This window comes from Paenibacillus sp. N22P23 (assembly GCF_059383735.1).
In genome coordinates this window covers 173,015-288,357 of sequence record NZ_JBXENT010000006.1, presented here as the reverse complement: position 1 = coordinate 288,357, position 115,343 = coordinate 173,015, and the positions used below count along the sequence as shown (strand labels likewise).

The 115,343-nt window shown below is 51.5% G+C and carries 102 protein-coding genes, 1 pseudogene and 1 riboswitch (2 of these 104 running past the window's edge); of the genes and pseudogenes, 32 read left to right on the top strand and 71 right to left on the bottom strand.

Annotated features, from left to right (window positions below; translation table 11 throughout):
- The 3 genes in view from AC506A_RS23150 to AC506A_RS23140 are tightly spaced (at most 56 nt apart) and all read right to left on the bottom strand, a layout consistent with a single transcriptional unit that may run on beyond the window.
- Nucleotides 1-430, bottom strand: partial view of an efflux RND transporter periplasmic adaptor subunit gene (locus tag AC506A_RS23150; RefSeq protein WP_495463352.1) — the 5' portion only. Its footprint begins 719 nt before the window's first position; 430 of the gene's 1,149 nt are visible here — the first part of the coding sequence; its start codon is at nucleotides 428-430; its stop codon lies beyond the left edge, outside the window.
- A 56-nt stretch (nucleotides 431-486) separates the two neighbouring features.
- Complete coding sequence (locus tag AC506A_RS23145) at nucleotides 487-1,383, bottom strand: carbohydrate ABC transporter permease (protein WP_495463351.1); 897 nt, start codon at nucleotides 1,381-1,383, stop codon at nucleotides 487-489.
- Nucleotides 1,380-2,252, bottom strand: a complete 873-nt coding sequence (locus tag AC506A_RS23140) for a carbohydrate ABC transporter permease (protein WP_495463350.1) — start codon at nucleotides 2,250-2,252, stop codon at nucleotides 1,380-1,382. Before AC506A_RS23140 ends, AC506A_RS23145 begins: the two co-directional genes overlap by 4 nt.
- Before the next feature lie 180 nt (nucleotides 2,253-2,432).
- On the opposite strand from AC506A_RS23140, the gene AC506A_RS23135 reads away from it, so the two are divergent.
- Together AC506A_RS23135 and AC506A_RS23130 are read left to right on the top strand one after the other, a co-directional pair.
- On the top strand, nucleotides 2,433-3,140 hold the full coding sequence (locus AC506A_RS23135; RefSeq protein WP_495463349.1) for a response regulator transcription factor: 708 nt from the start codon (nucleotides 2,433-2,435) through the stop codon (nucleotides 3,138-3,140).
- Nucleotides 3,137-5,038, top strand: coding sequence for a sensor histidine kinase (locus AC506A_RS23130; RefSeq protein ID WP_495463348.1), 1,902 nt, complete (start codon nucleotides 3,137-3,139; stop codon nucleotides 5,036-5,038). Before AC506A_RS23135 ends, AC506A_RS23130 begins: the two co-directional genes overlap by 4 nt.
- A 170-nt stretch (nucleotides 5,039-5,208) precedes the next feature.
- Here the strand turns inward: AC506A_RS23130 and AC506A_RS23125 are convergent, their stop codons facing one another.
- The 6 genes from AC506A_RS23125 to AC506A_RS23100 form a co-directional block, all read right to left on the bottom strand.
- Entirely contained in the window at nucleotides 5,209-5,808 is a 600-nt protein-coding gene (locus AC506A_RS23125) for a response regulator transcription factor (RefSeq protein ID WP_495463347.1), read from the bottom strand.
- A 3-nt stretch (nucleotides 5,809-5,811) separates the two neighbouring features.
- Nucleotides 5,812-6,975: a sensor histidine kinase gene (locus AC506A_RS23120; RefSeq protein WP_495463346.1), complete on the bottom strand. Its 1,164-nt coding sequence runs from the start codon at nucleotides 6,973-6,975 to the stop codon at nucleotides 5,812-5,814.
- 4 nt (nucleotides 6,976-6,979) lie between these two features.
- Nucleotides 6,980-7,735 (bottom strand): ABC transporter permease, encoded by a 756-nt coding sequence (locus AC506A_RS23115; RefSeq protein ID WP_495463345.1) that lies wholly within the window; start codon nucleotides 7,733-7,735, stop codon nucleotides 6,980-6,982.
- Nucleotides 7,736-7,783: 48 nt separating this feature from the next.
- Complete coding sequence (locus tag AC506A_RS23110; protein ID WP_495463344.1) at nucleotides 7,784-8,674, bottom strand: ABC transporter ATP-binding protein; 891 nt, start codon at nucleotides 8,672-8,674, stop codon at nucleotides 7,784-7,786.
- A gap of 547 nt (nucleotides 8,675-9,221) precedes the next feature.
- Entirely contained in the window at nucleotides 9,222-10,136 is a 915-nt protein-coding gene (locus AC506A_RS23105; protein WP_495463343.1) for a DMT family transporter, read from the bottom strand.
- Between the two features lie 172 nt (nucleotides 10,137-10,308).
- Nucleotides 10,309-10,767, bottom strand: coding sequence for a DUF2269 family protein (locus AC506A_RS23100; protein ID WP_495463342.1), 459 nt, complete (start codon nucleotides 10,765-10,767; stop codon nucleotides 10,309-10,311).
- 192 nt (nucleotides 10,768-10,959) lie between these two features.
- On the opposite strand from AC506A_RS23100, the gene AC506A_RS23095 reads away from it, so the two are divergent.
- Entirely contained in the window at nucleotides 10,960-11,568 is a 609-nt protein-coding gene (locus tag AC506A_RS23095; RefSeq protein WP_495463341.1) for a GyrI-like domain-containing protein, read from the top strand.
- Nucleotides 11,569-11,628: 60 nt separating this feature from the next.
- Here the strand turns inward: AC506A_RS23095 and AC506A_RS23090 are convergent, their stop codons facing one another.
- Nucleotides 11,629-12,618 carry an L-threonine 3-dehydrogenase gene (locus AC506A_RS23090; RefSeq protein ID WP_495463340.1) on the bottom strand — a complete coding sequence of 330 codons (990 nt, stop codon included), beginning with the start codon at nucleotides 12,616-12,618 and terminating at the stop codon, nucleotides 11,629-11,631.
- Between the two features lie 35 nt (nucleotides 12,619-12,653).
- On the bottom strand, nucleotides 12,654-13,841 hold the full coding sequence (locus AC506A_RS23085) for a glycine C-acetyltransferase (protein ID WP_495463339.1): 1,188 nt from the start codon (nucleotides 13,839-13,841) through the stop codon (nucleotides 12,654-12,656).
- Between the two features lie 168 nt (nucleotides 13,842-14,009).
- On the opposite strand from AC506A_RS23085, the gene AC506A_RS23080 reads away from it, so the two are divergent.
- Both AC506A_RS23080 and AC506A_RS23075 read left to right on the top strand, forming a co-directional pair.
- Complete coding sequence (locus AC506A_RS23080) at nucleotides 14,010-14,561, top strand: helix-turn-helix domain-containing protein (RefSeq protein ID WP_495463338.1); 552 nt, start codon at nucleotides 14,010-14,012, stop codon at nucleotides 14,559-14,561.
- A gap of 23 nt (nucleotides 14,562-14,584) precedes the next feature.
- Nucleotides 14,585-15,673, top strand: coding sequence for a M24 family metallopeptidase (locus AC506A_RS23075; protein ID WP_495463337.1), 1,089 nt, complete (start codon nucleotides 14,585-14,587; stop codon nucleotides 15,671-15,673).
- Nucleotides 15,674-16,040: 367 nt separating this feature from the next.
- On the opposite strand, the gene AC506A_RS23070 is transcribed toward AC506A_RS23075, so the two are convergent.
- Complete coding sequence (locus AC506A_RS23070) at nucleotides 16,041-19,463, bottom strand: S-layer homology domain-containing protein (RefSeq protein WP_495463336.1); 3,423 nt, start codon at nucleotides 19,461-19,463, stop codon at nucleotides 16,041-16,043.
- Nucleotides 19,464-19,578: 115 nt separating this feature from the next.
- Nucleotides 19,579-20,127, bottom strand: coding sequence for a PadR family transcriptional regulator (locus tag AC506A_RS23065; RefSeq protein WP_495463335.1), 549 nt, complete (start codon nucleotides 20,125-20,127; stop codon nucleotides 19,579-19,581).
- Between the two features lie 250 nt (nucleotides 20,128-20,377).
- Here AC506A_RS23065 and AC506A_RS23060 point away from each other — a divergent pair, with 250 nt between their 5' ends.
- From AC506A_RS23060 to fdhD, 3 genes are all read left to right on the top strand, one after another.
- Nucleotides 20,378-20,743: a Na-translocating system protein MpsC family protein gene (locus tag AC506A_RS23060; RefSeq protein WP_495463334.1), complete on the top strand. Its 366-nt coding sequence runs from the start codon at nucleotides 20,378-20,380 to the stop codon at nucleotides 20,741-20,743.
- 157 nt (nucleotides 20,744-20,900) lie between these two features.
- Nucleotides 20,901-23,261 (top strand): FdhF/YdeP family oxidoreductase, encoded by a 2,361-nt coding sequence (locus tag AC506A_RS23055; protein WP_495463333.1) that lies wholly within the window; start codon nucleotides 20,901-20,903, stop codon nucleotides 23,259-23,261.
- Between the two features lie 39 nt (nucleotides 23,262-23,300).
- The gene (gene fdhD / locus AC506A_RS23050; RefSeq protein WP_495463332.1) at nucleotides 23,301-24,113 is read left to right on the top strand and encodes a formate dehydrogenase accessory sulfurtransferase FdhD; all 813 of its coding nucleotides are present in this window, start codon (nucleotides 23,301-23,303) and stop codon (nucleotides 24,111-24,113) included.
- A gap of 28 nt (nucleotides 24,114-24,141) precedes the next feature.
- On the opposite strand, the gene AC506A_RS23045 is transcribed toward fdhD, so the two are convergent.
- Nucleotides 24,142-24,645: a glutathione peroxidase gene (locus AC506A_RS23045; RefSeq protein ID WP_495463331.1), complete on the bottom strand. Its 504-nt coding sequence runs from the start codon at nucleotides 24,643-24,645 to the stop codon at nucleotides 24,142-24,144.
- Between the two features lie 196 nt (nucleotides 24,646-24,841).
- Between AC506A_RS23045 and AC506A_RS23040 the strand changes: the two genes are divergently transcribed.
- Both AC506A_RS23040 and AC506A_RS23035 read left to right on the top strand, forming a co-directional pair.
- On the top strand, nucleotides 24,842-25,132 hold the full coding sequence (locus AC506A_RS23040) for a hypothetical protein (protein ID WP_495463330.1): 291 nt from the start codon (nucleotides 24,842-24,844) through the stop codon (nucleotides 25,130-25,132).
- A complete protein-coding gene (locus AC506A_RS23035; RefSeq protein WP_495463329.1) occupies nucleotides 25,125-25,925 on the top strand; it encodes a phytanoyl-CoA dioxygenase family protein in 801 nt (266 codons plus the stop codon). Before AC506A_RS23040 ends, AC506A_RS23035 begins: the two co-directional genes overlap by 8 nt.
- A gap of 115 nt (nucleotides 25,926-26,040) precedes the next feature.
- Here AC506A_RS23035 and AC506A_RS23030 read toward each other — a convergent pair whose 3' ends face one another.
- Nucleotides 26,041-26,805, bottom strand: coding sequence for a helix-turn-helix transcriptional regulator (locus AC506A_RS23030; RefSeq protein ID WP_495463328.1), 765 nt, complete (start codon nucleotides 26,803-26,805; stop codon nucleotides 26,041-26,043).
- A gap of 145 nt (nucleotides 26,806-26,950) precedes the next feature.
- On the opposite strand from AC506A_RS23030, the gene AC506A_RS23025 reads away from it, so the two are divergent.
- On the top strand, nucleotides 26,951-27,814 hold the full coding sequence (locus AC506A_RS23025) for a phytanoyl-CoA dioxygenase family protein (RefSeq protein ID WP_495463327.1): 864 nt from the start codon (nucleotides 26,951-26,953) through the stop codon (nucleotides 27,812-27,814).
- A gap of 101 nt (nucleotides 27,815-27,915) precedes the next feature.
- Here AC506A_RS23025 and AC506A_RS23020 read toward each other — a convergent pair whose 3' ends face one another.
- A complete protein-coding gene (locus tag AC506A_RS23020) occupies nucleotides 27,916-28,749 on the bottom strand; it encodes a helix-turn-helix transcriptional regulator (RefSeq protein WP_495463326.1) in 834 nt (277 codons plus the stop codon).
- A 148-nt stretch (nucleotides 28,750-28,897) separates the two neighbouring features.
- Between AC506A_RS23020 and AC506A_RS23015 the strand changes: the two genes are divergently transcribed.
- Together AC506A_RS23015 and AC506A_RS23010 are read left to right on the top strand one after the other, a co-directional pair.
- Nucleotides 28,898-33,310 carry a S8 family serine peptidase gene (locus AC506A_RS23015; RefSeq protein ID WP_495463325.1) on the top strand — a complete coding sequence of 1,471 codons (4,413 nt, stop codon included), beginning with the start codon at nucleotides 28,898-28,900 and terminating at the stop codon, nucleotides 33,308-33,310.
- A 138-nt stretch (nucleotides 33,311-33,448) separates the two neighbouring features.
- Entirely contained in the window at nucleotides 33,449-33,910 is a 462-nt protein-coding gene (locus AC506A_RS23010; protein ID WP_495463324.1) for a hypothetical protein, read from the top strand.
- An 803-nt stretch (nucleotides 33,911-34,713) separates the two neighbouring features.
- On the opposite strand, the gene AC506A_RS23005 is transcribed toward AC506A_RS23010, so the two are convergent.
- The 3 genes from AC506A_RS23005 to AC506A_RS22995 are packed head-to-tail and all read right to left on the bottom strand — an operon-like array spanning nucleotide 34,714 to nucleotide 37,562.
- Nucleotides 34,714-35,562 (bottom strand): sugar phosphate isomerase/epimerase family protein, encoded by an 849-nt coding sequence (locus AC506A_RS23005; RefSeq protein WP_495463323.1) that lies wholly within the window; start codon nucleotides 35,560-35,562, stop codon nucleotides 34,714-34,716.
- Nucleotides 35,563-35,587: 25 nt separating this feature from the next.
- The gene (locus AC506A_RS23000; protein WP_495463322.1) at nucleotides 35,588-36,469 is read right to left on the bottom strand and encodes a sugar phosphate isomerase/epimerase family protein; all 882 of its coding nucleotides are present in this window, start codon (nucleotides 36,467-36,469) and stop codon (nucleotides 35,588-35,590) included.
- A 22-nt stretch (nucleotides 36,470-36,491) separates the two neighbouring features.
- A complete protein-coding gene (locus AC506A_RS22995) occupies nucleotides 36,492-37,562 on the bottom strand; it encodes a Gfo/Idh/MocA family protein (protein WP_495463321.1) in 1,071 nt (356 codons plus the stop codon).
- Nucleotides 37,563-37,643: 81 nt separating this feature from the next.
- Between AC506A_RS22995 and AC506A_RS22990 the strand changes: the two genes are divergently transcribed.
- Entirely contained in the window at nucleotides 37,644-38,501 is an 858-nt protein-coding gene (locus AC506A_RS22990; protein ID WP_495463320.1) for a helix-turn-helix domain-containing protein, read from the top strand.
- 77 nt (nucleotides 38,502-38,578) lie between these two features.
- On the opposite strand, the gene AC506A_RS22985 is transcribed toward AC506A_RS22990, so the two are convergent.
- Nucleotides 38,579-39,166, bottom strand: a complete 588-nt coding sequence (locus AC506A_RS22985; protein WP_495463319.1) for a guanylate kinase — start codon at nucleotides 39,164-39,166, stop codon at nucleotides 38,579-38,581.
- A 287-nt stretch (nucleotides 39,167-39,453) separates the two neighbouring features.
- Between AC506A_RS22985 and AC506A_RS22980 the strand changes: the two genes are divergently transcribed.
- The 4 genes from AC506A_RS22980 to AC506A_RS22965 all read left to right on the top strand — a co-directional run bounded on the left by AC506A_RS22980 (nucleotide 39,454) and on the right by AC506A_RS22965 (nucleotide 42,987).
- On the top strand, nucleotides 39,454-40,284 hold the full coding sequence (locus AC506A_RS22980) for a hypothetical protein (RefSeq protein WP_495463318.1): 831 nt from the start codon (nucleotides 39,454-39,456) through the stop codon (nucleotides 40,282-40,284).
- 108 nt (nucleotides 40,285-40,392) lie between these two features.
- Entirely contained in the window at nucleotides 40,393-41,685 is a 1,293-nt protein-coding gene (locus AC506A_RS22975) for a LysM peptidoglycan-binding domain-containing protein (RefSeq protein ID WP_495463317.1), read from the top strand.
- A 296-nt stretch (nucleotides 41,686-41,981) separates the two neighbouring features.
- The gene (locus tag AC506A_RS22970; protein ID WP_495463316.1) at nucleotides 41,982-42,209 is read left to right on the top strand and encodes a PspC domain-containing protein; all 228 of its coding nucleotides are present in this window, start codon (nucleotides 41,982-41,984) and stop codon (nucleotides 42,207-42,209) included.
- A 76-nt stretch (nucleotides 42,210-42,285) separates the two neighbouring features.
- On the top strand, nucleotides 42,286-42,987 hold the full coding sequence (locus AC506A_RS22965; protein WP_495463315.1) for a PspA/IM30 family protein: 702 nt from the start codon (nucleotides 42,286-42,288) through the stop codon (nucleotides 42,985-42,987).
- A gap of 125 nt (nucleotides 42,988-43,112) precedes the next feature.
- Here AC506A_RS22965 and AC506A_RS22960 read toward each other — a convergent pair whose 3' ends face one another.
- Nucleotides 43,113-43,769: an HAD family hydrolase gene (locus AC506A_RS22960; protein WP_495463314.1), complete on the bottom strand. Its 657-nt coding sequence runs from the start codon at nucleotides 43,767-43,769 to the stop codon at nucleotides 43,113-43,115.
- 121 nt (nucleotides 43,770-43,890) lie between these two features.
- Entirely contained in the window at nucleotides 43,891-44,385 is a 495-nt protein-coding gene (locus tag AC506A_RS22955) for a hypothetical protein (RefSeq protein ID WP_494821294.1), read from the bottom strand.
- 190 nt (nucleotides 44,386-44,575) lie between these two features.
- Between AC506A_RS22955 and AC506A_RS22950 the strand changes: the two genes are divergently transcribed.
- The 5 genes from AC506A_RS22950 (at nucleotide 44,576) to AC506A_RS22930 (ending at nucleotide 48,248) form a co-directional block, all read left to right on the top strand.
- Entirely contained in the window at nucleotides 44,576-44,764 is a 189-nt protein-coding gene (locus AC506A_RS22950; protein WP_495463313.1) for a hypothetical protein, read from the top strand.
- A gap of 136 nt (nucleotides 44,765-44,900) precedes the next feature.
- A complete protein-coding gene (locus tag AC506A_RS22945) occupies nucleotides 44,901-45,833 on the top strand; it encodes a helix-turn-helix transcriptional regulator (protein ID WP_495463372.1) in 933 nt (310 codons plus the stop codon).
- On the top strand, nucleotides 45,830-46,831 hold the full coding sequence (locus AC506A_RS22940) for a hypothetical protein (RefSeq protein ID WP_495463312.1): 1,002 nt from the start codon (nucleotides 45,830-45,832) through the stop codon (nucleotides 46,829-46,831). Before AC506A_RS22945 ends, AC506A_RS22940 begins: the two co-directional genes overlap by 4 nt.
- A 22-nt stretch (nucleotides 46,832-46,853) precedes the next feature.
- On the top strand, nucleotides 46,854-47,912 hold the full coding sequence (locus AC506A_RS22935; RefSeq protein ID WP_495463311.1) for a hypothetical protein: 1,059 nt from the start codon (nucleotides 46,854-46,856) through the stop codon (nucleotides 47,910-47,912).
- A 111-nt stretch (nucleotides 47,913-48,023) separates the two neighbouring features.
- Nucleotides 48,024-48,248 (top strand): hypothetical protein, encoded by a 225-nt coding sequence (locus AC506A_RS22930; RefSeq protein ID WP_495463310.1) that lies wholly within the window; start codon nucleotides 48,024-48,026, stop codon nucleotides 48,246-48,248.
- 428 nt (nucleotides 48,249-48,676) lie between these two features.
- On the opposite strand, the gene infC is transcribed toward AC506A_RS22930, so the two are convergent.
- The 19 genes from infC to AC506A_RS22835 form a co-directional block, all read right to left on the bottom strand.
- A complete protein-coding gene (gene infC, locus AC506A_RS22925; protein ID WP_495463309.1) occupies nucleotides 48,677-49,162 on the bottom strand; it encodes a translation initiation factor IF-3 in 486 nt (161 codons plus the stop codon).
- 15 nt (nucleotides 49,163-49,177) lie between these two features.
- On the bottom strand, nucleotides 49,178-49,759 hold the full coding sequence (locus tag AC506A_RS22920) for a hypothetical protein (RefSeq protein ID WP_495463308.1): 582 nt from the start codon (nucleotides 49,757-49,759) through the stop codon (nucleotides 49,178-49,180).
- A 72-nt stretch (nucleotides 49,760-49,831) separates the two neighbouring features.
- Nucleotides 49,832-50,104: a hypothetical protein gene (locus AC506A_RS22915; protein WP_495463307.1), complete on the bottom strand. Its 273-nt coding sequence runs from the start codon at nucleotides 50,102-50,104 to the stop codon at nucleotides 49,832-49,834.
- A 153-nt stretch (nucleotides 50,105-50,257) separates the two neighbouring features.
- Nucleotides 50,258-51,574, bottom strand: coding sequence for a TolB-like translocation protein (locus AC506A_RS22910; RefSeq protein ID WP_495463306.1), 1,317 nt, complete (start codon nucleotides 51,572-51,574; stop codon nucleotides 50,258-50,260).
- A gap of 137 nt (nucleotides 51,575-51,711) precedes the next feature.
- Entirely contained in the window at nucleotides 51,712-52,593 is an 882-nt protein-coding gene (locus AC506A_RS22905; protein WP_495463305.1) for an NAD-dependent epimerase/dehydratase family protein, read from the bottom strand.
- A gap of 125 nt (nucleotides 52,594-52,718) precedes the next feature.
- On the bottom strand, nucleotides 52,719-53,006 hold the full coding sequence (locus AC506A_RS22900; protein WP_495463304.1) for a late competence development ComFB family protein: 288 nt from the start codon (nucleotides 53,004-53,006) through the stop codon (nucleotides 52,719-52,721).
- A 121-nt stretch (nucleotides 53,007-53,127) separates the two neighbouring features.
- The gene (locus AC506A_RS22895) at nucleotides 53,128-54,195 is read right to left on the bottom strand and encodes a glycoside hydrolase family 76 protein (RefSeq protein WP_495463303.1); all 1,068 of its coding nucleotides are present in this window, start codon (nucleotides 54,193-54,195) and stop codon (nucleotides 53,128-53,130) included.
- Nucleotides 54,196-54,222: 27 nt separating this feature from the next.
- Complete coding sequence (locus tag AC506A_RS22890; RefSeq protein ID WP_495463302.1) at nucleotides 54,223-55,368, bottom strand: glycoside hydrolase family 76 protein; 1,146 nt, start codon at nucleotides 55,366-55,368, stop codon at nucleotides 54,223-54,225.
- Nucleotides 55,369-55,381: 13 nt separating this feature from the next.
- Nucleotides 55,382-56,260, bottom strand: coding sequence for a carbohydrate ABC transporter permease (locus tag AC506A_RS22885; RefSeq protein WP_495463371.1), 879 nt, complete (start codon nucleotides 56,258-56,260; stop codon nucleotides 55,382-55,384).
- A gap of 68 nt (nucleotides 56,261-56,328) precedes the next feature.
- A complete protein-coding gene (locus tag AC506A_RS22880; RefSeq protein ID WP_495463301.1) occupies nucleotides 56,329-57,216 on the bottom strand; it encodes a carbohydrate ABC transporter permease in 888 nt (295 codons plus the stop codon).
- A 100-nt stretch (nucleotides 57,217-57,316) separates the two neighbouring features.
- Nucleotides 57,317-58,636: an ABC transporter substrate-binding protein gene (locus AC506A_RS22875; RefSeq protein ID WP_495463300.1), complete on the bottom strand. Its 1,320-nt coding sequence runs from the start codon at nucleotides 58,634-58,636 to the stop codon at nucleotides 57,317-57,319.
- Nucleotides 58,637-58,967: 331 nt separating this feature from the next.
- A complete protein-coding gene (locus AC506A_RS22870; RefSeq protein ID WP_495463299.1) occupies nucleotides 58,968-60,131 on the bottom strand; it encodes a GntR family transcriptional regulator in 1,164 nt (387 codons plus the stop codon).
- A 214-nt stretch (nucleotides 60,132-60,345) separates the two neighbouring features.
- The gene (locus AC506A_RS22865; protein WP_495463298.1) at nucleotides 60,346-60,516 is read right to left on the bottom strand and encodes a hypothetical protein; all 171 of its coding nucleotides are present in this window, start codon (nucleotides 60,514-60,516) and stop codon (nucleotides 60,346-60,348) included.
- Between the two features lie 517 nt (nucleotides 60,517-61,033).
- Nucleotides 61,034-61,723 (bottom strand): YwaF family protein, encoded by a 690-nt coding sequence (locus AC506A_RS22860; RefSeq protein ID WP_495463370.1) that lies wholly within the window; start codon nucleotides 61,721-61,723, stop codon nucleotides 61,034-61,036.
- 705 nt (nucleotides 61,724-62,428) lie between these two features.
- Entirely contained in the window at nucleotides 62,429-63,313 is an 885-nt protein-coding gene (locus AC506A_RS22855) for a carbohydrate ABC transporter permease (protein ID WP_495463297.1), read from the bottom strand.
- A gap of 18 nt (nucleotides 63,314-63,331) precedes the next feature.
- Nucleotides 63,332-64,189: an ABC transporter permease gene (locus AC506A_RS22850; protein WP_495463369.1), complete on the bottom strand. Its 858-nt coding sequence runs from the start codon at nucleotides 64,187-64,189 to the stop codon at nucleotides 63,332-63,334.
- Between the two features lie 116 nt (nucleotides 64,190-64,305).
- Complete coding sequence (locus tag AC506A_RS22845; RefSeq protein WP_495463296.1) at nucleotides 64,306-66,060, bottom strand: extracellular solute-binding protein; 1,755 nt, start codon at nucleotides 66,058-66,060, stop codon at nucleotides 64,306-64,308.
- A 158-nt stretch (nucleotides 66,061-66,218) separates the two neighbouring features.
- Complete coding sequence (locus tag AC506A_RS22840; RefSeq protein ID WP_495463295.1) at nucleotides 66,219-67,841, bottom strand: response regulator transcription factor; 1,623 nt, start codon at nucleotides 67,839-67,841, stop codon at nucleotides 66,219-66,221.
- On the bottom strand, nucleotides 67,816-69,492 hold the full coding sequence (locus AC506A_RS22835; RefSeq protein WP_495463294.1) for a sensor histidine kinase: 1,677 nt from the start codon (nucleotides 69,490-69,492) through the stop codon (nucleotides 67,816-67,818). The genes AC506A_RS22840 and AC506A_RS22835 overlap by 26 nt, the downstream gene beginning before the upstream one ends.
- Before the next feature lie 355 nt (nucleotides 69,493-69,847).
- Between AC506A_RS22835 and AC506A_RS22830 the strand changes: the two genes are divergently transcribed.
- Nucleotides 69,848-70,867: an LLM class flavin-dependent oxidoreductase gene (locus AC506A_RS22830; protein WP_495463293.1), complete on the top strand. Its 1,020-nt coding sequence runs from the start codon at nucleotides 69,848-69,850 to the stop codon at nucleotides 70,865-70,867.
- 64 nt (nucleotides 70,868-70,931) lie between these two features.
- On the opposite strand, the gene AC506A_RS22825 is transcribed toward AC506A_RS22830, so the two are convergent.
- The 10 genes from AC506A_RS22825 to AC506A_RS22780 form a co-directional block, all read right to left on the bottom strand.
- The gene (locus tag AC506A_RS22825; RefSeq protein WP_495463292.1) at nucleotides 70,932-71,351 is read right to left on the bottom strand and encodes an NUDIX hydrolase; all 420 of its coding nucleotides are present in this window, start codon (nucleotides 71,349-71,351) and stop codon (nucleotides 70,932-70,934) included.
- 22 nt (nucleotides 71,352-71,373) lie between these two features.
- A complete protein-coding gene (locus AC506A_RS22820) occupies nucleotides 71,374-71,958 on the bottom strand; it encodes a hypothetical protein (RefSeq protein ID WP_495463291.1) in 585 nt (194 codons plus the stop codon).
- Between the two features lie 71 nt (nucleotides 71,959-72,029).
- Nucleotides 72,030-73,091 (bottom strand): S66 family peptidase, encoded by a 1,062-nt coding sequence (locus AC506A_RS22815; protein WP_495463290.1) that lies wholly within the window; start codon nucleotides 73,089-73,091, stop codon nucleotides 72,030-72,032.
- A gap of 20 nt (nucleotides 73,092-73,111) precedes the next feature.
- Nucleotides 73,112-73,987, bottom strand: coding sequence for an SDR family oxidoreductase (locus tag AC506A_RS22810; RefSeq protein ID WP_495463289.1), 876 nt, complete (start codon nucleotides 73,985-73,987; stop codon nucleotides 73,112-73,114).
- 24 nt (nucleotides 73,988-74,011) lie between these two features.
- Nucleotides 74,012-74,992 carry a phosphotransferase gene (locus tag AC506A_RS22805; protein WP_495463288.1) on the bottom strand — a complete coding sequence of 327 codons (981 nt, stop codon included), beginning with the start codon at nucleotides 74,990-74,992 and terminating at the stop codon, nucleotides 74,012-74,014.
- Nucleotides 74,993-75,165: 173 nt separating this feature from the next.
- Nucleotides 75,166-76,974, bottom strand: coding sequence for an ABC transporter ATP-binding protein (locus AC506A_RS22800; RefSeq protein WP_495463287.1), 1,809 nt, complete (start codon nucleotides 76,972-76,974; stop codon nucleotides 75,166-75,168).
- A gap of 119 nt (nucleotides 76,975-77,093) precedes the next feature.
- Complete coding sequence (locus AC506A_RS22795; protein WP_495463286.1) at nucleotides 77,094-78,836, bottom strand: ABC transporter ATP-binding protein; 1,743 nt, start codon at nucleotides 78,834-78,836, stop codon at nucleotides 77,094-77,096.
- A 35-nt stretch (nucleotides 78,837-78,871) separates the two neighbouring features.
- Complete coding sequence (locus tag AC506A_RS22790; protein WP_495463285.1) at nucleotides 78,872-81,220, bottom strand: hypothetical protein; 2,349 nt, start codon at nucleotides 81,218-81,220, stop codon at nucleotides 78,872-78,874.
- Between the two features lie 167 nt (nucleotides 81,221-81,387).
- Nucleotides 81,388-82,296: a DMT family transporter gene (locus tag AC506A_RS22785; RefSeq protein ID WP_495463284.1), complete on the bottom strand. Its 909-nt coding sequence runs from the start codon at nucleotides 82,294-82,296 to the stop codon at nucleotides 81,388-81,390.
- 23 nt (nucleotides 82,297-82,319) lie between these two features.
- Nucleotides 82,320-82,637 (bottom strand): MGMT family protein, encoded by a 318-nt coding sequence (locus tag AC506A_RS22780; RefSeq protein WP_495463283.1) that lies wholly within the window; start codon nucleotides 82,635-82,637, stop codon nucleotides 82,320-82,322.
- 163 nt (nucleotides 82,638-82,800) lie between these two features.
- Here AC506A_RS22780 and AC506A_RS22775 point away from each other — a divergent pair, with 163 nt between their 5' ends.
- The gene (locus AC506A_RS22775) at nucleotides 82,801-84,033 is read left to right on the top strand and encodes an aminopeptidase (RefSeq protein WP_495463282.1); all 1,233 of its coding nucleotides are present in this window, start codon (nucleotides 82,801-82,803) and stop codon (nucleotides 84,031-84,033) included.
- A gap of 394 nt (nucleotides 84,034-84,427) precedes the next feature.
- On the opposite strand, the gene AC506A_RS22770 is transcribed toward AC506A_RS22775, so the two are convergent.
- The 6 genes from AC506A_RS22770 to AC506A_RS22745 all read right to left on the bottom strand — a co-directional run bounded on the left by AC506A_RS22770 (nucleotide 84,428) and on the right by AC506A_RS22745 (nucleotide 91,417).
- Entirely contained in the window at nucleotides 84,428-85,150 is a 723-nt protein-coding gene (locus AC506A_RS22770) for an amino acid ABC transporter ATP-binding protein (RefSeq protein WP_495463368.1), read from the bottom strand.
- A 14-nt stretch (nucleotides 85,151-85,164) separates the two neighbouring features.
- Entirely contained in the window at nucleotides 85,165-85,812 is a 648-nt protein-coding gene (locus AC506A_RS22765) for an amino acid ABC transporter permease (protein WP_495463367.1), read from the bottom strand.
- A gap of 94 nt (nucleotides 85,813-85,906) precedes the next feature.
- Nucleotides 85,907-86,728 carry a basic amino acid ABC transporter substrate-binding protein gene (locus AC506A_RS22760; RefSeq protein WP_495463281.1) on the bottom strand — a complete coding sequence of 274 codons (822 nt, stop codon included), beginning with the start codon at nucleotides 86,726-86,728 and terminating at the stop codon, nucleotides 85,907-85,909.
- A 159-nt stretch (nucleotides 86,729-86,887) separates the two neighbouring features.
- Nucleotides 86,888-89,218: a histidine kinase gene (locus AC506A_RS22755; protein ID WP_495463280.1), complete on the bottom strand. Its 2,331-nt coding sequence runs from the start codon at nucleotides 89,216-89,218 to the stop codon at nucleotides 86,888-86,890.
- Nucleotides 89,219-89,408: 190 nt separating this feature from the next.
- Nucleotides 89,409-89,562: riboswitch (cyclic di-AMP (ydaO/yuaA leader) on the bottom strand.
- Nucleotides 89,563-89,760: 198 nt separating this feature from the next.
- Nucleotides 89,761-91,020 (bottom strand): DUF445 domain-containing protein, encoded by a 1,260-nt coding sequence (locus AC506A_RS22750; protein WP_495463279.1) that lies wholly within the window; start codon nucleotides 91,018-91,020, stop codon nucleotides 89,761-89,763.
- 136 nt (nucleotides 91,021-91,156) lie between these two features.
- The gene (locus AC506A_RS22745; protein ID WP_495463278.1) at nucleotides 91,157-91,417 is read right to left on the bottom strand and encodes a zinc ribbon domain-containing protein; all 261 of its coding nucleotides are present in this window, start codon (nucleotides 91,415-91,417) and stop codon (nucleotides 91,157-91,159) included.
- Between the two features lie 276 nt (nucleotides 91,418-91,693).
- Here AC506A_RS22745 and AC506A_RS22740 point away from each other — a divergent pair, with 276 nt between their 5' ends.
- Complete coding sequence (locus AC506A_RS22740; RefSeq protein ID WP_495463277.1) at nucleotides 91,694-92,674, top strand: N-acetylglucosamine kinase; 981 nt, start codon at nucleotides 91,694-91,696, stop codon at nucleotides 92,672-92,674.
- Nucleotides 92,675-92,709: 35 nt separating this feature from the next.
- Complete coding sequence (locus tag AC506A_RS22735; protein WP_495463276.1) at nucleotides 92,710-94,017, top strand: 6-phospho-beta-glucosidase; 1,308 nt, start codon at nucleotides 92,710-92,712, stop codon at nucleotides 94,015-94,017.
- Between the two features lie 81 nt (nucleotides 94,018-94,098).
- On the opposite strand, the gene AC506A_RS22730 is transcribed toward AC506A_RS22735, so the two are convergent.
- The 3 genes and pseudogenes from AC506A_RS22730 to AC506A_RS22720 form a co-directional block, all read right to left on the bottom strand.
- A complete protein-coding gene (locus AC506A_RS22730) occupies nucleotides 94,099-95,106 on the bottom strand; it encodes a FecCD family ABC transporter permease (protein WP_495463275.1) in 1,008 nt (335 codons plus the stop codon).
- The gene (locus AC506A_RS22725; RefSeq protein WP_495463274.1) at nucleotides 95,103-96,113 is read right to left on the bottom strand and encodes a FecCD family ABC transporter permease; all 1,011 of its coding nucleotides are present in this window, start codon (nucleotides 96,111-96,113) and stop codon (nucleotides 95,103-95,105) included. The genes AC506A_RS22730 and AC506A_RS22725 overlap by 4 nt, the downstream gene beginning before the upstream one ends.
- A 70-nt stretch (nucleotides 96,114-96,183) precedes the next feature.
- Nucleotides 96,184-97,150, bottom strand: a pseudogene (locus AC506A_RS22720) (iron-hydroxamate ABC transporter substrate-binding protein).
- A gap of 167 nt (nucleotides 97,151-97,317) precedes the next feature.
- On the opposite strand from AC506A_RS22720, the gene AC506A_RS22715 reads away from it, so the two are divergent.
- Nucleotides 97,318-98,370 carry an NAD(P)/FAD-dependent oxidoreductase gene (locus tag AC506A_RS22715; RefSeq protein ID WP_495463273.1) on the top strand — a complete coding sequence of 351 codons (1,053 nt, stop codon included), beginning with the start codon at nucleotides 97,318-97,320 and terminating at the stop codon, nucleotides 98,368-98,370.
- Between the two features lie 74 nt (nucleotides 98,371-98,444).
- Here AC506A_RS22715 and AC506A_RS22710 read toward each other — a convergent pair whose 3' ends face one another.
- From AC506A_RS22710 to AC506A_RS22690, 5 genes are all read right to left on the bottom strand, one after another.
- On the bottom strand, nucleotides 98,445-99,617 hold the full coding sequence (locus tag AC506A_RS22710) for a response regulator (RefSeq protein WP_495463366.1): 1,173 nt from the start codon (nucleotides 99,615-99,617) through the stop codon (nucleotides 98,445-98,447).
- Complete coding sequence (locus AC506A_RS22705; protein WP_495463365.1) at nucleotides 99,595-101,370, bottom strand: sensor histidine kinase; 1,776 nt, start codon at nucleotides 101,368-101,370, stop codon at nucleotides 99,595-99,597. The genes AC506A_RS22710 and AC506A_RS22705 overlap by 23 nt, the downstream gene beginning before the upstream one ends.
- A gap of 92 nt (nucleotides 101,371-101,462) precedes the next feature.
- Nucleotides 101,463-102,287: a carbohydrate ABC transporter permease gene (locus tag AC506A_RS22700; RefSeq protein ID WP_495463272.1), complete on the bottom strand. Its 825-nt coding sequence runs from the start codon at nucleotides 102,285-102,287 to the stop codon at nucleotides 101,463-101,465.
- A 16-nt stretch (nucleotides 102,288-102,303) separates the two neighbouring features.
- On the bottom strand, nucleotides 102,304-103,194 hold the full coding sequence (locus AC506A_RS22695) for a carbohydrate ABC transporter permease (protein ID WP_495463271.1): 891 nt from the start codon (nucleotides 103,192-103,194) through the stop codon (nucleotides 102,304-102,306).
- Nucleotides 103,195-103,296: 102 nt separating this feature from the next.
- Entirely contained in the window at nucleotides 103,297-104,640 is a 1,344-nt protein-coding gene (locus AC506A_RS22690; RefSeq protein WP_495463270.1) for a sugar ABC transporter substrate-binding protein, read from the bottom strand.
- A 262-nt stretch (nucleotides 104,641-104,902) separates the two neighbouring features.
- Between AC506A_RS22690 and AC506A_RS22685 the strand changes: the two genes are divergently transcribed.
- A complete protein-coding gene (locus AC506A_RS22685; protein WP_495463269.1) occupies nucleotides 104,903-105,538 on the top strand; it encodes a fumarylacetoacetate hydrolase family protein in 636 nt (211 codons plus the stop codon).
- A gap of 894 nt (nucleotides 105,539-106,432) precedes the next feature.
- Here the strand turns inward: AC506A_RS22685 and AC506A_RS22680 are convergent.
- The 4 genes from AC506A_RS22680 to AC506A_RS22665 form a co-directional block, all read right to left on the bottom strand.
- Nucleotides 106,433-106,921: a hypothetical protein gene (locus AC506A_RS22680; protein WP_495463268.1), complete on the bottom strand. Its 489-nt coding sequence runs from the start codon at nucleotides 106,919-106,921 to the stop codon at nucleotides 106,433-106,435.
- 86 nt (nucleotides 106,922-107,007) lie between these two features.
- Nucleotides 107,008-110,616 carry an Npt1/Npt2 family nucleotide transporter gene (locus AC506A_RS22675; protein ID WP_495463267.1) on the bottom strand — a complete coding sequence of 1,203 codons (3,609 nt, stop codon included), beginning with the start codon at nucleotides 110,614-110,616 and terminating at the stop codon, nucleotides 107,008-107,010.
- Between the two features lie 615 nt (nucleotides 110,617-111,231).
- Nucleotides 111,232-111,390: a hypothetical protein gene (locus tag AC506A_RS22670; RefSeq protein WP_495463266.1), complete on the bottom strand. Its 159-nt coding sequence runs from the start codon at nucleotides 111,388-111,390 to the stop codon at nucleotides 111,232-111,234.
- A gap of 81 nt (nucleotides 111,391-111,471) precedes the next feature.
- Entirely contained in the window at nucleotides 111,472-112,176 is a 705-nt protein-coding gene (locus tag AC506A_RS22665; RefSeq protein ID WP_495463265.1) for a pirin family protein, read from the bottom strand.
- A 90-nt stretch (nucleotides 112,177-112,266) separates the two neighbouring features.
- Here AC506A_RS22665 and AC506A_RS22660 point away from each other — a divergent pair, with 90 nt between their 5' ends.
- A complete protein-coding gene (locus tag AC506A_RS22660; RefSeq protein ID WP_495463264.1) occupies nucleotides 112,267-112,575 on the top strand; it encodes a hypothetical protein in 309 nt (102 codons plus the stop codon).
- A 22-nt stretch (nucleotides 112,576-112,597) separates the two neighbouring features.
- Here AC506A_RS22660 and AC506A_RS22655 read toward each other — a convergent pair whose 3' ends face one another.
- Nucleotides 112,598-112,834, bottom strand: coding sequence for a DUF6953 family protein (locus AC506A_RS22655; RefSeq protein WP_495463364.1), 237 nt, complete (start codon nucleotides 112,832-112,834; stop codon nucleotides 112,598-112,600).
- A 181-nt stretch (nucleotides 112,835-113,015) separates the two neighbouring features.
- On the opposite strand from AC506A_RS22655, the gene AC506A_RS22650 reads away from it, so the two are divergent.
- Both AC506A_RS22650 and AC506A_RS22645 read left to right on the top strand, forming a co-directional pair.
- A complete protein-coding gene (locus AC506A_RS22650) occupies nucleotides 113,016-113,786 on the top strand; it encodes a prohibitin family protein (protein WP_495463363.1) in 771 nt (256 codons plus the stop codon).
- Nucleotides 113,787-114,385: 599 nt separating this feature from the next.
- Entirely contained in the window at nucleotides 114,386-115,006 is a 621-nt protein-coding gene (locus AC506A_RS22645; RefSeq protein ID WP_495463263.1) for a MerR family transcriptional regulator, read from the top strand.
- Here AC506A_RS22645 and AC506A_RS22640 read toward each other — a convergent pair.
- Nucleotides 114,989-115,343, bottom strand: partial view of an MFS transporter gene (locus AC506A_RS22640; protein WP_495463262.1) — the end only. 854 nt of this gene lie beyond the right edge of the window; 355 of the gene's 1,209 nt are visible here — the last part of the coding sequence; its start codon lies off the right edge, out of view; the stop codon is at nucleotides 114,989-114,991. The genes AC506A_RS22645 and AC506A_RS22640 overlap by 18 nt on opposite strands.

Below are 115,343 nucleotides of genomic sequence, written 5' to 3'. Positions count from 1 at the left end.
CCTCTGCATCGTTGCCTTGCCTCAGCGCGTCGATGATTTGCTCCTTCTGCTTCTCCATACGCAGCTTCGCCTGCGCATAACGCGTCTCTTCATCGGAGAGATTCCGCTTGGCATCCGTCGTATCATAGGAGATCAGCGTTTGCCCCTTCTTGACGGCATCGCCTTCCTCCACATGAATCTTCGTCACATCGCCGTCGCCTTCGGCGTACAGCTCCTCCGATTTCTCCGCCTCCAGCTCGCCTTCACCGGAAATCGTACGTTCCAGCTGCCCGAAATCAGGCTTCGTCACCGTTACCTTCGGCAGCGCCATGCCTGCAATCGTATTCGAGAAGAACGTGAGCACGGCGAGCGCGCCGAAGAAAAGGATAAGCACAGTACCCATGAGCCGTTTGCGCCGCTTCAGGCGGTTATCGTCCAGCATCGTGGACATCCTCTTCACTCCTAAACTGTTGTGTAATTTGTGCTTGCCGCCTAGCCTAACACGGCCTACCCCTTCAGCCCGGACAGCTGAATGCCGGCAATCAGATCATTCTCGCTATAGAGAAAAATGAACAGCATCGGCGCCATGTAAAGCGCGGAAGCAGCAAAAGCAATACCCTGCTCCCCTTCCCGAACCCGGGACAGATAGACCGACAGCGGCTGCTTCACCGCATCGGTCAGCATGATGAGCGGCTGCTCGACCATGTTCCAATTGTCGATGAAGAGCAGAATCACAAGCGCGGCAAGTCCCGGCCTGCACATCGGCAGCACGATGCGGAAGAACAGCTGCAGATGGCCTGCGCCATCCATTTTGCCTGCTTCCACGTAAGCCGTCGGAATTTGCAGCATGAACTGCCGCAATAAGAAAACGCCGAATGCCGCGAAGATGCCGGGCCAAATAATAGCGCCGAAGTTATTCAGCAGCCCAAGCCGGTCGGCCATAATGTAGTTCGGCACGAGCGTTACTTGGAATGGCATCAGCATCGTAATGAGATACAGGAAGAACAGCTTGTCCCTTCCCACAAACTGCAGCTTGCCAAGCGCGTAAGCCGCCAGTGCCGCAACAAAGGTCTGGCCCGCAATAATCGGCACCGTCATCACGACCGCATTCCAGAACATAGCCAGAAACTGCGGTTTTCGGAAGAGCGCTTCTCCGTACTGTTCAAGCGTCACCTGATCCGGAATCAGCTTGAGCACAGCGAACTGATCCGCCTTCGATTCGGCTGAGCCGCCGGAATCTCCGTCTGAGCTCGGAGACAAAACGCCATAAGCGGCTGTAATTTCATCCTCCGACATGAAGGAATTGCTGATTGTAAATACAAGTGGAAATAACATACATGCGGCGATTAGGGCAAGCATGAAGGTCAGTATGATTTTGGCGATAATTCGCGGCTTTTCCCTCATTCCATCCGCCTCCTCAGCGCCCGCTCCAGCCTGAACACCACCGCAACAAACACTGTAATCACAATTGCCATAATATAAGCGGCCGAGGTCAATTTCTGATAATCCAGGGATAGGAACATATTGTTCATGTAGTGCTGCAGCATGTAGATGCTCTCATCGGGATACTCCCCCGCGATCAGATACGTCTCGCGAAACACTTTGAACGAGCCGATAACCGACATGATGAAGACGAAGAAGACCGTTGGCGTTAAGTATACGAGCGTAATGTTTCGCAGCTTCCACCACCATCCAGCGCCTTCCACTGACGCTGCTTCGTAGTAATCCTCCGGAATATTTTGCAGACCTGCCAGATAGAGCACCATGTTATAGCCCACGTTCTTCCACAGAAAGACCAGCAGGACAACGGCCCTTGCCGTTCCCGAGCCCATCCAGTCCTTCGTTGCCAGCCCATGCTCGTGCAAATAGGCATTCAGAAAACCGTTGCCGTCGAACAAAATCTGCCACAGCATCACGATCGAAGCGACCGGAACGACGAGCGGCATGACATAGAACGTACGCAGCCAGTTTCGGGCAAATACCTCGCGCATGAGCAATAACGCCAGCAGAAGCGACAGCGTCATCAACAGAGGGACACTCACAGCTGTGAATAACGCGGTGTTGGATGCCGCCTTGCGAAACGAGCTGCTCTGCAGCAGCTCCACGTAATTGGAGAGACCGACGAAGCTGCCGTTCACCGGACTGTCTACCAGCGAATAGTAGCATCCTGCCGCGAACGGAATCAGGAAGAATAGCCCGAAGCCGATCAGACTCGGCGCGAGGAACACGACCGCCGCACTGCTATCTCGCTGCAGCAAGCGATTGAATTTCATAACAACCTCCTATACGATAGTGGGAGCGAATGAATTTGCTTCAGGTGAACAGAAAATCGATTTAGGGATCCTTTTCTGCAACGTGCCTGAGCTAAAGAACGGCGTGAACCGTTTCTTCTCACTTGTAACTGTACGAGCGCGATGTGACAGCTGTGTGACAATGAAGGAGGAAACGGTATCGTGAGCGGAAATGTACTACTTGTCGAGGATGAGCCCCTAATGCGGCAGCTTATTGTCGACTACTTGCATGGGGAAAATATTACGGTTATCGAGGCGGCCAACGGCGAGGAAGCGCTGCTCCGGTTCGCCGCAGAGCCGATCGCACTTGTCATCTTGGACATTATGATGCCGAAGCTGGACGGCTACAGTGTCTGCCGTTCCATTCGTGAACGGTCCGACGTGATGATTATTATGCTGACGGCCCGTTCTGCCGAAGACGACAAGCTGCTTGGCTACGATCTTGGCGCGGACGATTACATGACGAAGCCATTCAGCCCAAAGGAGCTGACCGCGAAGGTGAAGGTGCTGCTCAAGCGAGCGGAGCTGCTGGCTGCGGCCGCTGCTTCTGCTGCCGACGGTCAAGAAGGTGGTGGCCTGATCACACTGGACGGGCTGACGATTAACGAGGCGTCGCACGAAGTAAAGGTCGAGGGTGAAGAGCTTACGCTGTCGCCGAAGGAATACGATTTGCTGCTATATATGTATCGGAATAAGAACATCGTGCTAACGCGGGACATGCTGCTCAATCATGTATGGGGTTTCGATTATTTCGGCGATGCGCGGACCGTCGACACCCATATTAAGCGACTGCGGCAGAAGCTTGGCGGCAAAGCGGAGCTGATCTGTACCGTACGAGGCAACGGCTATCAGTTCAAGGTGAAGCGATGAAGCGCGGGCGAAGTGTCGCGTTTAAGCTGTTCACTGTCACAGCCATTGTGTTTATTGCCTTCACCACACTCATGATGGTGCTGCAGTTAACGTTCTTCGAGAGCTATTATGAGAAGCAGAAAATCAAAGCGATCAAACAGGATTTTACGGCGCTGCGGGACAAGTATATCGCGGTTGGCGATACGCCGCCTGAAGCTGCCCCGACTGGGACGGAGTCCGGGAAGTCACGGCCCGTACCGGAATCGGGGACGGATGGTTCGGCTAATCCGGAACTGCAGACAGGCGAGCGCGGCGCAGTCGTTCATATCGCACCCGGGTCGGAGGCGGTGCAGGCAGGTGTTGACGACGTCGCCAGAGCGACTTCACCAGCACCTTCGTCAAGCGAAGGTGCTGAAGGCGGGAACTTCCAGCGGTTTATCGGGGGATTCACGATGCCGCTGCCGCTGCCGGGAGAACTGCAGGGCGAGACGACGACCGCGGGCAGCGGGCTGCCGCTTTATTTTTCACCGTTTGAGACCCGCTACTTCGCATTAACCGCGAAATTCGAATTCGATGATCAAGGCATCAAGGCAATAGCCATCGGGGCCGGCCAGAAGCAGAAGCGCATCTTTATCAGCATTGATCAGCTGGGGGGCGAAGTGCTGCGCATGATTCAAAATCCGGTCTCGCAGGAGCAGGTCGACAATCTGATGACAGGCGTCGCGCAATGGCTGCAGGATCCAGCGCAGGTGAACAAGGTGTTCAGCGGCGGCGAAACCGTCGTGTATCGCGCCTTGGGCTTCGGTCCGGCGAAGCTCGGCAACAATCAGCTCATCGCGGCTGCGGCGCTGCCTTCGGCCGATGGCGCGAAGCAGGTGCTGTTCGCGGTTTCCTCGCTGCAGCCGGTCAGCGATGCGAGTTATGTGTTCAAAGATTTCTATATGTATTTCTACGGACTTGCGGTTGTGCTCATCCTGCTCCTGTCCTTCCTCTACTCCGGCATGATTACGAAGCCCTTGCGGAGGCTGAACCAGGTGGCACTGCGGCTCTCCAAGCTGGATTTCTCTGTGAAAAGCGGCATTAAGCGCAATGATGAGATTGGCAGTTTGTCGCAGACGTTTGATTTTCTGTCCGATAATTTGCAGCACGCGCTTGGTGAACTGAAGGCGGCGAATATCCAGCTCAAAGAAGAGTTCGAGAAGGAGAAAGAGCTTGAAGCGATGCGGCGCGAGTTCGTTGCGGGGGTATCGCATGAGCTGAAGACGCCGATCAGTCTGATCAGCGGCTATGCGGAAGGTTTGCGCGATGGGATTGGAGGCGCTGAGAAGCGCGAGCTGTACCTCGGTGTCATTATGGACGAGACGAAGCGGATGTCCGGGCTCGTCAACGATATGCTGGATCTCGCGCAGCTGGAATCCGGCAAGTACAGGCTCGTAATCGGCAGCTTCGATCTTCGCGCATGCGCGAATGCTTTCCTGCAGCGACACGCGGAGCCGCTGGAGCGCAAGGCGATCGCTTTGACGGCGCTGCTGCCGGAGGAGTCCACCGAGATGGCGGCATTCGGCGACCGTTTCAGGCTGGAGCAGGTGCTCGCAAACCTGATGAGCAATGCCATTCGTCATACGGCTCAAGGCGGTTCGATCGAGCTTCGGATTGTCGAGGAGCCGGACCGCTGGATGCTCTGCCTTTGGAATGAGGGCGAAGTGATCCCGGAAGCTGAACTCAAGCGCATCTGGGAGCAGTTTTACCGCACGGATATGTCTCGTAGCCGCGAGCTCGGCGGGACCGGCATCGGGCTTGCCATCGTGAAGCATATATTGCTGCTGCACGACAGCACGTTCGGCGTGCGCAACCACGGCAACGGCGTGGAGTTCTACTTTACCGTGGCGAAGGCGGAGCATGACACAAGCGAAGCCTAGAAAGAAAATAAGCCTAGTCCCCATATGATTTTCCATGAATAATGATAACTTTAATAGAGTGACATTGACATTGACACTGGAACCTACAATTCAAAGAAGCGGCGAACCATCGTCGCCGCTTCCATATGATTGCACCTGGTTTGATAGGGATTATTCGGGTAGAGCGCTTGTCAGATCCACCCGTTCTTCTCCGCGATGCCGATCGCGTCGATGCGGTTCTTCGCCTCCAGCTTCTGGATCGCTTCGGACAAGTAATTTCGGACTGTGCCGGCCGAGAGGAATAACTGTCCCGCGATGTCGCCGGCAGTCAGCCCTGCAGCCGCAAGCCTCAGCACTCCCTGCTCCCGTTCCGTGAGCGGATTCTCCGTCTCCCAGAACGAAAGCGCCAGCTCCGGGCTAACCGCGCGGCCTCCCTGCGAGACGGTGCGAAGCGCTGCGCCAAGCTCGGCGATCGGGGAATCCTTGAGCAGAAACCCCCGCGCTCCGGCCTTCATCGCACGCTGAAAATACCCCGAGCGGGAGAAAGTCGTCAAGATAACTACCCGGCACGGGTGACCCAGCTCCTTCAGTTTCTCCGCTACATCAAGGCCGCTCAACTCCGGCATCTCGATGTCCATAACGCATAGATCCGGAGACAGCTCGCGGATCATATCCAGCGCTTGTTTGCCATTCTCCGCTTGACCAATAACTTCGATGTCATCCTCCAAATCCAGCAAAGCGCTCAACGCCCCGCGAAGCATGCCTTGGTCCTCCGCTACAACAATTTTCACCGCTCATCCTCCTCCTTTGCTTCCCGACTTCTCAACCAGCGGTACAGTAAACGTCAGCAACGTGCCTCTTCCTACCGACTCCAGGGCAAGGTCGCCATCGATTAGTTTTAGTCGCTCCCGCATCCCTCGTAATCCATTCCCGCCAAATCCATCAGCCGAATCCACAGACCTCGATTCAGCAGCCTCCGTGCTCTTGCTTACCCCGATTCCATCGTCCGAGACGGTCAGCCGCAATTTTCCCGGCTCCCAAGCAAGTCGAACCGTACATACTCGCGCGCGACTGTGCTTGACGATATTCGTCACCGATTCCCGCAGACACATGCCAAGAATATTATCAATCAGAGGCGAGGGCAGCTCTCGTTCAAAATCGCTCTCTCCGCGCTCCAGCACGATACCGGCAGCTGCCAATATCCGCTTCGCCTGATCCACCTCGTCGCGCAGCTTCACCGCGCTCATCCCCGACACCAGCTCCCGCACCTGACGCAGCGCGGCACGGGAGGTCGCCTGAATATCACGCACTTCCTGCACAGCCCGCTCCGGCTGCTTGAGAATCAGCTTCTCCGCAAGCTCACTCTTCAGCGTAATGAGCGAAAGCGTGTGACCAAGCGTATCATGCAAATCCCGCGAAATACGCTGGCGCTCCTCGTTCTTAGACAATCGAGATATTTCTTCGTTTGCGAGGTTCAGCTTTTGCCGCAGCTCCCTCGATCTTCGACCAAATATTAAAGTAAATGGGATAACAAGCATGACAATCATAGCCGGAAGAAACTGCAGCAGTGCATCCGTATCGTTATACAGCTTCCAGTACCAGATTGCCGATCCAAACAGTAACTCAAGGCCGCCGATCGCAACGGCTATCTGCTTCCGACTTGTTAACATTCCGATAATCGGTGCCGGATAGAAAGCCATATATAGTGATCCTACATTGCTGAAACTGAACAGACCTACAATGATCAGCATCCCAAATATGCATAAGAGGCGTCCCCGCTCGTAGCTGTAGCTATAAATATAAATCGCGATAAACACAAGGACTGCCGTCAATCCCATCGCAACCCTAGCAGGCGGTTGGTTGAATAAATGATAAAGCGGGAACACAAGATAGACTAACCATATCATTGCAAATAACACAGGCGGACCTACTTGAGGCCGCCGCATCACGTTCCACATGCAATTACACCGCTTCCTGCTTTTTCATTATCCAAGATGATACCACCATCAGGACCACTACGTAAATCGCGAGAATGCCGATTCCCGTCCAGTCCAACGATTGGCCGGCGATAATATTCCAAGCCCCTTGCCCGAGTCGGTACGTTGGTGTTACCTCAGCTACCTTCTGCATCGTGGAAGACATCGTTTCATACGGCATCCATAGACCGCCTACAACGGATAGTCCCATATAAGCTACCGTGCTCAATACCTGTACGGCATCGGGGTTGCGCATCGAGCCGAACAGCGTGCCAAGCGTCATAAAGGACAACCCGCCAAGCCAAATCCATGCACCGCTTGCAATCCAGGTCGAAACAGGCAAGTCGATTTGTTTAGTGATACCGCCTATGAGAAACATCATGACAACGATGAAGAGATTGATAATGGCTTGGGATGCGATTTTCGATACGATATAAGCCCATGAAGGCAAAGGCGTAATGCGCAGCATGCGAATCCAGCCTTGCGAGCGTTCACGCGCTAAACGGATGCTGTAGGTCGAGAAGCTGGCCCCGATAATGCCATAGCACGTCATCGACATGAGATAATAAGCGGACCAGTCTACGCCTCCGACAACCTTATTGTCGCCAACGATGTTGGAGAAGAGGAAGTAGAAGATAATCGGCATGACGATCGAGAAAATAAAAAACCGTTTATTGCGGACCGTTCGCAGCAGCTCCGCTTTACACTGGGCGAGTGTCGCCCTAATCATGGTTCCATTCATTGTTAGTCACTCCCACTAGTTTATCCTGATCGCTCAGGTGTTATTTGACTAATTCGACTGCTGTACGAGCGCTTGGAACGCATCCTCCAGCCCGCCGGTTTGAATTTCGATGTCGCGCATATCAAATCGTTTCTCAACTAACGCTATAATAAGTCGATCCGTGTCGGAGCTGTACAGCTTCACCCTGCGGCCGCTCCATTCCACATCCGTCACATCCGGCAGCGCAAGCAGCGATTCGGTCGTTACGCTATCGCCTGCTACGAATGAGATCACACGTCCTGTCGTTTCGGCTTTAATCTCGCTTGGCGTGCCATCGGCAATCAGTTTGCCGTTATTAATGACGATAATGCGGTCAGCAACACTATCGGCTTCGTCCAAATAATGCGTCGTCAATACGATCGTTTTGCCCTTTCCTGCCATGGCTTTGACCGTATCCCAGAACAGCTGGCGCGAGGTCACATCCATCCCTACAGTCGGTTCATCAAGAAAAATCACATCCGGGTCGCCGGCAAGCGCCAGTGCAAATCCAAGCCTTCTCTGCTGCCCGCCTGACAGCGCGGTTGCAAATTTGTTTTTCTCTTCCGTCAGATTCGATACCTTCAATAAGTAATCGAGCGGCAGCGGCTTCTTATAGTAGCTGCGGAACAATTCAATGCTCTCGCCCACCTTCAGTCCATCAATTACGCTGACATCCTGCAGCATCGCACCGATTCGGTCGCGCACCTGCTGATCGCGAGGATCGCCGCCAAGCAGCTTCACTGTGCCTTTCGTTGGTTTGTACATGCCAAGTATCATGGATACGGTTGTTGTTTTGCCCGCGCCGTTCGGACCGAGCAGTGCCACAACGGTTCCCTCCGCGATCGATAACGTCAAATCGCTCACGGCTGTTTTCTCTTTGTACACCTTGCTGACACCGGTTAGCTGTATTGCAGCTTTCATCTTCATTCACTCCTCATTTCGCTTTCTCTTATGTCCTTAGTGTACCGAATCAGGTGCGTCTCCGACATGCATGAATGTAATCTGTTTCGCATGACAAATGTCATATCGCTGCAGTTTCCAAAGAAAAGAAATGAATGGGACTTGATTTCCAGCCTAGTTGTGTGTATAATCAAGAATTGTATCAAGTGTAACCTCTGGTTTTTTCCTCGTATTCGTTGTGATTACCCTTCAGATCACCACACATTCAAATTCCTTTTATTCACGGCTGCTTTAAGGAACACGGATTCACACTGGCGCGGTCGAGGAACCGCAAGGACGTTAGAGAGGTTAGGGCTTTCGTTGCTTTCGTGCACGTTTTTTAATTGAAAGTAGGAAGACATTAGCGGTTACGCTTATCATATTTTGCGGCGCAAGTTACGACGCCTGCACATAGTGAACATACAAGAAGGAACGAATGACGCCGCATTTGGCGCGTTGTACGTCTCTTCAAACAAAAAGACCCTCGCTTCGAGATGAAGCGGGGGTCGTCCAATTTTTAGGGGCTATTTTAACCGATCGAGGCTGCATTCCCCTTCTTCTCCAAGCTAATCCACACAAGCCCCGCAACCATGAATACCGTACCGCCCAGCTGCCAGCCGCTAATCTGCTCGTTGAAGAAGAAATACCCTGCCGTAACCGCCGACGCCGGCACGACATAACGGAAGAAGTTCGCCCGTGTTGCGCCGATTTTGAACATGCTCGCATTCCACACCACGAACGAGAATATCGTGCAAATCAGGACGTTATATGCGATAGCTTCATAGGAGCTTGATGTTAACGCACTCCATTCTACCTTGCCCCACGAACCTAACGTGAACGGGAACATGAACAGCATGCCGAAGGTGATGTACCAGGTGCTGACCCGCAGCGCCGAATACGTCTTCATCAGCGGCATACAGGCGAGGTTAAACAAGGCACCGATGACGCTAACGCCAAGTGCGAGCATATTGCCGACCATGTTATCCGAGGAGAGATCGAAGCCCTCCGCTCCGCCTAGAATAACGAGACAAACACCCGCCATAGCCGCCACACCGCCAACGATCAGACGAGACGTCACCTTCTCTTTCATAAACAAAGGTCCAAGCAGCGCTGCAAAAATCGGCCATGGTGCCACATTAAGCAGCGAAGCATTAGCGAGCGTCGTATATTTGATCGAGTACATAACCGCGATCTCAAGTGCCGTCACGCCGACCAAACCGATAGCCACGAGCTGCAAAGCCGCCTTAATCGGGACCCGAACACTCCCTTCCTTGAGGTAAAGCAGGAGAAAGAAGAACGGCGTGGAGATGGAGAAGCGCAGGAAGGCGAACAGAATCGGGTCAAAGGTTTCCATCGCACTGCGCGATACGCCGAAATTAGCCCCCCAGATCGCCGAAACCAGCACCAAGCCCAGGTAATATATCCATTTGCGATCTTGCTTCATTCGTGAATTGAGCCCCATTCCCGTAAGTTTCCATTGCCAACAGTTTGACGGATTTGTGCTTGAAATACAATAACAAAAATAATCGGCGCTCCGCGATTGGAGCACCGATTAGAACGGCTTAAGGTGAAACGGCTTTCGTCGTCCTCTTAACGGCACTACTATTTCTTATCGTTTAATAAAAAGGCTTCAGCACCATGAAAATAAAGAGCAGCGTCCCCATAGCAGTAGCTCCGTAATAAAGCTTATTGGCTTTGTTCAGCAAACGAACCTGATTGTCAGGAACCGCTTGGTCCGCGCTCAGCGACTTCGAATTCTCGATCTCCACACCTAGCTTCTTCGTCACCGGTGCGGCAAAGCCGATCACCAGTACTTGAATCGCAATATAGAGTGCAAGCGAGCCTAGAATCCAGAAGCTGACGAACTCCCATCCGTCTGCAAATACGAGAATGAGGCCTGTGATGACGGCGAGCGAGCCTCCAATCTTCGGAAACAGCTCCAGTTTACTGCCGAGCTTGAACGCACTGCGCAATTCGCCTACACTGTCTTTCTTGCCAAATAACGTATGAATAAAGAATGTTGGGCCTACCCCAATGATGGCTGACATGACGTGGATGAGAACAAGCAATTTCACTACTGGCTCACCTCGCGATTTGATTTTTTTGGAAAATAAGACCTATGTATGGAACAAGATGTATACTACCACACGTTCACTTACAGCTATATTACGTTCCGCTTACACTAAATAATTCCAATTGACTGACTACCTTTGTCAGTCAATTGACGTATACTAAGGAGACTCTGAAGCATGTGGGAGGAAAGTAATTTGAGTAAACTCGATTTGACGAAAACAGACAAAACCTATTATGGCGCCCGCAAGAAACCGGAGCTGATTGTACTGCCCGCCCTGCCCTACTTGCAAATTACCGGTACCGGTGCCCCCGAAAGCGAAGCTTTTGCAGCAGCGACCGAGTCCATCTATACAGCGGCATATAGCATTAAAGCGTTGTGCAAGCAGGCGGAGCAAGACTTTACGGTCGCTAAGCTGGAGGGGCAATGGTGGGTCGAAGACATGAGTCTCGATCCGCTCGAAACGCCGCGCGAGCAGTGGCAGTGGACGCTGCTCATCCGCCAGCCGGATTATGTAACGGCGGCAATTGCTGAAGAGGGGCTGCAGGCAGCGATCAAGAAGAAGCCGAATAGGCCGGTGGGCAGCGTCAGCTTCGGTCAGCTCACGGAAGGGACATGCGTGCAGATGCTGCATGTCGGTCCTTTCAGTACAGAGCCGGAAACACTTGCGATCATGTACGCGTACATAGAGCAGCAAAGACTCGCGATCAGCGGGAAGCATCATGAGATTTACTTATCCGACTTCAGGAAGACGGCAGCGGAATCGCTTAAGACGATTTTGCGATATCCGGTTTCAGTGAAATAAAAAACGTTCCTACGCCGCAGATTTACGGCGCAGGAACGTTTTTCATATTGGCACATTCGTTTAGGAAACTCTCATGATGCTGCTTAGGGGTGAACCACTACTTTGTCCGAAGTTCTGGGCGGCAATTTGGAACAGCATATCTTGCGCCATCGTTTCCAGCGTGTAGCGCGGCTGGAAGCCCCACTCGTTCTGCGCTGCGGATGTATCGAGCGAGTTCGGCCAACTCTGGGCGATTCCCTCTCTTACGGGATCGATCTGATACGTAAGCTTGAATGACGGCAGCTGCTTCCGAATTTCGGCAGCGAGCAGTTCAGGATCAAAACTCATCGCAGAAACATTATAGGCGTTACGGTGGATCAGTTTAGCGGGATCTGCTTCCATCAGTTGAATGATGGAACTGATCGCATCCGGCATGTACATCATATCCATGAAGGTTCCCTTATTAATATAAGAAGTGTACTCGCCGCAGCGGATAGCTTCGAAGAACATCGCTACTGCGTAATCGGTTGTACCGCCGCCTGGCGGCGTAAGGTATGAGATCAAGCCAGGGAACCGCAATCCCCGCGTATCGACGCCGAATTTCCGATAATAGTAGTCGCACAGCAGCTCGCCTGCTACTTTGTTAATGCCATACATCGTGATCGGACGCTGAATGGTAACTTGCGGTGTGAGATCCTTCGGTGAATCAGGGCCAAACACGCCGATCGAGCTAGGCGTGAAGAACTGGCAATTCAGCTCTCTGGCTACCTCAAGCGCATTCAATAGACCGCCCATGTTCAGCTCCCAGGCGAACAGCGGGTTCGCCTCTGCTGTTGCTGACAGAAGTGCTGCCAGGTGGATCACGGTGTCGACTTTATAGTTGGATGCAATATCATAGAAGGATTGGCGATTGTTTACGTCGAGCAATTCAAAAGGTCCAGCTGCTGCGGCCGCACTGCTTGGTTTAATATCGGTCGCAATGACATGATCTTCTCCATAGCGGGCGCGAAGCGCGGCGACAAGCTCACTGCCGATTTGGCCCGATGAACCGGTTACAAGTATCGTCTTCATTATCAGTTCCGCCTCCGAATCATGATGAACTATCGCTACACGCCGATTTGCTTCTTCATATTCTCATAGATTGCGAGCGCTTGGTCGAGCATTTCTGTCGTATGCGCAGCCGTTGGCATATTGCGGACGCGGCCCGCTCCCTTCGCAACGGTCGGGAACACGATCGCTTTGGCGTATACCCCTGCTTCAAACAGCGCTTTGCTGAACTGCTGCGTCTTCACTTCGTCTCCGATAATACATGGAATGATCGGGGTTTCGGTATGACCGGTATCGAAGCCGAGCTGTTGCAGGCCATTACGGAAGTACGCGGCATTGCTCCACAGCTTCTCCTGCAATTCTGCGCTGTCAGACAGAATATCCAGTGCTGCGCTACATGCGGCTGCAATTGCAGGCGGCGTTGCCGTTGAGAATAAGAACGGACGGCTTCTTACTTTCAGCCACTCAATCAGCTCGCGTTTGCCGGCCACATAACCGCCAACGACCCCGATCGCTTTGGACAACGTACCGATTTGAAAATCAACCCGATCCGACAAGCCGAAATGCTTGACCGTACCTGCTCCTTTGCCCAGCACGCCTGAACCATGCGCATCATCCACATAGGTAATGAGGTCATACCGCTCCGCAATCTCTACGATTTCCGGCAACTTCGCAATGTCGCCGTCCATCGAGAACACGCCGTCTGTAATGACCATTATTTTGTTATATTGACCGGATTCTCTTGCTGCCTTCGCTTGCTTCTCCAGATCTTCCATATCGGAGTGCTTAAACCGAATGACCTTCGCTTTGGTCAAACGGCAGCCGTCAATAATGGAAGCGTGGTTCAGTTCATCAGAGAGAATGGCGTCGCCTGCCTCCATAACCGCCGAAATCGCTGCCATATTACAGTTGAAACCGGATTGGTATGCTATAGCGGCCTCCGTTTGCTTGAAACGCGCTAATTTCGTCTCTAACTCTTGGTGAATCTCCATCGTTCCGTTTATCGTACGTACAGCACCGGCGCCAACACCGTATTTGCGAAGGGCCATTTCTGCCGCTTGAATGAGCCGTTCATCGCCTGCCAAACCTAAGTAGTTGTTGGAGGAAAGATTGATCAGCTCTCGGTTGTTAATATGAATAAGCGGGCCGTTGCCGCCTTGCAGGACATGAATCTCGTTAAATAAGCCGTTCTTCTTCATTTCTTCCAAGTTCCGCTGCAAAAAAGCGGTCAATGATGAACTGGACATAGTCGGTATCCCCATCTCAATTGGTTTAAACATCCATTTGCTTATATTATACATATGTATGTTATGACGCACAATAGTTTTGTATGTTATAGCGCACGAATCATTTTCGACTTTTATCCGCGCTTGGGCTACAATAGGCTAAATAGGAGAGCGAAGCGGGAGGCATTTATGGAACAGATTCATATTAAACTAGGGCGGAATTTGAAAATGATCCGTCAAACGAGAGGCTTCAGCTTGGACAAGGTTGCCGAGCTGACCGGCGTCAGCAAAGCGATGCTCGGTCAGATTGAACGCGGCGAGACGAGCCCGACCATCTCGATTATATGGAAGATTGCCAATGGGCTTCGGCTTTCTTTTACCACGTTAATTGAGGAGCCGCCTTCTGAGGTTGCGGTGATTACAAAGGAAGACTTGGAGCCGCTGCTCGAAGCAGACGGACACTATCGCGTCTATCCGATGTTTCCGTTCGAGCCTACGAAGAAGTTCGAGGTCTATTCCGTCGAAATGGATGCCGGATGCACGCATGCATCCGAGGCCCACAGCCCCGGCGTGGAAGAATATATTCTTGTCTCTACAGGGACACTCATCATCGAGATTCAGAACACTTCCCATACCGTAGGCGCAGGCAGCGCTGTTCGCTACGCGGCGGATCAGCCGCATTTGTACCGTAACCCCGGTGAAGACATCGTGCGGTATGATGCGATCATTTACTATCCTTAATAGAAGAAAGGACGATTAACGCTATGAATAATCGTATTGAGCAGCTGGTTGCCTACATGGAGCAGCATGCTATTGACGCTGTACTCATCACCATGCCGAAACATGTCTATTATTTGACCGGTTTTGCAACCGACCCGCATGAGCGGTTTCTCGGACTGTTGATTCCTCGTCAGGCAGAGCCGCTGCTGATCGTGCCGGCTCTGGATCTTGAAGCAGCGCAGGCCGCCTCCTCTGTGACAAGCATCCATACGCATACAGACACCGACAATCCGTATGAGGTGTTAAATAAGCTTATGCCCGCAGGCGTTCAGTCGCTTGGGCTGGAGAAGGACTACATGACCGTTAGTCGGTTCGAGGCGATCAGCCGCGCGGTTGGCGCATCCGTCTACGCCGATATCGACGAGCCGCTGCGCGAAATGCGCGTTATCAAGACGCCGGATGAAGTCGTGCGCATGAAGCATGCCGTCCGTATTATCGAGGACGTGCTGCGTGCAGGCATCGCGCAAGTAAAGCCGGGCGTCAGCGAAATCGAGCTCGTAGCCGAGCTGGAATACCAGATGAAGAAGCTCGGCGCGAGCGGTCCTTCCTTCGCGACAATGGTGCTGGCCGGCGAGAAATCCGCAATGCCGCACGGTGTTCCGGGTTCGCGCGTGGTGCGCTCGGGTGAGTTACTGTTATTTGATCTAGGCGTCTATGCGGATGGGTATGCATCGGATATTACGCGTACGTTCGCGGTTGGCGATATTACGGAAGAGCAAACGAAGATTTATAATACGGTGCTGACGGCGAATCTGCTGGGGATCGAGGCCACTCGCCCGGGCGCTACGCTTGCGAGTCTCGACCGCGCGGCACGCGAGCATATTGAGTCAGCCGGTTACGGGCCGTACTTCATGCATCGGCTCGGCCACGGCCTTGGCATGGACGTGCACGAATATCCGTCCGTGCATGGGCAGAACCAAGACGTGCTGCGCAGCGGCATGGTCTTCACGATCGAGCCGGGCATCTACGTGCCGAACGTCGGCGGCGTCCGCATCGAGGACGACGTCCTCGTCACGGACAGCGGCGTCGAGGTGCTGACGACGTTCCCTAAGGAACTTACGGTGATTGGTTAGTGATATTGGAGGCAGAAATGCCTCTAACCGGCGATTTCGTCGGCTTTCGCGGCTTACATAACGGAGAAGGTCGGGGAGCCGCCGGTTCAGTTTGATTGGGTTGGCGGCTGAGAGTCGAGTTTTCCTACTCTCAGTCTTTTTTCATGGTGATTTCGGCGCTGAGAGTCGAGTTTTCCTACTCTCAGCTTCTCACACGGGTTTCGATTGTTGGGTTTGGATCAAGGGCCGAGAGCGGCATATTCGCTTACAGCCCTCACGGCGCCTCCCTCTCGCCGATACCCACCTCGCTCGAACACGCCATAACCGCACGAAAAAAGCCCCCGACTTCCCAAAGCCGGGGGCTCTCCACTATTGCCTACACATCAACTTAATGATACTCAACGCCTCTTGCTGCACTCTCCGCATAACCAGGCTTCGTCACGCTAACATAAACGAATCCGCTGTCCCCGACCAGCTCGCCGATCTCAAGTGTAATCGCACTTGAGCCCTCTTGGACTGTACCTTGGCCCAGCAGCTTAGTCAGGTTGCCTGAATTATATACTTTGATTGTGCTTCCTGCAGCCAGATTCGTGACCGTTACCGTATCTGGACCATCCGCAACGCGAGCTACAACAGCATCGCTATAACCTAGCAATGGTGTTACGGAGATACCAACTTGGTAAGCTTCCCCGCCCCAGAATAGGAGTGTGTAGTTACCCGGCACTGCACCTGTTGTATCCATTGTCAGAAGCTGACCTACCTGAGCAGCTGCTACCTCAAGTACATCAATCGCGATTCGTTTCAACTCATCCAGCGAACCACCGCGGTTGGATGGAATGAGTAGAACCGTCCCCGCATGATCGACCTTGAATTGAAGCTCGTCCCCTGCTTCAACCGCATAAGCCGGCTTCATCGTAAACATCGGCACAGCGGCGAAAGGTCTTGTTTCGAAATCACCGGTCTGCACGCTGCCTTCTGAATCTTTCAACGTTCCGGAAGCGATTTTGATCACATTCTGATCCCCTGCAAACGGAGTCGCAAGTGTAATAACCAACGTTTTACCCTCTGCGATTCCTACGGTATCTGCTTCACCAAGCGGACTGTAAGTTGCACCGTTATTATGCGAGATCGAAATGCCCGAAACTAGATTCACAATATTCGGGAAGATCGCTCGATTCATTTCAATGCCAATGGCAGCATTATTGGTTTGCGGAAAAATCTTCGTGATATGCAGCGGCGCTGTAGGGTCCGCAGGCTCTTCGTCATAGCGTCTGCTTCCTTTATCACTCTCTGCATACCCCGCTTGAGTTACGCTGAAATAAAGCTCGCCGCCGCCTGGGATCAACGCCAATTCAAACGTGACTGAGCTTTGTCCCGCAGCTACAGGCTCGCTCGTTGCAAATGCGGTCGTTTCCCCATATCCGTTATACAGTTTCACTACGCTGCCTGCTGAAAGCCCGGTTACGGTTACGCTATCCTCGTCGCCGATTTCATTATGAATGGTGAGCATATCATACGTAGGACGAGGGGTTACATCGATCTCAACTGACGCGTAGTCGCCTCCCCAAACATTCATGTTGTAAATGCCCGGAGCCAGTCCTTCCGTCTCAAGCGCAAGCTCTTGACCGACCATCTCTCCGGTTACGATAAGCTTAGCTCCTTTCCCAAGAACAACCTGCTGCGTATAGTCGTATTCGGTGCCACCACCAAAACTTCTCTGCGTCAGATAAACCGTAGTCGCTGAATCCACTTTGAAGTGAAGCGCTTCGCCCACATGAATCGACTTTTGCGGCATCACGGTAAAGAGCGGTCCGGCTGCAAAAGTCCAAGACTTGATTTCACGATTCAGCACGATACCCTCGGAATCTTTGAGAGCCGCTGCCGCTACCTTCACCACATTTTCCTTACCGGTAAAAGGTACAGCAAGATCAATGTCGATGATGTTCTTATTGATTGTGATGACATCGTCTGCCGCTAGTGCGCTGAACGTTTTCCCACCATCGACGGAGAACGTAATCGCGGCCTTCAATGCTGCCAAATCCGCGCCATTGTTCACAATCAAACGGTTAAATACCACACCAATATAGGTATTGCGATCTCCTGTATAGAGATTGGTTAAGTTCAGCGGGCTGTCCTCTGAATCCATAATATAAATATAATGACGGTTCGACACATTACCTGCCGCGTCAATTGCAACAACATAATAAGTGCCGCCCAGATAATCCGTTGTAGCAAAATCCACCTTCTGACCCGCGGTTACAGTTGCCTTCTGACCAAGCCCATCGCGAGCGGCCAAATCCAAATCATTCTTATTAGCCGGTACAAAATCCTTCATGAAATAGATATCGCCGCTCTCATTGCTGGTAGCCGAAATCTTCTCACCCGAAGTAATGTGATCCGCAACACCGCTAACGGTTGGCGCTGTCGAATCTGTTGGACGAGTCACAACCGGAGGTGGTGTCGGCACTGTAGGATTACCTGTCGGCACGGACTGGTCCTTGCCGCCGACATTCACCTTAACGTCCTCTTTCACATCGCTGCCAAGCTTGATTTCAGCCGGCTTTTGATCCATTTTGACGCCTTCAGCATTAATAACGGCGGAAGCAACCGCTCCTTCGCCCGTTATCGTAGTCGCCGCATTCATGACGAGCGACAGAATTTGCGCCTCTTTGCTCAACTTAATCGTGCTTGCATCGGCATTCTCGTCGACATTCAACTCGCCGACAGAACCAGATGGAATTTCAATTGCGATATGCTTCGCCAAGACATTGACGGTCTCAAAGGAACCTACCAAATTGATTTGCGAATCGGCAGGAAGCTTGTCCGACAGCGTCAACGTGTCAATCTTGGAGTCCTTCTCCGCTTCAACACGTGCAGGAGATTGAACCACAAACTCGGTAATTTGAGCAGTTCCCTCGACAACGATGCGGATGGTGCCATCCTTCTTGTCCACGATAACAGTCAGCATAATGGTATTCTCAAAGTGAACACTATGCTCGCCGCCGCCTTGAACGATCGTTTTGCCGTTTACTTTGACGTTCTTCAGGAATACATCGCCTTCGCCAATCCCTGCACCAAGAACCAGATCGCCGTTTACTTCAACGTTCTGAAGGGTAACGCCCGGCGCATCAATGAGCAGGTTCTTCGGTACAACCGATAGCTTCTCTGCAGCAGGACCATATGTGCCCGCTTGTTTAAATACGATGCTTTCTTTCTTCATTAAACGGTTTAACAGAACAACCGCTTCCGCTCGTGTCAGCGTATCTGCGGGACGGAACTTTCCGCCGCTGCCTTGCATAATGCCTTGATCGCCTACGGCGCCAATTGCTCCTGCACTCCATGCGGCCATTTCTTTGCGGTCTGCGTAACGATCCGCGGCTGCCGAATTGTTCAGTACGAGCAGTCTTGACAGCATTACCGCTGCTTCTTCACGGCTCACCGGCTGCTGTGGTTTAAACGTGCCATCCGCGAAACCAGCAATATAGCCTGCGCCTGCTGCCGCGCTTATTTCCTTCGCGTACCAGGTTTCAGCAGCCACATCACTGAACTTCGCTGCCGATTGCTTGACTATTTTGAAAGCATGATTGATTAGATTTACCCATTCACTGCGTGTAATCGGTGCATTCGGACGGAACGTTCCATCCCCATACCCATGAATCGTGCCTTGCTCAGTAAGCTCTTGAATTTCTTCTTTGGCCCAGTGGCCTTCTACGTCCTTCGCTGCTGCGAAAACAGCCGTGTTCATCATGGAACATACAATCAAAACCGATAGTACGAATGAAACGAAACGTTTAGTAGATATGAACCGCAAACCATCCAGCTCCTCCCAAAATAGGTGTCACTGGAAATTATATCCTCACACATTCGACATTTCTAGACAAAAATTGGACAATATTGTGAAATAAGGTCTTACTTTGTCACTACATTCACACTTTCACGTTCACAGCAATAAGAGGAAGCGCCCAATCGATCCAGGACAACTCTTCCTTCAATAGGCCTACCTTGCGACGGTACAGCAGGTAACGGCCGAACTGCTTGGACGCAATGTCCGTTACAATCGCAGGGTCAGCCTCCATGATCTCAAGTTCCGCCTCCACCCGCTGCAAGCGCTCCATGAGCGCCGCTGTCCGTTCTTGAAACAAACGCAGCGCAATAGCTGGTTCCACCAACCCGATCGCATAGACCTTGAGCAGGAACTCATCGCGCTCAATACTTTCCCCTGCCGGAGCGTCATCAATCCAGCTGCGCAGCGCTGAAGCCCCATCCTCAGTGATAGTGTATAGTTTCTTATCCGGTTTACCCGTCTGCCCAATTAACTCGCAAGTCACGAGCTTCTCCTGCTCCAGCATGGCGAGCAGCGGGTAGATTTGACTGTGCTTAGCCTGCCAAAACAATTTAAGCAGCTTGGACAGCTCATACCCTGTGCATGGCTTACGCACCAGCATGCCGAGCAGTCCGTATGACAGTGTATTCATGAATGAATTTCCCCCTTGGTGCTATCTTTGTATGAAAAGCGTACCATAACTGCTGCGGAAACGCATGTTATGCCACATATCATTGCCATGAGTGCGCTTTCTTGCTAAGATGATAGCAGGCTTTCGATTAGCATTCACCGGATTACAACGAGCTGCACCGCCAAAGGGCAGCGACAGCCGTTTCACCTTGTTCCGCTCGGTACGGAGCAGCGATCCTGCCACCGATTTTGCGGATAAAAGAGGGGTTAACATGAATCAAACGGAAGCGGAATTTAGCAATTTGGTCAAAGCGTTCCGCAAACGGCATATGGGCAAAGGCCCCAGCCGCATCTCGACGACCTTCTGTAAGCACTGGGCGATTTGCGAGATGGATGGCAATCTGTCGCCGATCGAGAAGTTTATCGCGTCAGCGAGCGACGGCAAACAGATGCTGCGCGAAGCGCGGACGCAGTGGGTAAAGGACATCTACCGCAACCACCCTCCCACAGAGATGGAGAAGCTGCTAGGTGCACGATTTCTGGAGTTATATGTAGATATCGATATTGATAAAGATTTCGGCATGTCGGTGTTTGTGTTCGATCAAGACATTGAGCGCAAATTCGGCAGCAGCCGTTAACGATACGTGTTGGCGCTTAGCAGCGAACCTGCAAGAGACTAACCGCGAAGAGACGATTTTTCTTGGAAAAGAAAATGTCGGGCTCTGCGCGGTTTTTTTATGTCATTCCATGGAACAGGCACGTCGCCCCACCATTTTAAGAAGGAGGCCATCCCTAATGGGCAAAACCAAACATACGGGGCCAATCAAGCTCCCCGGCAAACCCGATCCGAAGCTGTGGGTGAGCAAAGTCCCCTTCGGGCTCGGCAAAGTAAAGCCGAAGCATATTCGCGATACAATCAAAGTCATGGCTGATAACCGAGATAATCTGCCGTATGCCATGCGGATCTTGACACAAGGCGTTTGCGACGGCTGCGCGCTCGGCGTTTCCGGTCTCTACGATCAGACGCTCGCCGGTCCGCATGTCTGCACGACCAGACTCAACCTGCTGCGGCTCAACACCATGCCGGCGATCAAGCCTAATGTGCTGCATGCCGATATCGACGAGCTGCGCAAAATGGACAGTACGGAGCTGCGCAAGCTAGGCCGCCTGCCCTATCCGCTCATCCGTCGCAGGGGCGAGCGCAAGTTCAGCCGCTTGTCCTGGGATGCCGCGCTCGATCTGATCGCGGAGCGAATCCGCGGGATTGATCCGAAGCAATTGGCATTCTACTTAACGGCTCGCGGCATTACAAACGAGTCCTATTATGCTGCAGCCAAAGTCGCCCGCTTCCTCGGGACGAACAACATCGACAACGCCTCGCGTATCTGCCACTCCCCTTCCAAGACGGCGCTTAAGCGTTCTGTCGGCATTGGTGCCTCAAGCTGCAACTACAAGGATTGGATCGGCACCGATGTGCTTGTCTTCTGGGGCAGCGTTGCCGCGAACAATCAGCCGGTATCGACCAAATATATGTACGCAGCCAAACGCAAAGGCACGAAGATTATCGTCATTAACCCTTACCGCGAGCCGGCCATGGACGGGTACTGGGTTCCCTCTATTGCGGAATCTGCGCTGTTTGGCACCAAGCTCGCAGACGACTTCTATCAAGTGAACATTGGCGGCGATATCGCCTTCATGCACGGGGTGATGAAGCACTGGTTCGCTATGGAAATGGAGAAGCCCGGCTCTGCCATCGACCGTAAATTCGTCCGCGAACATGTCAGCGGCTACGAGGAACTGCGGCTGCATGTCAAGAGCCAGGACTGGGCGCAGCTAGAGCGTTCCTCCGGCATCTCTAGGGAACGTATGGCCGAATTCGCCGAGCTGCTGGCAGCCTCGAAGTCCGGCGTATTCGTCTGGAGCATGGGGCTCACGCAGCACCGCTTCGGCACGGACAACATTTCGCAGGTGGCTAATCTTGCGCTCCTGCGCGGTTTTCTCGGCCGCGAATTCTGCGGCCTGATGCCAATCCGCGGACACAGCGGCGTACAGGGCTCCGGCGAGATGGGCGCCGACCCCTTCAGCTTGCCGGGCGGCGAATTCAAAGGGGAAGACATCCCTCGCATCGAGGAAGTATGGGGCTTTAAGCTGCCAACATGGCAGGGCGACATCGTCGGTGTCACGCTGGAGAACGCGCTGCTGCCGGATGATCACGAACGTAAGCTGAAGCTGTTCTATACATCCGGGGGCAACTTTCTGGAAACGATGCCGGAGCCGGATTTTGTCCGTCAATGTCTGGAGGCCGTCGAGATTCGCGTTCATCAGGATATCGTACTGAATACCTCGACACTCGCTGACGCGAAGGAAGCTGTTATCGTCCTTCCCGCGATGACGCGCTATGAGCAGCCCGGCGGCGGTACCTCCACCTCGACGGAACGGATGGTTTATTTCTCGCCGGAGATTGCCGGCCCTCGCATCGAGGAAGCACGCACAGAGTGGCAGATCTACTGCGATTTAGCCGCACGCGTGTACCCGGAGCGCGCCGCAATCGTGCAATTCAAGGACGCGCATGCCCTGCGCGGTGAAATCGCCAAAGCCTCACCGAATTACGAAGGTGTCCAGCATCTGAAGAACAAAGGTGACGTGTTCCAGTGGGGCGGCGCCTGGCTTTGCGAGGATGGCATCTGCCCGACGAAGGACGGACGCGGACGGCTCATCCCGGTGGAACTGCCGGAGCTGCGCAAGCCGGAGGGGCATTTCTATATCACGTCGCGCCGCGGCAAGCAGTTCAATTCCATGATTTACAGCAATAGGGATCCCTTCAATGCTGCCGATCGGTACGATGTCCTGCTAAGCAAGAGCGACGCAGCGAAGCATGGCATAACGGAAGGCGAAGCTGTCGTGCTCTACAACAACAGCGGCAATTTCCATGGCAGGGCGAAGTTCGCCGACATTGCAGCCGGCAATCTGGAGCTCTACTGGCCGGAGTGCAATGCGCTGCTGCCGAAGAAAGTATATGAACCTTATGCCGGCATTCCGGAGTACAATACAGCAGTCGTGCTGGAACGAGCGGAAACGTATCATGCGCTTAAGGATACAAGATATGTGGAGAAACGCATCGCGGAGCTCGACCAGGAAATAACGGACGAGGAATAACAACGCCTTCGAAGTTTGTACAATGGGGAGGAATGAGAAATGCTGCCGAGCATCACGGCCAAATGGCGCATACGCAAGTACAACAACGGCGCAGCCTCCCTGCAGGAGGACGATATCGCGACGGAGTATCCGCTGACGGTTCGGCTTGATGGCGAGGAATTCGCCACCATTGTCTGTTCACCGACCGATCTGGAGGAAATGATCATCGGCTTCTTGGCCTCTGAAGGGGTCATCAGGCAGGCGGCTGAGATCGAATCGCTTCGAATCGACGAGGAACGCGGCTTTGTCTACGTCGAGCTCTATAATAAGCAATCGACCAGTAAAGAGGAAGTTTCCAAACGTTTCATCGGCTCATGCTGCGGGAAGAGCCGCCAGTTTTATTTTCACAACGATGCCCGAACAGCACGCACCTCCATGAGCCGCATGACCATCACGCCGGCACAGTGCAGCGCACTTATTCGACTATTACAAAATAGCTCCGGCGAGTTCAAGCTGACCGGCGGTGTACACAATGCAGCACTTTGCACCGCAACGGAGCTGCTTGCCGTTCGGACTGACATCGGCCGCCACAATGCGCTCGATAAGCTGTTCGGCTATTCGCTTCAGCAGCGGGTTGCGATCACAGATAAAATAATCGCCTTCAGCGGACGACTCTCTTCCGAGGTCGTACTGAAGGCGGCCAAAATCGGCGTCGGCATTCTGCTCTCGAAGTCAGCGCCGACTGACCTTGCGCTCAAGCTTGCGGAGGATCTCGGCATTACATGCGTCGGATTTATCCGAGGCAATGAAATGAATGTATATACGCATGGTCAACGGATCGCAGATGAACAAAGCGAAAGCGAGGAGCGCTAATGCGCCCCTCGCTTTTCGTTTAGCTATATTAATGTACCGGAGTCTTCGTCTTCGCCTGCTCCAGCAGCTTCTTGATATGCGCCTCAAACTTCAGCGGTTTGGTCGTTGGCGAGTAACGCTTCACGACGCGTCCTTCCGCATCAACTAGGAATTTCGTGAAATTCCACTTGATCCCCGAACCGAACAACCCGGATGCTTCCTTCTTCAGATACTTATATAACGGGTCGGCGTCTTGCCCGTTCACATCGATTTTGCCAAGCAGCGGGAACGTTACGCCAAAATTGATTTGGCAGGTCTCTTCCATGTCACTGTTCTTCACCGGCTCTTGATTCTGGAACTGGTTGCACGGGAAACCCAGCACCGTAAGTCCCGTATCCTTATAGGTTTCGTGCAGTCGCTGAAGCTCTTTGAACTGAGGCGCCAACCCGCATTTGGTCGCTGTATTTACGATTAGCAGCACTTGGCCGCGGTAATCAGACAACGATTTCTCCTCGCCTCTGACCGTTTGCACCTTAAAGTCATATACGTTCATGCCACGTCACCTCATTTGTATTTTATACAATATTATTGTAAACAATTTATCGGCGTTTGAAAAGCATCTTTTGCAACGATTATTAATATTGCACAAATCGTTCTTAATTCTGCATATCCTCATCGCACTTTCAGATCCATACAATGAAATCAGATACGCACGGTCAACATGATTCTATTGAAGGAGGCATCACGTTTTGGATTCCATGAGACAGCAGTTATTGTTCCTGCATTTGACGTCACCGGATTTAAAATCCCCTACCATCGCCTGGTCCTTGTACGACGGCGCAGCGCCTGAGGATGCACTGCCTATGAATACCGGCGACTCCAACGAGCCGCCTTACAAATCGGTTCTTCATGCCATGCGAGATGGTTGGAATGTGATCCAAGTCCCAACACTCCCGCACTATCTCGCAGGCCAGGAGCATGACACCGGCCATTTGCCTTACGAATATGTACTTGAGAGGAAGGTACCCCTGCATGAGTAGCTTGAATATGACGCCGGCAGATCCGAAGCATCTGCTCACTGCTGCGCAAATGGCAAAATTCGTTACCGACGGATTTCTGTTGCTGGATGCCTTCATCCCCGGGCACCTGAACGAACTGGTTTATAAGGAGCAAATTCAGCACAGCCAGGGCCATAAGTTTTGGAATGAATCCGAGCATATCCGCAGTGTATTCGAATTGCCCGAGGTACAAGGAATCATTCAGAGCTTGGTCGGTCTCGAGCCCGTGTACGACCACTCCTTTCAACATATCGTCCCTGCTAACTATCCCGTCGCGCAGGATTGGCACGGCGATTCCATCATTGATGTCCGGCCGCATGCCTTCGATATTCAGCTGTTCTACTTCTCCCACGATGCTCCGCCGGAGATGGGGCCGACACTTATTCTGCCGGGTTCCCATTTGCGCAAGATCAACACCTTCAGTCTCGCTCGGTACAAAAATATTATCGGTCAACGGCAGCTCGCAGGCAAAGCCGGAACGCTCGCCATTCTCCATCACGGCATGTGGCACTGCGCGCAGCCGAACTATACGGACAAGACGCGCTACGTCTTCAAACTCCGCCTCCGTCCGGGCCAGAAGCAGCGCGGCCTCTTCAATCTCGAAGGCTATCGCGATCCGGAAGTCTCCCGCATTATCCAGCAGGGCTATCAGCGCTGGCAGGGCAACGAAGACCGCCTCGATCATATGCAGCGCGCCAAACTGTGGCGTTATGTGACCGGCGACGACAATGTCGATGTGTCCTTCGAGGGTGCGTTAACTCGGATGGGCATCTAGCAGCTAGCAGCTGGCAGTTGCCAGCTGGCGTCGAGCTGAGCTGTCTCTCAATCCATAACGAAGCCCTCTGTTTCCGCTGACCGGCGAAAGAGAGGGCTTTTTAGCATGGCATCGATTATTGCAGAACAAGACTCTTCGTTCGTCTCCTGTATAAGGCAGGCTGCTCACCCGTTAGTTCCTTGAAAAGTCTGCTGAATTGCGACGTTGTGGAGAAACCGCAATCCATCGCAATCGCAGCCAGCTTCTTGTCGGTATTGGCGAGCGCAAGCTTCGCTTGATTGACCCTTCTCTGTATCAAATATTGCACCGGCGATAGCCCTGTGCTGCGCTTGAACAGGTGCCGGAAATAATCGTAGCTGTACCCTGAGATTTGCGCCAATTGCGGCATATTCAGCTTCTGGCTGTAATTCTCGTCGATGAACAGCCTGGCATGCAGCAGCTTCTCGCTGTCCGGTAGTGCAGACACTCTTTTGCCCGTACGCTCCAATTCGATAATGACAAGTTGCGTGAGGACATCCAGTTTGACGCTGAACAACGGTTTCTTCTCCAGCATTTCATGTTTCATCTGCAGCAGCAGCGTTTGTAGTGTCTTGTGCTCATCATCGATATAAATGCCGTTGGCAAGCGGAACCGGGTAATCATCATACGTGAATCCGATAAAAACGACTTCCGTCTCCGTATCGTGCCGCTCATCATGCAGATGGTCCGGTCTTGTTAACGTAATCGTATTGGCGCTGTAGGGGTACCATTCACCGTTTAAATTCATCATGCCTGAGCCGCTTACATAATAAACGAGCTCATAGCAGTTATGCTTATGCAGGTCTACGTATGTTCCCTGCTTATGTGTGGAATAGAACAAAAAATCAAATTTACAATGCATGTCCGGCCCGCCTTCCCAAATAACCGATTCGTGCTATAAAAGAACCGTTTGATTATCGCTGCGACCCACGTTTATCGTTTACATTTATTGTATTCGAAGCTCATTATACATCCACTTAGTAGTATTGAGAAGGAGTGCAGCGGACATGAGTACATGGCATAACGGTCTTACTGAAGATGAGGTGCGGCAGTATTGGGAGGATGGGTTTCTCCTGTTCGACGATGCGCTTACGGCGGAAGAGGTCGAGCTCTACCGGACGATTTGTGCAAGCGATGAAGTCGTATCCCACCGCTCGAGTGCGATGTACAAACAAGAAACGGTTCATCTGCTCGGCTTGACGACGATGCATCCCGCGCTGCTGGATTTGGCCAGACATCCTGCAATTGTATCCAAAATCATCCCGCTGCTCGGGCCGGACATCCAAATTCAGCATTCGAAACTAGCCACGAAGCCGCCTGCCAAGGGACTTGGCGAATTCCCATGGCATCAGGATTTTGCCTTCTACCCGCATACAAACACGGATCTGCTCTCGGTCATGATCATGCTTGACGATGCAACACCGGAGAACGGGTGCATGCAAATGGTCAAAGGGAGCCACAGGCTTGGGCTGCTGGATCACTCGGAAGATGGTTATTTTACCGCTGCCTGCCAAGAGCCTCAGTATTGGGAGCAAGCATCGGATCGGACTGTGCAGATCACGCCGAAGGCGGGAGGCATCAGCATCCATCATTGCCTGACGCTGCACGGCTCCCCTGTGAATCTGTCCGGCAAGGAGCGCAGAGGCATCGTGATATCGTACCGGGCCGACGATGCCTATCAGTTGGCTGACAATTTGTTCAACGACACGGGCCTTATGGTATGCGGCGAGCGTAAGGAACAGGTACGATGTGAACCCGCGACTTATCGCCTGCCGAAGCGCCACCGGCCGCTCTCGAAGTCCGCTTCGTCGTATCGTCCGTTTGGTACGGCTTGGAATCAGGTTGGCAGCGAAGTGACCGACTATTCATGAGGCCAAGATCCTCGTTCGATACTTGGAAACGATAAGCGGTAATAAGAATGAAACCCTCTCTATCCACCCGATAACGGCGATAGCAGAGGGCTTTTCTACGGTTACTCCGGCGTCTGTTCACGCATCACTTTGCGGTAATCGCTGGGGCTGACACCGGTGTGCTGCTTGAACATCTTAGAGAATTGATATAACGAGCTGCCAATCCGCTCCGCCGCTTCGGAGACGGACATGTCCGTCGACTGCATCCACTGCTTCGCTTTCTCCATCCGCCGCTGGTTCAAATACTGAATCGGGGAGCAGCCGGTAACCGATTTAAACACGCGTATGAAGTAATTCGGATGAAAATGGACAAGCTCCGCCAGCTGATCCAGCCTCACTTCATCTGCCAAATGATGATCCAAATAAGCCAATACCTGGCTGACTTTATCCAGTGATCCGCCGGCCTCCGATTGCCGCAGACGCGCTTCCCCTCCCTGCTCCAGAAACTCGCACAGCAGATCCTGCAGCAGCAGCTTTGCCCGAAGCATGGAGGTCAGCCCATTCTCCCTGTAGTGGCGCACGAGCTCGCTGATCCGCTCCGATGTCGCCGCCTGATCCGGAACATCGACGCAACTTGGTGCCTCCAGCAGTTGAAAGAGCTCCTGATCCCCGATTTTCGCATTGAAATGGCAAAAGAATTTGCTGAATACCCGATCTTCCAGTGTACGCACCGACAGCATCGTTCCGGCCGGCAGAATGACAAGCTGTCCGCGCTTCGGATACAGCTCCTCATCGCCAATTCGAACATGTCCCCCATCGCCCAGAAAATAATAGAGTCGATTGAAATCGGATAGAACGTCCATATGATACCAGCTTGAGGTGCAAGTAAAGAATGCCGCCTCCGATATATGCATGTGCAGGTTCGATATATAGCTGCCCAGCGCTTCTCTTTGCAAGCTCAACAAACCCCGTTCATAAGTGTATTTAGTTCACTCTCCTAATCTACTACAATTTAGGAAAAATTGAATAGGCATCCTGCTAGAGTCGTGCTAGAATTTTATACGATACATTTTGTATATTTAGATTGCGAAGGAGAGACGCTATTTGTCACTTAAACGACTGATCAAAACGACCTCAGTCAGCTTATGCTCAACACTTCTCGCCACTCTACTCTTACAACAAGTCGCATCTGCACAAACCGTCACGCCTTCATCCATCACTCCTGATCTCATCCACTTTGCCAATCAGTCAGCTGTCCTGCCCGCCACCCTCACATCGAAGTCAACCAGCCGCAAGCCTGCTTTTATCTCCCCTCATTTGCTTACCGCTTCATCCGCTATTACTCGCGTCATCATTCAGCTTAGCAGCCAGCCTGTGGCTGCAGGTCTCTTCGCTGCAAAGTCAGGTATCAGCTCGCTTGCAGCCGAATCGTCGGAGAGCTCGCTTCGCGCCGAGCAAACCGGTTTTATCAACACTGCGCTTAGTAAAGGCATCAATCTCAAGGTTAACTACCGCTTCAATACGGTTTTGAACGGTCTCGAAGTATCCGTGCCTGCTAATCAAATTCCACAGCTAGCCAAGCTGCCGGGCGTGCTTTCCATTTACGAGAACCGTACGTATACGAGCATTCCGGTGATGGAGCCAGAGGCTGCTGAAGAAGCAACGCCTTATGACATCAACCCGATCCATCAAATCGGTGCTGATGCTGCTTGGGCAAGAGAACTTACCGGTAAAGGACTTAAAGTCGGCGTCATTGACACCGGTGTTGACTATTTACATCCGGATTTAGCCGGAGCCTATAAAGGTGGTTATGACTCCGCCAACGGGGACGATGATCCTTACGAGGATCACGGTTCATCTGCTACAGAGCATGGAACGCATGTGTCCGGTACGATTGTCGGCAGAGCCGCCAATACAACTTCGAGTATTGTGCAGAAGGGTATCGCTTATGAATCTGATCTGTATGTCTATAAGGTACTATCCGGCGATGCTGAAGGTAATGCCACAGGTACAACAGCGACTGTCATCGACGGCATTGAGCACGCTGTTAAGGACGGCATGGATGTCATCAACATGTCTCTAGGGGCTGCTGGCGACATCGATCCGAACTCGCCGGATGCCATCGCCGTTAATAATGCCGTACTGGCTGGTATCGTTGTTGTTGTCGCCAACGGTAACGCTGGCCCTGGCTATTACACGATGGGAACACCCGCCTCCTCGCAGCTCGGTATCTCTGTAGGTGCTGCGGACAGTCCCGGAAGCCGCTTTGGGGCGGATGCCGTAAGTTCGCTGAGCAGTACATCCTATGAGCTTCATGCCATGGGCTGGCGAACGGGTGAAGAGAATTTCGAAGAGGCCCTAGGTACGGAGCCGCTTGATGCGGTGTATGTTGGCCTTGGTGATGATGCTGATTATGAGGACGTGGATGTAACCGGCAAAGTAGTTGTGATTTCCCGAGGCACTCTCGCATTCGTGGATAAAATCGCGATTGCCAAGAGCCACGGCGCCAAAGCTGCCGTTATTTTCAATGGCAACGCTAAGGGAACCGATGCCACTACACCTGACCTCTCAGAATCCTTACAAGATCGAGATGGCTTTATCGGAGAGAACGGCTTCCTTGGGGACAGCTTCGATTTCATCCCAACCTACGACATGTCCGGGGCTGAGGGCCGCGCACTTGCCCGCGCCATTGTCGCAGACAACGGAGTTACGCCGCTTAAACTGACATTCAGCGGCTTCGAAAGCTCGGTTGCCGGAGGCGACCATATCGTCGACTTCAGCTCCAGAGGTCCGAACTCGGATGGCGTGTTCGGGATAAAACCGGATTTTGCCGCACCGGGCTACAGCATTATGTCTACATGGCCGAAATATGCCAAGTATGAGCCGGAAGCTTCCTATGAGGAAGCCTACAATCGCATCTCCGGTACAAGCATGGCCACGCCGCATGTCGCGGGTCTCTCGCTGTTGCTTCTGCAGGAGCACCCGGATTGGAGTCCTTTCGACGTGCGTGCCGCATTAGCCAATACGGCAGACACGCTCTACGATCAGGATGGCGTTCAATATGACGTATATACGCAAGGTGCGGGACGCGTTAATGTCGCGAATGCGATTGATACGCCTGCCTTGCTGCAGACAATTGACGAGCTTACGATCTATGACAAGAACCTGCAGCCGATCCAAGTGACGAACTACGGCGACTCTGCGAACTTCGGTTTAATGCATGCCGGTGAAGCTGCCGCAACGGAACAGTTGCAGCTCAAGAACAGCTCAGGTGCAGCCGTATCCTATCACGCCTCGGTTAAGATGCACGAAGTGTTCTCGTATCTCGATACGCCTGATCCGAGCGCGCTTGATGTTCAGCTAACCGGACTGGCGGGCGGAATTGTAACAGCCGCTGCTCACGCTTCTACTCCATTTGCTCTCTCGCTTGCACCTCATGCAGATGCAGCCGAGGGGATTTACGAAGGCGAAGTACTGCTTGAGAGCGAGGGGCTGCCTTCACTGCACCTGCCTTTTGCCGTACATGTGGGGGAACAAACACCTGATAACGGGTATGGCGTTCAGGATGTTGAGCTTTCTCCTAAAGTGATCTCGCCTCCATTCGAGGGAATTAATGGTGTGCCAGAGACGATGAAGCTTAGCTTTGACTTACGAACTGATGATACCTACGGATTCTATATCGGAGTTTACAATTTAGATGAACAATTCATCGGATATTTAGCGATAAAAACCACCAAACCCGATGAGGCTGGCAAATATGCTCCATACCCAATGGATATCTATGACATTTCGGATTTAACAACGACCTATTTGATGACCTTCGATGAAGAAGGTGAACCGGTTTATGGTGAGCTTGCTGACGGTACTTATCGCTTAGAGATCGCCGCCTTGGTGCTCGGTGACGATGGGTTGCCGCTTGTAGATGACGATGGTTTCGGTTATGCCTACTCTACCGTTACAACCTTCGCCGTTCACTCCTACGGAGCTCTCGTTCAATCGGCAGAGAATGCTTTTACAGCTACGATCTCCAACCAGACCGTCCTTAATCAAGCGGTACTGAAGTTTCCAGAAACCGAAGGCATTACCTACCATGTTACGCAGAGCAGTGATGCTACACTTATTGACGATGCAGGCGTGCTTAAAGCGCTGCCTAGCTCCAATACGAAAGTAGATCTTACCGTCACGATTGCCTCCGAAATCATGCCTGAAGTTAACACCAGTAAGAAGGTATCCGTCGAACTTTCGCCAACCTACTACGGTAGCGTGTTCATTCCTAGTACCCCAACTATCGCTAATGATAGTCCGACAATTACGAAACTGCTGGAGCAAGGGCAGCATGCTTCCTACCTCAACACTTCGACAACTCAAACGGGAGCATCCGTGAAAGTAAGCGTTTCGGAAGATGAGCTGAAGAAAGCGTTAAAAGAAGCCTCCCCTTCACCTGCTGCACTCGTCTTGAAAGTGAACGTCGATGAGAAGCAGCAGGCGGTGCTGGAGCTGACACCTGCACAAGCGAAGCTGTTGGCTGATGCTGCTGCAGGAAGCACGGTTATTTTGACAACGGGAACGTCGTCGATTTCACTGCCTGTATCCCTGTTCGCGGGTCTGCCTGCTGATGCATCCGTTCGCGTGACGATCGCAGCAGATGGAACAGATGCAGATGCCTTCAAGACGGAGTACCCTGGCGCTGTTATTGTCGGAACGCCGGTTTCCTTTGAAGTGGATACCGTAACGGATAAAGGAGCAACACCGCTATCGGTGCCGATTACGACGATGATTAAACGCAGCTTTACCGTGACCGGCAGCAGTACTGTCGATAGACTCGGCGTATTGTTCGAAGAGATTGGCAGTTTCTTCCCTGCTCCGGCCGCCTCTGAAACTCATGCAGACGGCACCGTTACGATTGTAGTAAGCCGCCCTGGTCTCTCCACTTATGCTGCGGCCTACCGGACCACTGCATTTACAGATATTAAGTTCTCATGGGCCCAATCGGCCATTCAGGCACTTGCGGATACGTTCCTGCTCAATGGCACGACGCCTACAACCTTCGCACCAAAGCAGCAAGTGACGCGTGCCGAATTTGCCGTTATGCTCGCTCGGGCGCTCGGTCTGCAATCGCCTGATGCGAAGATTACCTTTACCGATGTGTCGCAAGATGCTTGGTATGCAAATGGTGTAGCCGCAGCCGTTGAAGCTGGACTTGTTACAGGAGACGGTCGAGGGCATTTCAATCCGAACGCTCCAATAAGCAGACAGGATCTATCGGTCATCTTGGCTCGGTCGCTGAAGCTATTACAAGTACCTGCTCCAGCACTTCCACCGCATTCGGCGTATCACGATGAAGCTGATATTGCATCGTATGCATCGGAAAGTATTGAACTCGTGACCAACAGCGGCCTGATGAAGGGCATCGACCTGAATGGCGAGGCTCATTTCCAGCCAACTGTTTCTGTCACTCGCGAAACCGCTGCAAGCGTTATTTACAGCCTGCTTCGGGAAGCAAAGCTTATTAATTAAGTTAATTGTGTAGTGCCGTAACCACCCGCAGCGAAGTTAAGCTGTGCGGAGGTTGCGGCTTTTTTAATTTGTGCTGACATGGGGCTGATTGGCAACAATAAGGGAGGATAGAGCGTCAAATGGGTAGAGGTGAATGTGATGAATAACAAGTGGGGCTTGGTGGTCGTTTGGATGCTGCTGGTGTCTATGTTTAGTATGGGTTGCTCACAGGGTACATCGGATTCGGAAGAGAACTCGACTGAACCGCCGAATGCCTTCGTCGTCGTCGATGAAGTGGAGATTCCACTCATTAAAGGCTCGTACCAATGGAAAAATGCAATCGCGGACGCTCCAGCTCCCGACATGCTGGTGCGCGATTCGAAAGTTTACACCGTTAAATCCGGGTCGACAGTAACGATTTCTTTTCATAGTGGACCGGAGCCTACGGAAACATGGGGCGGTCTTTGGGTTAATCAGAATTTCACGCCATTAACGAAACAAGACGGCAAGATCATCCTCCCGTCCGAACCCGGCCGATATATTTTCGTCGCAGGCGGAAAATGGTCGGATGGCGATTGCAGCTACGCTGCGATCATTGATGTCACTGCGGCGGAACAGTAGCCGAGCTACTCTCAGCTACTACTCTTGCACCAGCTCTGCCACACTCCTACCGTTGTGTTGCTCCTGGAGCTACTCTTTCCCTACACGCAGTTTCTATTAACGCCGTTTTCTAGCCGAGAGTCAGGTTTTCCATTCCAGAACTCCCTACTAGTGGGCTTGGTAGAGGTACTAATTGCTGAGAGTCGGATTCCCCTACTCTCAGCTGTTTTTTCACGCTGATTTCGTGTTGAGAGTCAGGTTTTCCGCTTCTCAGCTTCCAGTCGGGGGGGCTTGGCGGAGATTCTACACGCTGAGAGTCGGATTTCCCTACTCTCATCTGCTTTTTCATGCCGGTTTAGTGCTGAAAGTAGGGTTTACCGCTTCTCGGCTCCGAACAGTGGGCAAATTGGAGGACGAGAGCGGAATAACCGCTATCACAGCCTGGAAACGGTTAGTTTGAATGACGAGAGAGACATATCCGCTATCGAAGCTAAAAAGGGTTGTTGTAATTGGAGTTTCGTGGTTTTATGGGCTGCGAGAGCGGAATAGCCGCTATCGCAGCCCGGAAACGGTTAGTTTGGACGACGAGAGCGGAATAGCCGCTTTCACAGTCCGGGATCGGTTAGTTTGAATGACGAGAGAGACATATCCGCTATCGAAGCGAGAAAGTGGTGCTGTGATAGGTGGTCGGTGAGGTTGGTGGCGTTGGTCGGATGGTCGGGTTGCCGAGCCCGCGGGACCCCGTGGCCCCCGCAATCCCCAACCAACAAAAAAACTCCGGACCACCACGCAACAATCATGCATGGCAATCCGGAGCACTTCACTTACTTCGCAGCTGCAGCCGCGGCAACCGCCAGCCCTAGCTGTTCAACCGCTCTGGCTGTTCCGCTCTTCTGCTCTTCTAGACCCTCGTACTCGACGCTCATCCAGCCGTCGTAGCCTACGCCAGCCAGCTTACCGACGATCGAGGCAACACCTACGTCGCCTTCTGTCGGCACAGTGCCGACGAACGGCTGCCCGCTAAGCGCGCGGAGTACGCCTTCCTTCTGATCTTCGCCCACACGTGCGAAGTCCTTCGCATGCACGTGACGAATCAACGGATGCAGCGCTTCGAAAGCTTGTGCAGGCACATCGTCTACGAGCAAGAAATTGCCCATGTCGAAGGTGCTGCGCAGTGCCGGCGAACCGACCAATGTGATGATATCCTGGACCTGCTCCGACTTACCTGCGAAGATACCATGGTTCTCCAAGCAGAGCACAACGCCCTTGCTCTCTGCATAAGCCGCCCCTTGCGTCAATCCTTCCACGATCCAGCCTTTCGCCTGCTCGTAGCTAATACCTTCCTTGCGATCGCCCGCAAACACGCGAACTACCTCTGCGCCGAACTCGACTGCCATATCAACAGCCAAGATGATATCCTGCAGCTGCACCTCACGCTCTTCAGCCGTCGTTTTCACGAAATCGTTGCAAGCCCCGAAGCACGCCAGCTTAATGCCCGTACGAGCCAAAGCTTCGTGAACCGCAGGCACGTCGCGCTCCATATTCCAGAACACGCTTAGCAATTCTACTCCTTGCGCGCCTACCGAAGCAGCGTAATCGATAAAATCCGCATTTTGCCAAGATCCGTCGTACAAATATTTATGGCAGCTCCATACACTAATCGCGATTTTCATCCTAAAACATCCTCCAATCAGCACCCTAGCGGTACTGTTTAATAAATTCCACCGCTCTGCGAATATCCAGTTCCGGCTTCGCGCCAACCTCACGTTCGATCGTCAAGTAACCTGTGTAACCAATGGATTGCAATGCAGCAAAATAAGCGTCAAAATCAACGGTTCCCTCACCAAGCGGAACCTCTTCAAAATCCAATCCGCCGGAAGCCATCTCTGCAATATGCTCATGCGTCATTTTCTGATAACCGAGGAAACCATATACTTGGCGCGGATCAACGACACGCAGTCTTCGGCCATCCTTCACATGGGTATGCACGATGTAATCCTTCAGCGTAATAACGCCTTGTACCGGATCATCGCCTGTCACCATGACCATATTGGCTGGGTCGAAGTTGACCGAAACGCCGTTCGTGCTAAGTGTATCTAGGAAGCTCTTCAGATGCGCAGCCGGTTCCGGACCTGTCTCAATGGCAAAATAAGCATTCAAGCTCTTCGCGTATTGGCCAAGCTCCTCGCATGCCTGCTGCATTGCCGCATAGATCGCACCGTTCTTATCATCCGGCACGATACCGATATGCGTCGTCACGATGTTAGTACCGAGCTCGACGGCCAGATCGAGGATACGCTTGGACTGCTCAACCTTCTCCGCATTAGCCGCTGCATCCTGGAAACCATGTCCACCCAAATCGCCGCATAGTGCGGAGATATCCAGCCCTAGTCCGTCGATAAGCGAACGCATTTCGCGTCTTGCATTCGTATCCATATTAGCAGGGTCCATCTCGCCGGAAACCGCATAGATTTGCACGCCTTCTGCGCCGACCTCTTTTGCCTTCAACAATCCTTCACGGACGCCAATACCGAAGCTGTCCACAATAACGCCTATTTTATTGGATAGATGAATCGTCATCGTATGTTATCAACCCTTCTGTTTAAAAATGAATTTCGATTCCTTTTGCCGCCGACTCATAAATAGCGCACAGCATGCGCGTCACTTCCACACCATCTTGAACAGGGCTCAGCGTCTCTGTACGGCCAAGGCAGCTGTTGACGAAGTGTCCGATTTCTCTGCCGAATGCATCGTTGAAATCAAAGGTAGTGTGATCGACCTGCGGCGTCAAATTCACGATCGTGTCGTGTTTCTCACCCATAATAATAAGAGCCGGCTCCACTTCTGCTCCGCCTTGCTCGCCAAACAGCTTCACAGACAGCTCATCCTTCTGTGCATGCAGCGTGAAGCTGACATCGACCATCAAGGAAGCGCCGTTCTCGAAACGGATAACCGCATTCGCCAAATCTTCTACATCATTCTTCTCTGCATCATAATCTGCTGCTTTATAGAAGCCCAGATTCTTAATATGCGAACGGTTGCCAAGCTTACGGTACGTATTGCCGCTGACCGACTTCACCTTCGGTTTGCCCATGAGGTACCAGCAGATATCAATAATATGAACGCCAAGATCGATCAATGGACCGCCGCCGGAGCGTTCAATATCGGAGAACCAGCCGCCCGGATTGCCAAGTCTGCGCAGGCATGTTGCTTTCGCATAGTAAATTTCACCCAGATCGCCGGCATCGATAAAACGTTTCAGCACTTCAATGCTTGAAGCATAACGACGTACAAAACCAACTTGCAGCAATTTGCCCGTAGCCTCAACCGCCGCTTGTACACGCTCTGCCTCTGCAACTGTCTTGCACAGCGGCTTCTCGCACAAGACATGCTTGCCGGCTTCCAGCGCTGCAATCGTAATTTCTGCATGTGTGTTATTCCAAGTACAGATACTTACAGCATCGATGCCGGGATCAGCAAGCAGCTCATGATAATCCGTGTAAATCTTGGAAGCACCATACTTGTCTGCAGCCGCTTGAGCGCGCGCTTCGTTCTTATCGCAAATCGCTACAAGGACAGCATCGCTATTGGAAGCGTAAGCCCCTAAATGCGCACCCGAAATAGAACCTGCACCAATAACGCCTATATTTAACTTTTTTTCCGCTGTTGTCATGATTTGATCAACCTTTCCCTTCTGTAATCGTTTTCGTTATAATGAGTTTACCTTGTGATGAAGGATGGGAGAATGCACACCATGCCAACCTACATGGACAATATGATCAGTCCGCTTCCAATGCGCTTGTTCGACTGCATGGTTGATGTGAAGAAGCTGCGCGTGAAATCGTTGATGATCACGAATGCCGGCCATTTGCCCGGACGTACCTCTCAAAGGGAAAAAGCCGAATTTGATCAATGGTCATTCGTATATATTGGAGCAGGCCGAGGATACTACCAAACCGACTCGGAGGATCGTCAAATCGTCGAGGCAGGATCGCTATTCTGCTTGTACCCCGGCGCGGTGTTTCAATACGGACCGGAGACGGATGGCTATTGGGACGAGTATTATTTTGCTCTCGAGGGCGAGCGTGTGGAAGAGTGGCTTGCAAATTGGTACGAGCATCCGGAGCTCGTGAAGTCCGTCGGAACCGACGAGAGCTTCCTAAGCAAAATCGAGCTTATCTTCCAGCTCATGGACAGCGCCGTTCCCGCCAACCAAGATCGGGCCGCACTTGCCCTGGAATCGCTGCTCTTCGACATGTCGCTGCGCTTTAATCAGACGCAGACGAGCAGTCGCGCCTTGTTCGTGCACAGCCTGCTGGACGACTTGTCCAGCACCGTCTATCAGCCGCTCGACAGCACGGCACTCGCGGCAAGACATCATATCTCGATTCCGACCTTAAGACGGATCGTTCACGACTATACGGGTTACCCGCTCGGCGAATTTGTTCATCGGCTCAAAGTAGCGGAAGCCAAGAAGCTGCTCCTCAACACAGACAAAACCGTCATGGAAATCGCCTCGCTTCTAGGCTATTCGGATATGTTCTATTTCTCCCGCCTATTCAAGAAGCTTACGGATACGGCACCGACGACTTATCGCTCCCGGATGGGCTAAGGCGATGCGCCGCGTCAACAGCAACAACAAAGCTCGCCCCTTCCATGAAGGGACGAGCTTATACATCGTTCATAGTGTTAGTCACGCTCTTCCAAATTCCGCTCCAGATAACTCTCGAGCGTATTGGAAATTTCAAATACAGTATGCGCGAGATCATAATTCTCGAAGGCATGCTCGCACCTGGATTGGTAGCCGATTGCCGTTTCATATTGTTCCAAATTAGATTTTATAATATCGGGGTCTATTCCTTCTTGCGTTTGCCTTTCCTGAACGGTACGCCGATCTGCATAGATGAACAGCCGCACTACGCGATCACCATACATATCCTTCAGCGCATGAGCACCTTCATGATTCAAAATCAGATAGATGCTGCCGCCCTTCTTCATGCTGTACGCAATGTCTTTGCCCCGCAAACCGTAGCGATTCCCATTGACGGTAACGCTTTCAATAAAATCGCCGTCGGCATCGAATTGATCGTACAGCTCAGGGGTGATGAAGTGATAATCCTGACCGTTCACTTCACCCGGACGTGGTCTGCGTGTCGCATACGAGATTACCTTGGTAATACCTAGTGTCGTGCCTACGCTGTCAGCTACTGTTTTGCGTCCGGAGCCATCCGGTCCCGTAAATACGAAAATCAGCTCACGATCCTTCTGTTCACTCATCGTCACAGCCTCCTGAACTCTTGGATTGGTCCTATCCGTTCGGGTGTACCAGGGCGAAATCTACAGGCTTGGAATCTATTATTTCATTATAACTTAAACCAGTAAAATCCAGCAATCATCGTCTTAATGAATGGTTGACTTTTTCCAATGAATAGGATACATTTTACAAAATAAACAAAATAAGTTCTCTTACGTTGGAAGCACCCGTAAGCAAAGGCCTATCATGCCTTTCTTGCGGGTGTTTTTGCGTTTATCAGGGGAACCCGTCCAAGGAGGAGCTTATCACTATGTTACATTCTATGATGAGAAAGCCGATTTCAGCCGTACTACTTACACTGCTCGCACTATGGATCTCCATGCCCGCCCCCATCTCCGCGTCATCCGTGAAGCTGACCGATTCTGCCCAAAGCAAGCTCTCGAAGCAAGTAACCGCTGCCAGTTATGCCATGAAAGAGAAGCTCACCGTCCAATCTCAGTACTTGACTGCTCTTCAGCAGAAAGAAGATGCACTCGATACAGCAATTGCTTCCCTCCATTACTACAACGGCAATGCACTTACCGCTATCCGCGCGCGCATCAACCAGGTTGATGCCGCTAAGATCAGCAAGCTTACACAGGACGTGACCCAAACCAAAGAACGATATAAACCGCTGTTCGCTATGTACGCGTCATTAAATACGCAAATCAAAGACGCCAAATTCCTTAAGTTGAAGCAGTTGGCTGCGTTATTGCAGATTCAGGCAGATCTATTGAAGCCTTCTACCCAGCTTGCCCGCACTGAAATTCGCTTAAAGGAAGAGATTCTTAAGTCCGCGAAGGCTGCCACTTCTGCCACGATCAAGCATCTGCGTACTAAACTCGCCGAAGCAGATCCGCTGCGCAGCCAGATTACGTCGGTCCAATCGGTCATTGCCGGCACGAAGAAGAACATCTCACCCGTCGTCAAAACGTTAAACGAGACGATCAAAGTAAACTCCTATGAAGGTACGCTCCAATCGTTGACCACGCTCGTATCGATCTCGCGCACCATTGTTGAGCAGAAGCAGCGTGTCAGCGCTTTTGAAATGCGCATTTCCGAAATCATCCGTGCAACGAACGCAGAAATTCCGACCAAATAACGCAATCGGCCCTGACATGAGCGGCAATAGAACGGAATAGCATGTAAGAGGCGAGTTCGGCTTCTGAATGCAATTGCGTGCTAAGCGGCACATGAGGAGGGGGAAACAATGCAAATTCATGTCGTGCAGGCGGGACAGACGCTTTACCGACTGTCACAGGCGTACGGGATACCCGTTACAGATATTACTTCCGCCAATGAAATCTCGCCAACCGATACCTTGGTCATCGGACAGGCACTCGTCATTCCGATTGTCGGGCAATATTATTGGGTGCTTCCGGGGGATACACTAACGACAATCGCCGCCAAATTTGGCACTACAGCGGCCACATTAGCTTCCGTCAACAACATAGGGATCAATAGTGCCCTGCAGGTCGGCCATCGCCTCTATATCCCGCCAATTCCGAAGCGCAGTGCGGTTGTCAATGCCTACATTGACCCGCGGGGGACAACAGTCTCGCCTGCTTTAACGGAAGCAGCCAGAAGCGCAGCTCCGCATCTCACGTATCTGGCACCGTCGAGCTTCCGCATCCAACGTGACGGTACGCTGGCCCTTCCTCCGCTCGGCGATCTCGAATCCATCGCGCGGCGTTACCGAACAGCGATGATGATGACGATCACCAATTTGGAAGGCGATCAGTTCAGCGCAGAGCTCGGCCAGCTTATTCTGAATGATCCGGCACTGCAGGATAAACTGATTGCCAACATTCTGCAGACAGCGAAGCGGCTGAATTACAAGGACATCCACTTCGATCTGGAGCATCTTCGCCCGGAGGACAGGGAAGCCTACAACCGGTTTCTGCGAAAAGCCGTCGTCCCGATCCATGCTGCAGGACTGACCATGTCCACTGCTCTCGCTCCCAAAACAAGCGCAACCCAACAAGGTGCATGGTATTCCGGGCATGATTACAAGGCGCATGGGCAGATCGCTGACTTTGTCATCATCATGACCTACGAGTGGGGCTACAGCGGCGGACCGCCAATGCCCGTCTCTCCGATCGGGCCGGTTCGAACCGTGCTGGAATATGCACTGACAGAAATGCCGGCAGAGAAAATCGTCATGGGGCAAAACTTGTACGGCTATGACTGGACACTGCCCTACGTGCCTGGCGGTGCCTATGCACGAGCCATTAGTCCGCAAGCGGCCATAGCCCTCGCCAGGCAATACAACGCCCAGATCTTATACGACTATACCGCTCAGGCGCCGCACTTCTCTTATTGGGACGCGAATGGCAAGGAGCATAAGGTATGGTTTGAGGATGCCCGCTCCATTCAAGCGAAATTTAATCTACTTAAACAGCTCAAGCTGCGCGGTATTAGTTATTGGAAGCTTGGTCTTAGCTTCCCGCAGAATTGGTTGTTAATCGAGGATAACTTTAATGTCATTAAACTGCTGCCTTAGCATAATCATCGTCGCCTAGGCGACCTAACACGGATAATAAGCACTCCGCTCTTATGGTTTCGGCAGCAAGCCGAACCAGATGCAGGGTGCTTATTTGTCGTTCATAGCCGCCTAAGGTCGGAGGTGTCCCCCGCCTTAAGGCCAGCATCAAGAACAGCCGCCAGACCGTTTCGAGGAAGGCCGCACTATTTTAAACTAAGGATATCAGTGAGACGTCATCACAATACGCCAGAACATAACTTCACTATAAACGGCAGTACATCAACCACCACAAACCTAAAGGAGATGTTTCAAACATGAAGAAGCTTTACCGTTCCACTCTAAACCGCAAATTAACGGGTCTATCCGGCGGCCTCGGGGATTGGCTCGGCATCGATCCGACCATCATCCGACTTGTCCTGATCGTATCCGGCGTGTTCAGCCTTGGCACAACGCTGCTCGCTTACATTATCGCAAGTCTGATTGTACCAAAAGCGCCTTTCGAGGTCCTATCTCCGGACAGCCGTTTCCACTTCCACGTCTAATGCAACACGCAGTATGCACCGTCGGTCATTAAGCTAGGCAACAACAACTACAACTAAAACTAGGAGATGTTCAACAATGGGATTGTTAAACCGAATTTTCAATATTACACAAGCAGCTGCTAACGAATTGCTCGATAAACTGGAAGATCCAGCGATGATGCTCAACCAATATGTACGCAGCATGCAAGATGAGATCGCAAGCGCTCAGCAAGAATTGTTCAAGCAAGAAGCGATGATTAAAGGACTGGCACAACAAGCGAACGAAGCAGCTGTAATGGCAGAACACAGCGAAACCAAAGCACTGGATGCCATGAGAGCAGGCAATGAAGCAACGGCACGCGAGGCATTAACCGCTAAGCTGCATTACACCGAGAAGGTGCAGGAATATTCGCAGTGGATCGAGAAAGCGAAGCTTACCATTGCTGAGCTGACACAGCGCCTTGAGAAAGCACGCGCCGAGCTCCCGCTGCTGCTTAAGAAACGTGAAGAGCTGCTTGCACGGATTCAACAAACGGCGGCGAAATCACGCACCGGCATGCCGAGCTTCAGCGTTGGCCGCGCCAGCCTCGAAGGCGGATCCGCTTCGCGCGGCTTCCAGCGCATCGAAGAGAAAATCGCACAATGGGAAGCTCATGTAGCGATGTCCCGCCAACCCTACAGCGCAGGCTACAGCGACACGTATGGTGCACCTGCCAATACAGCCGCAGCCACGCCGGCTAAAGATGCTCTCATCAATGAGCAAATGGAGCAGCTGCGTAAAAAGCTGCCAACGGAATAATCGTTAAGTCTGACCAAAAAAAGGAACCTATTCCCTAATTGGGAACAGGTTCCTTTTTGAGTAATTGCATGTAACGAAATAAACCCGACCACAGCTATTGTGCTAACGCACCATTACCCACTAAATTACAATCGCGCGAGCAACTCCGCCAATGTCTGCTCCTCGAAACCGGCAATCAGCACATCTGCCTGAGATAAATCCATATGCGAGGTGATCGGATTCGGAACCGCAATCGCCTTCAAGCCCGCAGCCTTGGCCGCCTTAAGCCCATTAAGCGAATCCTCCACCGCAACAGTCTCAGACGCTTGAAAGCCAAGCGCTTCAACGGCCAATTGGTAAAGTGCGGGATCCGGCTTAACGCGCTCGACATCATCACGTGAATAGATCGCCTCGAAATAACCGGCAATTCCTTGCTCTCTCAGATGTCTGTCAATCCATGCCCGATCGGAGCTGGAAGCAAGACCGATTCGCAGCCCAAGCTGCTTCGCTTCCTCCAGAATTGCCAACACGCCGGGACGAAGCGTCGCTTCGAGCAGGAATTCGTCATGCAGTACCTCAAACCGCTGCTTCAGCGCAGTCCGATCAAGCTTCTTCCCCGCCAACTCCTGCAGATCATCATACGGATCGAACGGTCCGCCCACCGTCCCCACGCATAGCGCCCATTTCTCCAGCGGCAGCACTTGGTCATGCTCCCCATAAATCCGGCAAAACGCATCGTAGGCACATGATTCGGTATCCACCAGCGTTCCGTCGAAATCAAACACAATTGCGCGTATCGTCATTTTGACCACTCCCCCATTCTCACTAGCATGATCGTAGACGATCCAATCGACCGATGTAAATAGAAAAAGAAAAAACCGCCAGCGAACGGGCTTGCCCGTCTGACGGTTTCTTAGTTGCGGTTTATAACAGGAAGAAGCCTTCCTCCTGCAAATATTGTTCAGCCTCTTCATAGGTTTCGAGCACCATTTCGAGGTTCGGTCCGGCGTACACGTACCACAGATCATCCTCATGCTTCAGTATAAGCGACTGCTTCTCGGGTCCGAACCAAGTCGAGGCATGTACCTCGCCGCGCGGGGCAGCAGCAGCCTTGGCGCTCTTCGATGTCGGTTCCGGTGCACGGTAGGATAGCGAGCGGATTGACTCCTCTACCAATTGACGGAAAGCATCGGCTTCATAGCCGCGGATATTCACAAACCCCTTCTCATCCGTATCATAGCCACGCAAATGTCCGGCATACACGTACCCATTCCCATTCGGGTGCAGGTGGAACGCCACATTTTTCTTATCGTACAAACTTTCATCATACTGATAATTAACACGGCCTAGTGACACGTCCTTCCGCTTGAGCTCAGGAAAGGACTCCAAAATCGAAAGCTTCTGGTCAAAACTGAGCATAATCGCCTCCGGGAAACGGTAATATTTGCTGTGATTATACCACAGCAGCCACGCAAGACAAAACTTACACACGAGATGTTCACATTCATAAGCAGCTGCAATCGCTTACTGATACGACATTTTATGTCGCATCAGCTATTTTATACTTAATCTTGTATTCACTTCAGTTTTCGAAAGAGGGTCATTACCAATGGCAAAAACAAAACGCGGGCGTGCGCTGTGGAACCTTCCATCTCGCGGCCGCGGCACTTGTCCGGTCTGCAGCAGAACACGCATCAAACTGCTCTATCCTCGGGCTAAATCAGACGGAACTTCCGTAAAAGTGTGCAAACAATGCATCCATTCATCACAGGAATCCGTAGACCGCATTACCGGTTAGCGAGCTGCCCGTTCTCCGAACAGGAGGCGGGCACTTTTTTGGACACAAACTTTACTTGTCAGTCGAAGGCTCCGGATGATGTAATACATACAGCAGCATTCGTTCTTTCGGAAAGGGGTGGTACGACTTGAGCAACATGCACCGAATCAGGTGGTTCGATAGTCAGATTAGAGTAGGCAAGTACCCGAGCAGCACACAGCTGGCTCAGCAATTCGAAATTTCGAAGCGCCAGGCGCAGCGCGATATCGAATATTTGACCTACTCGCTCTCAGCCCCCTTGCTTTATGTAGCTAAATACCGCGGATATTGCTACGAGAATAAAACATACGCGCTTCCCTTGCTCTATATGACCGACGAGGAGAAGAAGGTGTTAAAATATTTGGCCTATCGCTACCGCCAGTACAATTACGATAATGCGGCAGCCGTCAACCGCGTCGCGCATTTGCTCGAACGCTTCTCGGAGGAGGATGCGGAGACCGAAGAGTTTCGGCGCCGATTACCTATTTTTGAAACCAATCCGCAGCTTATTCACACCTTTGAACGGATCTCCTATGCGATCGCGCAGCATTTTGTAGTTCGAATTACTTATCGGGATGAAACAGGACTGCTGCAGTTGTCCATACGGCCACTTAAGCTGATGAGTCAATACAATTGCGATTATGTGATTGCCTATTGCGAAAAAGATGACAAGCAGCGCATGCTGCGGCTGGATAGCATTGCAAGTTCAGATGTGACTTCAACGCGGTTCGAGCCCATTGACGCGGAAATGTTGGAATGGGGCGCCGGTTCTACTGCGGCGGGATCGCCGCAGCGCAAGCCTTATACTGCCCAAGTGAAGCTTGCCCAGCCTGTCACCTCGGATTCCTGGCACGGATATCGCATCCGCTCCGCCTCTCCTGATCAGACCGTATATACGATCGAATTTCATGAAATCGAGTCGTTTCTGCATCACTTGCTAGTCTCCTCTTGGGAAGCACTGCTTGCGCCAAGATGGCTTCGGGAACAGCTGGATGCGCTATGCAGACGTACATTAGATCGTTTGGGAGAAGGAGGAGAAGCGAAAACATGACGCGAGTAATGCTTGAAGACATCCGGATGAAGCGGCAATCCAAGTCGTATATCGACAGCCTGCATGCGATATTATCAGCGGCGCGATTGTTTGACGGCCCTAAATATAGGCTTGCCGGCCTCACCGGCATGGCCTTCAAATTCACGGTGCATGAGCGGCTCCTGCCGCTATCGGTTTCCGCCTATGGGCAATGGGGCGACGAGCATGAACCGGCCATCCGAAATCTCGGCCTTTATACGGTTTGGGATGCGGGCCGCACCCGCCACCCCACTTTCTCTTATTACCAACAGGATGCCATACAATGGGTCAAACAATCATTAGATGACGGCATCGGCGTTATTTACTGGATTCCGGAGTTTGGCGTTATCTATGGCTATGACGACGAGGATGCCGTATTCTATGTGCAAAATGGACACTCCTCCGAGTATAGCATCGTGCTGTACGATAACCTCGGTTTAAACTTCACCGGTTTCTGGTATTGTCAGGTTTTCGGTGAACGCGTAGAAATCCCGCTTCCGGATATGGTGCTGGAATCGTTACGACTTGCCATTCACGACTGGGATACGCCATACAAAACATTACCGAATACCGATATTGCATCCGGAAAGCTCGCCTACACCTTCCTTCGAAATGGTTTGCTAAGCGGGGATTATGATGAAGGTGGAGCCGTATATATTTTGGATGATTATTGGTATACACGTGGAGAAATCGCCTCTTATCTGAGGGATGTTTCGGGGAAGTTTCGCGGTCTGGAGGAGGCTTCGGCAGCGTACAAGGAACTGTTGCGTCTGCTGCCTCGCATGAAGACATGTATCAATGAGAATGGTGTCAATGGTAGACAGGTGGACCCTGCAAGTCGTGATTCGCTATGCGACATGCTGCATCAAGCAGAGCAGCTGGAGGAACAAGCCATTACCATATTCCGCTCCATCTCGGAGCGGTACCCGGATTTGAATCGATCAACCATTCGCAGGTGGGGCGTTGCCTCGCCGCGATAATAGAGAGGAGGCGACGCTGCTCATGGCGCCGAAACGACTGGTTGGTTTACAGTTGAGCCCGCAATCGGATTCCTATATCGATGCGCTGCATGCCGTTCTCGTGCATCGCGGCTTGTTCTCGCAATCCAAGTCCATGCTGGCCGGCATGACCTCGATGGGATTTCGGTTCACTGTCCATCGCAGGCTGGCGGCCCCATCCACTACCGCTTATAACTGGTTGGCGGAGCATTTTCTCGCTGCCGATTTCATCGGCATGACCAGCTCTCAGCATGCTGGATTTAACTTTCATCCTACATTCCCTTTATATCAGAAGCATGCGCTTCGTGCTATTAAAGGGGCAATTGACCGCGGCTCAGGAGCGATCTTCTGGAAGGATGCCTTTGTCATCGCTGCTGGATACGACGATGCTGCGCAGCTCCTTCTATACACGGATGGCTCAGAGGAAAATGGGGAGTTGAGTCAGCTGCCTTATGCGGATTTCGGCCTTGGCAACTCCCCCTACTGGTACTATCAGATCAACGAAAGTCACATCGTGCTTGATCCGCATGAGGTGTACCGAGAGTCGTTGATGCAAGCGATCCACTACTGGGAATCGCATGATGCGCTGCTTCCCGCAAGCGAATATGCCTGCGGTGAGCAAGCTTATGCCGCACTGATCGAGGTGCTGGAGCACGGTGAATACGATCTGGCAGAAGCGATAGCCGTGGTTCGCACTTATGCTGCAGCCAAGCAGGATCTTGCCGTGTATATGGACGCGCTTGGACTCATTTGGCCCGGATGTCAGCCAATCGCAGCCAGCTACGAACAGGTGCGGAAGCTTTTCGAAAAGCTGTTGGAGGTATTAAACGGTATATTCAGCGGGAGCAAGAGTAACGGTGATGGCGACTTTTGCAGTGATGGTGATGGTGATGGTGATGGTGATGGCGTTGGAGCCGCTGGCGGTGACGGGGCTTATGACGCCGAACGCCTTGTTGCTCTCCTCCGGGAAGCACAAGGCCAAGAGCAAGAAGCCATTACGTTGATCAAAAGGTTCATGCGGGAAACGGTTCATAACCGGTTCCATGATATAGCGCTTCGGTAAGATTAGCTGCTTGCTGGGACTTGCTGCTTCTCTTGGTTGTAACCTGGCATTGCTGGGCACAATAGGAGTGATTCGTGACAGGTATACTCCAAGCAAAGGTGGCCCAATGCAATGCGTAACCGAGATCAGAACCAAGATTATGATGAAATGTTCAACGCAACCTCTAATACGGCGGCAGGTATTAATACGCCGCATGACCACCAAGACACCAGCCCGCTGGACATGATCAGCCATGCGGTCGAAGAAATCGTCGACAACGTCCAACATGCCTTTGACGGTGCGGATAATGATGATGAGCAGCGTTATTCCAACCATTCAGACGGGCATTCGTTCTAGTTGGAGATTATTCGCCCCAAGTAAGGTGCTTCTCCGCCTGGCACAGGCCTTTTTCTCGTTCGGTTGAACATCCCTTGCAACAAACAAAGAGAGGCACCCATCGTCAGAACGGATGCCTCTCTTTGTTTTCAGAAACCCACCAATTTCTTCCACGATGAGTGCGTGCTTTGTCACCTTCCAACTCTAACGGTTGTGACAGTGGTTATTTGGCTTAAATTTACCCCTTTAATATTCTAGCGGTTGCCAGCGAGCTTATTTGAACGTTTTCCACTAGGAATCGAACAAATTACTGCATATAACGTCTGTCACAACCGTTAGCATTTCAAAAAGGTTTATTTTCATCATATAGCCACGCTGACAACCGTTAAAGTTTGTTCATGAAGCACAGACAAAAAACATCCGTCGTCAGAACGGACGCCCTCTTTTGTTTACAGCGGCAGTACGCGTACCGCAGCCTGCTTACCACTCAGCTGAATCCCTGTTTCCTTCTTCCCGCTTCCGGAAAGATCCTTCAACAGCTGCTCGAGCAGCTCCTTCGCTTTAGGACCTTCCTTCCCTTGGATACGAACGACAAGATCAACGGCATTGCCGGAAGCTAACAGCTTCTCGCACTGGCGCAGCTTCGTGTCGTAATCATGCTCCTCGATATGCGGCGTCAACCGAATTTCCTTCGCCTTCAGCGGCTGATCCTTCTTTCGCTCCTCACGCTTCGCTGCGGATGCGGACTCCTTGGCTGCGCCGCGACTAATCAACGTGCAAGGCGGAGGGCTGCTCATCAGAGACGTGCAGACCAAGTCAACCTTATGCTCTCTCGCAAGCGCCAGTGCTTCCTCTCGTGAAACAACCCCCAGCGACTCGCCATTTAATCCCGTTAACAAAACCTCGGAAGCTTTAATTTGCTCATTCACGATCATGACTTTACCATCCCTTCATATCTCAAAATCGTCAAAAGTATTAGTAGACAACTCTTTATTTTTCACAAAGCCATAAAAGGTTTCTTGCCTGTTTGGATTCAACAAATAATCGTGATAATGAACGCAATCATCAGTTTCAAATTCAAATAGTACCTTTCCTTTTGCATATAACTTCAAATCACAATGTCCATAAGGAAAAGCAACATTCGAGTCAAAATAATATTCATAACACTCTGAATCAACTAATTCCAAATTCCATTCTCTATTAAAAGACAATATCTTTCCTTGTCCATCCTTATAAAAAGAGTAGTTTCCGTTCACAGATGTATCATACGGTGAAACCGATATGTTGCCAGCTATAACATCTTCTAGCACTAGTTTTCCAAAACCCTGAATTTGAACCCCTACATACTCACTTCTCTCAACAATCTCTTTGAGTCGTGTTTCATTTTCTAGTGAAAGATATTTAGACCGTTCAAATTTGGGAGTAAGACTTGCTCCCCAAACAGGTATTTCAAGATTCTTTTGCAATTTTGTTGTGATATCAAAAAAATAAAGTCTTTCCGTCATAAAAATCAACGGTATCAAAAATATCATCAAACTTACTCGTTGATATATCCACCTTGATTTTCATTTCATCACTCCAATATTTAGATGATAAAATTGCTTTCACTTAGTTCTCACAAGACTATCAAAGCGATTTGATATTTCAATATATTTATTGCCCCAGCCACTACTTATTGATATTTCTTGTATTGCCCCCGTTTGCGCAAAAAGAAGTTCAAGTTCAAAAATGACTGATTTATCACGCCGGTTAAGCTTAGTAATGTATGTATCCAGTGCGGCCAATACCTCTTCTACAGTATTAAAATTCGACCAAGTAACATCAGTAAATGGAGAATTAATCAGATTTCTTACTTCGAACAGTAACTGTACCAACATATAATAACTTTCCAATATGTTCTCACTGCCTTCGCTAGGAAATCATTCTTTCATAAGTGTACCATATGAAAGGAACCTCCTAGCCAAAAAAAAAGAACACCCTATTACAGATGTTCCTTGTATTAAAAGTATATTTTAAAGTCTGACACCTAACTATCTCCCAAAAAACCGCAGCACCGAATCCCAAGCCCACTGTTCATAGAAATTCCCACCGATATCGATGTTCTCGATCCATTGCACGGCCTTCTTCTCACGTTGACCGGGAGGCGCAACGAGCACATTCGCCATGCTGCGATTCGATCTCACCCAGCCAAGTCCGCCAGTCATAAGCGATACCGGTCCGAAATCCCCATACCCTTCCGCGCTCTTCGTGATTCGTTTCTGCCGTTCCCCATCCAAATTCACGTTCACTAAGAAAGGGAATGTCCGCTGCTGCGAACCGCCCGCTCCTTCGCTCGCTTTGGCTCGTGAGACCACGATATCCACCGGACTTCGCCATGTAAAGTCTTGATCGACAAAGCCTGCCGGCGTCAAATCATTCCTCGGCTTAAGATCCGGAACTCCCGTCACACGCAGCTGTTTACCCGATGTAGCTTCTCTACCAATCCCACCGATGTAAGCCAATACGTCGCCTTGAGGCGACCATTGCACCCAATTCGCATGGTTCACCATCTGATCCACTGGCTTGAATACCGTACCGTCAGCAGATAGTACGCACAACGTGTTGCTGTCTGCCGAGAGGGAAGCGGTAGGCGTAGCGAGAAAAGCCATCCATTTGCCGCTGGCCGACCACTTGAACACGCTTGTTCCCACTACAGGCAATTCATTCAGCTGTGTTGGCAGCACGTACAGCTGATCCGCCTGAACGGAGCCCGCTCCATTGAGATGCGGCTGCAGCGCAATCTTCATGACTCGCACAGGCGTCCAGCCGTCCGGCAGCAGCTCCGCCTGCGTGGATGCCACAACCCCGTCTCCATCAGGCAGCCAAGCATAGTTGCTGATCTTCCCAATCGACTGCGTCACTTCAAGCGGTTTGGCAGCCTCCTGCTGGTCAACGACATAGAGCCGCTGCTCATGCGCAAAGGCGAGCAGCAGTCGATTCGGCGACCACTGAAAGTTACCGTCGCTGCCAGCGGAGACCAAATGCTTCGTACCGGTCGACGTATCCAGCATCCACAGCTCCTTGGATTGTTCACCGGCCGAATAAGCCAGCCATTTCCCGTCAAATGACCACTCCGGCGACTGAACATGTTCCGCTTGCGTGAGCTGTTTCTCCTTGCTGTCTTCCTTTACCCACAGCGCACCACCGCGTACAAATGCAGCCTTCAGCGGCTTGCCCGGCGACGGCTCCGCGCGAACGACAGTCCCGTTCATCCCGATAAGCAAGGCACCAATAACAATCGCGAGCAGCGCAGCTAACAGCCCGCTCCTAGCTGCTCGGCCTGTATGTGTAACTCGACTCTTTTTCATATACCCTCCATCTATTCCCTCGTTTCCCGAAGTAGTATGGACGGTTTTACCAATTAATATGAATTGCAGCCTCCTGCACAAAATAGAAAAGCTGCCGAACATCGCAATCCTGCGACACTCAGCAGCTATAATTTACGTTACTTCTTTTCTTGTGCAATACGCTCAATCAGCGGCGGCATCCAATCGTTAAGCTCGCGGAACGTGTAGCCGGCTGCTTCAGCTTTGGCCGTATCCATGTACCACGGCTCCGGCACGCCAAACGGCGAGCTGTGCTGCTCATCGGTTTCCAGCGCCACGTATGCCTGCTTACCCGTCGCCTTCTCAATCCAGGCTACGATGCCGCCCGGCGAAATCTCCCCGCGAGAGCATGCATTGAACGGACCTGTCTCCTCGTTGCGACCAAGCCAGTCCAAGAACGAAGCCGCTTCATCCGCATCGATGAAAGACATCACGGCATCGGCATTCGGAATGCCAAGTGGCAGCCCCTGCTGCACATGCTCCACATGAAAGTGCAGCCGTCTTGTGTAATCATCGTCTCCGAGCACAATCGGGAAACGGACTGCTGCAACGGGGAAAGCGGCCTTTTGGAAGAAGACTGCTTCTACTAATCGTTTGCCTTCCCCATAGTTGATTTCCGAAGGATAGGGCTGCGGAATCGGGTACGTCAACGAATCAAAGAACGCCTCCGACTTGCGCGGCTCCCCGAACGGATATACGCTGAGCGTCGAGGTCACGACATATTTGCCTGTGCGACCGGCGAACAGCTTAACCGCCTCTTCCGCTTCCTGCGGCTTATAGCAGATGTTGTCATAAACGACATCATAACGAGACTCTCCGATTGCAGACTCCAGCGCTTCCGCATTCGTCCGATCGACCAGCAGATGCTGCACATGATCACCGAATGGGTGCTCCTGCGCTCCCCTCGTTACGATCGTAACCTGATCTCCCGCATTCAACAGACGTTCCACCAGTTTCTTGCCAAAAAAACGCGTACCGCCCAATATCAGCACTTGACGCATAGCTTCCACTCCTTCTATAGCCGTATGACTCTATCTTGCCACAAATTGCAGCCGCTTCGCAAAAGGGGACCGCCGCCTTTACAAACAGAAAGCCACCCGCTCATAACGAACGGATGGCTTCAACCTCATTTATGTTTCGGTTTTAACTCGATCACTTTGACAGCTTCCGTGATCTCACGCAATACGTCCGACTGCTGCTGCGGGTTCAAATAGTGAGCCTTAATATAGGCCTCTCCTTCTTGAGAAGAGGTGTAATGAGTAGGAAGATGATTGAGTGTTAAGAGCAAAATATCAAGCTTGCATCGGTCACAGCCGCACTTGAGGATACCTGTCTTCACATAATGCTCCTCCAACACAGACGCCACAATCGGTTCCATGGCATTCAAAACAGGCAAACTCCCGGAATAATTCATTCGCACACTCCCATGCAAGTCTTTGAAATCCATTATACTGGATTTCGTATCCTAGCACAGCGGAAATTTGTATAAAGCGCTCTATGACAAATTCATAGAGTGTGCCCAGCACGCGAGCTAACTATATCGCCTTATTGAACACAGCCTCACGGCCGCCCATTCGCTCCAATGCAGCCAACTGCTCCAAGAGCATAATCCCGCTGAGCTGCGTGCTCAGCGTAACTCGCTCCACAGGCTTCGAGCTCCAGTCCGTATTGAATACGCAGCGGTTCTCATCACGGCCATGCGCCCAGAGCGACGCAGCATTTCGCACTAGCAGCGGCAAGGCAGCGCCAAACGATGAAGGAGCCTCCTTCGCAAGCTCGCCTAAATAGCGTACCAGTATGCCTTTGAAAAGTCCGCCATCTCCATCTTGTTCATCCGGAAGCAGACCGCTCCCCGGCTCAGTCAACTCCTTCTCAGCAGCAGATGCAGTTCGCATCGCATCTTCAAGGTACGCTTGCTCTCCCGTTATCCGGAACAGCTCCACAGCTGCACCTATGAACACTCCCTGGCAGTACGTAAACTTCCATTCCTTATCGATCGCACCGTTGCCTTCGCGATTCATCCCATCCCACACGAAACCATTGTCCGGGTTCACGAGACTGCGTTTCAGCCAGCTGTAAATCTTCTCGGCCCATTCCAAATCCTCTGCGCGTCCAAACTGCTTATATAAGCGTGCCGCAAGTACCGCAGCCGGCCCATTCGCAGGCGTGTTCTTGTAATCCAGCTGCGATTTCTGCCATGCGATTCCGCCGCCCATATGGTCGTTCCAACCCGTCTGAATATCTTCCCACAGCAGCAGCGCCGCCGCCTTATACTTCTCCACGCCAAGCGCCTCATATGCACGCAGCCAAGCGATCGCCATCCACTCCATGTCGTCGTACAGCTCATTAGGGAATGCGCCGCCATTACGCGTTAGCAGACCTTCATATATTTCCTCCAGCAGAAGTGCATATTTCGCTTCCTTCGTCCGCTCATAGCCGTCTACCAGCGCATCTACCGCATGCGCCATCCACCAGTAATGGAAGATTGTATTACAAGCCCCGCCAGGGCAAGGGATTTCGATATCGAACAACCGAATAGCAGGGTTCCAAAATAATTCTGACAGCGCCTGCTGCGCCTCTTCCGCACGATTTTCCCATGTCATGGCCGCCACTCTCCTGATATTCCGAAGTTATTGTTTCTCCACCCGCGCCGCCTGCTCCAGCAGCATGACCGCGCTAAGCTGTGTACTCAGCTGAACGACCGTGTCCGGCGTTTGCGCCCATGAGTTGCTGAACAGCGCTTTGTCTTTTCCTTTGCCGTATTCCCATAAGCTGTCCGCATTCGTGAGCAGCATCTCGCTCAGTTCCTTCTTGGAAGGGTCCAGCTTGATCAACTCGCCGATGTAACGGACGAGCACGCCTTTGAACAACCCGCCATCCCCATCACCTTCAGAAGGCAGCATCCCGGTTGCCGGCGATAGGAAGTCCTGCTTCAAGTTGCCCGCCGTCTTCAGTGCATCGTCTAAATACGACTGCTCCTTCGTTATGCGATATAACTCCACCCCTGCGCCGATATAGACGCCTTGGCCGTAAGTGAATTTCCAATCCTTATCGATGGCGCCGTCGCCTTGACGGTTAATGCCATCCCAGACGAGACCGCTGGCTGGATCGACAAGCGTCTTCTTCTGCCAGTCGTACAATTTCTTCGCCCAGGCCAGATCAGCCTCGTCTTGTGTATGTTGGTAAATACGTGCCGCCAAAATAACCGCAGGTGCATTGGCAGGCGTGTTCTTGTAATCCAACTGCTCCTTGCGCCAAGCAATCCCGCCGCCCGCTTCATCATTCCAGCCGGTTTGAATTTCCTGCCACAACGCGAGCGCCGCTTGCTTGTATCGATCGTCCTCTGTCGCATCGAAAGCCCGCAGCCAAGCGAGCGCCATCCATTCCATGTCGTCGTAATAATCGTTAATGAATAAACCTGCATTGCGGTCAAGGATTCCCTGATACAACTTGCCAAGCTGCTCGGCATACTTTGCGTCCCCTGTTCGTTCATACCCGTCCACCAGAACGTCTACCGCATGCGCGAGCCACCAATAATTGAACGGATCTGTACACAGCTGCGCAATACACGGTGCTGCATTGTTGAACAAGCCCCGCTTCTCATCCCAAAATGACTGCTCCAGCTCATGTTGAGCCAAGTCCGCCCGCTCGCTCCAGATGGAAGAGGAGCTGCCTCCCGTGAGAACGGTTCCTAAGCCGAATCGCCAAGATGCAAGACCGGCTATGATGAGGATCGCTGCCGCGACTACGATTAGAGTGCTTCTCCTGCGTTTCACTTGTTTCACCCACCTAACCTTTAACGCCGCTAAAGGCAATCCCTTGGACAAAATATTTCTGCAGCAGCAAGAACAGCACCAGAATCGGCAGCACGGCAATGAGTGCACCGGCCATCATTGGCCCGAAATCGGTTTGATGGTTGTAGGAGAACGCTTGAAGCCCCATCTGCACTGTCGCTTTCTCCGGATCATTCAGAATGATCATCGGCCACAAGAAGCTGTTCCAACCGGCTTGGAACGTGAAGATCGACAATGTCGCGAGCGCAGGCTTCGTTAAGGGCAGGTAGATGTTCCAGAAGATCCGAAACTCCTTACACCCTTCGATCCGGGCCATCTCCATCATGTCGGAAGGCAATGTGAGGAAGAACTGCCGCATGAAGAATACGGCAAACGACCCCGAAGCCCCCGGCAAAATAATGCCCCAGAACGAGTTCAGAAACCCGTTGCCCCCTGCTCCAAGCAGGTCATTTCCGCCAATGAGCGGGAAATGCTTCAGCACATAGAAGCTCGGAATCATCGTCACGATGCCCGGAATCATCATCGCTGCCAGCAAGACGCGGAAGAGCGGCTTGCTTAGCTTAAAGTTCAGCTTCGCAAAAGCGTAGCCGCTGATGGAACCGAAGAACAAGTTCGCCAGTACCCCGGCAGCGGCCAGCAGAAACGAGTTCCAGAAATACAATCCGAACGGAACGGTCGTAAACGCGCTCCTGTAATGTTCCAGCGTAAGAGTGGATGGAATCCACTTGATCGGCATGGAGAAGATCTCGTCGCTCGGTTTAAACGACGTGATGAGACTCCAGAAGAAAGGCAGAAACATCATGACAGATATCGTAATGGTCACGATGTAGAACAACACCGTCCCTACCGCCTTGCGAACGGAATGGGAGCTCATTGTGCCCGTCCCTTGATTCGGGGCCAGGCGTTTGATTACTTGCTGCTGTGCCATGCTTGCGCCCCTCCTTACACGATCGACTCTTCGGATTTGTTAACACGCATATTGATGAACGAGAAGATAAGAATGGCAATAGCCAGTATGAAAGCTTGCGCGGAGGCATAGCCCATTTGCAATTGATTGAAGCCCTGTTGATAGATGAGGTAGACCGGTGTTTTCGTCACGTTGCCCGGACCGCCTTGCGTAAGCACGAATGCTTGATCGAACAGCTGCAGCGCCCCAATGATGGACATGGTGCTGACGAGGAACGTCGTCGGACGCAGCTGCGGCCATGTGATATAACGAAAGCGGTCGAACGCCGTTGCGCCGTCGAGTTTCGCGGATTCATACAAATAGTCCGGTACACCCTGCAAACCGGCGATATAGATGACCATATTGGAGCCGACACTCTGCCACAACGTGACCATAATAATAGAGAACATCGCCGTTTCAGTCTGAGCAAGCCAAGCCGGCCCAAGGATGCCGAAGTAGCTGAGAATGTTGTTGACCAGACCGAACTCCGGGTGGAGCAGCCAAATCCAAACCGTAGCCGCAGCTACAGCGGATGTTAAGGTTGGCAAATAGTTCATCGTGCGAAACAGCTTCACGCCAAGCCGTTTGAAGTTCAGAAGCAGCGCGAGCAGTAAGGAAATCATAATATTTAATGGGATAAAAATAACGGCGTAATAGCACACATTCTTGAACGTCTGCCAGAACAGCACATCGTCCACCAGCCGCTTATAATTGTCGACGCCGACAAAGTCCATCCGGCTGACGACATCGTAGTTTGTAAAGCTTAAATAGAGAGCCATTACGACCGGAATGACCGTAAATGCCAGAAACAGCAGCATCGTCGGGGTGATGAAGAGGTATGCCGTTCTCGCTTGATGCCGATTCAATTTGCCTATGGAAGCCATGGTTGTCGGTTCCTCCTTCCGCTTGCAGCGCGTAATGACAGCTTAAGGTACAGAGAAGGGAGGTATCTCCCCTCCCTTCTCGCATCACCTATGAACGTTCTTATTTCACAACAGCATTATCCGTCAACAGTTGATCGCCGCGCTGCTGCGCTTTCTTGAGTGTATCCTCAAGGCTTTGCTTCGATTGTTGGAACAGCTGCAGATTCGGGATCAGCGCATCGCCTTCCATAACGGAGTAACCTGGGTGCGCCGGACGGATCTTCGCGAATTCAAGCGTATCGAGGAACGGCTTCCAGAACGGATCATCCTTGAAGAATGGATCTTCGAGGGCCGGCTTGTAACCCGGAATGTTAAGGCTTGTTTTGGCCCATAGAAGCGCGTTGTCTTTGTTTGCTGTCCACCATTTAATGAATTCCCATGCTTCTGCTTGGTGCTTAGAACCTTCAGGGATAACGAGACCAAAGCCGCCCATTACGCTGCCTTTGTCGCCGTTAGGTCCTGTAGGAGGAGGTACAATGCCGAAATCGAGATCTTTGCCGTATTTCTTATACGTGCTCAGCATCCATGGACCTGTGTATTGCATCGCCAGTTTGCCGGTTACGAATGCATCCGTGCCTTCGCCAAGCCCTTGCTCGAAGCCGACCTTGTATACTTTATCCGTGTTTAGAAGGCGATCCCAATATTCCAAAACCGCTTTACCTTGATCGTTATTGAAGTTTGTCTTCGTACCGTCTTCGCTCATCATCTGACTGCCTGCTTGCTGCAGGTACATGTTGAACAATCCGTTGTCGCCGAGCGAGAAGCCGGCTACTTCCAGCTTATTGCCGTTCCACTTGGTCGTCTTGATGGCCGCCTGCTCCAGCTCATCCCATGTTGTCGGCGGCTGATTGACGCCTGCGTCGGTAAGCAGCTTCTTGTTATAGAAGAGTGCACGTGCATCTACAGTGAGAGGCAGTCCATATAATTTATCTTGGAATGAGAGCTCTTTAAGGGCTTCGCCGTAGAAATCATCCTTGCTAAGGCCATCCTTCGCCATAAACTCATCAACAGGGTGAAGCACGTTCTTCGGTGCATAAAGTGAAGTTCTCCATCTATCCCAGAACAGGATGTCCGGCGACCCGCCTGAGGTGGCGGCAGTTAGGAATTTCGTAATCATATCTTGCTGCAGCACGTACTTCACGCGGATTTTGTCTTGCGATTTGTTGAAGGCATCCACCATCGTTTCAAACTGCTTCTGACCTTCGCCGCCCCAATCGCCCCAAAATGTAAGTTCAACCGGTTCCGATGAAGCTGAGTTTGAGCTGTTGTTTGTTGATGCGCTGTTATTGGCTGCCGTATTGTCGTTGCCATTGCTTCCGCATCCGGATGCCGCTCCGACAACTACCGTTGCAAGTGCTGCTAAAGAGATCCACTTTTTCACTATAACTGCCTCCCTTTATGTGCTTGTTATTGCCGATCAAGGCTTCAACCCTCTAAACCGTGGTTGATATTCCATTTATAAACCGCTTACATTTTTCATTATATTGGCATGCATATAGTATGTCAATATATAAATGTATAACATTTAATTATTATTGTTATACTATATAATTTAATTGGTATATTAGTAGATTAGACCACCAACCGTGAGACTCCCTTGTTTGCCTAAGCCCAATCGAGCCATGAGCGGCACCGGTTACCTCTCCTATAACGAAAAAAGTCCACGAACGGCATTACCGTTCATGGACTTGCTATCTCTATTATCTAGCCTATTATCGCGCTCGCATCGGGCCGGTCGAATCGCCGAGAATCAGCGTGGCCTCCAGCAGCGTTCGATTAGGAGGCGTGTGGCCTTCGCGCAGCTTAAGCACATTCTCGTAGGCCGTTTTCCCCATCCCGAACTGATTCTGCTGCAGATGGGTCAGCGGGTATCCGCCATTAATCTCAGGGCTGTCGAAGCAAATGACCGAAATATCACCAGGTACGGATAGCCCCATCTCACCTGCTGCGCGAAGAGCAAGCTGCGCAATGTTATACTCGGTTGCGAAGATGGCTGTAATTTGCGGGTATTTGCGCAAGTGAGCAATGATTTTCTCAATATCCCGGATGCGGTTTTCTTCTGCATTGCCCTGCGGTAAAGACGACGTAATGTCATCGATCCATAGCTCGCGGTCAACCATAACGCCCTTCTCCGCATGCGCTTGAATGAAGCCCTCGATCCGATCCTCAATTGCCGTGGTGTCCATAGGGGGAGGCGTCAAGAATGCAATGGATTTGTGGCCGAGCTCGAACAGATAATTCGTTCCTTTAATGGCCGCCTTCACATTGTCGGTGCTGATGGAACCGGCAGATATGCCTTTCAAATGGCGGTCAATGAGCACGAATGGAAACTTCATAATGGCAAGCTTCAATATTTCCGCATTGAAATATTCCCCTTGCGCCGGAAAAATAATAAGCCCGTCTACACCAAGCTCCAGCAAGCCTTGAATGGCATCTTCTTCATAAGAAGGGATGCCGAAGGAACGACGCAGCACCAAATAGCTGTTGTTCTCGCGGGATGCTTCTTCCATTCCATAGATGAGCCCAGTTCCATAGCTGTCGGCAAAGTCCGTAATGACAAGCCCGATAAGCAGCTTTCCGCTTGTATTGCGCGGAAGCTGCTGTTGGTGAGCAGCGCCGTTTGCCGGCTTAACAGCCGCTTTCTCCTGCGACTCCGCAACGAAGGAGCCGCGTCCTGGCTGGCGAATAATATAACCTTCGCTCGCCAGCAGTTCAAGCGCCTTCTTGCTCGTGATGCGGCTGACGCCGTGCTCATCGCCAAGTTCCTTCTCCGAAGGCACCCGATCGCCAACCTCGTACTTCCGTTCTATGATTTGATCGCGAAGCGCTTCGAATATCTTCTCATACATGGGTTTGGATGCGGATTCGTTAGACATAGTTGAACCTCCATGAGATCACAATTGCTCCACCGCCTCGGCAGCGGCTCGTTCCGAGCATATTTTATACCAATATATCATGATATATGCGATTTGCCAAGATGAAATGATATATCGACCTTATCGAAGTGTAAAAGGAACAAAAAGAACCCCCCGCCAGTAGATAATAATCTACTTATCAGGGAGTCTGGTTATATGCTATATAGGACAGCGATTAGATGGCGGCAACCAATATTTCTTGTTTAAGAAACGCAATAAACCGTTTCGATTCTTCGAGCGATAATTTCTGGCCAAATTGCGTAAATTGAAATTTCTCTACTAGTTCATTGTCCGAAAGATGAAGTTGATTAACAAGCGACTGTACTTCTTTACTGATTGTTGTCATCTAATCCTCTCCCTCTATGAATGCTTAACCCGATCATAGCAGTAGAGTTTCAGATAAATATTAGAATTGTATAAGCCAATTATTAGAATTGAAAAAACGCTTACAAAACACTTGCGAAAAATGGGTAGCCCCTGATTTAAAGCGACCTTCATCCCCTATTATGCATGGTCCAATCGAGATAGGATGCCAAACATCGCATCCCCAGCAGGCTTGGTGTGTGAATGTTCGTGCACGCTAACGAATCCTAGTGGTCTTATTTCAATAAAATAATAGCATATAAAATTCTAACGAATCCTACAGAAGCTAATCGGGGTCAACAGGCCCAAATTCGGTCCATTTTGCCACAATAGTGTCTCTACGATTTGTTAGATTTATGCACTCGCTAATTTCGTGCAAATAAGACCTTCAGGATTCGTTAGCGCGAATCTATGGCAATTACAGCCCATTGTGCAGCTTCAGGCTTAACCATTTCTTGTTTGCGTCCACCCGACAGCCGCGGGGTTTTGTTGGTGCCAGGTTACTTCCTGCTCCAGCGAACAAACGGCAGATACATTAGCGTGAATATGAGCAGCGCAATGAGCTCCTCCACGGCCAAATAATAAGGATACGGTCCTAATAGATCAAGTAAAGAAGCGCCTTCGGGCTTGTGCCTGAGGAACATATAGTTGGCATCCAACAGGAAATCTGTCCCTCCCACAACGACGAGGAGGATATTTAGAAAAATCATTGTGATTCCGATCGATTTCCAGGTGGGACGGAAGTTTTCGATCCAAGTCAGATACAGCGGCGCTAGAATAATCGCGATATGTACAATGAAGAAATGAAAGAAACGGAAATGCGGGAACGGATAATTCAAATCCGGCGTCAGCATAGCCTGCAGCGCACCGCCAATTCCGGCGAAAAACACGATTTGGTACAAGAGGCGGCTTCGCGTGAATAACATGATCATCGCAAGCCCTTGCGAAATACTGCACAGCTCTAGCGGCAGCGTATATTGGACATCCCAAAGCCCTTGATCCGCATACCAATAATAGAGGATAGCCTGAGGAACAATCAGACCTAGGAGAATAACGTAACGGATGATCGTTCTGGCAGAAGTGTGCTGCCTGATTTTCGATTTAAACCCGAACATAAGAAGAGCCAGCACTAGCATAATCGCGAGCACCATTATGTGCGAGTAGGAGTACGCGATGAAATGCTCCGTCATATTCCGCGAAAAGAATGAAGGTATATCGCCCATCTCCCCTTGAGGTTAACTGTTACTTCACTTATGGATATAATTAGCTATCTCAGGCACTAATTCCTTCATTACGCGCCGCATGGTGGATTCGACTTTTGGCATGAGTGGCGGGCGAGGGCGGAGAAACCGTAGTGCTTTCGAAGCTTGGTGTCGAGTATTTGGATGTTAGCTCTGATTGTTGCGGCGGTTATGCAGTCGAGTGGTCGATTTTCGAACTCTCGATGCATTTTACAGACGGTGTTGACGCTGAGAGTTCGATTTTCGAGCTCTCAGCCTACGGCAGGTGGTGAAACTGAGGTACTTTCAGGGCTGAGAGTCGCATTTTAGAACTCTCAGCGCAATTTAGTGACCATTCGGACGATGAGAGTTCGATTTTCGAACTCTCGGCCTACATTGCCAGCGAAACTGAGATACTTTCAGGGCTGAGAGTCGGTTTTTCGAACTCTCGGCGCAATGTAGCGACCATTTGGACGATGAGAGTTCGATTTTCGAGCTCTCAGCCTACAGTAGTCGGTGAAACTGAGGTACTTTCAGCGCTGAGAGTTCGATTTTCGAGCTCTCAGCCTACTCAGAGGCGGAATCGTGAACCTTTCAATTCAGCGCCGCACTCCCTTTTACTCACAGCAAAAGGCCACCGACACATAAGATCGGCAGCCCCGCATTCACCCACACCTACTCCTTCACACTACCAAGCACAATCCCCTTCATGAAAAACCGCTGCAGAAACGGATATACCATCAAGATCGGCAGCGCGCCGAGGAAGATCTGCGCCGCCTTCGCGGTCCGGTCGTTCACTTCGGTGAGCGACTTCATGTCCGCCGAGGACATCAGCGTTAAATCCCGGTTGATGACCACCGTCTGCAGATAACTCTGCAGCGGGTAGTGATCCGGCGAGTTCATGAAGATCAGACCGTCGAACCAGGAATTCCAATGGTTAACCGTTGCGAATAAGGTAATCGTCGCCAGCGCCGGCAGCGACAACGGAAGGTAGATCCGCCACAGCGTCGTCCAATGTCCGGCACCATCCATAAACGCTGCTTCCTCCAGCTCCTTCGGCAGCCCGCGGAAGAAGTTCAGCAGCAGAATGACGTTAAACACGGGTACTGCGCCTGGCAGCACCATCGCCCAGATACTATCCATAATGCCGGTGTATTTGATCGTCATATAGAGCGGAATCAAGCCGCCGCTGAATAGAATCGTAATGACGAATACCCAGGCATAGAACGTCCGCATCGGAAATTTCTTCGCTTCCTTAGCAAGCGGATACGCAATCAGCACGGTAAGCAGCATGTTGACCGGAATGCCAAGGGCAACCCGCTTCAAGGTAACGAGAATGGATTTGAAGAACGCCGGTTTGTGCAGGACATATTCATAGGAGCTCAGTGAGAACTGCACCGGCCAAAGCTTCACATAACCTGCCTGAGCAGCCGCGCTTGAACTGAACGATATGGCAAGGACGTGTATGATCGGCAAAATACAGAGCAGCCCGAGACAGGCAAGAAAGACGTAGTTAAAGGATAGAAACAATCTGCGACTAACCGTGTAATACTCCAGCACTCCCGCCCTCTCCTCTCATCAGAAAATACGATAATTGGCGAATCGATAAGCCAAATAGTAGGACAATGATATGCTGAAAAGCGAGACAACGGATCTAAATATACCTACCGCTGTTGCAACCCCATACTGCGCATCGATCAGACCGATTCGATAGACGAACGTATCAATGATATCCCCTGTCTCGTACACCTGCGGGCTATATAAATTAAACACCTGGTCAAACCCGGCGTTCAGCACATTTCCTAAGCTTAAGGTCATTAACAAGATAATAATCGGCATCATCCCCGGCAGCGTCACATGCTGCGTCTGTTTCCATCTGCCTGCTCCATCGACGATAGCCGCTTCATAGAGTGTCGGATTAATGCTCGTTAATGCCGCTAAATAAACGATGGTATTGAAACCAAACTCCTTCCAAGTGTCCGTGATAACCAGTACATACCGAAACCAGTTATTATCCCCCAGAAAATAAATCGGCTCAATGCCAACCCATCCCAGCACTTGATTGACAATCCCGCTCGTTGGCGACAAAATATCGATCAGAATGCCTCCGAGAATGATCCACGATAGAAAGTGAGGCAAATAAACGACCGTCTGTATGCCGCGTTTGAACACCTCTTTACGTACCTCGTTCAGAAGCAGCGCGGTTACGATAGGCGCGATCAGACCAGCAATAATTTTCATAATGGCGATTAAGATCGTATTCCATACAATCTGCCTGGATTCCGGCATTTCCATCACATAACGGAAGTTATCCAAGCCAACCCATTTGGAATCAAACACGCCTATAGCGGGCTTGAACTTCTCGAAGGCAATGACAAACCCTAACATTGGACCGTAGCTATAAATCAGTATAAGGATGAGACCCGGCAAGATCATCAAGTGCAACGGAAGCGTTCCGCTCCAATTTTTCCGCAACAAAGCGTTCCCTCCCTGCCCTGTTTAGTAGAAAGACGGGGGAAGACGTCGCTCCCCCCGCCTGCATCAACGCGAACTTACTTGTTCTTCGCCCAATCATTCACTTCTTGCGTGATTTCATCGCCGCCAAGCTTCTTCCACTCTTCGACGAATTTATCGAACGTATCGAGCGAGTCACCCATAATGATCTTCGTGAACGTCTCGAGCTCTCTCTTCTGCAGGTTCGATTCTTTCTCAACCATTGCAGGCGTCGGAGCACCATAGAACTCCGTCAGCTTGAGCGCTTTGCCGCTGACATATTGATCAATGACTTTGAAGGAGCCTTCCTTGCCGAAGATGCGCTCATACGCCCAGTTCAGCGGTTCTTTGCTCGATCCATCCAGCCAAGAAGCGATCTTATCGTGGTTATCCTTCTCTTCCGGATTAAGGGCGGATGAATCTTTGCTGTCCAGAGCAGCCGTCACATGGAGGTAGATATCCAGGTTCTTACGAGCCGGCCATGCTTGGAATGGCATGTTTTTGAACTTCTCGAAGCCATCGCCTGTAAAATATTTCGCATAGTTCTCAGGCGTTGTTGTTTCACCCCAGCCTGTTTCGACGAATAGGTTGATCATCTTCAGCAGCGCTTCCGGATGTTCAGCGCCTTTCTTCACGACAAAATATTGTCCGACAGAGAAGCCGACCTGTGGCGTAACCGGTTGATCGTCTGCAGAGACGAGCGGGTACGACTGCCACTGTGCATTCGGGTCTGTTTTCTTGTTATCGACCAGCGGCCACAGCGGGTTCCACATTTGGCCGAACTGCATGCCGATTTTGTTCGAAGTCGTTAATTCCGCTTCTTTACCGCCGTCTTTGACACCGAACTCTTTGTCAATTTGGCCTTTCTTGTACAGCTCTTGCAGAACGCCAAGCGCAGTCTTCATCTCAGGCTGAATGCTGCCGTAGACAATATTGCCGCTTGCGTCTTTGATCCATGTTTTCGGATAAGCGTGGTAACTGTTCATAAGACCCGTAATATCGGCGAATCCGCCGTATAAGTCTTTGTTCATCGCGATGCCGTAGGAGTTTGGCTTTCCGTCGCCGTCTGGATCCTGCTTCGTGAATGCATCCGAGATGGCAAGCACGTCAGCCATCGTTTGCGGCGGCTGCAAGCCAAGCTTATCGAGCCAGTCCTTGCGAATCCAGATCATGCCCGCGCCGTCCATCGAGGAACCGGTATTCGGAATAGCCATCAGTTTGCCGCCGAACGTAGCGGAGGAAAGTGCTGCCGGTCCGTCTTGATTGAGAATTTCCTTCAGGAAAGGAGAAGCGTATTTCTCATAAGTAGCTGTCAAATCTTCAAGCTCATCGGCTTCCTGCAGCTGTTTAAGCTGCTTAGCGTTAACCGGAATGAATGCCGGCAAATCGCCGGAAGCGATGGAAACGTTCATCTTCTGCTCGCCTTGGCCGCCCGGCTGATCGCCGCTGACAACCCAGTCGTATTTCACTGTAATGCCCAGTTTCTCTTCAAGCTGCTGCGTCCACATGTTGTTGTCGATCGTCTGACCTTCCATGAACTTGAACGTATCGTTGATGATACGCACGCTCGTAATGTTGATTGGCGGATCATACTTGCCGAAGTACGGATCAGGCTCTGCCGCTGGTGCAGGCTCGTTCGTATTCGTATTTGTGCTGTTGCTCGTATCTGCCGTGTTCGTCGATGTATTGGTTTTGTCATTCCCTGTGGAATTGGAAGTATTCTTGTTGTTGTTATTCCCCGAGCTGCAAGCGGTTACAAAAACAAAAATAAAAGTCATAAGCAGAACCGCAGTCCATTTGAATGGCTTTCGCATTCCCCTAGCCTCCCTTTTATTTTGCAAGCTTCCTTCTCCTTCAGTATAGAATGACGGCGCTTCGCTCCACTATGGAACAATCTATAGATTCGTGGTCTCCTGTATAGGTAATCGCGGAAACAGGGACAGCGAACCGCCCCCGCTCATCGCTCAGACAGCTAATCCCGTGCCCGATATTCCTGCGGTGTCAATTGAATCCGTTTCTTGAAGAAGCGGATAAAATACCCCGAGGTCTCGAAACCTACCTTGTCTGCAATCTCATGGATTTTGAGAGGAGTAGCCGTGAGAAGCTCTTTGGCTTTCTCGAGGCGCACATCTGCGATGTATTCCGATAGGTTCGTGCCTGTCTGCTGTTTGTAGAGAACGGACAGGTAGGCGGGGTTTAAGTAGACGATTTCCGATAAGCTCGTAAGCGAAAGATCGCCGCCCAGATTGCCCCGGATATATTGATGCAGTCTCGCAATAAGCTGGTGCGTCCGTTCATGCTGGATGGATTTGCGACTTGCATAGATCGTGGAAGCGGTTCGAAGCAGATAGCGCAGCGCGGCCTCCCGCGACTGATGCGCAGAGAGGTTCATCAGCGTGTCCATGATAGCGACCTCACCTTCTCCGTTGCCGATTCGGCTTTCCCCTCCCTGTGTCAGTTGACTGAGCAGGAGATTGGCAATCGCATAATAGACAAGGGCGTAGTCGGCATACTGAGTAGGCAGCGCGGTATAGTACTTGATCGCATCTGCGAACGCCTCCTCCGTTCCGTCCTCCAGCAAACGCTCCAGCTGCAGCGTCAGTGTCCGCAGCGGAGGAAGGGCAGCGTGTGACAGGTTCCCCTCTTCACGCTGGTCTAAGATCAACAGCATCCGATCCCGTGTACCGAGTCCGACGATCAACCGTTTCTTCATCTGCTCATATACGCGCGGCAGCTGCTCCCACTCTGCAGGTTGTGCGCCGCAAATAAGCGAGACAGGCAGCCGCAGCAGTCTGTCACAGGTTTGCTGGATCGATTCCATTGTGCCCTGCACAAAGCTGACCGTGCCCTGCCACGTATCGCTATGTTTGCCGGTTTCAACAGTTGGCTGAAGAAGGCAGACAAAGTGGTGCATGTCGATGCTCGCGGTAAATACCGTTAGCGGCGCATAATATTCAGCCGCAATATTTTGAACGGCATAAAGCATTAATGCTCGATCGTGATAACTGCCTTCCCCCCAGCGGTCTATGCGGCCAATGAGCGGGATGACAGGAGCATCGCTGCGCAGCGGAATTTGCAGCTCCTGCAGCTTATCTCCCGTCACAAGCGGATGGGCTCCGTTTGGCTCCAGCACCGCCATCAGCCAATCCCGATGCAGCAGCGGCAGCGCGCGGCTCATTTGATCTTTTGCTTGCAGCATAAATTGATGACTCTGCGACTCCGCTGCCAGACTATCAATCGCCTTGCGAATACTGCGTATAATTGCTTCGTCGCCTTCGGTTTTGAGAATATAGTCAATAGAACCTGTCCGCATGGCAAGCTGCGCGGTTTCCAGGTTATGAATGCCGGTTAGGAAAATAACCTTGCAGCGCGGCCACTGTGCCACAATCCGCTGCTGGAGCTCAAGTCCGGTCATGCCCGGCATACGCACGTCGCTCAGCACGATGTCGATCTTCGTTCTAGACAGCCATTCCAATGCCTCCTCCGGAGAGTAGGCTCGATAGATGTCCAGCTCCAAGTCAGGCGTGTCCTCGATCATCTCATATAGGCCGTCTACCGTGAACTTCTCGTCATCCACAATCAATAAGCGGTTCATTCTCTGCAGCAGCCTCCCTAGGAATCGTCATAGTTACTTTGAGGCCCCGTTCCTCACCCAAGCTGAGCGTCAACCCGCCGCCCCCGTACTTGATAATAATCCGTCGATGGACATTAAGCAGGCCGGTATGCTCAGTCGGCTGTGCTTTGTCGAGCAGGCTCAATTGCAGCTCGCGCAGCTTCTCCTCGTCCATGTTCTCCCCGTTGTCGGTGATGGAAATCTCGATAGCCCCGGGTTTCGTGCTGAATGCAACTGTAATTAAACCATTCCTTCGTTTATGCTCGAGCCCATGGTTATAGGCGTTCTCGATAATCGGCTGTACGATGAGACGAGGAACCGGGAATGAGCGAAGCTCTTCAGGCACTTCTTCAAACTCCACCAAAATCCGCTCGGAGAAACGAATCGATTGGATCTCCGCATACGTTCGGGCATGATGAATTTCGTTTGCCAGCGGTACTTCATCCGAACCATCGCGTGTAATGTATTGAAAATATTCCCCCAGATGCTTCGTGAAATATATAACATTATCATGGTCCCGCTGCTGTGCCATCCGGTACAGAATAAAGTAGCTGTTGTACAGAAAATGCGGGTTGATTTGCGACTGCAAATGGCGCAGCTCTGCTAGTCTTGCAAGATATTGCTGCTCATACACTTCATGGACAAGTACATCAAGCCGCTTCACCATGCCATTAAATTGTCCGTACAGATAGCCGAATTCATCCTGCAGCGGATAGTGGACCTCCAGGTTGAACTGCCCCTGCTCAATCCGTCTGAAGGAGCGAACAAGCCGTTTCAGCGGCTGATGAATGATGAGATAAATGCTGTAGGAGAACAACAAAACTAAGAAGACGGACATCGCGGACAGCACATAGAACCAGAACCGATACACCTGCAGTGATGCGTTCACTTTGCTAGCAGGCACGTACATGAGCAAGGTCATGTCGAGTCGAGAAGAATGATTGGAGACAACCATATACGATTCGTCCTTCCATTCCACCGACTGCAGCTTCCCTTCCTTTGTCGCTTCTTCTTCATGCTGGAAATCACGAATGAGCTCTTCATCCACCGCGTCCGATCCGCCGGTAATGATAAACGGCTGCTTGTTGCCGACCAGCGCCGTATGACCGCCTTCATTCGTAAACTCCTGCAGCACCATACTTAATTCAGGACGCGAAATCTCAATGGCAAGAAGGAAGACAGGACTTCTGCGGCTCGAAATAGCAGGGTCGGGATATGGAATACTAATGAAGAGCCGATCCTTCCACAGCAGAAAAGGAGACTCAAACCGATTCGTCGACTTGCTCAGCGCGATGAACTGCGCTTCATCGAAATTTCCGATGACGTTGGCATTCGCGGACACCGTCCGGTTCATAGCGGGTATGAAGGCGATCGCGTTTGCGACGAATTCACTGGATTTCTGGAGCCCGTCCAGCCGGCTCTTGAGCCGAAGCTGCGCCTGCATCTTCTCAATCTCAGACATTACCTCGGAGGAGGAGGACAACTTAAGCAAGTCATCATCATTGACATATTCCTGCAGCTGCCGAATGGCGCTGTCGATGTCGAATTCCAGCATGTTCATATACAAGGAAGTCCGCGATACAAGGGAGTCTGTGATTTCTTTCTGGACGTGGGAGGAGCCGGTCTCGTTCATTTTCCAGCTGATGATATACAGTGGGGTAAGTGTCACAAGGAAAGTGAGGACAAGCTTGGGTAAAATAGACACAGAAGCGATACGTTTCAGGATGTTCAGCAGCTAGGCCACCCCCGCATATTGGTTGCTTCTATATAAATAAATGACAGGAAACACTCTACCGCGTTTGGAAGGATCAGGATTGGTGTCCTACATAGTTCTCCACGAATCGCCTGTTTCCTCTATGGCTTGTATATGTATATTTACTTGTTAATAGTTAGCTGCTTGATATAATTACGGGGGTGTTTCATAATGAAGAGAACGTATGGGGCTTTGCCTCGCACAAACTATGATCACACAGGAGGTCATGTCAACGATGACTGATTCTATAAAAGTTCCGCTGTCCGTATTAGACTTGGCGCCGGTTCTCGATGTCGGGACACCGGCGGATGCTTTCCGCAATACGCTGGAGCTCGCGCGTCTCGCCGAGCGGCTTGGCTACAACCGCTACTGGCTCGCAGAGCACCATAACATGGCAGGCATCGCAAGCTCGGCTACCTCCGTCGTCATCGGCTACGTGGCCGGCGGCACGAAGCGCATTCGCGTCGGGTCCGGCGGCATTATGCTGCCGAATCATGCGCCGCTTGTCATTGCCGAGCAATTCGGCACGCTGGAGTCGATGTACCCGGGCCGAATCGATCTTGGCCTTGGCCGAGCGCCGGGCTCAGACCAGACGACGGCTCGCGCGCTCCGTCGCGATCTGGCTACGGGCGGGCAGGATTTCCCGGAGCTGCTTGCCGAGCTGCGCGCCTTCTTCCATCCGCCGGCAGATTCTGCAAGGCCTGTCCGCGCTACGCCCGGCGAAGGCTTGGATGTGCCGATCTGGCTGCTCGGATCAAGCGGCTTCAGCGCGAAGCTGGCAGGCGAGCTTGGGCTGCCGTTCTCGTTCGCGAGCCATTTTGCACCGGAATATTTGATGCCGGCCATCCATCTCTATCGCAGCAGCTTCCGCCCATCCGAAGCGCTTGCGAAGCCTTATGTCATGATCGGCATCAACATCGTTGCCGCAGACACCGATGAGGAAGCAAGCTTCCTTGCGACTTCGCAGCAGCAGCAATTCCTCAGCCTCATCCGCGGCAATCCGGGCAAGCTGAAGCCGCCGATCGACAACATGGATGAGCTGTGGATGTCGCATGAGCGAGATGCGCTGCAGTCCAAATTCAAGTATGCAATCGCAGGAAATAAAGCAACTGTCGCCGCACGCCTGCGTGAAATTCTGAGCGAGACAATGGTCGATGAGCTCATCGTTACTTCGCAGATTTACGACCATAACGCGCGTCTGCGGTCTTATGAGATCGTGGCTGAAGCCGCTGGGCTCGAAGGCTCGACGAACTAAATCCTTGTAACCAAAACGCCCTTTACTCGGCCGTCTTCCTGGCCTTAGTAAAGGGCGTTTCATTTCACGTCTCATCCATCTCAAGAACCTTGCTCATGTTCACCTGTTCCATCATATGTCCAATATTGCCTTCACCGGCATAGAGCGACATGTCGAAGAAATCATGATGCAGCTCCGACCAGTAGAGCTCATTCTCATCCCCTGCCACCTCGACATCACGCTTCAATTTGCCTGCGTAAACCTCCACGTAACAGTCCTGCAGGTAATAGGTGAAGTCCATGACATGATGCAACGTAACATCTTCCGGAGAGATGCCGGTTTCTTCGGCCAGTTCGCGGTACGCGGCTTCCGCTCCAGATTCCCCGGTTTCGATTTTGCCGCCGACCAAATTGTTTAATCCTTTATACGGCTCCTTCAGTCGTTTACACATGAGCAGCCGTTCCTTATCTTTGCTATAAATCATCAGCACATTGTAACCTTGCAAAGCGCGTCCTCCCATCAGTTATTTAAAAAGAAACCTTCTTCGTCGATATGGACTGGCCATCCTGCCCGACAGCCTTTATTGTAAGTTCTCGATCTGCGATCCGCTCATCCGAGAGCGCGTACCAGAGTCGGATTGGTTTGGTGTCTACGAGGGTCGCATCCGTTTGGATCTGTTTATCGCCATCTTGAAACGTTACCTTTATGGACCGGATGTGATCATCGGTTACAACCCCATAGAGAATCGTCGGTACCAGCGCGATTTCACCGGTAAACCCATCATCCGCGAGGTAAGCCTTGATGCTGCCATATTCCGCGGACTGCTTGATTACCCACTTGCCAAAAATGTTCTTCTTCAATAAACCGTAACCCATATCCGTTACCGCAAGATCCTTGGCCGGACTGACCGTCTGTTCAGCCGGTACGCTCAAATAGAAAGCTAAGGTATCCTGATCCATTTTCGTCTGGTACAGCACCTGCACCTGCTTGTTATGGCCCTTATTAAGCACTTCCTCAACGGTTGAGCTGTTTCGCGTGCCCATGAATGTATTAAGCAGAAGCAGTACAAGCACTGCACCGAGCACATAATACATTCTCTTCCCTTTAAACATAACTGCCTACCCCTTCCAAAAGAAAGCTGCCTAACACCGAATGTTCGGTAGCTTCCCCACTGCTCATCCTTCTATACAAAAGATTGCTTAACCGTCCCTCTGCCCGCTTCCACTTCAATTTCCGCATATGCTCCATTAACCAAGGTGATCTGCGGCGGAACATGTCCGCAATCGACATCAATGACAATCGGCAGCCCTAGCTCATTCGCCAAGTCGGTATACACATCCTCGATCGTGTAATTCTCGACGGGTCTGTTAGCGGGGCTGCGCCCGAACAGAATGCCGGAACAGTTCTCGAACCAGCCCGCCAGCTTCATCTGGACCAGCGACCGGCGTACATCCGCTGTGTTTAGTTCACAATTCTCGAGCACCCACACTATAGGCTCTCCGGGAATGTATTGTTCTCTGAACTGCCGAACATCACCGTAAGGCGTACCGATCAGATGCCGGACGACATCGATGCAGCCTGCGAGCAGTCTTCCTTTCATTACTGTTTTACCGCTGAACCGCTCATTAATCTCACCACTAGGTGTTTCAATCTCACCGCTTGGCAGCACTTTGCGCCAATAGGTTGGTTCCGTGAGATTAAACACGTTCGGGTTGTCGTTCACCCAGTCCTTCTGATAATGAAGCGAGGACCGCTGCACGCACGACTCGCCGGCTTTCGTGGAGAGTACCGACTGCCACATGGCGGTCGTCTCATCAGTCACTTCCCCCCTGAGATCCACCAAATTCGTCCCATGCGCCGTGGCCATTCCGGTCTTGAGCGTGATGGCAAGCAGCAGAACGCTTAAATCGGAATATCCGAGCACCCATTTGCTTGGCAGATGATCAAAGTCCACCTGATCCACCATCTCAATTAGTAATTCGCCGCCCCAAGGCGGGATGATCAAATCGATTCCGGCATCCTGGATCATCGCATTAAACTCTTGTGCACGCACTGCCGCCGGAGCGGATTTGGCTTTATTTTGCGTATAGGTTGTAGCTCCATACTGAATACGGAACCCTCTTGCTCCCAGTCGCTCGCTAACCTTCTCCAGCAGTCCGTGCGCCACCGGATCCACGCCGGAGGAAGGCGCTGTAACCCCAATCGTCGCTCCCTCAGCCATCCAAGGATATTGAATCGTCCCCATCTCCATGCCCTCCCCCTTTATTAGATTGAATAGGTGAATCCCGTCGCTTGCTCACTCCACGCCCAGAATTGTCCGGCCTCATCTGCGGATGCTGCCCGCTTCGCAACCTGACTTGGCTTCTGCTTATAGAAATAATCGCCCGAGCTGCCGCCAATCTCAGTCTCAGTCGCACTCGCTAAGAATACTGCCGTCGCAGAGCCCTGCTCCGCCGTAAGGAAGAACGGACGCATCAGCTTATGAACGAGTACGCCGAACCCCGTGTTGCGGTTCACCCCGATATCGGTCGATACCGCTCCGGGATGCAGCGCATATACCGGGATTCCGGTTCCGCTTAACCTGCGTGCCAGCTCCTTCGTAAACCAGATATTCGCGATCTTCGATCGGCTGTAAGCACGCCAAACGGCGAAACTCTTGGTCATACCCGGATCCGAATAGTCCATCGTTCCAATCTTATGCGCACCGGAGGATACATTGACGATCCGCGCCGCGTCGCTTTGACGAAGCAGCGGCAATAGCAGCCCCGTAAGCAGAAAATGCCCCAGATGGTTCACGCCGAGCTGCCGCTCGAACCCGTCTGCCGTTTCTTCCCGTTTTAGCGTAATAATGCCTGCATTGTTGACCAGCACATCGAGATGGCTTGTCCTGCTTGCCAGCTCCGCCGCAGCCTCTCGGATGCTTGCGAAGGAAGCCAGATCACATAGCAGCAGCTCTGCATCGCCGCGGCCGGATTTACGGTTCACATCGTCAACGGCCGTCTGCCCCTTCTCCCGATTTCGAGCGAGCAAATATACCTTCATGCCGTGCTCTGCTGCAAGCAGCGCAGCCGTTGCCCTTCCCATACCGCCGCTTGCGCCGGTCACCAGGGCAATTCGCTGAGCGCGATTATTGTTTGTCATTCCAGAATCACTCCTTCAGAGGAATTATGATTTAATGACCAGCATGTCGATACATTGTTCGAAGTTGTCCAGCGTCTCCTTCAACTGCTCCTGCAGCTGTTTAACTGACCATTTGCCATCAACTCCCGCGAGACGCCGCAGATCACCATCGATCAGCAGTACCATCCATAACGAGAACAGCGCCGTGAACAAATAATAGCCTAGCTTGAAAGAATCCCCGTCCAGTGTCATGCCATGACTCGCACTATGAAGTAAATACCGCTCCAGCAACGCCTCACGAAGCTCCGCATTCATCGCCTTCGGGAAGACGGGATGCGAGGAATCGATTAGGTGGTACAAGTCCCAATAGCGGCTGTTCAGATGAGCATGCTCCCAATCGAGCACACGGACAGCCCCCTTCACCTTCGCATAATTGCCAAGGTGCAGATCACCATGGGAGAGCACGTTTATCTCCCACTGCTCCGTGAGAGGCACCGATTGCATCAGCAACTCCAGATGCTGGAGGACTGACTCTGCATCTTCGAACCTTGTCGAGAGTGCATCCAGCAGCTCATCACGGCGGCGGCGATCCATCACCTGCTTCGCAATGTCCTCGATGAACGGCTTCGGCCCAAGCAGCGGTTGCTGCTGCAAGTGTTCCACAGGCAAAGCATGCCACCACGCCACATCCGAGATGAGTTCGAGCGCGGCTTCCGCTTCGAACCGATGCTCCAACATGCCGAGATCTTCGAATATCTGCCAGCTGTTCTCGCCGGCCGCAAGCTCCGATACCGCCAGAAGCTGCGGATAAATCGGCGGGAAAGACATCCCCTTCAATATATGTTCATACACCCAGGCCTCTTGCCCAAGCTGACTCTCATTCGTTAACGGTTTGAAAATAAAACTTTCATCCGGCGATACATAGACGCGCTCCACGCACTTTCCGTTCGTGCCGGTATAGAGAATATCTCTTCTCCAAATTCGACGGTCATCCAGCGTCCCATCCGGCCGTACGATCTCTTTCAACGCGCGCCACCTCCTTTGCCGGGAAACATTCCCATATACCGCCTATTGTACATGGAAACCGAGGCAGATGAAACGACCATCAGCACGAGATCGCGGGAAGAATGCTGCTTCCCCTAACAAAAAGAAGGACCGTCTCAAAAGTCGCCATGCACACTTTTGAGACAGCCCTTCTATTACAAACTCTTACTCGCTGCCGCAGCAGCCGAGGCATCCGTTGTTCCGGTCGGAGCAACAGTGGTTGACGACGCAGCTTGCTCGCCTGTTTGCAACTGATACATCTTGAAGTATCGGCCCTGTAGCGCCATCAGCTCGCGGTGATTGCCTCGCTCTACAATTTCGCCGCGATGCAGCACGAGAATCTGATCCGCCTCGCGGATGGTCGAGAGACGGTGCGCAATAACAAGCGTTGTGCGCCCTTCACTGACGACCTTCAACGCCTGCTGGATCAACCCTTCCGTTTCACTGTCGATGCTTGCTGTCGCCTCATCCAAGATCAGAATGGAAGGGTCGAACGCCAGCGCCCGAGCAAACGAGATCAGCTGCCGCTGCCCGGAAGACAGCGTGCTCCCTCTTTCAACGACCAGTTCATCATATCCGCCTGGCAGCTGCTCGATGAAAGGCGCAGCTCCGACTTCACGCAGCGCATTCTTCACGCGGTCGATGCTTATCTCCTTGTTGTACAAGCTGACGTTAAACTTGATATCGCCTGCGAACAAGAACGGATCCTGCAGCACGATGCCCATATGCTTGCGCAAGGCTTGCTTCGAGAAGCTGCTAATATCGCGCCCATCGATAGTGATGACACCTTCCTGCGGCTCATAGAAGCCGAGCAGCAAGTTCATGATGGAGCTTTTGCCTGAGCCGGTGTGGCCGACAAGCGCAACCGTCTCGCCCCTGCGCGCCTCAAACGAGATGCCCCTCAGCACATTCTCGCCTTCCTTATAAGCAAACGTCACGTTATCGAATTTCACAACGCCCTCTGGACGGCTAACGCCTGCGGTATCTTCAACTTCCTTGCCTTCGATGTCCATAATTGCGAACACCTTCTCGGCCGATACGAAAGCACGCTGCGCATTGGTCAGCTGATCGAATATCCCGATAATCGGCTGAAAAACCCGGCCCATATAATCGATAAAGGCATAGAACACCCCGAAAGAAATAGCCGTTTGCAGCGACTCCCTTCCGAAATACCACACCACATAAGCGGTAACTAAACTACCGATGGTACCTACGATATTTCGCGAGGACAGGGAGAACACCCGGAACTGCTTCACTTGGTTCACATAACGATCCTCGTTCAGCACTTCGAACTCCTCAATCGTTACTTTCTCCCTGCGGAACGCTTGAATGATCGGCATGACGACAATCGATTCATTGATCATCGCGTTCATATCGCTAAGCCGGGCACGCATGATCGTGATGAAGCCTTTGGAGTATTTCAAATGCACGTACATAATAACAACGAACAGTGGCGGCAATAGCAGCGCGTACAACGCGAGCTTGGCGTCCAATATAAACAGCGCCGTGTAAATCCCCGTCAGCTGCACAAGACTGACTACGAAAGTCGCCATGAAACTCATGAACAGATCGCGTACAGCCTCCGTATCGTTCGCGATACGCGAGACGACCTGTCCAATCGGTGTGTTGTCAAAATACTTCAGCGGAATACGTCCGATATGGCGCATCAAGTCGATCCGCATGTTCTTAATAATGCGCAGCGCAGTAGCTTGAAGCAGGTAAGACTGCGTAAAGTTACATACGCTTGCCGTGAGCAGCAGCCCCATGTAGAGGCCCAGCAGCCTAAGAACAGCGCCAATGTCTCGCTCATCGATCGAGAGATGTTTATCGATGATGGTCTTGGTAATATACGGTCCGCCTAGCTCAGCGCCGACCGCGCAGCAAAGGATGAACAGCGCCGCAAGAATACGGTATTTGTAGACGAGTGCATAGCCGAGAAGCCTTCTCGTCGTGGATGGATTCATAGCTACCTCCTGAATTCGGATGCCCTTGGCGGGCTAATTTGTTGGCGATCAGTCCTGGCCCTGGCCGCCATTTTTCGACAGACCTAGCTCCCTTCGGCTGCTGATCACGCCGATCCTCGCTAGTCTTCCAAGCTCGCTTCCATCTGCTGGCGGTCCCATTGCTGCCTGTACCAGCCGCCGAAACGCATCAGCTCTTCATGTGTGCCTTCTTCAACTATTCGCCCATCATCGAGCACTAGAATCCAATCCGCATGGCTGACGGCAGATAGGCGGTGTGTCGCGATAAAGGTCGTTTTGCCGGCCCGCTCCAGGCGGATATGATGCAGGATGCGGCTTTCCGTTCTGGCATCAACCGCTGACAGGGCATCATCCAGCAGCAGAACCTCCGAATCGATGAGCAGCGCCCTCGCGATCGCAAGCCGCTGCTTCTGACCGCCGGAGAGCATAACGCCGTTCTCGCCGACAATCGTGCCAAGTCCTTCCGGCATCGTGGCGATGTCCGAGGTGAAGGATGCCATCTCGACGGCCTTCGCGATCTCGGCTTCCGAAGCCTGCGGCTTGCCAAGCGCGATATTGTCGCTGATGGATTTCGAGAGCAGCAGATGCTCCTGCGGCACATAAGCGATCCATCGTTTCACTTGGTCGATCGCGATGCGCTCAACTGGCACTCCCGAGATAAACAGCTTCTCCGAATCGACGGGATACTGTCTGAGCAACTGCTTCAGCAGCGTGCTCTTCCCGCTTCCCGTACGGCCGACGATGCCAAGTGTCTGCCCGCGCTCAAGCTCGAATGATACCTCTCGCAGACTGGGCTGATTTGCTGTCGGATACGTAAACGTGAGTCCTTTCATCTCAATCTTCGTCGGAACGGCCACGGCAACAGGCGACGCCGCATCCTTCAAATCCGGCTCCTGCTTGAACGCTTGATCCAAACGATCCGCAGAAGCACTCCCCCGCTGCAGGACGTTGATGAATTCGCCGAATGAGATCATTGGCCAAATTAACATCCCTAAATAAATATTAAAGGAGATTAACTGTCCCAGCGTGATCTCATCGTGAAACACCAGATAGCTGCCATAGCCGATACCGATGGAATAGCTGACGCCTACAATAAGCGAGATAAGCGGCTGAAACAGCGCATTGAGAATGGATACCTCACGGTTGCGATCCATCACCTCGGTCGTCACCCGATCAAAGGCAGTCAGATCATGCTCCTCCTGTACGTAGGAACGAACAACGCGGATGCCCGAGATCGATTCCAGCGCATGATTGTTCATTTTGCCAAAAGCATCCTGAGCCGCCATGAAGCGAACCCGAACCCGCTGACCAAGCTTGTTAATGACGACGGCCAGCAGCGGCAGCGGAATTAATGCGGCTAACATAAGCTTGTAATCGATCAGCGAAATCATCGTAATGATGACGACCGATGCGCCAACGAGCGTATTCACGAGCGTCATAACCCCATACCCGGCCGTGTTGCCAATGGCAAGGATATCATTTGTAGCAAGCGCCATCAGCTGGCCGGTGTTGTTGCGCTGGAAGAACGACGGCGTCATTCGTGTCAGATGCGCCAGAAATCGCCCGCGAAGCAGCTTCTCGATCAGCACCGAGTTGCCGAACAAGGTTGTGATCCAAATATAAACAAGCACATATAAGAGCAAAGAGAGACTAACCAGCAGCAGCACGGTGCTGCTCAGCTGAGAAGCCGTCAACGTATGCTCGCGAATTCGGTCGATGGTGTTCCCGATCATTTTCGGCGGAACCGTCGTTAACAAGCTGACCACCGTCATCAAGCTGATGGCCAGCGTGTAATGCATCCATCTGAGTTTAAAGAACCACTGAAGCCGTGTCACGAAAGACAAGATATTGCCCCCTTTTTACTTTTTGCCAAAAGAAACTATCTTGATTGTACCTCTTGCTGCGGGAATGCACCATCATGGCACTCCATTCCATCAGGAGATAACGGTACTGCAACATACCAACCAAGCTTGTCCGTCTGTTCAACCGAGTACCCTTCAATAACAATCGGTGCTGCAGCCTGATCCGCCGAACCTCGTACCACAATCTCCAAGCTCTCACTTGGCGACAAGGTCACCAACTTCATTACGATCGTATCCGAACCAAAGGCTGCACTGGTCACAACCAGACCATCAATCCCAATAGCTTGTTTATTGGCTGTATCGATATATAGATCCCCGTATCGTTTCTTCAGCCTAGCAGCCGTCACCAAGGCACTGCCCGTTCCCCAGTGGAAACCGCTTTGATAGGAGCGTTCATCGAAGCCCCCATGGCCATAATTCTCGGCAGAGCTCCCGTGTATTTCAAACTGAACGGCCGTCCCCTGATAATTATGAGGGCAAACCTCCGCATTCTCATCCATCACCATCAGCGCAAAAGAAGCTCTCGCCGCGGCAACAGCCCGCCTCAAGAAGTCAAAACGGCCCGTAACCTCATAATAATTCGCGAGCGTTTCGGCGAACTGGGCTTGTCTGGCATCATTCCACTCCGCATCCGTGTTCATCACGCCGAAGCCGCCAAAGGCATAGAGACTAATAAACGGCGGGTTCCATACCTGCTGATAGAGAGACAACAAGTGAACGCATAGCTTGCCTGCATCCAAGTATTCCGCTTTTCCCGTTAAGGAATAGACGACTCTGAATGCTTCCGCACACCATTGAATGGCTAGCGTGTTCTGACCATACATACATGTAAAAGGATCATAGTAATCCAGCGATTTACTCGAACAGGAGTAATACAGCTCGAAGTCTTCGAATTTCTGCTCCGGAAGGACATGCTGGATCAAGTAATCCGCACCGCGTATTGCCGTAAGCCGTGTCTTCTCTTGCTCCTCCTCCGGCACCGAGCCTGCCAGCAGTTCCCCAACCAGAAACCATACGGCAAGTGCTCCCGAGGCACTGTTGTTCAGCCGAGGATCTGCCGACAGATCCGCTTTATTCACCCAACATGGGAAGCCGCCTTCTTCACTCTGATGTGCATAGAGAAAACCTCTCCAGCCGCTGAGGAACTCATCCGCCCCGCTGACTGCACCGTACTCCAACACATAGTTCCGCAGCCAGATCGCGGACCATGCACAATCCGGCACACTGTATAGCTGCTGCCCGCCTCCATGCCCACTAGAAGCTGCCCATTCTCCCGTATGCGGCCTATAAATCGTAGCGAATATCCCTTCTTGCTGGGGAGCGGAAACCAAGCAATTAGCAATTTGCGCCGCTTTGTCCATCCATTCTTCCCGGTTCAGCCTCATGCCGAAATCAGCTAGCTCCATGGCCGTTCGCATGTTATTGAACCACGAATGAAACCAAAGATCATCCGGATATTCGCGCCCGCTCATCACGCCGTCTTCTCTTCGATAAGTAGTCAGCGTTATGCCGCCCGTCTTCTCTACTGCTGGTCCCTGTCTCCACAAATACTGCAGCGCCATCCCGTTACCATACTGGGCATATTTCTCATATCTTACCGTCTGCGGCAGTACATTTGCTTCATAGACCGGCGCATTCGCATTCCACAGCAATGAGGCCGTGCTATCTACAATTTGAACAGGAGTACAGTCTTCAAAAACAAGCACATAAAACGACAGCCTAATGCCTTCCTCCGCCGTTACGCTGAAGGGTTGGCCATCCGGCTTATAATAGGTATGCTCTGTGGGTATTAGGGATTTTACTCCATATTCAATTACCGGCGCTTTCGCCACCCCATTATCCCGCTCATCCGAGAAACGCAAATCCAAGTAACGATGCCACTGCGGATAATTGTTGAGCTCACACAAATCCGGAATCAGCGCGGCCCCATAACGCCCCGCCGTCAGGATCACTGCAGGAGAACGGAATACATGCTGACCGGACACATGCTCAGGCTTCGCTTTTATATTCGGAATCCAGTGGAAGCTGCGCTTAGCCTCTTCCCACAGTTCCGGAACATCCTGCATAAAGTTGAAGCTGATCGCGAATTCGTCAAGCTCACAGGAGTGGTCCGGTATATAGAGCAGCTGCACTTTACGAATATCAACTAACCCTTGCGATGCCAGCTCTCTTATAGGTTCAAAATCAACAGCATGCGATACTTCCGTAATCTTCAACTGGCCTTCGTCCAAACGAAATATATGCTCAGCACAACTAACCTCACCTTGTGCAGCCACTGTATGGATAATCGCATTGTTCCCTACCTTTATGGCATCAAATCCGGTCGAAAGGATCCACGCCGAATCAAACATCCCGCAGTACTTCATCTCTGATTCCCCTCCCTGTATCCTAATAGTAATTTGCCGGAAAATGGATATATCCTCCTGGCTGCAAAAATTGGACCTCGCTATACGGCCAAAAGTAAACCCGCCTACAAGCTGCATGAAAGTACAGCTGTCGGCGGGTCTATTTTTCACCTATCGTTACAACGTACTCACTGAACACTTCTCGGCTTCAATACAGCCTCTCGTCTCGGCTTGCGGCTTGCTAGAAATACGCCGAAGAGAATAATGACAAGTCCTGCGAGCATATTCCACTTGACCGCTTCATTCAGTAGGACCGAGCCCCAGATCAATGCGGTGGAGGGCACCAAATACGTGACCATCGAGGCGAATTCTGCGCTGCCTTTCTCGACCATATAGTAGAACAAGATATAAGCGAAACCAGAGCCGAAAATCCCAAGCCCGATAATATGCGGTACATTGCTCATATCCGTTAAGTGAGGCCATGTGATCGATTCTGTTGAGAATGCGAGCGTACCGCTGACGATCGCACTGCTAAGCAGCGTGCCGTATGTAATTTGGTACATCGAGCAGCCTCGTACGGACAGCCTTTTGGATAATTGCGAGCCTACGGCATAACAGAACGTAGCGGTCAGCATGCCGATCAACCCGATGCCATTGACCGTTAGCAGCGCGCCTGGCCGAATGCCGAGCAGGATAAGTAAGCCTATTGTCGCTACGCCAATGCCCACCCACTGCATGGAGTGAGACTTGCTTCGGAAGAACAGAATACCGACAATGATCGTCCACACCGGCGTCATCGCATTCAAGATCGAAGCCATACTGCTCGTCAGATGCTGCTCGCTGAATCCGATCAGCGTCCAAGGCAGCGCCGTATTGATCAGGGCCATGATGAACATCGCCGGCCATGGCAAGCTCCGGAAGGCGAAAGGCTTCTTGAAGATCAGCATAATGAGCAGCACAACGACGAGTCCGCAGGATGAACGCAGAAACGCGATCGACCACGGGCCAAAGTCATGCAGCAATAGTTTGATAAAATAAAATGAACCGCCCCAAATGAGACTTAACAACAGAAGTGCAGCATAGATGAGTCTGGGCAACCTAAAATCCTTCTTTCTTTACCTTAATAATTCGGTTCCGGCTCGAACCGGTATTCCGCTAAATCAATTGTGCCGGCGGGACTCACGTACACGCCTTCGCCCTCCAGCAGTACACGCTGCATGTAGCGCCCTTCTCCATCGCCGATGGCGATCTCGCCTTTTCCGTTAATGACACGGTGCCATGGCAATCCATGCTTCTCGCTCATGGAATGAAGAATCCGCACCACCTGCCTGGCCCCTCTTGGGCTGCCGGCCTGGGCGGCAATTTGACCGTACGTCATGACGGTTCCTGCAGGTATATTGGCGATGACTGCTATAACGCTTTGTGTAAATGGTGTCATGACGCACCTCCTTAGTACCTACTAGTATACACCCTATCCAGCCTGCCCCTGCAAGCAAAGTTGAGCGGTCCGCACCGCCTGCTCGAGATGAAATTCCCCCAATAGGGAAATGACAGCCTTATATGTTAGAATAAAACTATTCTGCCCTGTAGGAGTGAGTCCATTGCCTAATTTTCAAGAGAAACTCGAGCGTTACGCAGCGCTTGCTGTAGAGGTCGGCGTCAATGTACAGCCTGGCCAAACTTTAGTTATTTCCACCTCCATCTCGTGCGCGCCTTTCGTGCGTCTTGTCGTGAAGAAAGCTTATGAAGTCGGCGCCAAAAACGTACACGTGGAATGGAATGACGATGTCATTACTCGCACGAAATACGAGCTTGCTCCAGACGAAGCCTTCACGGAATATCCGGAATGGCGTGCGAAAGGCTGGGAGCAGATGGCTGCAGATAACGCGGCATTCCTCAGCATCATCGCACCTAACCCGGATCTGCTGAAAGGCACGAAGCCTGAGCGGATCGCTAATGCTAATAAAGCGGCCGGTATCGCGCTGAAGACGTGGAGAAGTTATACCATGTCCGATAAAGTCAGCTGGTCCATCGTTGCCGTTCCGTCCCCGGATTGGGCTGCTAAAGTGTTCCCGGATGTCGAGCCAAGCCGCCAAGAGGATGTACTCTGGGATGCAATCTTCGCGGCAACCCGCATGAACGAAGAAGATCCGGTCGCGGCATGGAAGTCGCATATTGAAGTGCTGGATACGAAAGCTTCACACTTGAACGAGAAGAAATTCCGCAAGCTGCACTATACAGCACCGGGAACCGATCTCACAATCGAGCTGGCACCAGGCCACATCTGGATCAGTGCAGGCAGTGAGAACGCAAAGGGCGATATCTTCGTGGCGAACATGCCGACAGAGGAAGTGTTCACTGCCCCGCTTAGAGGCGGCGTGAATGGTACTGTGTCCAGCACGAAGCCGCTTAGCTACGGCGGCAACCTGATCAAGGACTTCTCGCTGACGTTCAAGGACGGTCAAATCATCGACGTTCAAGCCGAAGAAGGACTTGAAGTCCTTAAGAACCTTGTTGGTACAGACGAAGGCGCCGCTTACCTCGGCGAAGTCGCGCTCGTTCCGCATCGTTCCCCGATCTCGGATACGAACCTCGTATTCTACAACACGCTGTTTGACGAGAATGCTTCCTGTCACTTGGCAATCGGTAAAGCCTATGCCTTCTGTATTGAAGGCGGCAAAACGATGTCCGAAGAGGAGCAAGTCGCTAACGGTCTGAACACTAGTCTTGTCCACGTTGACTTCATGATTGGCTCCGCAGAGCTGAACATCGAAGGCGAGCGCGTAGACGGCACTACGGAAACGATCTTCCGCAACGGAAACTGGGCGTTCTAATAAGTAGGGCGTAAAAAAGCACCAATCCTCAAACGGATTGGTGCTTTTCAGTCTATGTTCTGTACTCCGCGATGAGTGCATGCTTCGCCGCATTCCAACTTTAACGGTTGTGACAGTGGTTATTCGGCATATATTCACCCTTATTATTTTCTAACGGTTGCCAGCGAGCTTATTTGAACGTTTTCCACTAGGAATCGACCAATTTATTGCAAATAACGTCTGTCACAACCGTTAGCATTTCAAAAAGGGTTATTTTCATAAAATAGCCATGCTGACAACCGTTAAAGTTCTGTTCAATGATATTGACAAACAACTGGCTGTCGAGACTTTCTCGGGCAACCTAAAAAGCACCAATCCTTAAGCGGATTGGTGCTTTTTCTATTTCGTCAGTTCCTTACAGCACCTTCGACAAGAACGCCTTTGTCCGATCCTGCTGCGGACGCTCGAAGATCTGTGCCGGCGTGCCCTGTTCAACAATGTAACCTTGCTCCATAAAGATGACGCGATCGCCTACTTCACGGGCGAAGCCCATTTCATGCGTGACGACAACCATCGTCATGCCTTCCTTCGCGAGCTGCTTCATAACCGCAAGCACTTCACCTACCATCTCAGGATCAAGCGCCGATGTCGGTTCGTCGAAGAGCATGATCTTCGGCTCCATCGCAAGCGCACGTGCAATCGCGACGCGCTGTGATTGACCGCCGGACAGCGAAGCCGGATACGCATTCGCTTTGTCGGACAAGCCTACCTTCTCAAGAAGCTCCAATGCCTTGGCACGCGCTTTCTGAACCGGCCATTTGCGAATTTGAACCGGGCCAATCGTAATATTGTCCAGCACCTTCAGATGCGGGAACAAATTAAACTGCTGAAACACCATCCCCACCTCGGTACGGACGTTTGTGATGCTCGTTTTCTTATCCATAAGCGACTGGCCTTCAATAACAATATTTCCGCCGGTCGGCTCTTCCAACAGGTTAAGGCAACGAAGAAACGTCGATTTGCCTGATCCGGACGGGCCTATGACAACGACAACCTCTTGGCTATTGATATCGACATTAATATCTTTGAGTACGACATTCGTGCCGAACGCTTTGGACAACCCGGTTACTTGAATGATTGGACTCATGTGCATCACACTTTCCTTTCCAATGCATTGAGCAGCTTGCTTAATGAGTAAGTAAGAATGAAGTAAATGAACGCAGCTGTCAGGTACGGCTCCCATACACGGATGTACTGCCCTTTCATGACGTTGCTCCAGTACATAATCTCAGGCGCTGTGATCAGCGCAACCAGAGAGGAGTCCTTCACAAGGACGATAAATTCATTACCGAAAGCCGGAATCATCCGTTTAATCGCCTGTGGCAGCACGATGAAACGCATGGTTTGAGCATGGGTCATGCCAAGCGACTTGGCCGCTTCTGTCTGACCTTTGTCGATGGACTGAATACCAGCCCTGTATATTTCAGCCGTGTAGGCTGCAGCATTCAAGGATAAAGCGGTTATGGCCGCAACAATCGCATTCGTTTTACCGTAGATGAGCGGAACAAGTCCGAAGTGCACAATATAGATTTGCACAAGCAGCGGAGTTCCGCGGAAGAAGTTGATGTAAGACTGCATCGGCCAGCGAAAAAACCAGCGGGTCGACATTTTGCCAAAGCTAACGATTAAACCCAAGATCGAACCAATCAATATACCCGATAAGGATATCCCGATCGTATACAGCGTCCCTTTCAGCAGAAGCGGCGCATAATCCAAAATGATATCAAATCTAAATCTCAAATCCATCCCAATTCGCCCTTTCGTCTTCTCTACATCGATGATCGGCTAAGCGAACAAAAGGGCATGCGCAATCACGCATGCCCTAGGCGCTTTCTTACTTCAACAGATTCGCCGTATTCGGCTCCTCGCCAAACCATTTCTTGTACAATTCTGCATATTTACCGTTCTCGATGACGGACTTAATCGCCGGATCCAGCTTCGCCTTCAGCTCGCTGCCTTTAGGGTACAGAATGCCGTAATATTCAGGCGTGAAGTTAACCGTATCCGAAATTTCTACGTACTTCTTGTCTGCGTTATTCTTGATATAATCGCGTACGATCGCAATGTCCGCAACAACTGCATCTGCGCCGCCTTGATCAAGCTCAAGCAAAGCAACAGCATTGCTGTCGAACTTCTTCAAATCGGTGTTGCTGTTGCCCATGATTTCCGTCATCAGGATATCAGCAGTAGTACCGGTTTGAACAGCAACCTTCTTGTCTTTCAAGTCAAGCGCGCTCTTAATGTCGCTGCCTTCTTTAACCATGATGACGTTAATGGATTCGAAATAAGGCATGGAGTAGTCGTACGTTTGTTTACGCTCATCGGTGATCGAAATACTCGAGATGCCTGCCTGAAACTCAGTAGCTTTCTCAACGCCTATAAGCATCCCGTCCCAGCCCGTGTTCTTCACTTCATGTTTCAGGCCGGCTTCTTTCATAACAGCGTCAAGGAATTCGATGTCGAAGCCCGTGATCTTGTCTTTGTCCATATATTCCATTGGAGCATAAGCCGCATCTGTTGCAAACATGTACGTTGTATCATCACTGCTGTTGCCTGCTTCGCTGCCTGAGTTATTGTTGTTGCTCTTTGCACCACAACCAGAGAGCATTACTGCCGTCACTAGTGTAAGAATAGCTATAATATACCATTTTTTCATTCTGCTTCCCCCTACAAGTTATCTTTAATACACTAAAGATTCTACCAAGAAAAGAGGGTTGTTTCAATTTAAATTTTTAAATTGTCAGGTAATCTCACATATTACCAAGTTTAATGGATATCCATGCTTGTGAATAAATGTGTACCTAAACCCCAGTATCTATTCTTCTCCAATTTCGATATTTGGATTAAAATCCGCTACAACAAGCACATCCATGTGCCGTCCTTCACGCAAAATGGTGTCGACCACGCATTTATGCCGCAGCTTGCTCCAGAAGCCTTGACCGGATTGACCGAGCACCATCTGCGTGCTTTTCAGTACGTTTGCCTTCGCCAGCAGAGCAGCAGGTACATCGTTACGCGAGACGTTGCGCTCGACCTCGAACGTGCCGCCAAGACGCGCTGTCAGCTCCTGCAGCTCTTCTATTCGCTCCTCTTCACCCGGCACCGCATCCGTTTGCACGTAATGGACATGCCAATCCGCTTTGAGCCTATGCGCTATTCGGAAGCCGCGGCGAATGAGTCTCTCCGCTTTCTTGTTCACCGTTACCGCCACGAAGATCGATTCATGGCGCCGCCATGGACCGCGAAGCGAACCGTTGCGTTCCCACGATTCCAGACGCTCATCGACATCGTCAGCGATTTCCCGCAAAGCAAGCTCGCGCAGCGCAATCAGGTTACCTGTCTTGAAGAAGCCGCAGAGCGCGTCTTCGACGTCGTCCATTTTATAAATATGACCTTCCCGCATTCGCTGCTGCAGCGTGTCCGGCGCCACATCAATCAGCTCCACCTCTTCGGCAAGCCGCAGCATCATGTCCGGTACCGTCTCATTCACTGCGATCCCCGTAATCTGCTCCACAGCATCCTTCAAGCTTTCCAGATGGTGTACATTCATGGTAGCAATAACGGATATGCCGGCATCCAAAATCTCCTGTACATCCTCATACCGGCGCTTGTTGCGGCTGCCCGGTGCATTGATATGGGCCAGTTCATCGATCAGCACAACCTCCGGATTGCGCTTAATAATCGCATCCACATCCATCTCGGAGTGAACCTTGCCATCACTGTCAATGGACAGACGAGGCACTACCTCCAGTCGTCCGGCCTGATCCTGCGTTTCCGCACGATCATGAGTCTCCATTAGACCGACTACAACGTCGATTTCTTTGCGAAGCAAATCATTGCCCTCGCGAAGCATCATATAGGACTTGCCTGCCCCGGGTGCTGCGCCGACATAGACCTTGAATTTCCCGCGGCGAATCCGCTCGATCTTCTTCTCTACCTCTTGCGCACTTAGCCTCCGGTATGGCTCCGCTGTCATCTTCGGCGTCGCCCGTTTCGTTGGCAGCACTCGCTCTCCCTCATGCTCGGCTCTGTCCGCCATGAAGAAAACGTCGATGTTCCGCATCTGTTTCAGCACGCTGCCCGCGATTGAGCCTTGTGCGATCTCCTGTGCACGCGTCTGCTTGGAATGACCCATGACGATGCGGGTCGCATTGATCAGCATCGCGTATTTGATGAGCGCACGCGGAATCTGCCTTCTGTTATTCACTGAAATTTCTCTGAAGCCGGCATCCACCTTCTCAGTCAGCTTCAGAATGGAACGTTTGAAATCATCTCTTTCCTTCGTAGGCTCCTGGCTGGAATCGACGAAGACCACAACCTCCAGGTCGCCGCTTAGCCGCTTGGCGATTTGCTGACCGCGCCGAATATAGATCGAACCATTCCAGTGATACTGCGCCGCAACCAAAATCCGTTCCGTAGCGCCCGACGGCCCGATGAAGCCCTGCTCCTCGCGGTATTTCTCAAGCGACTCGTTCACGCCTTCGGCCATCAGTCGAAGCGCAATTTCTCTGAGCTTGCCGAGGTTCCCGCGCTTGAGCAGCCCGGGATCTTTAATATTGTTTAAACGCCCTTCATTTAGGCGTGTCAGAATCGTTTCCGGCGATGCATCGATAAGCCTTACCTCATCCGCCAATTCCAGCAGATCCGCGGACACCGTACATTCCGCTGTAATGCCTGTCAGCTTCTGTGCAAGCTCGGTTACCCCTTCGAGTTCGTATACATTCACGGTTGTGATGATACTGATACCGTGACTCAGAAGAAATTGAATGTCCTCCAGACGAGTCGGGAATTTCGCATCCGGACGGTTCTCGTGGGCCAGCCCGTCAACAAGCAGCACCTCCGGATTCCGTTCCAGAATGACATCCAAGTTAAGATCCTTCTTCTCCACGTCCCCCTTGTACCAATGAATGCTCGGGATCCGCTCCAAATCAGCAAGCTGCTCCACCGTTTCCGGCCGGCGCATCGTCGACACGGCGCAGACGACAACCTCAATGCCCTGCTGCTTCAGCGCTTGGCCTTCACGCAGCATATGATAGGTTTTGCCTGAGCCGCTCACGGCACCAACATAAATTTTAAGACGGCCGCGATGAATTTTGGAGATGGATAAGAGCAATTCTTCCGGGGTTTTGCGGCGGTAACCAGCCATGACAACTTCGCCTTCCTTTCTACACCTATAAACTTACATATTCTTCGCAAACTTATTCTTTTTTGTGTCCATTCCTAAACAGCACAAAAAAGAAGCCTGCAGGGATTGCCTCTTTAACACAGAGGAACGCCTCTCGCGGCTTCTAGGCACAAGTTATAATTAAAGTGTCTATATGCACGAACGAACAATCGTTGCCTCTCTAGTACGCTTTCGAGGTTAGCTGACGGATTCGGGCGTGAGAGTCGCCCTACTTAAAGCGTTGACCGAAACGGTCTGTTCTTCAAGATTCACCCCAGATGAGTGGTTCCCCCGATTTCTATTCAGAAATTCAGCGCTATTGCAGAAGATTAAGCATGAATCGTATGTTACGCCTGCGCATGTCTTTTGTAAAGGAAGGCCGCAAACGGTTTCGTTCTCATTTCCAGCCAACTATCGCGAATATAACGCTTACAATCGATTCGATCGCAAGCAGCCTCACTCTACCTCACTAATTTGCCGTTTCTCACAAATAAGGCGAAATAGAACGGACTGCTTCTTCTTATTTAGTTATAACCGAAGCCCATTTCAATTAACCGCAATAATAGACCGATCAAGAAACCGCAAACGGCACCATTGACCCGAATCCATTGCAGGTCCTGACCCACTTTATCTTCTATTAACTCCACCAGCTGATCATTGTCGAGTCGATCGAGGTTCTCCTTCACGAATGAACCGATCTTCGTATGATTGCGTTCAATGAGTCCGGCAACCTGCCCTTTCAGCCACTGCTCGGCATCTTCGACTAATCCGTGGTTCTCCTCCAAGCGATCAAGCAGGCTCTCCAGCATCGGCCAAACCTTGGCAGCGAAATCCTCCGAATGGAGGAACGTTATTCCCTTCTCGCGCAGCGATTCGAACAATCGCGTCATCTCGCCATCCAGATCGAATGAAGCGAGCAGCTCATCGCGCAGCGCATTCAGCTGTCCGGTTTCGGACAAACGCGAAATCAACATCTCCAGCCCTTGATGCAGATGCTTCATAATAACAGCACGCCGATCTGTGCCTTGAACTTTGAGCTCATGAATCTTCGTTAGGATAAAAGATTGCAGCATCGTGCCCAGTTTATCCTCATCCAGATAGCCGATGAACGCATTGACCGCAAACTGCATCAGACCGCCCAGATTCAGCCCTTTCACGAGCTGCATCGCCGCATTGCCCAGCTCGCGGCGCATCCCCTCCGTGCTTGCCCATTCTTCCGCACGCTCCAGCAGCAAATCGAGCAGACGCTCGTCTACGCCATTCTCCACGGCATTTCGCAAGAAGCCGCGAAGCGCCGCTTCCAGATCAATTCGCTCCACCGCGGTGCGAATTTCCCCCGAGAGAATTGGAACAAGCTTCTCCAGCTCTATCGTACGCAGCGCTCCCTCGAGCAGATGAGGCAAGCGCTCGCTGTGTATCGCTGAATGAGCCGCCTGGCGTAGAGCCGGCAGCAGCTGCTTCGCGAGCTCGATCTGCCGCAGCTTCTCGATCATGCTCTCTTTGGCAAGCAGCCGATCCTCCAGCACCCTCACGATGCCATCCGACATCTTCTTGCGATTGCGCGGCAGCAGCGCCGTGTGCGGAATCGGAATTCTCAGCGGGTGGCGAAATAGCGCCGTAACGGCAAACCAGTCCGCAAGCCCCCCGATGACGCCGGCCTCGAAGCCGACATGCAGCAAGCTAAGCCCCTTGCCGCTGAAAGGTAACGTTGCTGCGAAACCTGCAGCCATGATACCCAGCGATATATTTGCAATATGTTTATTTTTCTTAGATTCGTTCGCCATGTTCTTCCTCCTACTAGTGCTTCTTTACACCATACCACTTCATACGAATCAGTTGCAAAAACAGCCCTAAAAACAACAAAAAAGAGACAAGACCCGAGGTCTGTCTCTCCTCCGCCAAAGCCGCTCCTGCACTCGCTTAGCTCTTCCAGCGCTCCAGCTTATGGATGCCGCGCGTAAAGAACCCCGTCGTAAACTTCGGAAAGCCCATGCTCGCGAGCTTCCCCTTCACATGCTCCTTCATGCCGTTCGCCGTTAGATCAGGTAAAGTGAATTGGCCGTCTACATAACAATGGATGCAATACTTTAGGCTCTTCGCTCCACTGGCCTCCGTACCGTTCTTATCGCCTTTGGCAATGGGCATGCCGCAGCTTTGACAGTTCTTGTAGCTGACACTCACGTTCAGACACTCCCCGAGGGTAATTTTGGATTCATTATATGCTTTTTGCGAAAGCTTGTACATGAAGGACATCGAAATTAAGGTTGAAAAATAAATCGGTCTCCTCTACAATAAGGTAAGGAGATGAAAGTTAAAGCACTTTAACTTTCGAAGAAGCAGTTTACTGCTCCAATTCGCTCCTATATTTTTTTCGGTAAAAGTTTAACCGCTTTAACTTTACTTATGGCAAGAAGAGAATACAAGAGATTGAAGCGAGATAGAGTAGGAGTGACATTAATGACTTATTATTTAGGCATAGACGGCGGCGGCACCAAAACGCACGCCTTGCTCACCGACGAACACGGCAACGTGCTTGGCAAAGGTCTAAGCGGAAACGGCAATCATCAGCTGGATGCTGAAGGCGCCGCTCGCCACTTGGCGGAAGCCGTTTCCGATGCACTCACACAGGCAGGCGTCAAACATGAAGATGTACAGCATGCTTATTTTGGCCTTGCAGGTGCTGATCGTGAAGCCGATTATCGTATTCTGCATCCTATCGTGAGCGCGATCGGCCTGCCCCGCTATTCGATCACTTGCGATACGATGATTGGCCTGCGTGCGGGCACGGACCGCTCCTATGGCATCTCCGTCATTTGCGGTACCGGCACCAACTGCGCCGGTCGCAATAAGGAAGGCGTCCATATCCAATGCGGCGGCTTCGAATATATGCATGGCGATTTCGGTGGAGGCGCATCCTTGAACATTGAGGCATTCCGCACCGTTATCCGCGCCTGGGATGGCCGCGAGAAGCCAACTGCTTTGACGGGCTTGGTGCTCGCTTATCTGGGATACAGCGATGTCGAAACGATGCTGAACGATTTCCTTGATCATGAGAAGAAAGTGCCGGTCGATGTAACGAAGCTGCTATTTGAAGCAGCGGCGCTTGGTGATGAAGCGGCAATCGCTATCCTTCAACATCAAGGGACAGAGCTTGGCAAGTCTGTAGTTGCTGTTGCACGGCGTCTAGGGATGACCGGCGAAACCTTCGATGTCGTGCTTGCAGGCAGTCTGCTGACACGCGGCGACCGCGGTTGGATTCGCGGTCCGATTGAAGAGTTTGTTGCAGCCGTGGCACCATCGGCCACGCTCGTCACCTTGACGGTGGACCCGGTCTTTGGCGCTGTCTGGTCTGCGATGGAAGCAGATGGCTTAACAATAGAGCAGGATGTTTATGACTGCATGCGGGCACTTGGCGAATTCGATGAAATCAACCTATAACGAACGACTTACTAATTAGATGGGATGTGACTAGAATGGCAGACGGATTGAAAGTTGTAGTTATTGGGGGAGGTTCCTCCTATACTCCTGAGCTGGTAGAAGGATTTATTCGATTTCATCATGAGCTTCCGGTACGAGAACTGTGGCTCGTCGATATTGAGGCAGGACTTCATAAGCTAAACATTGTCGGTAATTTAGCAAAACGCATGGTAGAACGCTCCGGCCTTCCAATCGAGGTGCATCTGACGACAGACCGCCGCACAGCGATCAAAGGCGCTGATTTCATCAGCACGCAGATGCGTGTCGGCATGCTCGAAGCGCGCGGCAAAGACGAGTCCATTCCGCTCAAATACGGCGTCATCGGTCAGGAAACAACCGGTCCTGGCGGCATGATGAAAGCACTGCGGACCATTCCGGTACTGCTGGACATCTGCCGGGATATCGAAGAACTGGCACCTAACGCTTGGCTGCTCAACTTTACGAACCCGGCGGGTATCGTAACCGAGGCCATTCACACCCATTCCAACGTACGCAGCGTCGGCCTGTGCAATGCACCGATCGGTTTGACCAAATGGCTTACTACGACCTATGACACAACACCGGAGAACATCTACACGGAATTCGTCGGTTTGAACCATCTTCACTGGGTGACACGCGTAGACGTTAACGGCGTAGATAAGCTCCCTGAGCTGCTAAACAATACGGAAGGCTTCACCGGCAAGAACGTCCCGCAGAAGGGCTGGAATTCGGACTTCCTCCGTTCACTCGGCGCGCTTCCTTCTTATTATCTGAAATATTTCTATATGACAGATGAGATGCTGGCCGAGCAGCAAGAATCCTTCAAACGTGACGGCAACCGTGCAGCGGTTGTGAAACGTGTAGAGGACGAGCTGTTCCAACTGTATGCAGACCCGGATCTGAGCGAGAAACCAAAGCAGCTGGAGCAGCGCGGCGGCGCTTATTATTCCGAAGCAGCGGTTAACCTTATGAAGTCGCTCTACAATGGCAAGAACGACATCCAAACGCTTAATGTCGCTAACAATGGCACGATCGACTTCCTGCCGGACAGCGCCTCGATCGAAGTAAACTGTCTGGTGACGAAGACCGGCCCGCTGCCGCTTCCACTGACGAACGTGCCTCTGCATGTCAAAGGATTAATTCATGCCGTTAAAACCTATGAGCAGCTTACCATTGAAGCAGCTGTAACCGGCAGCCGCGATGTCGCGCTCCAAGCGATGGTTCACCATCCGTTGGTACCGAATGTTGAAGTAGCAATCAAACTGCTGGACGAGATGCTGGAAGCGAACAAAGATTATTTGCCGCAGTTCTTCCCGCAATCTTAACCTGGCTATAGTTGGAATTAAAGCTGTCTCAAATTGAGAAAGACCGAGCAGCGATGGAAACATCGCCGCTCGGTCTTTTTGTCATTTCTTAAGGAGCAAGTACAGGAAGTAAGGTCCGCCGATGAATGCAATCATAATCCCTGCCGGGACGCCTTGATCGACCAAGTTGCGGCCGATTGTGTCTGCAAGCAGCAGCAGCCAGCCTCCCATTAGAATCGAGACAGGCACGTACAATTGCACTCTCGTCCCTACCAGTGATTTGGCGATATGAGGCGCCATCAGTCCGACAAAGGCAATTCCTCCCGTAACCGAAACCGCCGCCGCTGCAAGGGCAACGGATATCACAAGCAGCACAATGCGCTCGCGGTTCACGGCTACGCCAGAGCCAATCGCCGACGATTCATTAATGGACAAAATATTTAATGCGTTCGCCTTATACAGCGTGTACGGAAACAGGATAGCCAACCATGGGAGAAGCGCCCAGATAAACGGCCAATCCGTACCCCAGATGTTACCTGCCAGCCAGTTCGCGATGAAATCAACCTTGATTCGTTCAGCTGATGAAATGATGACCACCATCGCACCGGATAGCGCCATCGAGAAGCCGACTCCGACCAGCACCAGCTTGACCGGCTGCAGCCCTTCTTTCCTGCTGTAGGCGAACAAATAAATGAGCGTTGCCGTGGCAAGTGCGCCCATAAACCCGACGAGCGGCAGCATATACACAAATGAACCCGGATCTTCAATCGGTACATATAAGAAAAACACCGCGACGGCAAAGCCCGCTCCGGAATTGATGCCGACAATGCCGGAGTCCGCAAGATCATTGCGTGTAATGCCTTGCAGAATCGCACCGGATAAGGCAAGCGCCATGCCTGCCAGCAGCGTTACGACGATACGCGGCAGCCGAATGTCGAACAACACGAAGTTTTCCTTAAACGTCCCATCCCCGAAGATCGTCGGTAGCAGCCGGCCAAATGACAACGAAGCAGGACCAAGACCCATTCCGATCACGATCGTCGTCACAATAAGGAGCAGCAGCACCCAGGCGGTGACCCGCTGTTTTCTAACTAGAGCAGCATTGATCATGATTGTAATTTGACTCCTTTACGCACGATGAACAGGAAGAACGGCAGTCCGAGCATCGCAATAATCGCCACCACAGGCGTTTCATAAGGAGCATTAATCGTACGAGCGACCGTATCGGCCAGCAGCATGAATATCGCTCCCCATATGGCCGACATGGGAATAACAGCCCTATAATCGGTACCGAACATGGCACGCACAATATGAGGAATCATGAGTCCGATAAAGGCCATGTCGCCAACCAAGGCAACGGATGCGCCTGCCAGAATCGTGATGACGATATAAAGAATGATTTTAATGTACACCGTCCGAACCCCTAACCCCACGGCAACCTCTTCGTTGAGACTTAGAATGGTCAGCTGCTTAGACAGCAGGATCGCAATAAAGATGCCTACGAGAATAAAAGGTGAAATCGCTTGAATTTGTCCCCAAGTGGTTCCAATCAATCCCCCGGCTGTCCACATCGTCACATCTTTAGAAATTTTGAAAATCAAGCCGAGGCCGTCAGACACCGCATACAGAAATGCCGACACGGCCGCTCCTGCCAGTACCATCCGAAGTGGAGATAATCCCCCCTTCTTGATTGCGCTGATTCCTAGCACAAACAACGTTCCTCCGGCAGCCCCGACAAAACAAGCAACCATGATGAGAAAATATCCGGCTGATGGAAAAAGGGTGATGGTCAGCGCAAGCGCGGCACTGGACCCTGCCGTTAATCCGAGCAAGCCGGGATCGGCCAGCGGATTTCTTGTCAGTCCCTGCATAATAGAGCCTGATACCGCAAGCGCAGCTCCCACAAGCATCCCCGCAACCTCACGCGGCAGGCGGAGCTCACGAATCATCGTAACGGTATCGCCGGATTCACGAGTGAAAATCACCTTCCACAGGTCATGTATCGTAACATCAGCAGCCCCAAAGCGCATAGCGACTGTAAATACGCCAATCAGCGCGACTACACCGGCAAGCAGCTTGAGTATAAAAGTGGCGGTACGTTGTTTTTTTAGGCTCATTGGCGCTCTCTCTTCTTCTTTTCTTAGAATGGGGAAAGAGGAATTCAGATGAATTCCTCTCTTGTTCAAGTTATTCTCCTAAAATCGCTTTAGACAGCTTATCCAGTTGATAGTCCAGCGTCAGCGCATCGTTGAAGTAGAATTCTTTGGCATCCACTTCGATGACATGATTGTTTTTCGCTGCCGTCGTGTTCTTGTACGTATCGGTTTGTTGGAAGGAATTATCCGCTTCGGCGTTTTTGCTGAATACGACATAGTCGCCCATGTAATCAGGAATGACTTCGGCAGACAATGCGTAATAACCGTCTTTGTCTGTCATTTCTTTGACCTTCGCAGGCATCTTCAGACCCATTGCTTGATAGAGAATTTCTGTACCGCGGCCCCAGTGATCGCCGTAAACGTACAGCTGCTTGTCGAAGCTCTCGATTACCGAAATGGTTGTTTCCGCGCCGATCTTCGCTTTGATTTTCTCCCCGGCATCAGCGGCACGTTTCTTGAAATCATCAATCCACGTTTGCGCTTCTTTTTCTTTATTAAGCAGCTTGCCAAGCTCAAGGTGCTGCGTCAGGTAGTCTACTTTGCCATACGTGTAAACAACAGTTGGCGCGATTTCGTTCAGCTTGTCTAGGTTCTTCACATTGTCTAGGCCGATAATCAGGTCAGGCTTGAGCTCTAGAATTTTTTCCAGATCCTCATCCGTCACTACCGGCACATCCTTCAGTTGAGCATCGAAGCGCGGGTTCGCTTTGGACCACGAATCTACGCCGATTGGATTTACGCCAAGCGCTATCAAGTCACCTGCGTAAGCGGCTAATGAAATGACGCGCTGGGGATGGGCGGGTACTTCAATTGGACCGGTTTGGGATTGGTATGTGATCGTGCCGGAAGCTTCTTCTGTGTTTGCCGCATTCGTGGTGTTTGTTGCAGTGGTATTCGTTGTGTCAGCCGCATTCTTAATTCTCATTGGCACCGTTGTTTCCGCAGGCACTTAGTACGAGTATGAATAGGACGACAACAGGAATTAACATTTTGTTCATTTTCTTTCTCCTACTTTCGTTGTATGATAATTGTTGTGATAATGATTATCAGTATCAGAACAGTTCAAACTTTAATGGCCTTTGCTATCTTTGTCAACACCTATTCATCAGCCATCAAACAGAAGTATATAATTACGGAAATTAGTAGAAGAAAGTAGGAACAAACGATGAACAACCACCTGGAATTATTCGATGTTACGATAATCGGGGGCGGGCCTGCCGGCCTTTACTCGGCTTTCTATAGCGGGATGCGGGAGATGAAGACGAAGCTGATCGAAGCACGTGAGGAGCTTGGCGGACGCATTCTCATTTATCCGGAGAAGATGATTTGGGATGTCGGCGGTCTCACCCCAACGCTTGGCGCTAAGTTGATCGAGCAGTTGGTGACGCAAGCGATGACATTCGAGCCGACTGTCGTGCTCGGTCAACATATTATCGGTCTCGAGCGGCAAGCAGATGACACGATTATGCTTACTGCTGCTTCTGGAGAGAAACACTGGACACGTTCGGTCGTGCTGGCGATCGGCTACGGCATTCTGGAGCTGGCTAAGCTTGAGATCGAGGGTGCGGACCGTTTCGAGGTGACGAACCTGCATTACACCGTTCAGTCGCTTGAGGAGTTCCGCGGCAAACATGTGTTGATCTCCGGCGGCGGCGACTCTGCGGTCGACTGGGCCAATATGATCGAGCCGATAGCGGCTAGCCTGACCGTCGTGCATCGGCGAGATAAGTTCGGCGGCCATGAGCGCAATGTGACGAAGATGAAGGAATCATCCGCAACTGTTCGGACGCCATACGCCGTTCAAGCGCTGCATAGCAGCAGCGGAAGCGCCATCGACCGCGTGAGCATTTCTCATGTCGAAACCGGTGAGGTGGAGCAGCTTCACGTGGATGCGGTCATCGTCAACCATGGGCTGCGGTACAACTTCGGCGCGATTCGGGATTGGGGAGTCGAGATGGGGGAATGGAACGCCCATGTCAGCAGCAAAATGGAGACGAACCTCCCTGGCGTCTTCGCAGCAGGCGATTTTGTCATGCACGACAGCAAGGTCCATCTGATCGCAGGCACATTCACCGATGCTGTAAACGCGACGAACAGCGTCAAAACCTATCTCGACCCTGCCGCTAACAAGACGGCCTATGTCTCCTCGCATAACTCACGCTTCAAGGAGAAGAACCGCCAGCTGGGGGTTGCCGTGGATGAGGATGAAGAGCATTAATGCAATATCGGGTTGCAAAAAAGGCTGAGAGATCGCATACGATCACTCAGCCCTCGCTGTATATACACACCTACTTACCTCTCCGCCATCAGCTGCTGACGGTATTCCGTCGGGGTCACGTTCATCTTCCTGCGGAAGACTTGCGTGAAATGGCGCACATCCGCGTAGCCGATTCGCTCGGCAATCTCGGCCAGCTTAAGGCCTGGCTGAAGAAGCAGCTCCTTGGCCTGCTCGATGCGCAGACTGATGACGTAGTCTTTATACCCTTGCCCTGTCTTCTGTTTGAATAATTGGCTGAAATAAATCGGGTTCAAGAACACGACAGACGCCACTTTCTCGAGCGACAGCTCCTCGTTGTAATGCGCCTTCAAATATTGCAAAGCCACCTCGATTGCCCTGTCGCCGCCCTCTTGGCGATCGCCTGCCGTCGTTACCGACGATTGGCGCAGTCGTCTCACCTCATCCGGGATGCGAGTAAACTCACAAATAATATCGGAATACGTGATATGAAAAGGCAACTTGAGATAGTGGCTGAGATGCGTGCGCAGCTCCTGCAGTAACTCTCCCTCAGTCCGGTCATCCTCCAGCTGGGCAAGACCAAGCAGACTCTGCCGATCGAAGTTCACGACAAACCCCTGCCCATGCCGATCAATCAGCTCTGAGAGGACATTTTCGATAATAAAATGCTCCAGCTGTACGTTCTTGACCGCTTCTTCAATTCGCACCATGATTAATCGGAATTTCGGGTACCGATCGATCAGCTCTCCAATGTCCATATTGCCGATATCGAGCCCCGATGCCAGCCGCTGAAAGACGGCTTCTCGCAAGTACTTCAGGTTCGTCCTCAGCAGCTCGCTTTCCTTTGAAATCGCGGACTCCTGCTTCGCTTCATCCGCCAACTGCGCCATCAGCTCCACCAGACGCGTCTTGCCAATCGGCTTAAGCAGGTAGTCGCGCGCACCGAGCCGCACCGCCTTCTGGGCGTACGAGAATTCCGAATGCGCGGAGATGACGACCCATTTGACATGGGGATACTTGCGGCGTGACATTTTCATAAATTCCAGACCATCGATGCCGGGCATCAAAATATCAGTCAGCACGATATCAATCGGCTGGATGTCCATGAGTTTCACCGCATCCTCCGCTGAAGCCGCCAAATGAATGGAATAGTCGGGAAACGCCCGCTTAATCGTCCGTTTCACCCCCTCACGAATGACGCCTTCATCATCCGCGATGAGAATATTCACTGCCATGGGCGTTCCCTCCTTCCTTGATCGGCGGCAGAAGAAGCGGCACCGTAATGATGGCCGTTGTCCCTTCGTCCTGCACACTCTTTAGTTCAACACCGTACGCTTCGCCATACATATGCCGAATACGCCGCTGAAGGTTAACTAGACCGATGCCGCCTTCATGCCGGATTTCCTCGTTCTCCTCACGCACAGTCGCCTCTTCCGGGTTGAGCAGCGATGCATTCAATCGCGCCAATGCGGCCTCATCCATCCCCGCACCGTTATCCTGCACCATAATACGCAGCTGACGCTCGTCTTCTTCGGTGTAGACCCGCAGCAAACCGCATCGGTCAACGAGTGGCTCCAAGCCGTATTTCACCGCATTTTCGATAATGGGCTGCAGTGTCATTTTGGGCAATGGGATGTTCAGCCAAGGTTCACCCACATCAATATCCACGGTCAAGCGCCCTTCCAGCCGTGTCACAATAATCGTCAGATAATGCTCGGTCTGTTCGATTTCCTCCCGCAAGCTGACTGCGCGTTCATCCCAATGACTGCTGTAGCGGAACAAGCGCGATAGAGACAGCACCACCTCGCCAAGACGGTCATGGCCTTTCTCATCGAGCATCCAGTAGATCATATCGAGCGTGTTATAGAGGAAATGGGGATTTACCTGCGATTGCAGCGCCTTCAGCTCCGCATTCTTCTCACTGACAGAGGAAATCTTCACCCGTTCAATGAGCTCGGCGATCTGGTTCACCATCTGATTAAAGGAGACGACCAATATATTGATTTCTTGATACGAGGTCACATTCAGCGAGCCGCGGAAATTCCCGATTTCAACCTGCTTCATCTCGGAGATGAGCCGCTTAAGCGGTGATGATATCGTTCGTGAGAAAATCGTCGCAATAAGCGTTGCAACTAGAACAAGCGCAGCGCCAACTAGAAGCAGAAACCGCTGTGTCTCCGCCAGTTCCACATTCAGATCCTTATCCGGCGTCACGCTGAGCACCGTCCAATCTGCATAAGGCAGCTTTGAGGATACGATCAACTGATCATCCTGCTCGACAACAACCGGAATGCCATCATGCGGTCGCTCCAGACTCGCAAGCCACGGTTCATCCCATGTGATTGAAGTAGTCGAGATGACTTTCCCTTCGCTAGACATCAAAAAAACCTGGCTATGCGCGCCAAGCTTCAAATTCTCCATCGCCGCAATAATGGCTCTCGGACTTGTTTCGAACAGTTCGATCCCTACCTGCTTATGATTGTTTAAATCATAGATCGGCCGGCCAAAAGCAAACACGGAACGACTCTCCACCTGATCGATGATCGAGCGTTCATACACCCCCAGCCATACCATGCTGCCGGTTGAGGCTTTGATTTGCTTATACCAATCGGTCTTCGCATAATCGGGGTCAATGACATTCGCGTAGTTGCCATAGTTATACACTTTCCCATTGTCGGTCAATACATGAATCCCGATAATATCTTCTTGTGATAGAAAGGCAGCGCCTAGAATGTTCGTAATATTCCGCTCATTAAAATAATCGACAGCAGGGCTGTCGACTACAGGATTGCTCAGAATGCGAGCCAAATCATTATTGCCGATGACGGACTTAGACAGACTGTCATAGCCTTTCAGAAGAAGGTCAAACAAACCTACCGTCTGCGATACGTTTTGCTTGGATAAGCCGCTGACCTTCTCATGAAATTGCACCGTCGTTCGGTTATAGTACAGAATGCTGACGATCAGTAAGATTGCAGCCATACTGATGAGGAACAGCACGAATAATCGGTATTGAATCGAATGAAATCCGCGGGACACTGGCCTTTTCCGCCTCTCCTAAGCTACGGGGTTCCTTACCCTTTCACCGCTCCGGCTACCATACCCTTCGTGATTTTCTCGGAAAGGATGAAGTAAACGAGCATGACCGGCAAGGCGCCAAGTACAAGGTATGCACCGATTGCACCAAAATTGGCGTTGTACTGGCTAACGAAATTATATATGCCGAAAGGAAGAGTTTTCAACCGCTCTGCAGATATAAACGTCGCTGCCATGATGTACTCGTTCCAGATCGTGATGAATGTCAGGATAACGACCGTCATAATCGGTGGTACCGATATCGGCAGAATAATGCTGCGGAAGATCCGGTACACGCTTGCTCCGTCCATAAAGGCCGACTCTTCGATCTCGGCTGGGATGCCTCGCATGAATCCGCTAAGGATAAAGACGGCGATCGGCGTCGAGAAGGCGATATACGGCAGGATGAGCGACAACCGTGTATTCAGAATATCCAAGTTGCTGAAAATAACCATGAGCGGCAGCAGCGTTGCTTGCATCGGGATCATCATCCCAAGCAAGAAGACGAGCGTGACAAGCGGTCCATACTTCCATTTGAACCGCGAAATCGCATAAGCGACCATGGAGCTTAGCACAATGACGCAGACCAGCGTAATCGAGGTTACGATGATGCTGTTGCTCAAGTATTTCAGATAGTGACCGCTCGTATAAGCGGCTTTATAGTTACCCCATTGCGGCGATGTCGGCAGGGAAAAGAAGTGACCGCCGAGAATTTGCTCGTTCGTTTTGAGCGAGTACATGACCAGCCAGAGCAATGGGTAAATTTGCGTGACAACAAGGATCGAGAGAAGCAGATACACGAGCCCTTTTTTAAAACTTGCCATGTTCTTGTTCTCCCTTCTAGGTGTATTTCGCTTCGACTTTTTTGAAGACGAAATTGATGACGACCGTAAAGATTAAGCAAACCATGACAAGAATTGTAGCAAGTGCGCTTCCGTATCCATATTTGAGCGACAGGAACGACATGTTATACATGTGCATGGAAATGGTATCTGTTGCATGAGCAGGACCGCCGCCAGTCATGACCCAAACGAGGTCAAAGGCTTGCAGGGAACCGATAAAGGCAAGAATGATCGAGATTTTGAAGATCGGAATCGCCATTGGATAAGTAATGTACCAGTCGGATTTGAAGCCTTCCGCACCGTCGATTTTGGCTGCTTCATAAATTTCACTGGAGATGTTTTGCACACCTGTGTACTGAATGAGCAGATGGTAACCGAAGTATTGCCATAGCGATACAAAATACAAACAGTACATCGCAACTTTCGGCTCTGTCAGCCAGCTGCGTGTCCAGCTTTCCAGTCCAACCGCGTTCAGCACGCCGTTTAGCATACCGCCCATTTCAGTTGGGTTGTAGATGGTTTTCCAAAGTTGACCAATGATAACGACTGACAAAATAACAGGTACAAAATAGAGCGAGACGAGCGTATTTGCTTTGCGTACGTAACGATTCATCAGTGCTGCGATAAATAGACAGATCGGAATTTCCGCCATGGAAAATACCGAGTACATCAACGTGCGGCGAACGGATGGCCAGAAGTTTGTATCTTCGGTCAGGATCGTTTTAAAGTTATCGAGCCCGATAAATTTCGCCTTATTGATGCTGTCCCAATCCAGCAAACTGTCGTAAACCGAAACGACGATCGGAACGAACACGAGGCCGATATAGAGAAGCAGACACGGCAGGACGAAAACTGCAATTGTACGGGCCGGGACTTTTAAAACATTCACTGGGGTTGCCTCCTGATCGTAATGGATTGAAAATAAAGTCGTAAACGGATGGAAGCCGCTAAGTATGCCTCCACCCGCAAACGACTAGCTATTTAATGGTGCTTATTTGTTCGCGTCAAATGCTGCTTGGTGCTCCTGAGCTACTGCTGCAGGGTCAACCTTTTGAACGAACATGTTTTGAATGCTGCTAAGGTGAATTTGAGCGATTGCCGGTTTCATTGTGTTATCGAATGCCAGGTCGCCGCCTTTAACGCCTTTGAATAGATCAAGTACGCCAATTGCAAGGTCGGAGTAACCAGCTGCTTTGAAGTCGCCTTCGATGATTTGGCCGCTGCCTACTGCGTTTTTCAGCTCGAACTGTTTCTTAGGCATGTTGAGCATGAAGTAGTTCAAGAAATCTTTTGTAGCTTGCAGATGTTTGCTGTTAGCCGAGATTGCGAATGCGGAACCCGGAGCAAGCATGAATTGGTCTGGATCGCCTTTGCCGCCAACTGTAGGGAATTTGAATGCGCCGACTTTGCCGCCAACGGAGGAAGCATCGATTGCGCCAGTTTCCCAAGTACCCATGATCATCATAGCTGCTTTACCTGTTTTGAATAGGTTGCCGCCTGTGTTGTAGTCAACGGATGTTGCGCCTTCGTTAAAGGCTTTAGCCTGGATCAGATCTTGCATTTTGGAAACGGCTTCTACGAATGCAGGATCGTTGAATGTTTTCTTGCCGTCTTGCACGTCTTGCAGGAAGCCTGGGCCGCCGTTTGTACGAAGCAGTACGTTCATAAACAAGAACGAACCTGTCCAGGAATCTTTCTCACCGATTGCGATTGGCGTGATGTTTTTCGCTTTCAATTTCTTTACATCATCGATGAATTGCTCGTACGTTGTTGGAGGCTCAGTGATGCCTGCTTGTGCGAACAGATCCTTGTTGTAGTAAACCACTTCGATGTTGTTGCCGTCAGGCAATGCGTATACGTTGTTGTCGAAGCTGTAGTAGTCAAGCAGACCTTTTTGGAATGTATCTTTCAGGCCGTTCTGATCCAGCATGTCGTTCAATGGAGCGAACAGGCCGGCATCTACGAAAGGCTTCATTTGTGCGGATGGATTCACGATTGTGATGTCCGGTACTTCTTTGGAAGCCGCTTGTGTTTTAAGCTTCAGCTTCTGTTGATCCGTGTTGAGCGTATCGAGTTCGATCGTTACGTTCGGGTGATCCTTCGTGTATTGATCCACGATCGCGTGAAGCATTTTGTAGGAAGGTGTTTCCGGATCCGGGTAGATGTTCTGGAACGTGATGGTTACTTTCTCGTCACCTTTGTTACCGCCTGCATTTGTACCTGTATTCGTATTATCTGCTGTGTCATTGGCTTTGTTACCGCATGCAGTTGCTCCAAGCAGCAATGCTGCTGCCGACAATGCGATTGCAGTTGTTTTCATCGTTTTGCTTGCCATGTTCTCTATTCCCCCTCGGGTTGATATACGCTTATTATCATGCACAGAGCCATCTGCAACAATGCGCGAAATCAAGGAGTGAGGTTTGCTTTTTCAAGATTGTATGAAGAAAACCGACCTCTGTTACAGCTTAAGAAATGGTTATCAAGCACCTGCGCCGACTTCAAAGCTTAAAGAAACCACCACAATCGTGCTATGATGTTTACAGCGTTAAAACCACATTGCACCCTACACTTGACGTTGGGCGAAAGGACGTTTATCTATGGAATCAATCCGTAATATTTATTGCGTTGGACGCAATTATGCCCTGCATGCAAAGGAGCTCGGCAACGATGTGCCGGAGGAGCCGATGATCTTCTCCAAGCCGACACATGCGCTTCATCCCGCTGTGGGCAAGCTTGAATTGCCTGGCACAATCGGCGAAATTCATTATGAGCTGGAAGTCGTCGTGCGCATCGGAGCTAGCTATCGCCCGGGTATGCGCGTCGATGAGCTTGTGGACGGCATTGCGCTTGGGATCGATCTGACGGCACGCGACGTGCAGTCGAAGCTGAAGGAGAAGCGCCATCCATGGCTGCTCGCGAAGGGCTTCGTCGGCTCTGCGGTGCTGAGTCCGTTCACGCCGTTCACAGGCGTGGAGGATTTCACGCAATTAACCTTCAGCCTGCTTAAGAATGAGGAAACGGTGCAGGCCGGTTGTCCGCAGGACATGATCTTCTCGCTGCAGCAGTTGATCGACTTCATCGGCACCAACATGGGACTTGGCGCCGGCGATGTCATCTACACCGGCACCCCGGCCGGAGTTGGTCCGTTGGCCGATGGCGACATGCTGGAGATGAAGCTGCTTGCCGGAGGCAAGGAAGAGACGTATGGTCCACTTTATGTGGACATGATCTGATTTTGAGCCGCCGCCCCGTTTGTGGGGCGGCGTTTTTTGTGTGGGGGGCCGCTTTCAGCGATGGAATCAGCGGTTTCGGGGGACGGTTACTGGGTTTACTGGTATCGATAGCGGCATATCTGCTATCGATACCACTTTCGGGCCGAATCCCGCACCGAGAGCGAATATGCCGCTTTCGGCGATGGAATCAGCGGTTTCGGGGGACGGTTACTGGGTTTACTGGCATTGATTGCGGTATATCCGCTATCAATGCCACTTTCGGGCCGAATCCCGCACCGAGAGCGGATATGTCTCTTTCGGCGATTTAATAAGCGTTTTCGGGGGACGGTTATTGGGTTTTCGTGTATTGATAGCAGTATACATTCGAAAGTGAAGCTGATAGAGGATATGCCGCTCTCAAAATTCAAAAAATCCGAATCTCATCTTATTGCGGTCTGGTTTTGGAGTTAAGAATCGGGTTTTGACACTCTCGGCGCCGCGAAAAGGTTCAATCTGGATAGTTTGGCTGTTGAGAGACGAGTTTCCCGACTCTCAAGTGTATCTCAGTGTGGTTTTGGAACTGAGAGTGGCCCTACTCTTGACACCACGCAAGGGTTCGAACGGGTTAGTTGGGCTGCTGAGAGACGGATTTCCCGACTCTCAAGTGTATTTCGGCGTGGTTTTGGAACTGAGAGACGGATTTCCCGACTTTCGGCGCCGCACAAGGGTTCGAACGGGTTAGTTGGGCTGCTGAGAGACGGATTTCCCGACTCTCAGTCGTATTTCGGTGTGGTTTGGAAGCTGAGAGTGGGGTTTTGCTACTCTCGGCGCCACGCAAAGGTTCGAATTTTGTTGTCTTACCACCCCAACAACAAATAAAAAGAGACAGCTCCACAATCCGGAGCTGTCTCTCTTCTACTCAAACATCGCAAGTGCCGACACCGAGATCGCCGCGATCAGGTCGTCCTTTAACTCGAACTCCAGCGCCAAGCGTTTCTCTTTATCGATGTAGCCGATCGCATTACCACGCGTATAATAGCTCTCTCCGTACAACTTCAGAGCGCTCGCTTTGGTATCGCCCAGCTTCACGCCTTTTGCCGTAGCGACCTTAGGTCCGAGCGAGTAGGCAAGCACGACATTACTGAGCGAGGTGTACTGGTATTCCTCGTACATGAACAGAAATGTTCGGCCGTTATTAAGCGTGCGCTGCGGTTTGCCTAACTTGGCAACGAGCTCCTGCTCCGTGAGGCCAAGCTTCACCTCATCGCCGCTTTTCTCCGCGCTCAAATCGGTCGAGCTGACCTTGTCGATAAACGTCAGCGGTGTTTCGCTCTTGCCGCCGCATGCCGCAAGCAGTACAGCTACTCCACATAGTAAGACCATCAATTGCATCATTCGTTTCACTTCAAACCTTCACTCCCTCTTACCCTTAAACGGCGCGAAACGCCGACCTCCAGCTCCAGATCGCAAACTCAGCTTCAACTTCTCGCTTACAGCATCCCACGAAGCCTGTCCGCAAGCACCTGCATCATGCTGCGCAGCACGCCGATGTTCTGGAAGCACAGCGTGAATACTTGATCGCGGTGCAATTGAAGCAGAACCGTAGGGCTTGCTGCTGTACAATCTGCCGAACGCAGTCCACTGTCGATGACGGCCATTTCGCCGAAGCATTCGCCTTCGCCAAGCGTCGCGAATATTTCGCTGCCCTTATGTACACGAACGCTTCCCTCTATAATACCGTACAACGTATCGCCATAATCATCAACCCGGCAGATTGATTCACCTTCCGCATATTCCACTTCCTCAACCAGCTGCGCGAGTGCGATGACATCCTCTTGGGATAAACGGGCAAACAGATCGATTTTCTGCAAAATAAGCACCCGACGCAAAATCGTATCATTCGCCATGCCGTGCTCCTCTTGGGAGGACTCCGTGCCCCCTCCTGCATCGACAGCTGAAGCAGCCGCGACTTCCGCCTGTTGCTCATCCGTAGATCGCGTACTTACCGTCGATTTCTGTGCGAGCTTCGAGCGAAGACGCCTCGATAGCAGCTTCATCATTTCCAGCGCAATGCCGGTACGGTCAAAGATCACATCGTAGAAGCTCGAAGAATCAAGCCTCCACAAGACAAGATCCTCCTCCGCCATGACAGTAGCCGTGCGTAATCGGCGCGTCAATAAAGCCGTTTGTCCGAAGCATTCTCCGGGTGCACGCTCATTGAGTTTGTCAACTCCGCGATAAATGCCGGTTCGTCCGCTTTGAATCAGATAGAGCGCATCACCGGGATCGTTCACCTGAAACACGGTAGCTCCCTTCGAGTAGGTCACCCGCTCCATGCGCATCGCAATCATCGACAGCTCACGAGCAGATAAACCCTGGAACAGAGAGACATTCTTCAATATCGCGATCCGTTCCATCTGATCGCTAAGCCAGGTCTCATCCACTTTCTGACGGCCTGAAGCCGCCGCATCCACGACCACGCGTTTGCTCCGTGAAGCAAATTGAATAACCTGGCAGAGCCATTCATCGCCCTGCTCGTTCATCCAGTCTAGTTCGAGCGTCGTCTCGTTCTTCACGGCATTCGCCGTCACCGTACGGGAAGCCGACATCAGCTTCGCCAGCTCCATCCGCAGGTTCCCCTGCACCAGCTGGTCGATAATTTCTGCCGCATTCGCTTGTTGGCGAGCGCCACCTTCGGTCCAGTTGGCGTATACTGCTTGAATGGTTTTGGCTTCATAAATAAATCCGAGCAGCAGGAATATCCGCTTAATCATCGCAGAACGGACCTGTTCGACCGCCTCCGCCACTTCCTCATACCCTTCAACTGCGATCAGATCCCCTTGGTACGATGTAAAACGTCCGTACAGCTCAAGTTCAAGCAAGATATTCCCCTCAAACCTCTTGGCATCCACCTGCTGTATGCCTTTGCGCATACGGGTCATCGCTTCCAGCAGCTTATCTCGCATTTCAAAATTAGCCGGTTCGTACCGCTGGAACAACAAGTCGAACGCCTGCTGCCCACCGATTCGCTCAAACACCTTCGGCAAATGTAAGGATACCGAATCCACGTCAAAATACGTGACGAGCAGCTTGAGAATATCCCGCTCATCGTAGGCAGCCAGCGTTTCAACCGCGGCCTCCCTTGTCTCGTTATGCTGAAGCATCGGCACGATATGCGGAACAAGCTCCGGCACCTGCAGCACAGCAGCGGACTGCACAGCGAATTTACGAACCTGCGGTGCCTCATCCCGAAGCAGCGGAATCAGCGGTTTGTAGAACTCCCGAATGCCGATCTGACCGAATAGAATTGCCATTGAAGTACGCTCATCCTCACGAGAGCTCTCCATGAGTTCCTTCAACGTGCCCACGGCGCGGAACATTCCCTCGATGCCATAATATTTGATCAAACCCGCAATGGCAGCCGACTTCACATCCATGTCCTCTTCGCTAAGCCGCGCCGTAATATCATCCAAATGCTCATCCTTCGCATACGCCGCCAAAGCAAGAATCGCAGCAGCACGAACTCGGCTGTGCCCTTCCCCAATGAGCGCCAGCAGCGATTCTTCTTGCCCTGCAGGCTGCTTCCGTTCCATGTAACGAAGCGCCTCTACGCAAACCTCTTGCGAGGGGTGACGAAGCAATCCTTCCAGATGCGGCATAAGGTCAAATCCATCAATATCCTGCAAAATCTTCAGCGCATACAGCACCTGCACCTTATCGGACTGCACAAGTGTATCCGTCAGCACCCGCAAGCTGGCAGGGTCCATCAGATCTAGCTGACCCTCATGCAGGTCATGTCCCCTCGTCTTCAAAGTAGACAGAAGCGCCTCCAGGTAAGCCCCTTTCACCTTCACGGCTGCTACGATACAGACGCAAAGCAGCGTCAAAATCACATAACTAAACTGCTGCGTCGTCAACAGCTGAGACAGCAGAATTAAGCTGACAGCGGCGATCCCTTTGGCACCGTTACGAACGATACCGTCAAGGAAGCTCTTCGCCGAATTACGCCACTCCGGCGGAATCGGGAACATGACGAGCTGGCTGACCGATGAATAGATCGTATCGCCAAGCACCTTGTCGCTCCCTTTTACAATGACCACCATGGCCAGCACGGGCATCATTAGTACGCCGAGGCTTCCGGTGAACAAGGCGATCGGGAATACCAGTATCGCAGCCATTACACCAAATCGGGTAAGCAGCTTACCTGCAACAAAGAGCTGAATAAACAAAGCCAACAACCCTGAATATCCATAGAAGCTTCCCATAAATCCGGCCAGTGCCTCATCCTGAAGCGTACCGCGCAAAATAACCTTAAACTGATAGTCGATCAGCGTCAGCGTAATAACCAGCGCCGCCGACATAATCGCAATATATTTGAGATGGGGAACGTTGCGGAATAAGCCTCCGCTCTCCTTTTTCTTCGCACCGCCGCCGCCAGCCTGCTTACGCTGTGGCTTAACGGAGGTGAATAGGTCAGACCCTTTCCCGGCGAGTTTCAACAACCGGACAACCGCTACAAGCGCAAGCAGTTGAAGCGCGGCATAGAAGCAAATCAGGTTCGCTGTCCCCACTAAAGGTACGACAAGCTTCAGACCGAAACCGCTTATGATACCGCCCATTAGACCGCCGCTGCCGACAAGTCCGATGGTCCGCTTCACTTTCCGCTGATCCAGCATGGAAGCTGCAAACTGCCAGAAACACACAATCATCAGGAAGTTGAAGACATCATAGCCGACGTAGATAACGGGATAAACCCAACTGAAATCCAGGCCCACGCCAAGCCGCGAGAGCAGCACCAGTGCAGAAATGAACGGAATGAGCAGCTTGAGCAGATGGTCCATCCGAAACCGCGGACTGAATCGCTGGAACAGCAGTCCGATTAACAGAAGCGCCGCCGACTGCGGCACATACATAAAGGATAGCTGTGAGGCGCCAAAACGGGACAGAAACAGTGCATCCGCCGCTGTTCTGCCTACCGTCGAAGCCGATGAAACCGCAAACAAATAAATAAAGAGGAAGAGCACTTTCGTATACTCTTCCTTATCTTCGCTAAATTTGCGAAAGGTTTGACCAAACGCATTCCCCGAAATCAATTTCATACCGGCCTCTCCTACCCGAACAATTTAGTGACATCTTTTAGTAATTTTCGACAAACTAAACCCAATGTCCTCCAAAAGTCACGAACAAATTGCAGGAAAAAAGTCCCATTATGATAAGGAGTGGAGAACAACACAAAAAGAGCACAGACCAGGTGGTCCGTGCTCTTTGCTCTCAGGCTACTCGAGAAAGACTAGGGCAGCCACTTTCATGTTTAACGGTTGCCAGCGTGGCTATTTCATGGAAATTAGCCTGTTTGAAACTCTAACGGTTGTGACAGACGTTATTTGCAGCAAGTGGGGCGATTCCCAGTGGAAAACACTCAAATAAGCTCGCTGGCAACCGTTAGAAAATAAAAAGGGTCAATTTACGCCAAATAACCACTCTCACAACCGTTAGCGTTGGCTCGAAAAAACATACGCCCATCGCAAATTTTTGCGGAGCCATTAATGGGCAGATAAGCGCCGTACGGTTCGTTAGAACATCTCGTACTTTCTGATACTCAGCCGCCCAACCCAGCAAGCCCCTTCGGAGCTACTCAGCCTATCGAGACTTTCACGGAGACACGGAGAGCACAGACCAGGTGGGTCTGTGCTCTCCTCTCTTGCTTCAGTCGCTTACTTCCCGCCTGCTGCCGCTCCGTTATCCGCTTCCTCGCCGGTAGTTTGATAGGCAATTAACACGATATTGCTGTCTGTTTGCTTGCGCAAATCCGATTCAAATTGCTGCAGTTGCGCCAATAACTGCAAGTCTAGTTGGGCCGGTTTATAGTTCACGAGAGTCCCTCCATTGCTAGATTTCAGGTTTACTCTCATTGTTAACGGCTATTGCCCATGTTATGCGTGGAGCAGACAGATTTATGGCAAATCGATGAGCAAGAATTGCCCGCCATTCTCACTAGCAATGACCAGCTCTTCAAGATCGGTAATGCGCGCGGAATCGCTTCGGCCCAAATGGTGCTCACCGTTTAATGTCACTTCGCCTTCCATAACGAACAGGAAGATTTTGCGTGCGGAATCCTGCTTGAACGAAACGCTGTTACCCGCTTCCGGTCGTGAAAGGTAAATGGTAAGATCCTGATGAATCGACGTGATGGACTCATTCTGAGGATTCTTCGAGACTATAGGAAGCAGTGCGTTCTTCATCGCAGCAGGATCGAACGACTTCTGCTCGTACGATGGCGTAAGTCCCTTTGCTTCAGGGAGGAACCACATCTGCAGCAGGTTAGCCGTTTCGGTGTCTGAGGAATTGACCTCAGAATGCAAAATGCCCGTTCCCGCTGTCATGCGCTGAACCTCGCCGGGTCTTAAAATCTCTTTGCCGCCCGTATTGTCCTCATGCGCCAGCTCGCCTTTCATCACGACCGTAACGATTTCCATATCCCGGTGTGGATGCGTGCCGAATCCTTTACTAGGTTGAATATAATCCTCATTAAATACGCGCAGCGGACCAAAATTCAAATTGTCTGGATCGTAATAATCTGCAAACGAAAAACTAAAATTAAACTGTAGCCATCCCAAGTCCCCAGAATGCCTCGATGCTGCCGGATATAAGGTGATCATGCTCCAGAACACTCCTCATGATTTCAATTTTGCTCACTTACTTTATGTAAGTATGTGTGCTATAGTTAGCATTGTCAAGGAGGGATTCCATTGGATCATTTGTACATTCGCCACACCGTTGGCGGCCGATTATTTCTCGATTCGAAGAAGCATGAGCTTACGTTCTCCATCGCACCTGCAGAGGGCCGGGAAGGCTGGAAACTCTGTGTTGACGCTGTGGAAGAATCCATTGGCGCACCGCTTTGCCGGCATAACGACGAACTGAACATTTTTGTCGTCGCCGAGGGCGCTGTTGATCAGAAGACCTGGTATTATTCTACACATGGCCTCGTCGAATATGACGCGGCATCCAAACAGCTCGTCATATGGGCCGATGGCAAAATCGACTACACCGTCTAGCTTGTGTAAGCTCGCTTCACCTTTATACCCAGCCCCAGAAAAACCCGTCTCGTTCCCAAGCTGCGCGCCCGCCGTGCAGCTTTTTGAATGCTTTCTTTACTTCCTTGTCGATGGACTCGTTGCCATTCTCATTGACATAAATAAATTGCTCCCCGAAATGCGCCTTAATATGCGCGACCGCCTGCTCCTGACGCAGCATGCCTGCCGACTTCAACTCTTGTACCATCCACTCTGCTGCTTCTTGCGCCTTATGTTCCATTTTACCCATCGCCTCTTCCCGCTTGCATTTGTTGAACCATTTGTTCGCCAACTCCGTATGTATCCCTTAAGTACGCATACCTATTTACTAGGAGGGGTTGCCATTATGCATGTTGTGGAACCGAATACGAAGAAGGTCAATTTGAAGCCCTATATTCTATATTCTGTATGCCCTATTGATCGTGGTCGGTGTCATCGTCGCCTTTAACGGGTTCCAGACCGTCCAGTACGGCAATGTCGGTTTGTACAAAACGTTCGGCAAATTGAATGATAACATACTGTCGCCCGGCATTCATATGAAAATCCCATTCGTGCAGAGCATCATTCAGGTGAATGTGCAGGTAACCAAAGCCGAGACGGATACGAGCGCGTCCTCCATGGATCTGCAGCCTGTCTCGACCCATGTGGCGGTCAACTATTCCGTTGATAAGACGGCCGCGTATAAGCTGATGAACAACGTCGGCGGCTCGTTCGACAATGTGATCGTAAATCCGGCTATTCAAGAAATTGTAAAAGAAGTGACGGCCCGCTATCCGGCGGAAGACTTAATCGCGAAGCGCGATGTCGTCGCAGGAGAAATTCGCGAGCATCTCACCACGCGGCTGGCCAAGTACAATCTAATCGTGAATGACATTAATATCGTCAATTTCAAGTTCTCCGATGCGTTCAATCAGTCCATTGAGGCAAAACAGGTCGCGCAGCAGCAGGCGTTGAAAGCGGAGAACGATCTCAAACGGGTTCAAATCGAGGCGAAGCAGAAGATCGCACAGGCACAAGCGGAAGCGGAGTCGCTGAAGCTGAAGAAGCAAGAGGTGACGCCGGAGCTTATCCAGCTGAAGCAAATCGAGGTGCAGGAAATGGCCGTGGACAAATGGGACGGCAAGCTGCCAAGCGTGACCGGCGGGGCGACGCCGTTTATTGATGTGAGCAGTTTTGGGAGTAGCATAAAGTAGATCGAATGGTGAGTTGATGGTTTGGTTGATGGGCTGGCGTGGAGTGAGCTTAGAGGGCTCTCGATGACTAGCTAGATTGGGATTGGAGCTCGTGTTGTGGATGATGTCGGGGATTGTCCCCAACGGAGCCCGCAGTTAATATGTTCGGACTCTGGGAGCCTTGCATTCGAGGCTCTCCGTTTTTGTTTTCGACTAAGTTACGCCCATGTAGACCACCAAGTGATCCTCTTTCGCACATTTCTCCGAAATTGAGCCCATGTAGATCTCCCAGTGATCTTCTTTCGCTCATTTGGCCGAAATCGGGCTCATGTAGATCTCCCAGTGATCCTCTTTCGCACATTTCTCCGAAATCGGGCACATGTAGATCTCCTCGTGATCCTCTTTCGCTCATTTCTCCAAACTCCATATTCGAGGCCTCGCTTTCGGCGCGAGAGGGGCATTATCAACGGGAAACATGACGAACAGCCCCCGCTGCGAAGACGCGAGAGATCGCGTAAAACCACTTTGTTTAGCGAATCAGCACTTCCTTTGTCACCCTTGCAGGGAGTGGTTCCGAGACCGCGAATTACCTATGCATTCCACCGAACGGAGTGATAGGAATGGAACTTGTCAAAAGCAAGGACGCAGCTGAGTCGTTGAACGTCAGTCAAACCACGGTCAAACGCTGGGCTTCCCACTTCCCTCATTATTTTCAAAAGGATCGATTCGGCCATTATGTATTCTCGCCCGTTGACCTGTCGATGCTCGCTTATATCAAAGAATCGCTCGAACGCGGCGACACGATGGATATGATTGTATTACCCGAGCCCGAGCCTGAGCTCAAGCAGCAGCCGGAACGCCAATTGCATGCAGACGAACAGACGAACTATTCAGGTCCGCACCCCCTGCCATTCGGTTACAACGAGCACGTCGCTGCTGCATCCGAAACGCATGACTCCGAGCTTCACTGCCGCTTGGTTCAGGTCGAGCGAAGGCTCGAACAGAAGGCCGATGAGGTCGTCGCTGCGCAAATTTTGCAGCATCGCTCGGAACTTGAGGAGCTGCGCAAAATGATTGATCACCTGAGCGCAGCGATCGAATATGCCAAGCAGCCTATCCCTATCCCACCATTGAGCATATCGCCATACGCAGAAACCGCAGCAGCGCTTGAAGCGCCTGTTTCCGTCCCATCACCCGAGCGCAAGCGCGGCTTGTTCCGCTCCTTATTTGTCTGGTTTTGATTGCCCAGGAAATCGAAGCGCAAAGGGGACAATGATGACCGTCACGACCGCGAGCGCGCCGATGGCCAAAACTCGTTCATCCAGAAGCAGTTGAACGAGAAGTGATAGCACGATGCCGCCAAGATTGCCGAACAAGAGCAGAAGCCCCGTTACCGCGCCAGCAGTGCGCGGCTCCGCTTTAGCCTCGGCAAACGAAAGCACGATAGGCAAGTCAGCCAGCAGCAGCAGGCCTGCTAGTGCAAGCAGCGACATAAATAACCATGCAGGCATACCTGCCGCAAGGAATACAAGCAGGACCGCACTGACCGCAAGTGACAGCACGAGCACGTTTCGTGCA

Coding starts and splice junctions, on each gene's coding strand:
- AC506A_RS23145 (WP_495463351.1), bottom strand. CDS start 1,383: ATGAGGGAAAAGCCGCGAATTATCGCCAAAATCATACTGACCTTCATG.
- AC506A_RS23140 (WP_495463350.1), bottom strand. CDS start 2,252: ATGAAATTCAATCGCTTGCTGCAGCGAGATAGCAGTGCGGCGGTCGTG.
- AC506A_RS23130 (WP_495463348.1), top strand. CDS start 3,137: ATGAAGCGCGGGCGAAGTGTCGCGTTTAAGCTGTTCACTGTCACAGCC.
- AC506A_RS23120 (WP_495463346.1), bottom strand. CDS start 6,975: ATGTGGAACGTGATGCGGCGGCCTCAAGTAGGTCCGCCTGTGTTATTT.
- AC506A_RS23115 (WP_495463345.1), bottom strand. CDS start 7,735: ATGAATGGAACCATGATTAGGGCGACACTCGCCCAGTGTAAAGCGGAG.
- AC506A_RS23110 (WP_495463344.1), bottom strand. CDS start 8,674: ATGAAAGCTGCAATACAGCTAACCGGTGTCAGCAAGGTGTACAAAGAG.
- AC506A_RS23105 (WP_495463343.1), bottom strand. CDS start 10,136: ATGAAGCAAGATCGCAAATGGATATATTACCTGGGCTTGGTGCTGGTT.
- AC506A_RS23090 (WP_495463340.1), bottom strand. CDS start 12,618: ATGAAGACGATACTTGTAACCGGTTCATCGGGCCAAATCGGCAGTGAG.
- AC506A_RS23085 (WP_495463339.1), bottom strand. CDS start 13,841: ATGTCCAGTTCATCATTGACCGCTTTTTTGCAGCGGAACTTGGAAGAA.
- AC506A_RS23080 (WP_495463338.1), top strand. CDS start 14,010: ATGGAACAGATTCATATTAAACTAGGGCGGAATTTGAAAATGATCCGT.
- AC506A_RS23075 (WP_495463337.1), top strand. CDS start 14,585: ATGAATAATCGTATTGAGCAGCTGGTTGCCTACATGGAGCAGCATGCT.
- AC506A_RS23065 (WP_495463335.1), bottom strand. CDS start 20,127: ATGAATACACTGTCATACGGACTGCTCGGCATGCTGGTGCGTAAGCCA.
- AC506A_RS23060 (WP_495463334.1), top strand. CDS start 20,378: ATGAATCAAACGGAAGCGGAATTTAGCAATTTGGTCAAAGCGTTCCGC.
- AC506A_RS23055 (WP_495463333.1), top strand. CDS start 20,901: ATGGGCAAAACCAAACATACGGGGCCAATCAAGCTCCCCGGCAAACCC.
- fdhD (WP_495463332.1), top strand. CDS start 23,301: ATGCTGCCGAGCATCACGGCCAAATGGCGCATACGCAAGTACAACAAC.
- AC506A_RS23045 (WP_495463331.1), bottom strand. CDS start 24,645: ATGAACGTATATGACTTTAAGGTGCAAACGGTCAGAGGCGAGGAGAAA.
- AC506A_RS23035 (WP_495463329.1), top strand. CDS start 25,125: ATGAGTAGCTTGAATATGACGCCGGCAGATCCGAAGCATCTGCTCACT.
- AC506A_RS23030 (WP_495463328.1), bottom strand. CDS start 26,805: ATGCATTGTAAATTTGATTTTTTGTTCTATTCCACACATAAGCAGGGA.
- AC506A_RS23025 (WP_495463327.1), top strand. CDS start 26,951: ATGAGTACATGGCATAACGGTCTTACTGAAGATGAGGTGCGGCAGTAT.
- AC506A_RS23010 (WP_495463324.1), top strand. CDS start 33,449: ATGAATAACAAGTGGGGCTTGGTGGTCGTTTGGATGCTGCTGGTGTCT.
- AC506A_RS23005 (WP_495463323.1), bottom strand. CDS start 35,562: ATGAAAATCGCGATTAGTGTATGGAGCTGCCATAAATATTTGTACGAC.
- AC506A_RS23000 (WP_495463322.1), bottom strand. CDS start 36,469: ATGACGATTCATCTATCCAATAAAATAGGCGTTATTGTGGACAGCTTC.
- AC506A_RS22995 (WP_495463321.1), bottom strand. CDS start 37,562: ATGACAACAGCGGAAAAAAAGTTAAATATAGGCGTTATTGGTGCAGGT.
- AC506A_RS22990 (WP_495463320.1), top strand. CDS start 37,644: ATGCCAACCTACATGGACAATATGATCAGTCCGCTTCCAATGCGCTTG.
- AC506A_RS22985 (WP_495463319.1), bottom strand. CDS start 39,166: ATGAGTGAACAGAAGGATCGTGAGCTGATTTTCGTATTTACGGGACCG.
- AC506A_RS22980 (WP_495463318.1), top strand. CDS start 39,454: ATGTTACATTCTATGATGAGAAAGCCGATTTCAGCCGTACTACTTACA.
- AC506A_RS22975 (WP_495463317.1), top strand. CDS start 40,393: ATGCAAATTCATGTCGTGCAGGCGGGACAGACGCTTTACCGACTGTCA.
- AC506A_RS22970 (WP_495463316.1), top strand. CDS start 41,982: ATGAAGAAGCTTTACCGTTCCACTCTAAACCGCAAATTAACGGGTCTA.
- AC506A_RS22965 (WP_495463315.1), top strand. CDS start 42,286: ATGGGATTGTTAAACCGAATTTTCAATATTACACAAGCAGCTGCTAAC.
- AC506A_RS22960 (WP_495463314.1), bottom strand. CDS start 43,769: ATGACGATACGCGCAATTGTGTTTGATTTCGACGGAACGCTGGTGGAT.
- AC506A_RS22955 (WP_494821294.1), bottom strand. CDS start 44,385: ATGCTCAGTTTTGACCAGAAGCTTTCGATTTTGGAGTCCTTTCCTGAG.
- AC506A_RS22950 (WP_495463313.1), top strand. CDS start 44,576: ATGGCAAAAACAAAACGCGGGCGTGCGCTGTGGAACCTTCCATCTCGC.
- AC506A_RS22945 (WP_495463372.1), top strand. CDS start 44,901: ATGCACCGAATCAGGTGGTTCGATAGTCAGATTAGAGTAGGCAAGTAC.
- AC506A_RS22940 (WP_495463312.1), top strand. CDS start 45,830: ATGACGCGAGTAATGCTTGAAGACATCCGGATGAAGCGGCAATCCAAG.
- AC506A_RS22935 (WP_495463311.1), top strand. CDS start 46,854: ATGGCGCCGAAACGACTGGTTGGTTTACAGTTGAGCCCGCAATCGGAT.
- AC506A_RS22930 (WP_495463310.1), top strand. CDS start 48,024: ATGCGTAACCGAGATCAGAACCAAGATTATGATGAAATGTTCAACGCA.
- infC (WP_495463309.1), bottom strand. CDS start 49,162: ATGATCGTGAATGAGCAAATTAAAGCTTCCGAGGTTTTGTTAACGGGA.
- AC506A_RS22920 (WP_495463308.1), bottom strand. CDS start 49,759: ATGATATTTTTGATACCGTTGATTTTTATGACGGAAAGACTTTATTTT.
- AC506A_RS22915 (WP_495463307.1), bottom strand. CDS start 50,104: ATGTTGGTACAGTTACTGTTCGAAGTAAGAAATCTGATTAATTCTCCA.
- AC506A_RS22910 (WP_495463306.1), bottom strand. CDS start 51,574: ATGAAAAAGAGTCGAGTTACACATACAGGCCGAGCAGCTAGGAGCGGG.
- AC506A_RS22905 (WP_495463305.1), bottom strand. CDS start 52,593: ATGCGTCAAGTGCTGATATTGGGCGGTACGCGTTTTTTTGGCAAGAAA.
- AC506A_RS22900 (WP_495463304.1), bottom strand. CDS start 53,006: ATGAATTATTCCGGGAGTTTGCCTGTTTTGAATGCCATGGAACCGATT.
- AC506A_RS22895 (WP_495463303.1), bottom strand. CDS start 54,195: ATGACATGGGAAAATCGTGCGGAAGAGGCGCAGCAGGCGCTGTCAGAA.
- AC506A_RS22885 (WP_495463371.1), bottom strand. CDS start 56,260: ATGAGCTCCCATTCCGTTCGCAAGGCGGTAGGGACGGTGTTGTTCTAC.
- AC506A_RS22880 (WP_495463301.1), bottom strand. CDS start 57,216: ATGGCTTCCATAGGCAAATTGAATCGGCATCAAGCGAGAACGGCATAC.
- AC506A_RS22870 (WP_495463299.1), bottom strand. CDS start 60,131: ATGTCTAACGAATCCGCATCCAAACCCATGTATGAGAAGATATTCGAA.
- AC506A_RS22865 (WP_495463298.1), bottom strand. CDS start 60,516: ATGACAACAATCAGTAAAGAAGTACAGTCGCTTGTTAATCAACTTCAT.
- AC506A_RS22860 (WP_495463370.1), bottom strand. CDS start 61,723: ATGACGGAGCATTTCATCGCGTACTCCTACTCGCACATAATGGTGCTC.
- AC506A_RS22850 (WP_495463369.1), bottom strand. CDS start 64,189: ATGATCTTGCCGGGTCTCATCCTTATACTGATTTATAGCTACGGTCCA.
- AC506A_RS22845 (WP_495463296.1), bottom strand. CDS start 66,060: ATGCGAAAGCCATTCAAATGGACTGCGGTTCTGCTTATGACTTTTATT.
- AC506A_RS22840 (WP_495463295.1), bottom strand. CDS start 67,841: ATGAACCGCTTATTGATTGTGGATGACGAGAAGTTCACGGTAGACGGC.
- AC506A_RS22835 (WP_495463294.1), bottom strand. CDS start 69,492: ATGAACGAGACCGGCTCCTCCCACGTCCAGAAAGAAATCACAGACTCC.
- AC506A_RS22830 (WP_495463293.1), top strand. CDS start 69,848: ATGACTGATTCTATAAAAGTTCCGCTGTCCGTATTAGACTTGGCGCCG.
- AC506A_RS22820 (WP_495463291.1), bottom strand. CDS start 71,958: ATGTTTAAAGGGAAGAGAATGTATTATGTGCTCGGTGCAGTGCTTGTA.
- AC506A_RS22815 (WP_495463290.1), bottom strand. CDS start 73,091: ATGGGGACGATTCAATATCCTTGGATGGCTGAGGGAGCGACGATTGGG.
- AC506A_RS22810 (WP_495463289.1), bottom strand. CDS start 73,987: ATGACAAACAATAATCGCGCTCAGCGAATTGCCCTGGTGACCGGCGCA.
- AC506A_RS22800 (WP_495463287.1), bottom strand. CDS start 76,974: ATGAATCCATCCACGACGAGAAGGCTTCTCGGCTATGCACTCGTCTAC.
- AC506A_RS22790 (WP_495463285.1), bottom strand. CDS start 81,220: ATGAAGTACTGCGGGATGTTTGATTCGGCGTGGATCCTTTCGACCGGA.
- AC506A_RS22780 (WP_495463283.1), bottom strand. CDS start 82,637: ATGACACCATTTACACAAAGCGTTATAGCAGTCATCGCCAATATACCT.
- AC506A_RS22760 (WP_495463281.1), bottom strand. CDS start 86,728: ATGAAAAAATGGTATATTATAGCTATTCTTACACTAGTGACGGCAGTA.
- AC506A_RS22755 (WP_495463280.1), bottom strand. CDS start 89,218: ATGGCTGGTTACCGCCGCAAAACCCCGGAAGAATTGCTCTTATCCATC.
- AC506A_RS22750 (WP_495463279.1), bottom strand. CDS start 91,020: ATGGCGAACGAATCTAAGAAAAATAAACATATTGCAAATATATCGCTG.
- AC506A_RS22740 (WP_495463277.1), top strand. CDS start 91,694: ATGACTTATTATTTAGGCATAGACGGCGGCGGCACCAAAACGCACGCC.
- AC506A_RS22735 (WP_495463276.1), top strand. CDS start 92,710: ATGGCAGACGGATTGAAAGTTGTAGTTATTGGGGGAGGTTCCTCCTAT.
- AC506A_RS22730 (WP_495463275.1), bottom strand. CDS start 95,106: ATGATCAATGCTGCTCTAGTTAGAAAACAGCGGGTCACCGCCTGGGTG.
- AC506A_RS22725 (WP_495463274.1), bottom strand. CDS start 96,113: ATGAGCCTAAAAAAACAACGTACCGCCACTTTTATACTCAAGCTGCTT.
- AC506A_RS22715 (WP_495463273.1), top strand. CDS start 97,318: ATGAACAACCACCTGGAATTATTCGATGTTACGATAATCGGGGGCGGG.
- AC506A_RS22705 (WP_495463365.1), bottom strand. CDS start 101,370: ATGGCTGCAATCTTACTGATCGTCAGCATTCTGTACTATAACCGAACG.
- AC506A_RS22700 (WP_495463272.1), bottom strand. CDS start 102,287: ATGGCAAGTTTTAAAAAAGGGCTCGTGTATCTGCTTCTCTCGATCCTT.
- AC506A_RS22690 (WP_495463270.1), bottom strand. CDS start 104,640: ATGGCAAGCAAAACGATGAAAACAACTGCAATCGCATTGTCGGCAGCA.
- AC506A_RS22685 (WP_495463269.1), top strand. CDS start 104,903: ATGGAATCAATCCGTAATATTTATTGCGTTGGACGCAATTATGCCCTG.
- AC506A_RS22675 (WP_495463267.1), bottom strand. CDS start 110,616: ATGAAATTGATTTCGGGGAATGCGTTTGGTCAAACCTTTCGCAAATTT.
- AC506A_RS22665 (WP_495463265.1), bottom strand. CDS start 112,176: ATGATCACCTTATATCCGGCAGCATCGAGGCATTCTGGGGACTTGGGA.
- AC506A_RS22655 (WP_495463364.1), bottom strand. CDS start 112,834: ATGGAACATAAGGCGCAAGAAGCAGCAGAGTGGATGGTACAAGAGTTG.
- AC506A_RS22645 (WP_495463263.1), top strand. CDS start 114,386: ATGGAACTTGTCAAAAGCAAGGACGCAGCTGAGTCGTTGAACGTCAGT.